Origin of the sequence: Marinomonas algae (assembly GCF_047525555.1) — a bacterium.
In the GTDB taxonomy this organism is placed as follows: Bacteria; Pseudomonadota; Gammaproteobacteria; order Pseudomonadales; family Marinomonadaceae; genus Marinomonas.
This window is the reverse complement of sequence record NZ_JBLIXK010000008.1, coordinates 1-115,343: the sequence shown is the minus strand read 5'-3', so window position 1 is coordinate 115,343 and position 115,343 is coordinate 1. Positions and strand designations below refer to the sequence as shown.

Here is a 115,343-nt window from a genome sequence, read left to right as displayed (position 1 = left end):
CTCTTTCGACTCAATAAAGGTTTTATCTGCTTCGGCTCTTTGTTGTAATGGAAGTAGCTCCTTGTAGGGCAACAAATACTTATTGCTCCGATAAGCCATCTGCTCAATAGGCACAAAAACATACCGTCTAATTTGGTACATAAGTAAGAAATAGAACACCAGCATCACAAAGCCAACGCCTAGAACAAAAGGCAGCACTTTCATAACAAGACCTGACAATGCTCTGGTTTTCTGACCCACTTCTAGTTCAAGATCGGCCTGAACAGAAGACATCAAAGGCCAACTGGAAAACAAAACCTTTCCTGTTCCCTCAAGGTCCATTTTGTTTTCTTCTAATAAAACTTGTGTTGTCCCGCCTGATTTATCGGAGATACGAACCGCAGCCACTTGATCGCTACTCAGCAGCGCACTTGCAAAGGTGACATTTTCCTTTAATGAAATAAAACCATACAAAAAGCCTATATTTCTTTGCTCATCAGAAACGATTTTTTTCTTATACATCAAGAAGACCAGATTATCTTCTGTGGTAACCGTCACCCATTTATTGATCAGCCCTTTTTGAAGCAAAGGGCGAAATTGCGCTTGGGTAAATAAACGCGCTCGTGGATCCATCGTATGCTGACCGTGACTCCATTCAATATAAAAGAAGTCCAACTCACCAAAAAACAACGCATCATGATGGCTAAACAAAAGGTCTAACTCTCGTCCTGATGTGTAATTATTCAAAGAAAGGTCTTGAGTAATTAGCCGCATTTCATCTTCAGCGCGATCTAGGTAATTATTAAAAGCTTGCTCTACAGATTTATGCCTTGAGACAAAATTATTTTCCAAGAAAGACTGATGCAGAACCACAACTAAATAAAAAACAATCAGACACATACAAGCAAAGATCACAGACAATAAAGCGAAAGCTTTACTCTGCAAGCGATGTCGTAAACTAATCGGAACTACTTCTGCCATAACATCACCGAATATGGGTAAGCTTGACTCACCATCAAGCGTAAACTGTCAAAATCTAATTCTGAAGGAGCCAAGGTTGAACGAGCGACATAAAGGTTCGGCATATTTTTTCCTTCAAGATCCAATTTGATTGCCTCTGCGAGCGCAACAGATAGGTAATCTTTCATAAACAATACACTGGCTTTTATTCTCGGATTAGCAAGTCCTCTCACACCCTCTTGAGTCAGCCCCCAACCATTAGTTTGCACTCTTTGATTGTCCGTTTCTTTGAAAGCCGCAAGTACGCCTTCAGAAATATGAGCAGAGCAACTAAAGATAAAATCGACCTCAGTCTCTGCCAATAAAGCTTTCGTTGATTCAGCCGCTTGCTCTTGTGAATCCTGAACAACATCAATCGTATGAACAGTGCGACCAAGTTGGGTGATTTCATCCAAGAAAGCATCGCAGCGCATGTGACCAAGATAATTATCCGGCAATACTAACGCCGACATTTTTGCCTGTTTTGGAAGTTGGCGGTCTAAATAACTCGCTAGTTGCTTTGACGCTTGTCTTTGATCAAACCCAATATACATGAGCGGAGGTCGATCCACCCAATGCGTCAAAGGTGTTGAAAAATCGTACAGAAGCACTTTAGTTTTGTTTCCATATAAAAAGCGCTCCAAGAAACGCCGTTGCACCATCCCTAATTTTGTCATCACAATATAATCTGGCGCGCTCTTCTCAATTTTCATATAAGAGCTGACATCACCATCATCCTCTAAATTAGAGACATAAATATCTAATCGATAATCGATATTTAACTCTCGCATCCTTTGCTTAAAAGACAGCAACAAAGCTTCATTCGCCAAAGTGTCCGCTTCACCAAATAGTAGCACCGCAATACTGATGGGCTTATTTTGAGTTCTTAAAATGGAAACCGGAGGAGAATGAACAATAGAAGTAAAAAGCTCGATCAACGGACCTTGTCTAGGCATCAACCGCTGGAAGACATCATCGCTCATTAAATCACGCGTCATATTCGAGGCTTGAACAGAAAATGCAGAGAAAATAAATAAAACCAAAAACCACAGTCTTCGCATGAATCAATCCGATGAAGGCACATAAAGGTGTCATTCTAACCAAATTAGCGAAATTTCGTGAGGACGTGAATAACTAATTAAAAACAAATGCAAAAAAACACTCGTTTAAAGCGAATCCTGAGACTTAAAAAGCGTAGAGACAAATTACAGACAAAAAAAAGCTGACATAAAGTCAGCTTTTTTAAATATGGTGCGGAAGGAGAGACTCGAACTCTCACGCCGTGAAGCACTGGAACCTAAATCCAGCGTGTCTACCAATTCCACCACTCCCGCAAGGAATGGCGAGCATTATAGGTAAATGAATTTTCTGGTCAATAGTTTTTTTAACTTATTTATCAAAAAACTTAAAAAATATTGCCTTTCACCTTTGCTCGCACAATAACTAAACAATTTGCTTAGAAAATACGTCCGTTATTGTATTCACCACGTTCGTAGCGAACCGCCATTTCTTCTAGATCAAACGTATGAATGCGAGAAGCCTGACCAGCAGAACCAAACGCTTCGTAACGATCAATACAAACAGCCTTCATTGCACGAATACTTTCTGTTAAATACTTACGAGGGTCAAAGTTCCCTTTGTGCTCAGCCAAACTACGACGAATCGCGCCAGTTGCTGCCAAACGTAAGTCTGTATCGATATTCACTTTACGAACACCGTAACGAATGGCTTTCACGATTTCTTCAATCGGTACACCGTATGTTTCAGGAATGTCGCCACCAAACTCGTTGATAATAGACAACCAATCCTGAGGAACAGAAGAAGAGCCATGCAATACAATGTGCGTATTTGGAAGAAGCTCAACAATTTGGCTGATACGTTCAATATCAAGAATGTCGCCAGTCGGTGGACGTGTAAACTTATAAGCACCGTGACTTGTACCGATCGCAACCGCAAGCGCATCAATGCCAGTTGCATTAACGAAATCTACGGCTTCTTGAGGATCCGTTAACATTTGATCGTGCGACAAAATACCTTCTGCGCCAACGCCATCTTCTTCGCCCGCTTGACCAGTTTCCAATGAACCAAGGCAACCCAACTCACCTTCAACTGACACACCACATGCGTGAGCAAACTCAACAGTACGACGAGTAACATCAACATTGTATTCATAGCTTGCTGGGGTTTTACCATCTGCTTCTAACGAGCCGTCCATCATGACAGACGAAAAGCCAAGCTGAATCGAACGCTGACAGATAGCAGGAGAGGTTCCATGATCCTGATGCATTACCACAGGAATGTGTGGGTAGTCTTCAATAGCAGCAGCAATCAAGTGACGTAAAAAGTGTGAGCCGGCATATTTACGAGCACCAGCCGATGCTTGCATGATAACAGGTGAATTCACTTCATGGGCGGCTTCCATAATGGCCTTAACCTGTTCCATGTTATTCACATTAAAAGCTGGCAGACCGTAGCTGTGCTCAGCAGCATGATCCAGCAGTTGACGCATACTAATTAAAGGCATACAAGGTTTCCTCTGACTATTTGTCTTATATTGTATTTATAACAGGCGACGTTAGGGTGTTGGCTAACAGTTCATCCTGTTGCATGATCCGCTTCACAGCAGTCACGTGGCTTACGCCTTATTTCCATTCGATCTTAGCGCCGAATATGTCACTCTCTAGTTTTCATAATAGCTGGCCTTGTTTGCTTTTTTGGAGCAACAAACAAGGCCAGTAATTGGGCTTTTCGCCCTTATAATATATTTAGAATGCTATTTTTGCATTTTGTAATACTAATTTTGCGCGCGTGACTCCAACATCGCAACAGCTGGAAGCACTTTTCCTTCAACAAACTCTAAAAAAGCACCGCCGCCCGTCGAAATATAAGAAATCTTATCCGCTAAACCGTACTTATCAATCGCTGCCAAGGTATCACCGCCACCAGCAACCGAAAACGCATCGCTATCTGCAATGGCTTGAGCGACGACTTCTGTACCTTTAGAGAAGTTATCAAACTCAAATACGCCACATGGGCCATTCCATAAAATGGTTTTCGCATTTTTCAAGATATCTGCCATAACTTGAGCAGAATCCGGACCTAAATCCATGATTTCTTCGTTGTCTTCAACTTGGTCTACAGGCTTAACAGTCGCAACCGCTGTTTCTGAGAATTCCGTACCAACACGAACGTCAGTCACTGCAGGAATATCCAGATCCGCCATTAGCTTTTGAGCCTGAGGAATAAGGTCTTTTTCGTACAAAGACATACCAACATTGTTACCGCGAGCAGCAACGAAAGTATTAGAAATGCCGCCGCCTACAATTAATTGATCGCAAACTTTAGACAGAGATTCTAAAACCGTTAACTTTGTTGATACTTTAGAACCACCAACTACCGCCACCAAAGGACGAGCTGGGTTATCAAGCGCTTTACCCAATGCATCAAGCTCTGCCGCTAATAAAGGGCCAGCACAAGCAATAGGTGCAAACTTCGCTACGCCATGAGTGGAAGCGTGCGCGCGGTGTGCGGTACCAAATGCATCCATCACAAACACATCACATAATGCCGCCATTTTCTTAGACAAGGCTTCATCGTCTTTCTTTTCACCTAAGTTGAAACGTACGTTTTCAACTAAAACCAGCTGGCCAGCTTCAACTTCTACGCCATCCAACCAGTCTTTAACGAGAGGAACTTCTTGTCCTAGCAAATCAGATAAATACGCTGCTACAGGCTGAAGGGAGAATTCTTCCTCGTACTGACCTTCTGTCGGGCGACCAAGGTGTGACATAACCATCACTTTAGCGCCTGCTTCTAATGCCAGCTTAATAGTTGGTAATGCCGCACGAATACGCGCATCACTCATTACTTTGCCATCTTTGACTGGCACGTTTAAATCTTCACGAATCAATACGCGCTTGTTCGTCAAATCCACATCTTTCATATTCATTACAGTCATGTACGATGTCCTCGTCATTTAATTTTTTATATTGTAATACAAATACTAGTCTTTAATCACATTTGCCCAGTATTTTGCTACATCCAGCATTCGATTAGCGTAACCCCATTCATTATCAAACCAACACAGCAACTTAACCATACGCTTATCAATGACTTGGGTCTGTGTGCTATCAATGATCACAGAACGTGGATCATGATTAAAATCAACAGAAGCATGTGCTTCTTTAGAAAAACCCATTAATTCAGCGTATTTACCATTAGAAGCTTGTTCTAATTGTTGGTTTATTTGCTCCACCGTGACATCTCGATCCGTACGTAACACAAGATCAATCACGGAGACATTTAACGTCGGCACACGCACCGCATTACACCCCATTTTCCCGTCTAGTTCCGGCATCATTCGGGTAATGCCTTTCGCCAAACCGGTATCAACGGGGATAATCGAACTCAACGCGGCACGGGTTAAACGTAAGTCTTTCGTGTGATAACCATCAATCACAGGCTGATCATTCATTGCAGAGTGAATCGTTTGAGTTGTGCCATGCACGACACCTGCAAACTGCTTAATAACATCTAATACTGGAATCAGGCAATTGGTTGTGCAGGACGCGGCAGAGACAATTCCGTGGCTGGCCTGTATATCTTCATGGTTAAAGCCATACACAATCGTTGCATCCACGTCTGATGCCGCAGGTTGGGAAAGCAAAATTCTTGGTGCGCCAGCGTTTAGATAAGCTTGTGCACCTTCTCTGTCCGAGAAGCTTCCAGAGCATTCAAACACCATATCAAGGTCAAGAGACGACCATTCTAATTCTTCAGGTTGAGCACAAGAAAAGCAGGCGATTTCATCATCACCAATTAGAAGCGTATTGCCTTTTGTCGATACAGGTTGAGGAAAGCGGCCATGTGTTGTGTCATAGCGCGTAAGATAACTGATTGTCTCAATATCAGACAATTCGTTGATTGCCACCACCTGAATGTGGTCGCGGTAGCCGTTTTCATAAAGTGCTCTTAAGACCGAGCGCCCTATTCGACCATAACCATTAATAGCGACTCGCAACATATTCTCACTACTTCATCGCAATAAAAACCGATAAAAAATACCGTTTTTCATCTTATAAAAAAGGAAAAAGAGGCGTACAAAATACCGCCTCCTTTTCTTATTAGCCATTCAATATTTAAACGGCTAGGATTTTTTCCGCTGTCTCAACAACATTATCAACCGTAAAGCCGAAGTGTTTTAGCAAATCACCGCCAGGGGCAGATTCACCAAAGGTTGTCATAGCGACCATAGCGCCATTAAAGCCAACATACTTGTACCAGTAATCTGCGTGAGCCGCTTCAATAGCAACACGTTTCGTTACAGCACTTGGTAAAACAGACTCTTTGTACGCAGCATCCTGAGCATCAAACACATTCGTTGACGGCATAGATACCACACGCACTTTTTTGCCTTTCTCTGTTAAAGCTTCTGCAGACGCAACGGCCAAACCAACTTCCGAGCCAGTTGCCAACAGAATAAGATCTGGCGTGCCAGCGCAATCTTTCAAGACATAAGCGCCTTTTGCCACATTCGCTAATTGCTCAGCAGTACGCGCTTGCGCAGGTAAACCTTGGCGAGAGAAAACCAATGACGTAGGACCGTCACGACGCTCGATAGCCGCCTTCCAAGCCACAGCTGTTTCTGCCGCATCACATGGGCGCCACACAGACATATTTGGCGTCATACGCAAGTTAGCAAGCTGTTCAATAGGCTGGTGAGTTGGGCCATCTTCACCTTGACCAATCGAGTCATGGGTATAAACGAAGATGTTTTGAATGCCCATCAATGCCGACATACGAACCGCATTACGCGCATATTCCATAAACATCATGAAAGTCGCGCCGTAATTAATGAAACCGCCGTGCAAAGACACGCCATTCATAATACCGCTCATACCAAATTCACGCACACCGTAGTAAACATAGTTACCAGCCGCGTCATCTTGGATACCTTTAGAGCCAGACCATAACGTCAAGTTAGAGCCCGCAAGGTCAGCAGAGCCACCCAGTAATTCAGGTAAGATAGCACCAAAAGCACCAATCGCATTTTGTGACGCTTTACGGCTGGCAATGTTTTCACCTTTGTCTTGGCTTTCTTGAATGAAAGCTTGTGCTTTCGCTTCAAAGTCAGCTGGCAATTCACCCTTGATCACGCGACGCTCAAATTCGGCCGCCAATTCTGGGTAAGCCGCTTTGTACGACTCGAACTTCGCTGCCCATTCATCTTCACGAACAGAGCCCGCTTCTTTAGCATCCCAACCAGCGTAAACATCAGCCGGGATTTCGAAAGGTGCATGTGGCCACTCAAGGAATTCACGAGCTGCTGCAATTTCAGCGTCACCCAATGGCGCACCGTGACAATCATGGCTACCAGATTTGTTTGGTGAACCAAAACCAATCACGGTTTTGCAGCAAATCAGAGTAGGTTTGCTGGTTTCCGCTTTAGCCGCTTCAATTGCTGCTTTAATCGCAACAGGATCATGACCGTCCACATCCGCAATTACATGCCAACCATAAGATTCAAAACGCTTAGGTGTATCGTCAGTAAACCAGCCTTCAACATGACCATCGATAGAAATACCATTGTCATCCCAAAACGCGACCAATTTACCAAGTCCCAAAGTACCTGCTAATGAACAAGCTTCATGGGAAATACCTTCCATCAAACAACCATCACCAAGGAAACAATAGGTGTTGTGATCAACAACCTCATGGCCTTCACGGTTAAATTGAGCCGCTAATGTTTTCTCAGCGATCGCCATACCAACCGCATTACTGATACCCGCACCTAAAGGACCCGTTGTTGTTTCAACGCCGTCTGTATAACCATATTCTGGGTGACCAGGTGTTTTAGAATGCAATTGACGAAATTGCTGCAATTCTTCGATAGGTAGTTTGTAGCCAGACAAATGCAATAGAGAATAAATAAGCATGGAGCCATGGCCGTTTGACAATATAAAGCGGTCACGATCAACCCATTTTGAGTTATTTGGGTTGTGCTTTAAAAAATCATTCCATAACACTTCAGCGATATCGGCCATACCCATTGGCGCACCTGGGTGACCTGAATTGGCTTTTTGCACTGCATCCATACTTAATGCGCGTATGGCGTTAGCAAGTTGTTTACGAGACGGCATGGTTCTTCCACTCCTGATAGCTTAACGAACAATAGAAAAAACATTCTCTACAGAATAGGGCCACCATGCAATGCTGGCACCACCGTTATGCCCAAACAATGGGCAAAGAAAATGAAATGACATAAAAACCGCACCATCGTAACAAAAAAACAACCTTTTGACTCACTAAAATCTAACGAATGGGTTGATATTTAAACAACTCTAGTCCATCATTCGCGGCTTAACAGCGTCGATTTGTCTCGGCTTGCGGGCGCTATATAAACTCAGCTAAACAGATACGTAAGAACCTGTTTAGCATTTTTATGCAAAACAGGTTTTTTTATGCCTGTTTAGCAGCCAACTCAGCTAAAGAGGAAGACTCATAATGTCAGAATATTCTTTATTTACTTCTGAATCCGTTTCAGAAGGTCATCCAGACAAAATTGCAGACCAAGTCTCTGACGCCATTCTTGATGCCATTCTTGCAGAAGACAAAGAAGCACGCGTTGCCTGCGAAACTCTCGTAAAAACAGGCATGGTATTGGTTGCAGGTGAAGTTCGTACAAATGCGTGGGTCGATATCGAAGAAATCGCTCGTGGTGTAATTCGTGAAATCGGCTACAACAGTTCAGACATGGGATTCGATTGGGAATCTTGCGCTGTAATGAACGCCATCGGCAAACAATCTGCTGACATCGCAGTGGGTGTTGACGAAGCCAGCGAAAAAGAACTCGGCGCTGGCGACCAAGGCTTAATGTTTGGCTTTGCAACCAACGAAACTGACGTATTAATGCCTGCACCTATCACTTACGCTCACCGTCTTGTGCAACGCCAAGCAGAAGTGCGTAAAAACGGCACGCTTGATTTCCTTCGTCCGGATGCCAAAAGCCAAGTCACTTTCCGCTATGATGAAAATGGTAAGCCATGTGCCGTTGATGCTGTGGTTCTATCCACTCAACACAGTGCATCAGTAAAACAAGCCGATCTACGCGAAGCCGTGATGGAAGAAATCATCAAGCCTGTTCTACCAGCTGAGTGGTTATCAAAAGAAACCAAATACTTCATCAACCCAACAGGTCAATTCATCATTGGTGGCCCTGTAGGTGACTGTGGTTTAACAGGTCGTAAAATCATCGTAGATACATACGGTGGTATGGCTCGTCACGGTGGTGGTGCTTTCTCTGGTAAAGATCCATCAAAGGTTGACCGTTCTGCAGCTTACGCTGGTCGCTATGTAGCCAAAAACATCGTTGCGGCGGGTTTAGCAGACAAATGTGAAATCCAAATTTCTTACGCGATCGGTGTGGCTGAGCCAACCTCTATCAGTATCAATACGTTTGGCACAGGCAAAGTAAGCGACGCCGTCATTTCGCAATTGGTACGTGAGCATTTCGAATTGCGACCAGCAGGCCTAATTGAAATGTTGGATCTCAAACGTCCAATTTATTTACCAACCGCGGCATACGGTCACTTTGGCCGTGAAGGTGAGAACTTTACTTGGGAAAAAACAGACAAAGCCGACGCTTTACGCAAAGCCGCTGGTTTATAAGTTTTCTTTTTTCCGTTATAAAGCCCTCTGTGACGTTAGAGCGTCGCAGAGGGCTTTTTTATTTCTATCTTTTCAAACTTAGGACAAGGCATGCGTATTCCACGAATTTTTATTGATACAGACCTCAACGAGAATACTAAGATCAATTTACCTGATTCGACCTTTCAGCATGTTTGCAAAGTCCTTCGCCTCAAATCAGATCATCCAGTTCGTGTCTTTAATGGCAAAGGTGGTCAATATCATGCCACTTTATGCGACGTAGAAAAACGTTCAGCTAGCCTATCCATTTCTCATTTCGAGCCACTGCACAACGAATCCCCTATTCAAGTCACCATAGGTCAAACTCTCTCTCGTGGTGAGCGCATGGATTATGCTATTCAAAAATCAGTAGAAGCTGGTGTTTATGCAATCCAACCTTTATTCAGTGAAAGATGCGAAGTAAAACTACAAGACAACCGAGCAGAAAAGCGCCAACTACATTGGCAACAAGTAGCCATTAGTGCGGCAGAACAATGTGGTAGAGGTGTGGTCCCTATTGTCTATCCCCCTATAAATCTTGCAGATTGGCTAGACAATTGTAACGAAATGTTAATGCTCACTTTGCATCACCACAGTGCAAAACCGATAAATCAGTTCCAATATCCAGAAAATAAACAGGTCTGTTTACTTATTGGGCCAGAAGGCGGGCTGACTGAAAACGAGGTTCAACTGTCTGAAAATAAAGGATTTAAAGCTATTACTTTAGGGCCAAGAGTTTTGAGAACAGAAACTGCACCAATTGTTGCATTAAGTGTAATAAACACACTTTGGGGCGATATTTAAGGTAATCTAGATAAAATATAAAAAAGCTGCTGACTCACATAACTACAACATATTCATGGTTTAAATGATTTTAAAATCTAAGCAGATACATTCATTAAAGGAACGATGATTTTATGTTTTACCGACTTGCTCTGATTTCAACTAGCTACTTAAGCATGGCTTTACTGTCTTTGTCAGCCCATGCTATTACGCTTGAAGAAGCAACTTACATTGCCATAGAAAATAGCCCTGAAGTCAGACAAGCTATTGCACAATATCGTGAGCTGAAAGAAGACGCAGAAGTGGCTCGCCGCACAGGCTACTACCCAAGCGTGGATCTTTCTGCGGGCATCGGCCATGAAACAACTTATGAAGAAAATGCGGACGATATTGACTTAACTCGACGCGAGTTAACACTGGCATTAAATCAGCCTCTTTTTAGTGGTTTTTCCACTCGCAACGAAGTAAAACGACTCACCAGTGAAGCCGAAGCTGACCGTTGGAACGCTCTTATTTCTGTTGAAAACACAGCGTTAGAAGTGGCTCAAGTTTTTGCAGATGTCTTACGCTACCGCGAACTTCTTGCTCTTGCCGACCTGAACTTAAAAGCTCATCAGCGCATATATGAGCAAATTAAATTAAAAAGCGACACAGGCATTGGTCGTCAATCTGACTTTAGCCAAATCTCCGCACGTCTTTCGAAAGCGCATGCTAATAATTTAGCAGCAATTAACAACCTTAAAGACGCTGAAAGTAACTATAAAAGCATCGTTGGAGAACTGCCTCCTGAAGAGATGATTTACCCAGTTCCAGATCGTGCACTATTACCACAAGACCTTGACTCTGCGATCAGCGAAGCGCTTAAGAAAAACCCAGCAATTGAAGGCGCTTACTGGGACGTTCTTGCAACAGAAAGCCTGCAAGCCATAACTGATGCCGAAAAATATCCAACCGTTAACTTCGTTTTAGAACGGACTTGGGACAACAATATAGACGGTGACGAAGGCCCTAGTGAAGACTTACTTGCCATGGTTCGACTTAATTATAATCTTTACAGCGGAGGTTCGTCCAAACGCAAACAAGAAGCGGCCGTACAACAAAACATCCAAGCGACAGAGATTCGCCGCAACACAATTCGTGACACAGAGTTAACCGTTCGGTTGGCTTGGGCTGCTTATGAAGCAACCACAGAACAGAAAGAACACATTCGACAATATGTTATTTCTACTAAAGAATCGCAAGTCGCTTATGAAAAGCAATTTCGTTTAGGTCGCCGCTCATTGTTAGACGTTTTAGACAGTGAAAATGAACTATTTGAAGCGCGCCAAGATTATGTAAATGTCGACTACGATGAACTATTTTCTGAGTTTCGCTTATTCAATGCCAAAGGTGAGTTAATGAGAGCTCTTCGTATCTACCGTCCATCATTACTTGGATTTAATGATGAATTTGATGAGAAAGGCTCTCTCACTGTAAAAAGCAGTGTGGTTGAAGAACTAGCTGAAATTCAAGATGAGCCTAATGTTGCTTCGCCTGTCACAACTGACACAGCACCGAAAACAGACCAAGAAAGCTTAGAAAGCGAACTCTTCCTTGAAGCGGATGAAAACAGCGGTAGCTGGTAAATTTTATTAGAGCTTGTTTGTTAGTACCAAAGAGCTAGATGAGAGAAAACCATTTCTCATCTAGTTTTTTTATGTCTCCACACACCACCTATAAAAACAACTATCTGTAAAACAGTGGTGTTTTTTCTTCTCAGCGTCCCCATATTTCTATAGCATCAATACTTATTAATATATTTTCAAAGTACGAAGATATTACTTCGTTTTAGGAATCACCCTATGACTATCAAACTCGGCATTGTTATGGATCCTATTTCATCCATAAACTACAAAAAAGACACCTCACTCGCCATGCTTTGGGCCGCTGCTGAAAAAGGCTGGCAGCTCATTTATATGGAGCAAAAGGATTTATTTATAGAAGAGGGAAAAGCCTTCGCGATGACTCGCCCTCTCAATGTCTACAAAGATCCATCGCACTTTTATGACTTAGGCGAAGAAACAAAAATGCCGCTTGGCGACCTTGATGTCATTTTAATGCGCAAAGATCCGCCGTTCGACAGTGAATTTGTCTACAGCACCATGATCCTTGAACAAGGAGAAAGAGATGGCGCACTGGTTGTGAATGATCCAAAAAGCCTTCGAGACTGCAACGAGAAGCTCTTTGCGACTCAGTTCCCTCAATGCTGTCCACCAGTCTTAGTGACGCGTCGTGCAGACTTACTAAAGTCCTTTCATAAAGAACACGGCGATGTGATTTTTAAACCTTTAGATGGCATGGGTGGAACTGCTATTTTTCGCCTCAAACCAGACGATTCTAACGTCAGTGTGATTATCGAAACCCTAACCAACATGGGTGCAGAACAAATCATGGCGCAGAAATTTATCCCTGAGATAAAGCAAGGCGATAAACGCATCTTAATCGTCAATGGTGAGCCAGTTCCTTTCGCGTTGGCACGCATTCCTGCTTCAGGGGAAACTCGTGGTAACTTGGCTGCGGGTGGGCGAGGTGAAGGCCGACCACTGAGCGACAGAGACCGTTGGATTTGCGAACAAGTTATTCCATCTTTAAAAGAGAAAGGACTGATGTTTGTTGGCTTAGACGTTATTGGTGATTACCTTACTGAAATAAATGTCACTAGCCCTACTTGTGTTAGAGAGCTGAATGATCAATTCGGTTTAGACATCGCCATGACATTAATTGAGGCAATCGAAGCACGCCTTCAGTAATATTAAATGATGCGAACACTCGATAAATTTTCCATCACGCTTTTCATCGCCATTAGCCTTCATGTGCTAATGGTGATGATTGTTGGTTTTGACTTCACACTTCCATCGCCCAAACCTAAAACCTTGGAAGTCACGCTAGTTCAACACACAACAAAAGCGCCTGTTGATGCAGACTTTATCGCCCAAGCTAACCAACAAGCCAGCGGCACAGAGTTGCGCAAACAAAAACTGACAACCACAGAAAATTCCCGCTTTTTATCCGATACTATCCAAGAAATATCTCCACCGATTCAACCACAGCTCGCCTCAGCTGAACCCATTGATGAGCCTAGACTACTCGCTACAAGTAACCAAGAAGCGGTTTTTGAAGTACTTGATGAGCCTGAACAGGAAGTAAAAACCTTAGAAGAAAGGTTTCGTGGAGAAACACAAATTCCTAGTCATCTATCTAATGACATAGCAACCTTAGAAGCCCTACTCGACCAGCAACGCCAATCTTATGCTAAACGTCCACGCATTCGCCGTTTAACCTCTGTTTCAGCAAAAGCGGCAGTCGATGCTCAGTATCTAGATGACTGGCGACGCAGAATTGAGCGAATAGGCAACATTCATTACCCAGAAGAAGCCAAGCGAAATCATTTATATGGGGAATTACGTTTGGCCGTCAGCCTGCTTCCAAACGGCTACATTGATGATATTGAAATCTTACATTCATCGGGGAAAAGAGTATTAGATGATGCTGCCATGCGCATTGTTCGATTGGCCGAACCTTTCCAAGCCTTTCCGAGCGAACTCAAAAAAGAAGTAGATAAGCTCGAGATTATTCGGACCTGGCGCTTTGTACCTGGCAATCAATTAAGAAGTCAGTAAACACGATCTTCTACGCCAAAAAGCAAGCCTCACAATGTAACCCCCAAAAACGAAAAAGCCTTCTTTATGATGATCACAAAGAAGGCTTTTCAATCCCAAGGGAGAAAGATCAATCGAACTGACCTTCTCCCATTGAGACACGTATTTTCTTCATAGCGTTTTTCTCAAGCTGACGAATTCGCTCAGCTGAAACACCATATTCATCGGCCAAATCATGCAAAGTTGATTTGCCGTCTGACAACCAACGTTGCACTAGGATATTACGGCTACGCTCGTCTAAATCAGCCATTGCAACTTCAAGACGCTGGTTAGAATCTTCTGTCCAGTTACCGTTTTCAAGCAAAGTTGCTGGGTCGTATCTGTGGTCTTCTAAATACTGAGACGGTGCCTGAAATGCGCTTTCATCATCGTCATCAGCAGAAGCATCAAAAGCCATATCAGAAGAACTTAAACGCCCTTCCATCTGACGAACCACTTCAGGCGTTACGCCCAAATCACTCGCAACAGACTCCACTTCAGAGTTACTAAACCAAGACAAACTCTTCTTCGCGCTGCGTAAGTTGAAGAACATTTTACGTTGAGCTTTGGTTGTCGCAACTTTCACGATGCGCCAGTTTTTCAGAATGAATTCATGAATCTCTGCTTTAATCCAATGCACAGCAAAAGAAACAAGACGCACACCCACTTCAGGGTTAAAGCGCTTAACAGCCTTCATTAGGCCAACATTACCTTCTTGGATTAGGTCGCCTTGTGCTAAACCATATCCGGAATAACTTTTCGCAATATGAACAACAAATCTCAAATGCGACATAACCAATGTACGTGCTGCTTCGAGGTCTTCTTGATAGTAAAGACGCTCAGCCAATGCTTTTTCTTCATCAGCGGATAAAATCGGAATTCTACTAACGGCCTGTATGTAGGATTCAAGGTTTTGACCTGGAATCATCATGTCCGTAGGTTGGAGAGTTTTAGCCATCTCTATTTCCACCTTTTTAATTGCTCATACTGAGTATGAGAAAAATATTACCAAGTAAGTGCTTTCCATGTGTGACATAAATGTGAATAAACCATGGCTATTATCTAATGACTGATATTAGCCTTTTATGATCACTGCAACTCAATATTTGCTATATGGCGATTCACTGCAATCCAAGAGCCAATCACACCAACAAAAGCACTAATAGTTAAACACAAAACAATCTCATCTGCATTAAAAGTCTGTAACTGAAAACCACTTTGGTAGGAATCAATCAAACGTTCTGCAGGCGCACTAATCCACCAGCTAAGCAAGAGAACACATAGGCTGGCAAAGAGTCCACCTAAGACCCCAAACCAAAAGCCCATGTATAAAAATGGGCGACGAATATAACCATCTGTTGCGCCGACTAATTTCATGACCAAGACTTCATCGCGACGGCTTTCTACTGCCATTCGAATCGTGTTACCGACAATCAAAAACACCGCCACAACCAATAGAACAGACAGCGCATAAGAAAAACGCTGCCCAAAACTCAATATATTCGCAAGACGCTGTAACCATTGTGCATCTAATTCTGCGTATTCCACTTCCTGTTGACCGGCTAATTGGTCACGCAATGCCTGTAAGTTTGGCAAAGTCGTCACATCCACCATTTCGCGAGGAATAACTCGTAGCACAATCGGCAAAGGGTTCTCTGGTAAAGAAGATAAGATTTGTTCGTAGCCACTGGATTGCTCGAAATACCTTAACCCCTCTTCCTTGGAAATATATTCCACCGACGCCACATCCGCTTGTGCCGAAATACGATGAGACAAAGCAAGCGCCTGAGTGTCTTCTAAACCTGGGAACAAATACAAAGTAATAACTGACTGCTGCTCCCATTGATCTGTCACCGATTGCACGTTTTTCAACAAAACATACAAACCACTCGGCAAAGACAAAGCAATGGCGATCACCATCACAGTCATCACACTAGACAAAGGATAAGATACCAAACGCATGAAGCTTTCAGTCAACGTCGTTTGATGCTGCCTTAGATACTTACCAAGACTGAATGAAGAGCGTGCAGGCCAATGATGTTTTGTCGCCTTTATGGATTCTCTTGTGGCGCCGCGCTGATTGGGTTTCTGTGCCATTTAGCCAAACCCTCCATCGTTAACCATTCGTCCTTGATTAAGAGTAAGAACTCGATGACGCATACGAGCAACCAAAGCCAAATCGTGACTGGCAATCAACACTGTCACACCTACTCGGTTAAACTCTTGGAAAAGGTTCATGATTTCAGCGGATAATTTAGGATCCAAATTACCCGTCGGCTCATCGGCCAATAGAAGTTGCGGTTTATTGACTACTGCTCTAGCAATACCGACACGTTGCTGCTCACCACCAGACAACGCCATCGGATTATATTTTTCCTTATCCAACAATCCGACTTTGTCCAATGCGGCACGTACACGCTTCGCAATCTGTTGTGGGTCTGCGCCACTCACCTGCAAAGGCAAAGCCACATTATGAAAAACACTTCGATCAAATAAAAGCTGGTGATTTTGAAATACCACACCTACTCGACGCCTGTGTTGAGGAATCGCCCGTCGACTTAACGTTCGCAGATCAACACCATCGACAAGAATTTGCCCTGATGTCTGGCGCTCAATCATCATCATGAGTTTCATTAAGGTACTTTTACCTGCACCAGAATGCCCAGTAAGAAACGCCATTTCACCTTGGCGCAAATGAAAACTCACCTGCGACAATGCTTCCTGTCCGCTCTCGTACTTTTTACCCACTCGCTGAAATTCGATTTCCACCTTGATCCACTATCCTTAAATTAAAATAAGAAACGTTTGTTTATAGGGCGAATCGCTCAAAATTTTATTCACTTTCAAACAATGCGTCTACGAACTCTTGCGCAACGAAAGGACGTAAATCATCCGCCTGCTCACCCACGCCAATATAACGTATAGGCAAACCGAACTGCTTGGCAATCGCAAAGATAATCCCGCCTTTTGCTGTGCCATCCAATTTCGTCAAAGTAATACCACTTACGCCAACCGCTTCAGAGAAAAGCTTAGCTTGGCTAATCGCGTTTTGACCAGTACCAGCATCAAGCACAAGCATGACTTCATGAGGTGCATTTTCGTCAAGTTTTTTCATTACTCGAACGACTTTCGACAACTCATTCATTAGGTTTTCTTTGTTTTGCAAACGACCCGCTGTGTCAGCAATAACAATATCGACACCTTTGGCTTTAGCAGATTCAAGCGCATCATAAATAACAGACGCAGAATCGGCACCTGTATGTTGTGCGACAACAGGAACATTATTACGTTCACCCCAGACCTGAAGCTGTTCAACCGCTGCGGCACGGAATGTATCGCCCGCCGCCAACATAACACTTTTGCCTTCTGCCTGATATTTTTTAGCCAACTTACCGATAGTGGTGGTTTTACCAACTCCGTTAACGCCAACCATTAAAATAACGAAAGGACCTTCTTTGCTAACAGGCTCAAGAGTTTTCTGTGAGTTACTCAGAATATCAGCCATATCAGATTTCAGCGTTGTTAATAACGTATCTGAGTCTTTCAGCTCTTTACGATTCAGCTTATCTGTCAGCCCATTCACCAACGCCTGAGTCGCATCAATGCCTACATCCGCCATCAAAAGCTGAGTTTCAAGCTCTTCTAGTAGATCATCATCAACTTTTTTGCTGCCCAGAATCACAGACGATAGGCCGTTGCCTAAGCCGCTGCGAGTACGAGACAAACCAGCTTTAATTCTTTGCGCCCAAGAAAGCGTCGGAGCTTTTGGCTCTTCTTCCACTTCTTCTGCTTGAGGCGCTTCGTCTTCCACCGTTTCAACTGCGGCTTCTTCTTCAGACTCAGAGACTTCTGGCTCTTCAGCTTTTGGCTCTTCAACAGCCACAGGCTCTTCAGCAACGACAGGTTCTTCTACAACCGCTTCTTCTACGGTCGCTTCTGTCACTTCTTCCGGTGCAATTGTTGCTTGCTCAACTTCAGGCGTTTCTACCGTTAATTCTTTTTCAGCAACCGCCAATTCCTCCACTAAATCACTTTCTGCAATCGGTGCTTTTTCGGCCACAATGTCTGCTTCAACAACAGAAGGCTTCTCGATAGGTTCGCTTACTGGCGTATCTTGAGCGGCTTGGTCTTTTCTTTTCGCTGCTTTAATTTCTGCATTCATCTTATTTACAAAACGACGACGAATAACAAAAGCAACGATCGCTAAACTTGTACCAATCGCAATTGGCGCATAACGAGCGTATTCCTCACCAAGATAAGGCGTAAAAAAAGCAATAATTTGATTAACAATTTCCATTAAATTTGTCTCTTTATTTTGACTGATGCAGTAAACACCAGTGAAATGCTATGATTGGAAGCAACGCCACAAGATTGGGCGTGTAAAAACGAGTATTTTATCATCATTCTAGCTAGCAAACAGGTCTAGTTTCACGCAAAACGACATATAACACACACCTTAAGGTGCTTTATGCCCGATAATAGTAAACCTCTTTTCAGCCGACCTGTTTTAGCCATCATTATGGTTTTCTGTACATTAGCCGTTTGGGTGCTACAGCTCACTGCGCCAAGCAGCAAACTCCCAACACCGAATATAGAAACATCCGAAACGGATTCTGGCATTCCCATTATTTGGCTAGAGCAAGACAGTTGGGAAGGTGGCGACAAAGTTGAAATTCGCTTTGCCTTTCGAACGCCAGCGCCTCAATCAACACCGACACCCACAAATCTAGCCCAAACAACGCTTGCCATGCTAATGAGTGATTCCTTGCCACTTAGCACAGCATCCATCAACCAAAGGTTAGCGCCTTTAGCCGCGCAAGCCAGTAGCCATTATGACTATGAAAGCCAAGTCATTGGTGTAACGCTCAGCAGCCAAACAGCGTATCTCATGCGCACTTTATCATTAGTGAATAACTGGTTAGCAGAACCAGTATTTAAGCATCGTACACTGGATGGCTGGCAACGACGCCACACAGAAATTGAGCCATACAAAGCAGAAAAAGGACTGTTTCAGAATCAGCAAGAGCGGGAAAACACGGATGTGGCAACCGTCACATTGGAGCAAGTCAGCCAGTATTACAAAACCATGCACTCGAATGCGTCTGCCATTTACGTGATCGGCAACTTAAATACAGAAGCAAAAGCCGCTATTGAAGAAGTTCTTAATAATGTCAGCAAAAACGATCAACTCGCTGTGGCATCAACGTCAATAGAAGACTATGAGCCAACCTCTCGCACGGTTGAATTTAACAAAAAGTCGGCATCAGATTATCTATGGCAAACTCAAAGCGCGGTTGCTCTAAAACCTATTGCATCGGTCAAAGAATGGATCAGCTTACAAATATGGGGCGCAGATTTAGTCTCAACATTGAATCAACAAACCAACATGGATTTTGTACAGCTTGCCTTTACCTTATCACCAAAACATCCTTGGGCTCGTTGGAACATTCAATATTCCGCTGCGCTAACTCAAGACGCCGAGAGCCTAAACACAAAAATACTCGATGCGAAAAGCTTGCTGACACAGCAAAACATGCCATCAGCTCAAGACCAAGCTACTTTTAACAGACTGTTTGATAGCTTTAAAACACAATTGGAAATACAAACTCAGTCTCCAACATGGTGGAGCTATATGGCGACCCAAGTCACCCATTTAGATGGGCAATTAACCTTGGAAGAATTTGTAAGCTCCTACAAAGAAGCCATCGACACTTTTACCCAAACTGATTACCAGAACGCCTTAACAGATTTATTAAAGACATCGACTTACCAAGAGATTCAGGTTTACCAATGAGAAAGAAAATACCACAACAGGCTTCCAAAAACAGCAAAGCTAAGGCTTCTAAACTCCGAATCATTGCCGGTGAATGGCGCTCACGCCAGTTGCCTATTCCTGATATTGAAGGTTTAAGACCCACGCCAGACAGAGTACGCGAAACACTCTTCAATTGGATTAATCATTTCGTTCCCGGTTCGACATGCGGCGACTTCTTTTGTGGTTCTGGCGCATTAGGACTAGAAGCCTTATCCCGCGGCGCGAAACACCTTACCTTTGTTGATAACTCTCGTGTTGTTTCCCAACAAATGACAGCTAACCTCGCCACATTAGGCGCAACAAATGCCGAAGTCATTGCGCAAAACGCAGCGGCTTTTCTAGAAACGGCAACGCCTCGACCATTGGACATCATCTTCTTAGATCCGCCTTTTCGCAAAGGTTGGTTGGCGCAAATCATTCCGCTACTGGAAAAAGGCTGGTTAGCTGAACGCGCTCTGGTCTACATCGAAATGGAAAAAGAAGCTGCACTTCCTCCTTTGCCGAACAATTGGACGTTACAAAAAGAAAAAACAGCAGGCCAATTAGTCTATCGGCTCTTTGAGATCACACAGTAATTAGAAGGTCTATACCTTGATGCTATGCAACGCAAACGCTAGACTGTGTGCCATTATTCATCAATAAAATTTCCCATTTTTCTTCACGGGAATTCGAGTACTTTCATTAGGATTACCAAAACCTATGCCGGACGTTATTCCAGCCGACTCTGTTGGTATTGTTAAACCACAAATTGCGCAATTCGACACGCCATTAGCGCTGTCTTGTGGTCAAACACTGTCATCTTATCAACTCATTTATGAGACTTATGGCACGTTAAATGAAACCGCTTCAAATGCTGTGCTTATCTGCCACGCATTGAGCGGAGATCATCATGCAGCGGGTTATCATGCGATGACGGATAAAAAGCCTGGCTGGTGGGATTCTGCGATTGGGCCTGGAAAAGCAATCGACACAAATCATTTCTTCGTCATTTCATTGAATAATCTTGGCGGTTGTTGCGGATCAACTGGCCCAACCAGTATCAATCCTGCGACAGGCGAACGCTGGGAAGCCAGTTTTCCTATGGTTACAGTGGAGGATTGGGTAGAAAGCCAAGCCCGTTTAGCAGATAAACTTGGTATTCAAACATTCGCCGCTATCGTCGGCGGTAGTCTTGGCGGCATGCAAGCGCTTGAGTGGAGTATTCGTTTTCCTGAGCGCATAAAAGCCGCCATTATTATTGCCTCGGCACCAAAGCTATCAACGCAAAACATCGCCTTTAACGAAGTGGCGAGACAATCCATTCGACGCGATCCTGATTTCTTCGATGGCAATTACCTAGAGAACCAAACCGTACCCACCAATGGGCTTGGGTTAGCGCGCATGCTGGGACACATTACCTATTTGTCAGACGATGCAATGGGTGAAAAGTTTGGCCGCCAAATGCGTCATGACACTTACCAGTATCATTATGGTATCGAATTCGAAGTGGAGAGTTATTTACGTTACCAAGGCGAAGCCTTTACCAAGCGCTTTGATGCCAACACCTATATGCTGATGACCAAGGCGCTGGACTACTTTGACCCAGCCGCCAAAACCGATAACGACTTATCCGCGGTATTAAGCAAAGCGCAATGCGAGTTTTTATTCGTGTCTTTCACAACAGATTGGCGCTTTTCGCCTGAACGCAGTGAGGAAATGGTCAACGCGCTGGTGAAAGCTGGCAAGCCTGTATCCTATGCCAAAATAGAAGCGACGGAAGGTCACGATGCCTTCCTGTTCCCTATTCCGCGCTATATGAGCGTGTTAAATACTTTCCTAACTCGCATCGCGAATGGCTTAACAACGGAGACTTCTGATGCGCTCTGATTTAGAAATCATCGATGAATGGGTACAACCTAATATACGCGTTTTGGACCTTGCTTGTGGTCCAGGTGAATTACTTCACCATTTGATGTCAAACAAGCAAGTCAGCGGTTATGGGTTGGAAATAGAGCCAAACGATTTAAACACCTGTATCGAAAAAGGCATTCCTGTTTTAGAGCAGAACATAGACGAAGGTTTGCAGAACTTTGAAGACCAAAGTTTTGACTTGGTGATTATGACGCACGCCTTACAACAATTTCGTCGTCCTGACTTATTGATTGATGAAATGCTGCGGATTGGTAAAGAATGCATCATTACCTTTCCAAACTTTGGTCATTGGCGTAACCGTGTTCACCTTGCTTTAAAAGGTCGCATGCCTGTGTCTGAATTTTTGCCATACAACTGGTATGACACGCCAAACATTCACTTTTTCACCTTCCAAGACTTCGAACTCTTGTGCCGTGAAAAAGACATCAAAATATTGCGTTGGGCGGCGGTCGATGGTCATTTAAAAGATCATTGGTGGATTCGCTCCATGCCAAACCTATTCAGTGAAACGGCGATTTTTCATATCAGTCGCTAATAAAAAACACCTACTAAAGCCAGCCACAAGCTGGCTTTCTGTTAGCTTATCCAGAGGAAAACACGATGAATAAAACCATCGTTCTTGCCAGTAATAATGCCGGCAAAATAAAAGAATTTAATGCGTTGCTGAGCGACATGAACATTGAGGTTAAGCCACAAAGTGAGTTTAACGTGGAAGAAGCCGAAGAAAACGGTCTTAGCTTCATTGAAAACGCCATTTTAAAAGCCCGTAATGCCTGCGCTCAAACAGGTTTACCCGCATTGGCTGATGATTCAGGCATTGAAGTCGATTACCTGAATGGCGCGCCGGGAATTTACTCCGCTCGCTTTGCTGGCGAACATGGTAATAATCAAGCCAATAATGATCTCTTGTTAGAAAAGCTAGACGGCGTTTTCGAGTTAGATCGCACAGCACGTTTCCATTGCGTTTTGGCTTACATGCGCCATAAAGACGACCCAACGCCTTTGGTGTTTCATGGAACATGGGAAGGCCGTATTCTGGAATCCAGCGAAGGCCAAGAAGGCTTTGGTTATGATCCTATTTTCTATGTTCCCGAGTGCGGCTGCAGCGCAGCAAGCCTTCCGAAAGAAGTCAAAAACCAAATTAGCCACCGTGGAAAAGCATTGCAACAATTGCTTAATGCCTTTCAACAAGGCAACTTGCTGTGAGCACTCAATTACCACCGCTTAGTTTATACATTCACTTACCTTGGTGCGTGCGAAAGTGCCCTTATTGCGACTTCAATTCGCACCAAGCAGATCGTTTCTCAGAAGATGGCAAGCTGCCCGAAGAAGCCTATTTAAATCAGCTACTGGCTGATCTTGAAGTGGATTTGCCTTACGTTGCAGGTCGACCAATACAAACGGCTTTTATTGGCGGCGGCACGCCAAGTTTAATGAGCGAAGATTTCTACTATCGCTTGATGGATGCCTTGCGTGAAAAACTCACTTGGATTGATAACGCTGAAATTACCATGGAGGCGAATCCGGGAACCTTTGAGCAAGAAAAATTCAGCCACTTTCGTAAAGCTGGCATTAATCGACTGTCTATTGGTATCCAAAGTTTTCAGCCAAACCTGTTGAAAACCCTAGGAAGAATCCACAACCGAGACGAAGCCATTCACGCTGTGGATAAGTCCAGAGCCGCCGGGTTCGATAATATCAACATTGATTTGATGCACGGTTTGCCCGAACAAAGCCAAGCAATGGCGATGGAAGATTTAGCCATCGCCATCGATTTAAACCCTGAACACCTTTCTTGGTATCAGCTCACCATAGAGCCCAACACAGAATTCTATCGTCGGCCGCCAACCTTGCCTGAAGACAACACCTTGTGGGAAATCCAAGACGCAGGACAATCTCTGCTGTCGCAACATGGTTATGCGCAATATGAAGTGTCTGCGAATTCGAAACTAGGCTGTCGAGCGTCACACAATTTGAATTACTGGCGCTTTGGCGATTACATTGGCATTGGCGCAGGCGCTCATGGAAAAATCACGTTAGTTAATGGTCAAATATTTCGAACTCGAAAGACTCGACACCCAAATCATTACCTCAACAATTTACCAGAAGCGTTAGTCATTAAAGAAGAAATAGCCAAGGAAGATTTACCGCTTGAGTTTATGATGAACCGCTTACGCTTGTTCGAAACCTTTGATCTTAAAGATTATGAGCGTTTCACCTATCAAACTCTGCCAGATTCATTGATTAGAGCCTGCAATACCGCCATTAAACAAGGTTTGTTAGACGCTGAAGAATGGAAAAAACATCGAGTAAAAACCACCGAAAAAGGGAAATTATTCCTTAACGAATTGCTCGAACTCTTCCTCCCTTAGTTCCGTCACTTTGTTTACTATGATTTGACATCTAACTAAATTACTGTACCCTTTGCAACTTCATAAAAAAGGCCTCATAGATGGCCTTTTTTCGTTCCATTGCTAACCACATTGAAAATACGAAATTTATCTACTCGTTTTACTTACGACTGAAACCTATAACAATTTATTGTGTTCACGACACACGTTTGAGCTATTCAAAGCAGCTGAAACAGACCGACACAGGTCGTATTAAGAACAATCTAATGATGAGAGTTCTTTTAGGATGACGTAACGAGATGGCATAACGATGTACGAATGCCAGTTTGTATTGATCAGTTTGGAACATGGTTTAGCAACATTTTACTCATTCAGGAGAATACTTATGAGCACGAAAGTGCCTGACAATGGTCGGGAAGAATACAACACGGCTTACAAGGTAGGACAAGACAACGTTCAGTTTCTTGGCCTAGACGTACTGAACCCTGTATTCAGTACCAGTGCCGTTATCATTTTTGCTTTTATCCTCGGAAGCATCTTATTTCCTACTGACGCAAGCGCACTTCTATCCGGTGCCAAAAGCTGGTCTATCAATAACTTTGACTGGTTTTTCATGGTATCTGGCAACATTTTTGTGTTGTTCTGCTTAGCGTTAATCGCCCTTCCGCTTGGTAAAATTCGCCTTGGCGGAACACAAGCAACCGCTGAACACTCGACCATCACTTGGTTCTCAATGCTTTTTGCTGCCGGCATGGGTATTGGCTTGATGTTTTGGAGTGTCGCAGAGCCTGTAGCATATTACACAGGCTGGTACGGTACGCCGTTCGAGGTCATGAAAAACACGCCTGAAGCCAAAGACTTAGCCATGGGCGCAACCATGTTCCATTGGGGTCTTCACCCTTGGGCTATTTACGCGGTTGTTGGTCTTTCTCTTGCTTTCTTCGCTTATAACAAAGGTTTGCCGCTAACAATTCGTTCTGCGTTCTACCCTTTATTAGGTGAAAAAGTCTGGGGCAAAATCGGTCACTTGATCGACATTATCTCTGTTATCGCGACTATTTTTGGTTTGGCGACATCACTTGGTTTTGGCGCTCAGCAAGCAACCAGTGGTCTGAACTTCTTATTCGGCGTTCCAAACACATTAACAACGCAAATCCTTGTTATTTGTGCTGTAACAGCCGTTGCCATTGTTTCGGTTGCTCGTGGCTTGGAAGGCGGTGTTAAGCTGCTGTCTAACGTCAACATGATCATTGCTGCGGTATTGGCTTTGTTTATCGTGATCGTTGGTAACACAGGCGCGATTTTCGCTGCGATGGGTTCTTTCTTCCTTGGTTACATTGAAAACATCATTCCACTAAGTAACTGGATTGGTCGTGAAGACGAAACCTTCTACCACGGTTGGACTGTGTTCTACTGGGCTTGGTGGATTTCCTGGTCACCATTCGTCGGCATGTTTATCGCACGCGTTTCTCGCGGTCGTACAGTACGTGAGTTCGTTGTGGCTGTTTTACTTGTACCAACAGCAGTTTCATTGGTTTGGATGTCTATCTTCGGCGGCTCCGCATTGGATCAAGTTGAAAATGGCGTAGGCGCTTTGGCAAACGGTATCAGTGATTCTTCACTAGCCATGTTCCAAATGTTTGCGAGCTTGCCATTAACCTCTTTGACTTCTTTCGTGGGCATTGTGCTTGTCTTGGTGTTCTTCGTCACCTCTTCTGACTCTGGCTCTTTGGTTATCGACGGTATCACAGCCGGCGGTAAAACAGATGCGCCAATGATCCAGCGCGTGTTCTGGGCGGTTCTTGAAGGTGTTATCGCCATTGCCTTGTTGATTGGCGGTGGTTCTGAAGCACTTGGCGCTATTCAAGCTGCAGCAATCACAATCGGCCTACCTTTCACTTTGCTTATGCTCATCATGTGCATCAGTTTGTGGAAAGGCTTACGCAGCGACATACATCTTTATAAATAATCCAATTTAATAAAGATCAATGTCACTTAAAACAATGCGAGTGAGGGTTTAACCTTCCCTCGCATTGTTTTTTCTAAGTAAGTATTTTATTATCAGTGCCCTCTTAGGGGAGTAATCTTCTTTGCTTTTTGCAAAGATCCTTTGTCAACATAATCGAGCCTCAAGCTCGTGGCAAAGAAGTCCTGATTCTATATTTTTTGAACAGTCAGGATTGATGAGACTTAAGACAGTAACTTGGCTCAGGTGGGCACAGGTCTATTGTCTTTTGTTTATGCCCACCTAGGATTTTTTATATGGATGCGTTACTCACTTCTATTTCTACCGTTGCTCTTGCTGAGATGGGCGATAAAACCCAGCTTCTAGCACTCTTCCTCGCAACACGCTTCTCATCAAAAATGTCGATTGCTCTAGGTATTTTGGTAGCAACTCTGCTTAACCATGCAATTTCTGCTTGGCTTGGTGTGGAAATCAGTCATTGGTTGCCAATGAGCGCTGTGAGTTGGGTAGTTGGCATCAGTTTTATCGCCGTCGGTTTGTGGTTACTCATTCCCGATAAAGACGACAGCGAAGACAGCAAGATGCTGAAATATGGCGCATTCGGTGCAAGTTTTATACTGTTTTTCCTCGCCGAAATTGGCGATAAAACTCAAATAGCGACGGTTTTATTAGGCGCTCACTATGGTAGTGTTTGGATGGTACTCATTGGTTCTACCGTAGGAATGATGCTAGCCAATGTGCCTGTGGTATTTGCTGGTCGCTGGATAATGGATTGCATCAACGCAAAGCGCACTCGTCAGTTGGCTTGCCTGCTTTTCCTCATCATGGGCGTTGCGACTATTGTATCCCCATTGCTCAACTCATAAGGCTTTTTGATGGACGTCGAATTAACCGAAATACTCGAAGCACTTTGTCAGCACGCACCGTTTAATGACATCGCAGATGACCCACAACTCCATGATATGGTTAAAGAAATTGAAATCCAGTATCTGCGAGCTGGGGAATACATCATTGCCCCTGATACATTGAACGACACGCTGTTTTTTATTCGCAGTGGTGCCATAGAAAACCTCAGCAAAGAGCAAAAGCTTATTCGACGCATGAACGAAGGCGAACTTTTTGGCTACGCTTCCATCTTACGTGGCGGAAAGTCGTCGCAATCAATGCGCACCATAGAAGACAGTCTGCTGTATCGCATTCCGGCCCGCTGGTTCCTTAAGTTCTACGAAGAAAATGACAACTTTTCTGACTTTTTTGAGCTTGAACGTCAGGCTCGCTTGCGTCTTGCCATGGATTCCCAAAGCTCAGATATTTCACTCATGACTTGCCCTGTGGTTAGCCTGCTCAGGCGTCCACCCATTAGTATTCAAATGGATTCTGATATTCGCATGGCCGCGCAAACCATGTCTGAACATCGCGTCTCTAGCTTATTAATCACAGACAATGACGAGCTGATAGGCATTGTTACTGACCGAGATTTGCGCACCAGAGCCGTTGCCCAAGGCTTGGCTTACGAAACGCCTGTTTCCGCCATTATGACCCGTGACCCGATTGTCATGGACAGTCGAGATTATGCCTCTGAAGCCGTCCTAAAAATGATGGAAAGAAACGTCCACCACATTCCTATTATGAAAAACGGCCGCCCGATTGGCGTGGTCAGCACTGGCGATATTGTTCAAAAAGAAAGCCATGGCAGCGTGTATTTGATCAGCGATATTTTTAAGCAAAACAGCATCGAAAGCTTGCGCGCCATCAGTCAAAAGATGTCTCACACTTTCACCCAACTCGTACTTGCCGATGCCAATACTCAAATGATTGGCAACGCCATGTCGCATATTGGTACGGCCTTTGTGAAACGGCTCTTGCAGCTTGGCGAAGAAAAGTTTGGCCCAGCGCCCGTTCCTTATTGTTTCGTGGCCTTGGGCTCCCAAGCGAGAGAAGAACAAACCATCAACACAGACCAAGACAACGCGCTTATTCTCAGCGACAAATACGACAAAGAACAGCACGGTGAGTACTTCGAGAATCTAAGCGACTGGGTGTGCCAGAATTTAGACAAATGCGGATACACTCTTTGTACGGGAGACATCATGGCGTCTAATCCTCGGTGGCGTCAGCCTTTATCCGTGTGGAAAGATAACTTCAGCGACTGGATACAAAACCCAAAAGCAGAAGCCTTGTTGCGCCTGTCTATTTTCTTCGACTTACGAGGGATCTACGGCGACAAAACTCTTGCCAAACAACTGAATCTGCATATTCGAAAAGAAGCTCAACAGCATTCTGGCTTTTTAACCTTCATGGCTCGTAACGTCAATCAAAGAAAGCCACCTTTGGGCTTTTTCAGACAGTTTGTTCTAGACGGCGAAGGCAAACAATCGCGGACGTTTAATCTAAAAGAAAGAGGCATCGCCCCGATTATCGACATTGTTCGCGTACACGCACTCGCTTGTGGCAGTGACAAGCTGAACACCTTAGAACGCATAGAAGACATCGAAGCCGCTGGTTTACTGCCCGATGGCCGAGCAAAAGATCTGGCATTAGCGCTGGAAATGATCGGCATGGTACGAATCAAAAACCAAAAAGACCAAATCGAAGCGGGCGACAAACCAAATAATCACGTCAACCCAGAAAACCTGTCCTCTTTTGAAAAACGCCACTTAAGAGACGCGTTCAACATTGTTACCCGACAGCAAGAATTTATTAAATTCCGCTATGCAGGGAAGCGCAGCTAAATGGCTTTTTTTAAGAAAAAACCACCAGCCGAAATCCAAAACTGGCAAAGTCTGTTTGCGGAATGGGCAGAAGAAGCGCCGGAAGGTCCTTTGAAGCGCTATTATCAAGCTGGCATGATTCCCTCAAATACCAAGCTAGAAGACACGCCATTGTTGGCATTGGATTTGGAAACGACTGGTTTGGATTCTGAAAAAGACGAGATTATCAGTTTGGGATTAATTCCCTTAAGCAGCAAAACCATTCGCTGCAAGGGCGCGCAATATTGGATGGCTAAACCAGAACATTCGCTACATGCGGAATCCGTCACCATTCATGAAATTACGGACACAGAATTGGAGCAAGCGCCGCCACTGAAAGCCATACTTGATGAAATTTTAGAAGCCATGACCAAACAGGTTGTGGTGGTGCATTGTGTGTCGATTGAACGCCAGTTCCTTCTAAAAGCCGCCATGAAAATATACGGTTATCCGCTTTATTTTCCGGTACTAGACACGATGGGGATTGAACACCAAGTCATCCATAAACCTTGGTGGCAGTGCTTTGGAAAACAACCTTCGTTGCGTTTAGATGCCTGTCGTCAGCGTTATCGCTTGCCTCGTTACAAAGCGCATCACGCATTAACTGATGCCTTATCTTCCGCGGAATTACTGCAGGCTCAAATCGCTTATCATCTCAACCCAAGCGCCGACATATCCGATTATTGGGTATAAAAAAAGCCAACCACTGCTTGATCACAATGATTGGCTTGTTCATACGTCGAATCTTAAAAACGACTTAATTGTGCTTCCGCTTCTGCCAATGATGGCAAAGATGGGTACGCGCCAAGCTTGGTGACAGCATCTGCGCCACATGCGGCCGCGAAGCGCACGATATCAATCAAAGCTTGATTCGATAACGCAGCTAAAGAAGCTTGGTCACCGCCTTGTGCCGCCAGCTTGTAAAGCAAGCCACCAACAAACGCATCGCCTGCTGCCGTTGTGTCTTTCACTTCTACTTTAGGAGTAACAACTGTGTTTTCGCCCTGCTCAGCCGTGTAGAAACGAATCGAGTTACCGCCGTCAGTTAAGACAAACAATGTCACACCCGCCGCCAATGATTGGTCAATAAGAGCAAATGGGTCTTCTGCCAATACTTCCAGTTCTTCTAAGCTGGCTTTGACAACATCACCACTTTGCATCCAATCGATAACACGTTGAGTGTCTACTTGGCCATTTGGCCAAAGGTTAGTGCGAAGGTTTACATCGACACTCACGATCCAATTCGCCGCGCGCGCCATGCGAACACCAGCCAAGGTAGCTTTAGTGATGTCAGCGTCTGTCAATGTGTTCGAGCAAGTGTGGAAAACACCTTGGCCTTGCGTGAACCAAGCGTCGTTGAAGTCTTCTTCACGGAATAAGATATCGGCAGAAGGGCTGCGGTAGAATTCAAAGCTACGCTCACCCGTTTGATCCAAGCTAACAAACGCCAAAGCGGTTTTGGCTTCTGTTGTCATCAGCATGTTGTCAGTATTCACACCGTAGCTGTCTAAAGATGTTTTCAAAAAGTGACCAAAGGCGTCATCACCTACTTGCCCAACAAAATGGCTGTTACCGCCTAAACGTGCCACAGCAACGGCAACATTGGCTGGTGCGCCACCAGGAAACTTCGTAAAAGATTCAAGCTCTCCGGCCTGAGTCGCGCCATTAGATAGGAAATCGATTAAGGCTTCGCCAAATGCCATCACTTTTGTTGTCATTGTTTTGCTCTCTGTTTGGTACACAGCCGCATGCCGTGCAAGTATAAATAAGGTTAGGCTAAAAATTATGCAGGGCAAGAGATATTAAATCAATTTAATTTATTTAAAGTTTTGTGTCTTTTTAAAGCCATGAGCCACTTTTTCGTAATGCAAACTATATAGAGGCATGTGGTTCACCCTCAGTTTCTTTATTGCTAGACTCAAAGACACATAATAATTAAAACTTTTTGAGAAAACGTATGACCCAATCCAAATGCATCTATGTTGTGGACGATGACGATGAGATTCGCTCTCTGCTCAAGACTTATCTAGAGAAACATCAATTCACAGTATTCACAGCCGATTCAGGCGAAGCGTTTTTAGAGAATTTCAAAGCGTCGCAACAGATTGATCTGGTTATCCTAGACATCATGCTTCCGGGGCAAGATGGCTTTTCTGTATGTCATTCGCTGCGCACACAATCTCAAGTTCCTGTGATTATGCTGACAGCAAATTCCGATGAAACAGACCGCATTATTGGCTTGGAAATTGGCGCAGACGATTATCTTGCCAAGCCTTTTAACCCTCGCGAATTATTGGCCAGAATCAAAGCCATTCTCAGACGCATGGAACATACGGAAGTCATTGAAGCCCCTTCTGTTGCTCACCGTTTTTATCATTTTGCCCAATTCACGTTAGACACGATTTCTCGGGAATTACACATAGGCGATGAAAAAGAGTCCTTGTCGGGCGCGGATTACAACTTGCTCATGTTGTTTTTAAGCCATCCGGGAGAAGTGCTGACACGAGAACACATCGCAGAAAATACCCGAGGAAGAGACAGCGCCCCGCTCGACCGTTTTATTGATGTTCATGTCAGCCGACTGCGTCAGCGTTTACGAGAAGACGCGCGCCACCCGCAATTGATTAAAACCGTTCGTGGCCAAGGTTATATTTTAACGTCTGATGTTGAAGCCATTAACCATGTCAGCTAACGGGCCAGAAAGCCAAATTTCGCGCATAAAGCGCTGGTCGCAGTCATTAACTGGGCAGCTTCTCATCATCATGGCGTTAGGTGTGGCCAGCGCGCAATTCATCAGCTCCACCATTTGGTTACGCCAATTAGAATCTGACACAGAAGAAAATGTCCGAGAAGTGTCCAAGCACATGGCGTTTCGTATCGCGGCAACCGTCAGTTACTTCAAATCCTTACCAACTAACTATCGTCATATTGTCATTGATCAGCTGCAAGACATGGGTGGAACTCGCTTCTTTGTCACCTTAAACAAAGAAGAAATCTTGATTAATCAGATTCCAGACTCTCCACTTAAAGACATTGTGAAAAACGAAGTTCAATCGACCTTAATCAAACAACTTGGTATTCAAAATGCGCAAATCGCCTTTTCGAGTCCAAGCGATTTGCACGTTATCAACAATCACACTCGCCTTGCGGATTTACCTGAACGATGGGGACATCACAGTTTATTGGTCAAACCGCTTACACCGCCGATTATTGTGATTCAAATTCCCATCAATGAAACGGATTGGCTGTATCTTGCCAGCTTAATGCCTGACCCTTATTTCCTCGATGGCACGTCTGCTCTGAGTGGCGAACGCCTGTTTTCCATGGCCATGTCTGTCATCACAGTGTTGTTGCTGAGCATTCTGATTTTGCGCCGCGTCACTCGCCCATTGGCGTCCTTGGCTCGTGCGGCTGAGCGTTTTGGACAAGGTGATTCTGAACCCATCCAAGAAGTCGGCAGTGTGGAAGTACGCAATACTGCAAAAGCCTTTAATGACATGCAGCGACGTATTCAGCGTTATTTAAACGACCGAGAAAGGTTGTTTGCGTCTATTTCCCACGATCTCAAAACGCCTATCACACGCTTACACCTGCGAGCCGAAATGCTCGACGACGATACTGTCCGAGAAGCCATGATTCGTGATTTAGAAGATTTGGACATGCTGGTAAAAGGGGCGCTACAAAGCGTAAAAGAAACGGATATTCATGAAAATCGCATCGAAGTGAATATTTCGAGAATGCTGAAAGATATGCAATACGCGGTCAATATTAACGGCGAAAGGCTTACCGTCATTGGCGAATTGGAGCACAGCTTTATTGGCAAACCTCTGGCGATTAAACGCTGCTTAGGCAACCTCGTAGACAATGCCTTATATTATGGCAAAACCGCCACAGTATTCATTGAAGATAACGAAGATGAAGTCTGTATCCGAATTTGTGACCAAGGCCCCGGCATTCCGAGCGACAAGATAGATAAGGTTTTCCAGCCTTATACGCGCCTCACGCCTGACCATTCCGGTCATCCTGGCGGCATGGGATTAGGGTTGAGCATCGCACGTAACATTGCTCGCGCTCACGGCGGTGAAGTCACCCTAAGCAATCATCCTCAGCAAGGTTTAGAAGCCACCATCAAGCTGCCTCGCCATTAGGCTTTGTTGTGAAGTCTTGCATTAATACCGCCAATGCAAGACTTCGTTACATTAGGTTGCTCTACTTTACCCCGTGCAGACCAATCCTTTGCTAAATTCTCTAACTCGACTGTATGCTTACGTTGATATTCAACTTGCTGCATCGAAATGATTAACGCAACGTCAATGCACTCTATGTCATTGGCTAGACGACATAACAATAAAAAAGGTCACTATCATGAAAAAAATTGCTTTCGGTTTAAGCGCTGTTGCTCTTTCTATCGCTGCGTCAACAAGTCACGCAGGTGAAGTAGAAGTTCTACATTGGTGGACATCTGGTGGTGAAGCCGCTGCGATCAATGTACTTAAAGAAGAAATGGTGGAAGCTGGTCACACTTGGAAAGACTTCGCAGTCGCAGGTGGTGGCGGTGAATCCGCAATGACAGTTCTTAAATCCCGCGCCATTGCTGGCAACCCTCCTTCTGCTGCTCAAATTAAAGGTCCAACTATTCAAGAGTGGGGCGACCTCGGTTTCCTAACCAATCTTGATGATGTCGCTAAAGCAAGCCAATGGGATCAAGTATTGCCTCGTGTTGTCAGCGACACCATGAAATACGACGGTCATTATGTTGCTGCGCCTGTAAACGTTCACCGCGTAAACTGGATGTGGGCAAACCCTGAAGTCTTCCGCAAATCTGGCGCGTCTATCCCAACCTCTTGGGAACAGTTCATCGTTGAAGCGAAGAAAATCAAAGCCGCTGGTTTCACTCCACTGGCTCATGGTGGCCAAGCTTGGCAAGACGCAACGCTTTTTGAAGCCATTGCGCTTTCCAAAGGCTCTAAGTTCTACAGCGATGCTTTCATTGATTTGACCGAAGATACCTTACGCAGCAAAGACATGATCAATGTGTTTGATACCTTCAAGCAAATGCGTGAATTCGTTGACCCAGGCTTCTCTGGCCGTGATTGGAACATTGCAACCTCTATGGTTATCAATGGTGATGCAGCAATGCAAATTATGGGTGATTGGGCGAAAGGTGAATTTACGGCTGCAGGCAAAAAAGCAGGCATAGATTACGTTTGTTACCCAGCACCAGGCACCAGCGATGCTTTCACCTTTAACATCGACTCACTGGCTATGTTTCAGGTTGATGGAAAAGAAAAGCAAGCCGCTCAAAAAGACCTTGCTCGTTTGATTCTTGAACCTAAGTTCCAAGAAACCTTCAACTTGAACAAAGGCTCTATCCCGACTCGCTTGAACATGCCTCGCGATAAGTTCGATACTTGCGCTCATTCAGCAATGGATTCTTTCTTAGCAAGCTCTGCGACTGGCAACTTGGTGCCAAGTATGGCTCACGGCATGTCAGTGAACTCTATGGTTCAAGGCGCCATCTTTGACGTTGTGACGAACTTCTTCAACGATGAGTCCATGACATCTGAAGAAGCCGTAGACAAGCTAGCTCGCGCAATTAAAGCAAGCATGTAGCTCGAAACCTGCAACATTAGTTTGCAGTAAGCTCATGAGGCTGGCCCTCTCGCCAGCCTCCTCGTTTCTCCCTGTAGTGAAGCATCGATTATGAATACTAAAGCCACCCATTCTGAGCCAAATCAGACTAGGTCAGGACGCCCTGCGCGCCTAAGCTTAGCGGACTGGATGCCGAAAATTGTCATGGCGCCGACGGTGATCATCACCTTGGTCTGCATGTACGGTTATATGATTTGGACCGCCATTCTTTCTTTCACCAACTCTCGTATGTTGCCGTCTTATAAATTCGTCGGTTTCGATCAATACGAGCGTTTATTCAACAACGACCGCTGGATAGTGGCACTGACCAATCTGGGTGTCTTCGGCAGTTTGTTTATTATCATTTGTTTGTTTCTTGGCGTTGTATTAGCCATTTTTCTCGATCAGAAAATTCGTGCCGAAGGCGCTATCCGAACCATTTACCTTTATCCAATGGCGATATCCTTCATCGTGACGGGTACGGCATGGAAATGGCTATTAAACCCAACCAATGGCATCGAAAAAATGATGGTGGATTTGGGCTTCGAAGATTTCAAATTTAACTGGCTTGCCGATCCCGATATGGTGGTTTACTGCTTGGTTATCGCAGCGGTTTGGCAAGCGTCAGGCTTTGTTATGGCGCTATTCCTTGCGGGATTACGCGGTGTGGATGGCGACTTAATTAAAGCCGCTCACCTTGATGGTGCGAGCACTTTTACTACTTATCGCCGAATTATTTTACCCTCACTGAAACCTGTCTTCTTCAGTGCTTTGGTGATTCTGTCGCACATTGCCATTAAGAGTTTCGACTTGGTTGCTGCACTCACCAACGGCGGCCCAGGTTACTCGTCTGATTTGCCAGCTAACTTTATGTACGCGCACACCTTTACTCGCAGTCAAGTGGGCTTAGGCTCGGCCTCGGCAATGGTGATGCTCGGATGTGTATTAGCGATATTGATTCCTTATTTGTACTCAGAATTACGAGGTGAACGCCATGAGTAAGGTTAATTCTGTGAATATAAAACCTATTGGCCGCAAAACATCGGCTCTGGATAAAGTATTACGTGTTGCCCTATACACAGTATTAATCACGGTGGCAGCTTTCTATCTCGTACCTTTTATCGTCATGTTAATCACTTCATTAAAAGACGTGGAAGAGATTCGCACTGGCACCCTGCTTTCCTTGCCAAGCTCCTTGAATTTCGACTCTTGGGTAAAAGCTTGGTCTGGCGCTTGTACTGGCAGTAGCTGCGGCGGTATTTCCCCTTATTTCTTGAACTCGTTCCAAATCGTTATTCCAGCAGTATTGATTTCAACCTTGCTGGGCGCGATCAATGGTTACGTGATTTCCCTGTGGAAATTCCGTGGTAGCGACTTGTTCTTTGCTGCTTTGTTGATTGGTTGCTTCATTCCTTTCCAAGTAATTTTGCTACCAATGGCGCGCACATTGGGTTGGTTAGGCATTGCGAATACAACAACCGGTTTGGTGTTTGTGCATGTGGTTTACGGTGTGGCTTTTACCACTCTGTTCTTCCGTAACTTCTATCAATCCATTCCAGGGGAATTAGTCAAAGCCGCTCGTCTTGATGGCGCAGGCTTCTTCACGATTTTCTATCGCATTATTTTGCCTGTCTCGACACCGATTATTGTCGTTACTGTGATTTGGCAGTTCACGCAAATTTGGAACGACTTTCTATTTGGCGTGGCTTTCTCTGGGTTTGAAACTCAGCCGGTTACCGTCGCGTTGAATAACTTGGTGAACACTAGCTTTGGTGGCAAGGAATATAACGTGGACATGGCCGCTGCCATTATCGCCGCACTGCCCACCTTGCTCGTTTACATCTTTGCAGGAAAGTACTTTGTCCGTGGCTTAACAGCAGGCGCAGTGAAAGGTTAATTCCACCAACGAATAAGAATAATAAGTGCTTACGCCTTTTCGCTTTTACAGCGTAAGCCAAAGACAAAATTTGGAGTAATAACATGGCAAACCTCGTCATTGAAAATGTTAAAAAAAGCTACGGCAACACAGAGATTTTAAAAGGCATTAATATCTCTATTAAAACTGGAGAGTTCTTGATTCTTGTCGGTCCATCAGGCTGTGGTAAATCCACCTTGATGAACTCAATCGCAGGGCTTGAAGATGTAACAGAGGGTCGCATTTTAATCGCCGATAAAGATGTGACTTATACAACGCCAAAAGATCGTGACATCGCCATGGTGTTTCAATCTTATGCCTTGTACCCAAACATGACGGTCGAGCAAAACATCTCGTTTGGCTTGGAAATGCGCAAAGTGCCAAAAGAAGAACGCCAAGCAGAAGTACAACGGGTTGCTGAAATGCTGCAAATCAGCCATCTTCTGAATCGCAAACCAGCGCAATTATCTGGTGGCCAGCGTCAGCGTGTTGCCATGGGACGCGCTTTGGCTCGTCGTCCTCAGCTTTATTTGTTTGACGAACCCCTTTCCAATCTTGATGCCAAGTTGCGTGTCGAGATGCGCACAGAGATCAAAAAACTTCACCAAAAACTTGGTACAACCATAGTTTATGTGACTCACGATCAAATCGAAGCCATGACCTTGGCCGATCGTATTGCGGTTATGAAAGACGGTGAAGTTCAGCAATTAGGCACACCGCAAGAAATTTACGATAACCCAGCTAACTTGTTTGTTGCCGGCTTCATGGGATCACCTGCGATGAACTTTATTCCGGCAAAGGTCATCTCTCAAGACGGCAAGCCAATGTTAGAACTGGCCACTACATCAAATGTGGCTTTGCCATTTCCAAAAGCCGAAGCATTGGAAGATTATGTCGGCAAAACGGTGTTATTGGGATTGCGCCCAGAAATGATTACCGAGCCTCAGCCGCACAAGGAAGGCCAACCTTTTGTGACGACAACAGAGATCGAAGTAGAAGTCACAGAACCTATGGGCGCCGATACCATGATTTTGACTCGTGTCAGTGACGCTGAAATTAACTGTCGCTCTAATCCTATGTATCCTGCCGAGGCTGGCGCCATTATCAAAATGATGTTCGATACGTCTAAAGCAGTAGTGTTCGACCAGAGCACAGGACAACGCCTTGATAAGTGATTAAGACATGTTTTTATAAAAGCACTTTTACGACACGTTAAATCAAAACAAAAGATGCCTGTTTGCGACAATCATGTTGTAAGCGGGCATTTTTTTACTCAAAAAAGCATATATTGCTGCACAAATGGTCAAAATTTATGCACAGTCTCTCGAACTTGTAACAAATATAAGATACATTTCTATACAACTGCCGTTTACATGACTGTGAAAATGCCGCTATGGAACTGGCTAAACAAAAAGTTATCGATTTTTAGATACGATAAGGAACCCTAAATATGAAAGTAACAAAGCGTTTTATCACTAACCTTGCACTGACGGGTGTTGCCCTGTCTGTTACAGCTTGTTCGGTCATGGGACCTCAACAAGGCTGGGAAGAAGACAAAGAATACCGTGTGACCATTTTGCACACCAATGACCACCACGGTCGTTTCTGGCAAAACAGCAATGGCGAATACGGCATGGCTGCTCGTAAAACCTTGATCGATAACATTCGTGAAGAAGTCGCATTAAATGATGGCAACTCTTTATTACTTTCTGGTGGTGACATCAACACAGGTGTTCCTGAGTCTGATCTTCAAGACGCAGAGCCAGATTTTCGCGGCATGAACATGCTTAAGTACGATGCAATGGCATTGGGTAACCACGAATTCGACAACCCTCTTTCTGTTCTTAAACAACAGCAAGAATGGGCTGGCTTCCCTTTCCTATCGGCAAACATTCTTGATGAAAAAACAGGTAAGCCATTATTTGATGCTTACAAGATTTTCCAAGTAGATGACCTAAAAGTAGCGGTTGTTGGTTTCACAACAGACGACACAGTAAAACTAGGTAACCCTGAATACCTAGAAGGCATCAAAATTGAATCTCCAATCGAAGTTGCTTCAACATTGGTTCCTGAACTACGCAAAAAAGCAGATCTTGTTATTGCTGTAACGCATATGGGTCACTACGCAAATGGTAACCACGGCGGTAACGCGCCTGGTGATGTTGCGCTAGCCCGCGCTGTTCCTGGTATTGATGTGGTTGTTGGTGGTCACTCTCAAAACCCATTGTTCGAACCTGATGAGCAAAATGGCACGCTTATTTTGCAAGCACACGAATGGGGTAAATACGTTGGCCGTTTAGACTTCGTCTACAAAAACGGTGACATCGTAGATTCCACTTACGAACTGATTCCTGTGAACTTGAAGAAAAAAGTAAAAGACGCTGAAGGCAACTCAGTTCGCGTTTACATTCAAGACGAAATCGCACAAGACGCTGAAATGCTAAAAATGCTAACACCTTTCCAAGAAAAAGGTCAGGAAGAGCTTAACGTAGAAATTGGCTTCTCTAACGCAGATTTCATTGGTGAGCGTAGTGTTGTTCGTAACCAAGAAACCAACCTAGGTAACTTGATTGCCGTTGCAATGCAGGAAAAAGTGAACGCTGATATCGGCATCATGAACTCTGGTGGTATCCGTGACGACATGCCAAAAGGCATCATCACTTACAAGAGTGTTCTGCAAGTACAACCTTTCGGCAACATGGTTTCTTATGTTGATTTCACCGCAGCTGAATTAACAGATTACCTTTCTGCCGTTGCTGCTAAACAAGCTGGTACAGGCGCATTCGCTCAATTCAGTGGTGTTTCACTCACATTGAAAGACGGCAAAGCAACAGACATCCTTGTTGATGGAAGCCCACTAGATGCTGCTAAAACGTACCGCATTGCGATCAACAGCTATGTAGCAACAGGTGGCGATGGTTACCCTAAAGTGATCGATCACCCTAACTATGTAAACTCAGGTTATGTTGATGCAGACCTTTTGGTGGAATACATCAAAAATAACTACCCACTTGATGGCGCGAAATTCGCTCCTACAGGTGCTGTTAAGCGTTAATAGAAAACGAGCATTTCGCTCATAACCCCCCCCCCAACAGAAAACGCTCTGTTGGGGGGGTATGTCTAGAAAAAGTTAAACCGTATAAATCTCACTAGTCTTTTTGGTAATTCAAGGTCCAAGTTAACGGCGTGGGCAGCTTTTCAGACTCTAACTTCACGGTATACAACAATTCGTGGTCTGAGACTTTCTGCCAAGTGCTCGTTCGTTTACCGCGTTCTGACTCAAGCACAATCACGACAGCATCATCCGTTTGCTGGAAAGTACCGGAGATCTCGACACCTTCTTCATCAACCTCAACCACCTCACCTTGTGCTGTAAGCGGTATTTCATCCATCTCGGCATCATCGCATTGCCATTGAAATTGATCGGCTTGCACGCCAAATGTCCACGACTCACAAATCTGTGTTTGCTTTTTCAATACGGGGCGAGCCAAAGCACGAATAAAGAAATTCATCTCTTGTGCTACTTTCTCAACGGCTTCATCTAAGGTTGCTTGCGTATTGCCCGCATCTTGCAAAACCCATTTACCGTCAAGCTCCGCAGCCTGTACACCAAGGCTTAACCCAAAACCTATTAACCCAATACTCACCTGCTTCTTCACTCTGTTTCTCCTTATTTTTATTATGAATAGAGACTTTCTACGAAGTAACAGACAAATAATCGCAAACAAAAGGAGAGTTGTGAGGCGCAAAAACAATCACAATGACTGACATTTAGCGCCACAAAGCTGAATCATGAACTCGTTAAAGGGAAGCGAATATCCGCGCCTAAGCACTGGCTTACGGCGTCTTCTTTAAGAGGAACGGAGAAATAATAACCTTGATAGCGAGAGCAACCCGTTTGATCGAGAAGGACTTTCTCTTCCAAACTTTCTACGCCTTCCGCCAAAACAGAGAGCTGCATATGAGACGCCATAGAAACGATGGTGTTAATAATGGAGCTGTTACTGCTGCTACCGGTGAGATCTCGGACAAAAGATTGATCGATTTTCAATTGAGTCAATGGGAAATGCTGAATATAGCGCAATGACGAATAACCTGTGCCGAAATCATCAATAGAGAAACGAATATTCAATGCCTTAAGCTGCCTCATTTTTTCCGTCACAGAAGACATATTTTCCACCAGCATGCCTTCGGTAATTTCGAGATCCAACAAGCTGGCATCAATTTGGTATTTCTCGATGGTGCTGCTTACCGTATCGACAAAGCTTTCTTTGGCAAATTGATAAGGGCTGATATTAATCGCAATACTTTCAAACAGCGGCGGTAAACCTTGTTCCTGCCATATTTTCAATTGCTGACAGGCACGGTCTAAAACCCAACCACCGATTTCATCAATCACACCGGTTTCTTCTGCGACAGGAATAAAGCGACTTGGCGGCACTTGCCCAAGTTCATCATTAAACCAACGCAACAGTGTCTCGAAACCGATCAATTGCCCATTTGAGTTAACCTGCGGCTGATACACCAAATAGAATTCATTTTTACTGATCGCTCCGTGTAATGCTTTTTCAAGCGCCAGTTTTTCCGCCACTTCCTGTTGCATTTCTTGTCGATAAAAGCAGTACTGATTGCGCCCTTTTACCTTGGCGTCGTACATGGCGGTATCCGCTTGGCGAAGTATGTGTGTATCGTTTTCATTTTCAGCAGGGAACAAACTGATACCAATACTCGCTGAGATAAACACATCGGTTTCGTCTAAACGGTATATCTGCGACAGTTTAAAGAGTAAGGTTTCTGCCAGCTGCGAGACTTGATGCTGAGCTTCTTCATGGCTTTGCCCCAGAACAGGAAGCAAAAGAACAAACTCGTCCCCACCAATTCGCACTGCTATTTCAGGCTCGGTGAGACAAGAAACAATACGCTTGGCAACTTCCTCTAAAAGTGCGTCGCCGACATGATGCCCCATGGAATCATTAATGCTCTTAAAGCGATCTAAGTCGAGAAACATTAAGCCGCCAATATGGCCTTTTGTACGTGCATCGGTAATCACTGCTTCTAAGTTCTGATTCAGAAAACGGCGATTTGGCAAGCTGGTCAACGTATCGTAATAGGCTAAAAACTTTACTTTCTCTTCACTTTTCCGACGTCGTGTAATGTCCCTAAAAGACGCTAAAAAGCACTCTTCTTGATCTAAAATAATGATATTTCCGCATACCTCAACCGGGAAGCTCTCTCCATTTTTTCTAAAGTAATCGGCTTCATAAGTGCTTGCTTCTTCGGTTGAGGATTCAGACCATTGTTTAAGCAAATCTGGCGTCTGCTTTGGATCAATGTCTTGGATATTAAGCGTGAGCAGTGTGTCTGTGTCGTAACCCAATAAACGGGAAGCTTGGTCATTGGTGTCTAAAATTCTGCCCTTCAAGTCAGTCAGCAGCATAGATTCACTGGATTGGTGCACAACCGCCTTGAAATAGGCTTCGCTTTTCTCTAGCTCCACTTCTACTTTTCGTCGCTTATGCCACAAAGCCGTTATAGTTTGCGCCAAAATACCTAATTCATCTTTTCGGGCGGCTTCTTTAAACTGAAATTGTTCTGGCTCGACTTCAGCTTCATCCAGCACGCTCAGCTGATTGGTTAATCGGAATAGAGGTCGAGAAAGTTGAAAGTACACCAACAGAAAGATCATTCCGCCCAACAGAATAGCTGAGAAGAACGCCACCACTGAGCCACGAATATTGCGTTGTACAAAGCCAGTCACGAGCTCTGCCGTATCAACATGCACCACAAGCCGACCCACAGAGTAATCGTCAACAATCAACTCCATGGCAAAAACTTTCGGCAGGCCTCTTAGGAGCGCATCGGATATCCAACGAGTAGAAACCTCAGCCAATGGCCGATAAGTGCTAGCTAAAACCTTGCCTTCCGCGTTTTCTAGTTTGGTTTCATAATATCCACGATGGAACATTAAGCCTTTTAGAACGTTTTCAGCCGCAGTGACATCGGAAAACACCACAGCTTCCGATGCAAAGTACTCAACACTGTGCAGAGAGGACAAAATCTGCTTCTGCAAGGCAACCTTTCGCTTTTGCCAATCGTCTCCAATAGACAACCCGCTAATCGCTAAAAGTATCAAACATAGAAACAACAAGGCCTTTTTAATTTGACTGTAGAAAAGGCTTTTTCGATGCGCTGTCATAGTACTCCATTTATTTTTTGTAGAAGTAACTCGCCACCCTACTTAAATCTAGCATACCTCGGAAAAGTCGTTTGGTTTAATATTCTTTCATAAGCAAGAAGCAAACCAACAGGCAAAAAAAATCTAGCCGAAGCTAGATTTTCTATACGAACTAATTAGTTAATGCTCTTTCGTTACTTTTCAAACAAGGCCGCACGCTGTACTTCGATGATTTCGGCAATGCCTTTACGCGCCACTGCCAACATACCCATCATGTGCTCATCACTGAATGCTTCGCCTTCTGCAGTGCCTTGAATCTCGATGAAACCGCCTTTGTCGTTCATGATGACGTTCATGTCCGTTTCGGCATTGGAATCCTCTGGGTAGTCCAAATCCAATACAGGCTCGCCTTTATAAACGCCCACAGAAATCGCGGCGATTTGAGACACAATTGGATTCGCTTTGATCTTCTTGTTCTCAACCAAAGTGCGCATGGCATCTGCCAAGGCCACAAAACCGCCCGTAATAGACGCAGTACGCGTGCCGCCGTCAGCTTGAATAACATCACAGTCAATCGTGATTGTGTTTTCACCAAGTTTCTTTAAGTCGACAGCAGCGCGCAAAGAACGACCAATCAAACGCTGAATCTCAACCGTGCGACCACCTTGCTTACCGCGCATCGCTTCACGATCCATACGGTTGCCAGTAGAACGAGGCAACATGCCGTATTCCGCTGTAATCCAACCTTGGCCTTTGCCTCTCAAAAAACGCGGCACACCAGGAACAACCGTCGCCGTACAAATCACCTTAGTGTCACCGCACTCAATAAGCACAGATCCTTCTGCATGTTTGGTAAAATTGCGTGTGATTTTCAATGGACGTAATTGGTCGACCGCTCTTCCGCTTGGGCGCATAGTTCTTCTCTCTATTTATTAACCGAGTTGTAAAGCCGTCATTATAACGAAGCCACACAAAATTGCGCCCCCAAGCCACCGGAAAACCTCGCAATAAGGGAAAGTGTCGTAGCCTTTTCCAATACGTTACAATGTCGCTTATTTTTTCTATTTAGGTATTCGATATGACAGCAAGCATGACCGCCTTTTCACGCCAAGAAGCCACATACGACTGGGGCACCATTAGCTGGGAAGTTCGCTCAGTCAACCAACGTTATTTGGAACCCAACTTTCGTTTACCAGACAACTTCCGCGAGCTGGAATTCGCCTTTCGTGATGTGCTGCGTAAAAAACTCAACCGAGGCAAACTAGAATGCCAACTGCGCTTCCAAGCCGTAGACAAAGCCGCCACCAGCCTAAACATCAATGCCGAAAACGCCCAAGCCCTTGCTAACGCAGTCAACACTCTAGGCACTTGGTTCAAAGACCTTGATCCAGCGAATCCACTCGATATTTTAAAATGGCCTGGCATATTGAGTGACACAGGCACAGACGCAGAAATCATGAAAAAAGCCGTGAAAGACCTCTTCCAAAAGAGTGTTGATGAACTGATCGACATGCGTTTGCGAGAAGGTGTCCAGCTAAAAGACATCATCGAGCAACGCCTAGACGCCATCGACGCCATTGTCTTAGAAGTTCAAGCCAAATTGCCTGAGATCATCGCCGCGCAAAAAGCCAACTTACAAGACAAATTGGAAGCCGCAAAAGTGGAACTCGACCCAATGCGCGTGGAAGCCGAAATCGTCTTACTGGCACAAAAAGCCGACGTGGCCGAAGAACTGGATCGTCTAGCGACTCATACCAAAGAAGTCCGCCGACAGCTACAACAAAAAGGCCCAGTCGGCCGCCGCCTCGACTTCTTAATGCAAGAACTCAACCGCGAAGCCAACACCCTATCGTCTAAATCCATCGTCGTGGAAACCACACAAAGCGCCGTGGAATTGAAAGTATTGATCGAACAAATGAGGGAACAGATTCAGAATATTGAGTAAAAACTCCCTTCTAAAACAATTGCTCAAGCTCTTCAATAACTAGAATCTCAGCTTGTTCACAGCTGAGCAGTTCTCGCATGCGTTTTGCAACTTGTTCTGCTTTGATTGGTCGATAGCGTTTTATGATGGGGATGTACTTCAATACTGAGTACAAAGAAATGGCGAGTTGTTCACCGAATCTAAGGTTGTCGCGTTTACCTTCAAGGAAAGAAGGGCGAACAATGGCTATCTGTTTCCAATTCAAGGCTTGTAGATTTTGTTCTAGTTGGCCTTTCAAGCGCAGATAGAAGGAAGCCGATTCAGGATTGGCGCCAGCAGAGGAGATTAATGCGACTTTGTGTACGCCATTTTGGTTGGCGTATTGAGCCATCTCTGTTGGTATTTCAAGGTCCACTTTGCGCTGCGCAGACTTACTGCCAGCCTGTTTGAGTGTTGTGCCTATGCAACAAAAAAGCTCATCGCCGTGCAACAAGCTTTGCCATTGAGCAATATCGTCGAAGTCAACCAGATGTATTTGCAGCTTATTTTTTGGGTCTTGATATGTATCAGCCGCGATTTCTCGACGTACAAAAATATGAACAGTCTGATATTTCTCATCAAGTAAAAGCTGTTGCGTCAGCTGCTTACCCACCAATCCAGTTGAGCCAATTATCAAGGCTATCTTTTGCTTCATAGTAAATCCTGCACTCGGTCATTTTTAATATTAAAACAAAAGAACAACGGCTCTTGTATTCGGTTTCTCTATATACTGAGACAATCTCAATATTATATAAGTAAAAAATTGCAGATTCAGATAAGTACGAATAAAGTTAAGAAGATAAGCTTTGTTTTAGTAACTATCGTTTCGGTCTAAAATCAGGCATGATTGTTTAAAATTCATCCACTTTATGAGTTTTGAACAGTTAGTATATAAAAGCATGACGCTCGCTATCTATTTTTCAGGGATTCTCATCGGTTAATGAAAATGTTCCAAAGACTATTTTTCAGCTTACTCCTTTTTTGTGTTCCTCTGTCTTATGCGCATGAAGACCCTCTGTCTGCGTATTTTGTCGATCTTTGGACTTCTCACGATGGATTACCTCACAACAGCATCAGCGCCATAGCTCAAACAGAAGATGGCTACCTTTGGTTCGCAACATGGGAAGGTGTCGCTCGTTATAATGGCCGAAGCTTTGCTTTATTTGACCGCAATGAGCAAACACATATACAAGACTCGGGCATAAAAACATTAGCTGCTGATGCAAATAATCAACTTTGGGTTGGTGGTGCTCGTGGAAGTTTAGTGACACGACAAGGAAAAACCTGGCGGCCTAATACAAGCGTGTCTGGGCTAATCAACCATGTTCTTGTTGACCAAAATAAGAACTTATGGATTGCCATTGAAAGCTTAGGTGTGATCTTTCGCCCTTTTATCAAAGAAGGGCAATATGGAAAAGATAAATGGCTAATTAAAGATTCTAGTGCTTATCGTTTAACAAAAAATAATGACGGCATTTACGCAGGTACAGCCGATGGGCTTTATAAACTAACACCGACATCCGCAGATCAGATCTCTACCAATCATTTCAAACACGCTACATATATATCAACTGGCAATAATGGTGACATCTTAATTGGTGCAGAGAACGGAGCATGGCGTTGGGACGGTGAGTCTTTTCATTCTTTTTCTAGTGAACTTAGTAACCAAAAAATCACTGTGGTTGAACAAGACCACAATGGTTCCTATTGGTTTGGCACCATCAACAAAGGCGTCGCTCGTTTAAATAATGGCGAGTTAGAGTTTATTGACGTAAAAGATGGCTTACCACATAACCGTGTTTTGTCTTGGTTCGAAGACATAGAACACAGTATTTGGATCGGCACCAATGGCGGGGTTATTCGATTAAGAAAGTCACTCTTTAATACAACAAATAAGTATGATGGTTTAGTTGGTGGTTATGTAAGAACGGTACTCGAAATCGAAGACGATCGATTATTAATAGGCACAAATAGTGGTTTATCTGTCATAGAAGACGGCCATGTCAATACTCGCTTCAATTCCGTAGAAGCGCTATCAACATTAAGTCTAGCGAAGAAAAAAGGTGGTGGAGCTTGGGTCGGCACTTATCAAAAAGGCCTCTTTAGTTGGCAGAACGGTGTCCTGAAAAAAGAGCTAGACGATAAATCAGGTCTCCCTATCAACCAAGTCAGAGCCATTTTAGAAGACAGCAATGATAACCTTTGGATTGGCACTACTTTAGGTATCGTAAAAAAATCACCAGATGGACAATTACAACATATAACCAAACTCACTGATGGTTTATACGACAATTATGTCATGGCATTAGCGGAAGACGAGCTAGGTCAAATATGGGTTGGTACGGGTTTAGGAGCTGGCTATTGGAAAAACAATCAATTCCATCCTCTGGATTTAAGCTCGCAAGAAGATGCTCAATATGTATTCGGCTTCTATATCGAACCAGGCTATGTCTGGCTAGTGAGTGATCGAGGGGTCATTAGATATAGGCAATCTGATAAAAGTCTTGCTCTTATCGGAAGGCCTCAAGGTTTATTGATTGATAAATTTTTTCAAATAGTAAAAGACAATCAGGAACACTTTTGGCTATCTAGTAATAGAGGCATTTGGAGAATTGGCTACCAAGATGCACACTCTGTTGCTGACGGGCACCAAACAAGTATTCACTTTGAGCATTATAATGAAAATGACGGTATGGCGAGCAGCCAAGCGAATGGTGGATCTACCCCAGCAGCTATTAAAGCTCATAACGGAAAAATACACTTTGCCACCGCAGATGGTGTAGCTTCTATCCAGCCAGAAAGTCTAGCTTTGCAAGATAGTACGCCCTTACCTTTAATACTAGAATCAGTGAGTTTCGACTTACGTGACATCAACCCAGAAGACATCGTTATTGCCCCGGCAGGCACGAACCGAGTTTCCATTGCATATGTAGGCTTGAGCTACATTATGTCTCAGCGTCTGCAATATCGTACTAAACTAGAAGGTTTTGATGATGAATGGGTGTATCGCGGCAACCAGGCGACCGCAGACTACACCAACCTTCCTCCTGGTCATTATCAGTTTTACGTCAGTGTTCGCTACCCATACGGTGAATGGAACAAGAGCGTTCTCTTGTATGAGTTCACGTTAGAACCTTTACTCTGGCAACGCAAAGACATTATAGGCATCACCTTTTTATCCATTATCCTCCTTATCGGATCTATCATTGTTTGGCGAGTGAATATTCTTAAAAAGAGTGAGCTAAGACTAAAAGAGCAAGTGGAAGAACAAACTAGAACTCTGCGTTTACAATCTAAGATGTTTGAAGCGCTCTCCAAAGAAGATGCTTTAACAGGATTGGCAAATCGTCGAGCCTTCGATGCGAATTTAAAAAGGCTTTACGAAACGGCCAAAGCAGACAAACAAGCCCTGTATTTGGCGATTTTAGACATAGACTACTTCAAGAATATTAATGACCAATACTCTCACTTAGTGGGTGATAAGGCGCTAATTTGCTTTGCGAATATTCTAAATGAACTAGCGACCAGTAAAGATCATGTGGCTCGCTGGGGAGGAGAAGAGTTCACCATGCTTTACTTGGGCGATAATCCAAAACAATTCTTCGATAATGTTCATAAACGCATTGAACAAAACAACTATGATCACATCGAAAAAGGCATAAAAATTACCGCGAGTATTGGTGTGGCTGGCGGCACTCAACTGGACGATTACGAAACCACTTTAAAACAAGCGGATAATGCCTTGTTGAATGCCAAACATAATGGCCGAAATAGAGTCGAGTTTTATCAAGACCCTGCATCATAACCCAGTTGACTCAACAAGCTCTGTCGAGCGTGAGCGACTCGCGCTTGGCGCAGAGCACTCGGCAACCAAAGCAAGTAATATTGGATCTCTCGCGTGCCAATAGGTGAAGGTAATTCAACTAACTCACCTTTGGCGATCTGCTCTCGACAGAGAAATTCAGGCATCACAGACCAACCAAAACCTTTTACTAATAACTTCCGTTGAGAGCGTAGATCTTGACTTACCATGGCAGGCACAAGCCCTTCGACACTGATGCGGTTTTTCACCAGCCAATGGTCGATCAAAGACAGCTCTAAGTTATAAGCCAACAAAGGTTCCGAGCGAATCGCCTCATCATACTTTTCAGCAGCCAGCAACCTTTCCGCCACACTTGGAGAAGCAACCGGCAACACTTTATTGGTAAAAATAACTTCGCTTTTTAAGCGAGTATCGAACACAGGCTGAGCTGACACGCCTAAATCGCAATGGCCTTCTAGAAGCAAACTGGTGATCAAATCATTATTGCCTGTATGCAAACGCACTTTTATTCCAGACTCCAGCAAGGGCAAAAGCTGCTCGCTCAAGATTTCCTCTAGAAATCCGCCATAACCAACAATTTGCAGCACGCCTTCAATGTCCATTGAACGCGCTCTGGCTGACGATAACGCTGCCTCGGCGACATCCAGTTTGTCGCCTATGTCTGCCGCCAATTCATCTGCAGCGGAAGTTGGCTTCACGCCACTTGGGGAACGCTCAAAAAGCGGACGACCGATAACGACTTCAAGCCCTGATATATGCTGGGATACAGCCGGTTGAGTTAGGTTCAAAGAGCGTGCCGCGCTGCTAATGGAACGTTGGCGATACACCTCGATAAAAGTGCGCATTCTGGATAAAGACATAAGAGGCCATAAATTTATTTATACCCTATAGAAAATACCATTGTTACCTATTGATGGCCAACCTCCCTTAAGATCCTTTCTCCATACTCGCCCGACGATTTTATCCGCGAGCCAACGAACACAAAGACGTTAAACCAGAGATTATGAAACGAGATATTTACGCCCTCTTCACGACCATTGTTCTAATTCTTGCTATCGCATTCAGTGCTTTTTTAATCATTAGTGACAACGCCATTCCTTTCACGACTCAAGCGACAGTGAAAACCTCTGCCATTGAAGTGGTTCCCGAAGTACAAGGTTACATCAGTGACATCATGGTGACAGAAGGCCAAACCGTTACTCTTGGTACACCTTTATTAAGAATCGATCCGACCGACTACAAGATTGCCCAGAAGAAAGCGCAAGCCAGTGTGATGCAAGCTGAAAGCCAGTGGCAGCAAACACAAAGCCACCTCAATCGCGTAAAGTCTTTGTATCAATCCAAATCCGTTAGCAAAGAGTCTTTAGATGAAGCCGAAGCGGCAGATCAAAGTGCGAAAGCCGCTTTACTATCCACTCAATCCGATGCAGAAACAGCGCAACGAAACTTAGATCACACTTTAGTTGTCGCCAAACAATCCGGTGTGGTGACAAACCTCGCTTATCGAGTGGGAATGCGTATCAGCACTAGCTCTCCTGTTTTGCATCTTATCGATGAAGACAACCTATGGCTTGATGCCGACTTCACAGAAAAAGGCTTGCCAGCGTTAAGAGAGAATAAAGCCGTAAACGTGGTGTTTGATGCACAACCCAATGAAGTCTATTCCGGCCATATTTTTGCCATCGACTCCGCTATCTTGTCTGGCGTTGCAGATTCAAGCCAACTCGCACAAGTCACAGATGAAAGCCGCTGGATTCGTGCCCAGCAAAAAGCCCGTGTGCGCATTCAGCTTGATGAAGCTCCTGAACACATCATCGCAGGCAGTCGAGCCAGTGTCATGATGGATGACGAAGGTCATGTCTCTGACATTTGGATGACGATCTTGAGCTGGATGAGATACCTTTACTAATGTACGAGATCATACGTAAAACCCTTATTGTCGTGCTCTGCCTTATGTTGAGTAAGGTGCTTCACATGACAGTTAGTGTGTATATGGTGCTGTTTGCCATCGTGCTGGCAAACTTCAGCTTCTCAAAACACATAGTAGATTTGCTCAAACCTTTGCTGCCGTCGTTGTTTATTACTTTTGTCGCCGTCATTGTGAATCAGCTATTTGCAGGCCACCCTTTTATTATTTGGACTTGCTGCATCGTGTTTTTCGATTCGGTACGTCGCCGAGCAAACAATAATATTCGTATCACAATGGCGACTCTGCCTTTGTTTATGATTATCTTCATCACCACATACCAAAACAGCACAACATACAATTCCGCTATTGTTGGCTTTTTCTGGGACATGATGATCAGTGCTGGCGTAGCGGTTTTGGTGACCAGTTTTATAAACCATGTCATGCCGGTCAAAGCCAAACCTGTCATGCCAACAGTGGTATTCCAAGAAGTCACTGGCATAGATAGATTGAAGCTGCTGATCTTGGTCGGTGGTGGATTGGCCTTCATCATGATCAACGAAGTTACCAGCGCGGTGTTTTGTCTCGTGCCATTGGTTACCTCTGCGATGCAACCTTCTCACGACCAAATGAAGAGCCATTCCAGAGAAAAAATGCTGACACAAATCGGTGGCTGTAGCTTGGCTGTCTTGATGTCTTTGTTTTATTCAGGAACAGAGGTAAATATCTTCTCTTACTTCATCATCTCTTCATTGCTGATTTTTCTAATGATTTTTTGGACACATCATTCTGCTGTAGAAGACCGAGCCATTCATGCCGACGCTTTGATGGGATTTTTGATTCCCTACCAACTCTATATCGCACAATACGGCAACAACTTCGGCCTAAACTCGATCTCTTTACGAGCGGTTGAGCTATTTATTGCTCTGGCTGTGATTTACATGATTGGGCATTGGTTAGATGCACTATCAAAGCCAAAACAAGAAGAGGAAGCTATTAAGTAAAAGTATTCCACAGCAAAAGAGGCTAAAAACGACCTAAATGTAGCGAAAACATTGAAATTAGGCTACCTTTAGCCCTTTGTACTGGAAGACAATTTAAAATGGCTTTTTGCTTTTATTCTCTACGACAAGTATGTCTTATTCTTTGTTTATTGATGGTTTCCTGCCTCGCTATCGCAGAGGTTCCTACTGTTACTATTTCCTCACCTGATTTCACGCTCGAAGAATACCAAATGGGGTATTTTGTCGACCAATCCGAAGAAATGACACTGCAAGAAGTTCAGCAACAGGAATTCTCTCTTTCTCCAAACACCGTTTCTTTGGGCACATCCGCAAAAACAACTTGGGCGAAGATAGCGCTTTATAATGACTCAAATGACGCGATTCCAGTCTTCCTACATCACCCTTACGCTTACCACAACAAATCCATTGCTTTACATCAGATTGTAGAAGGCAAGCTGATCCGCTCCCAAAGCATGGATATGGATGATAAAGACAGTTTAATTTGGATGTTCAAAGGCAGCGCAGCCTACGACATTTCACTCTTACCACAGCAACACACCACACTTTATGTAAAAAGCGTTTCCTTTTCCCATCAATGGTTTGCCTTAAATTTATATGGTGAAGAGCAATCTCGACGTGTTCTCTTAGGGCAATTTACAGAGATCGCTATTCTGATCGGAATGCTCTTGGCGCTGGTCGTTTATAACCTAAGTTTGTTTGCTTTCTCAGCGCAAAGAGAACATTTGTTTTACGCTTTATATTTGATCAGTGGTGGCTTCTGGGCCGCCTTATCTTACGGCTTACTTGCGGATCTATTTGAAGTGTACGGAAGCATCACGGTTAACTGGCATATATCGTTAGGTGCCATGCCCGTGTTCTTACTTTTATTCATGATGGAAATTTTTGAAACCAAGAAAAAGTACCCGATAGAACACAAAGCACTAGCGATTACCGCCACCTTAATCACCCTCAACTTTATGTATGGTGCGGTCGATATCATCACTTCGCTGAAGCATTCAAATATGCTGGCGGCCATTATGATGGTGGTCAGTCTCGCGGTTTCTGTTTCCATGATCATACGCCGCCATCCTATTGCCCCGTTCTTCTTATTAGGGCACAGCTTGTTTCTTATCTTTAGTGTGAAAGCCCTACTCTTCTATAGTGGCCGCGCTGACTTTACCTATATCAATAGTCACGGCGTTGGTATCGGCATTCTCTTAGAAGGTTTGGTGTTGGCTTTTATCATTGCGTACCGCATTCGCAAATTAGAAGCGATAAAAGCCTCTCAAGAGCAATTAAAAATCCAAGCAACGACGGATTCTATGACTCAGCTTTTCAACCGAGGTTACTTTAACCAACAAGTTAGAAGTCTGATTAGTAAAACAAAAAGCTTAAAAACGAGCAGCTACGTCGCCATTATAGATATCGACTTTTTTAAGAACATTAACGACACCTATGGCCACGCCTTTGGTGATAAAGCCATCATTGCCACAGCAAATGTATTAAAAGAAACCAGCCGAAAAAACGACATTGTTGCCCGTTATGGTGGTGAGGAATTTGTCATCTTCATGCCTAATACCACACAGAGTCAGGCTCTCGAATTAAGCCAGAATATACATGACGCCTTGAAAACTCCGTTCTCCACAGAAGAGCATAAAGCACTCAACCTAACAGTTAGTATTGGTCTGTGCGAAATAAATACTCAAGAGTCAGACTTAGATACCTGTTTAAACAACGCAGATAAAGCCTTGTACGTGGCGAAGAAACAGGGAAAAGATCAGACTATTATCTACCAAGCAATCTAAGCCTTCACTGCAATAACGTCATTATGAAAAGCTATTTCAGTGCTTTCAAATTATTCAAAGTACTTTTCCAGCGATCAATAAAGCCCGTATCACTATAGCGAGAAAAGTCATCCACCATCCATTGATTGGATTTTCCTTGCCCACTGATTATTAATATATTAAGCGAAGCTAAATCAATAGAATCCTGCTCTGTAAACACGGGAAGCAGTAGCCCTTTAGTAAAAGGTTGAGTGCTTTTATTCCTGTTTACGATCGCCTCATAATTGGACTCAAGTAAAACATCGTCAATATCTAACGTAATTTGACGCAAAGTTTGTCCTAAAATTTGATGTTGATAGGCTATTTTCGATGCATACTCAGGCCAGAGCAGAGACAAGTCGCGCTTTAAAATACCTAACATCAATAAAGCGTTATTAGAATTTAGCCAGAAATACTCATCAGGTTCTTGTACTGCGACACGCTCTCCTCCTGGTAAAAGAGCTTCCGCAATATCAATCGGTACTGTGTGGATGTTTCCACTTCGTATTGAGGTATAAAAAGAAAGCTCTGGTCGCATAGAACTGATGTTAACAATAGCGTCAAACGCTTCTAAAGGGTCGGATCTATGTTTACTTAGCCAGCTAGGGATACGGTTTATCGGTAACCTTTTTGGTGGTAAATACGTCACGCTTACAGGTGTATCAGCCAATAAAGCCCTGGTCATGCTATCCGCAATAGGCGTAACTGTAACGACATTAGCAGCAAAGGCGTTAGTCACAAAAAAAAGAACGCTGATTAATACGAAACTTAAGCGCATACTGCAGTACTCCGTTTACGAAGTGAATAAATACAAATAGCCAAAACAAACCACAGGCAGGCCGCTAGAATAATTGCGGGGCCAGTGCCAATAGCCCACTTCATTTGCATTGGAAGTAAAACACCAGTCAAAGCACTTGTGGTAGCTATGAACATTGAATAACCAACCATACTCCGTAAATCAGATGCAACTAGGCGCGCACTGGCTGCTGGAATCAGCAATAAAGCTCCTACAAGAATTGCCCCAATAATCTTAACCGCAGCAACAGTGATAAGCGCAATTAAAAGCACAAAACCATAATCATGCAAAGTAACTCGGATGCGCCTAGATTGAGCGATATCCGGACTCAATGCATTAAGAAATGCCTGATTACTAGAAGTAAATGCAAGAGTTAACACAACCAAACTAATAACACTTAAAATTACCAAGTCGTATGCAGAGGCAGTTAAGATAGACCCAAATAGAACCTGCTCGACCAAATGAGCGTTAATTTTCTTCGCAACAAACATTAATAGAGCAGCACCAAGCGCAAGAGCAAAGGCAAGAAATACTCCTATTAATGCATCATAAGGTACAGTTGTACGCCCACGAACCCACTGTAAAGTGAGAGCAAACAAGATAGAGAAAGCAAACAAGCTTATCCATGGCTCAGTGACAGGCTCTCCCATCAAAATACCAATAGAAACTCCTGTTAAAGCACTGTGCCCTACTGCTTCAGATAGAAAAGCCAATCGTTTTACAACGACAAGCGTCCCTAATGCGCCAAGTAAAGGCCCAATCATTAAACAAGCTATAAAAGCATTAACAACAAAACCATAACTAAAAATCCCAGGTAATAACCCAGCCTCTACACCAACTTGAAACCAGGAATGCAGATTATCCAACATGTTCTAACTCCGATTCCGTAGACTGATAAATAGGGTTGTTTGATGTTTGAAAGCGAGTAAAAATACTATTGGGTATATCTTGATCTATAAGCGCACCATCCACCCAAGCTAAGGTGTCACAACATTCTTGAATAATTTGCCAATCATGCTCAACCATGATCAGAGTTCCACCTGACGCTTTAAAGTCACCAAGCAGTTGAATTATTTGCTCTCGCCCTTGCTTGTCGACTCCTGCCATAGGCTCATCCAATAAAAGAATATCTGGCTCATTTAATAACGCACAGGCTAACAGCACACGTTGTCGCTCACCTGTCGACAACGTCCCTACGCGCTTTGAGAGTAGAGATCGAATACCAACTTTTTCTATAGCCGCTTCAACTTTGGAGTCTTTTTTATAGCGCTGCCAAACAGGCTGACGATTGGTATGAAGACGAATAAAATCAGAAGATGTAATTGGTAAAGAAGCATCAAATGGAGCTAGTTGAGGCATATATCCGATATTTCCTCGACTATTTGGCCAGTGTAGAGCAATCTTGCCTTTATGATTAAGTAACCCAGCAACAGCTTTCAGTAAGGTACTTTTTCCTCCACCATTCGGGCCCGCAATACCATGCCAACCACCACCATAAAATTGCGCTGATGATGTCGCCAGCAATGGTTGGTTTTGTATATAAAAAGCAACATTTTCCAATAAAAGACTTGGTCCATTCATCGCTTTAGCGCCTCTGCAAGCTTGTTGAGATTGTGACGCATTTCTTGCTCAACCATATCTTTACTGTATGTGCCATAAGTCATATGACTAAAATAATAGATTTTAATACCTGTTTCATTTTCAATCAGATCGACATATTTGTTTTCCATGTTTAACTCAGTAAACAACACATCAATATTAAGTTTGCGAATGGTCTGTATTGTCTCTTCAAGTTGTGAGGCACTTGGAGAAACGCCATGAGCAGGCTCTATAACCGCAGAAACAGTTAAGCCAAATTCTTGTAATAAGTAAGCATAGGATCCATGAGTACTCGCAATACGCAATGACCCTACATCCTTATTTAATAGTGCTTTTTGTACTGGCGCTTTAAGACCGCGAAGCGTTTTTGCATAAGTAAGCGCATTACGTAAATAGTAGGTTTTATTCTCTGGATCTAATTCGCCCAACCCTTTAGCAATGGTATATACCTGGCGAATTGCCGCATCTATAGACACAAAAGTATGAGGGTTAACCTTTTCACCATGACCAATTAAAGGAACATCTTTGTTTGCATAAATCACAGTAAGGCCTTCTGGATGCAAACGATCAACTGTTTCTGTAGCAAACAAGTCATGCCCTATCCCATTTACAACAAGCACATCTAGCTGGTTAAGACGATCAATATCAACAGGGTTAAGTTGATAGTTATGAGGGTTAAAACCGCTCTCAATAAGTGGTAAAACATCCGCTCTATCACCAATAACATTCGCTACATAAGCATAATAAGGGTGAAGAGTGACACCTATTTGCAACCGTGTTTGGGCATGGGAGCTAATACTAAATATTAGACACACCCCCATTAGTAAGAATTTCATTTGAAGACCTTTTGATTTTAATTATAAAGTAAGTTCATGCCATTCTAGGGTTGCATGACAATCACTTATCTTGTCGCTTTTAGCCCACTGAGCGTGCCAGTCTGCTTGCTCATGCTCTACTGAAAAAAGAACACCTTCATGAAGTAACGTAAAACAATGCTCATCATGCTGGACAAAAGAAGTGTTACCTAGTGTTGGCAGAGGTAACTTATGAAGGTCGTAAGGTGCTTCGATCGCCCCCACCTCAACCAGTAACGTGATTTCTTCAAGCGCATTACTTACTTGAGTAGCTAAATTACTGTGTGAATTTGGGAGCTCTGATAATTCCATATGCGTTGGATCATATAGCATTGACAACAGACCACCAGCCAGTACAAGTGTACCGATGCAAATACCTAAGAAAGAATAAGTTTCTCCTCGCCCATCTACTGGCGAAACAATCTCAATATCCATAGCGCCTGATGGGTTAGAACTCGGCATAATCAAACTCGGCGGGCTCTTCATGACCAGGGTTGAATACTATGTAATATTCTCCCTTTGGCGGAATAATGACGACTTCCCCGTCATCATTTGTTGTGTGAGTTACAATAAGAACATCATCATAGGTGAGAACTTGAACAGCCTCATTAAAAGCAACAGAACCGTCACTGTAACCAGCAACACATTGAATATTCTGATCAAGCATGATGCAGTCTAACGTTGGGTAATGCGCCAAGGCTTTGCTCGAAAGCAAAGCCAAAACACTACCTGTCAATAATGTGCGCTTTATTGAAAGGGAGGGTGTAAACATTATTCGTTCACCACTTCAAAAGTATAAAATACAACGTATTTCTCTTTATCTGCTTCTGGATCCTGACTGCCTGACTCGTAACTAAACACAGCAGCATAACGCCCTGCATTCTCCATTATTAGAGAGGCAACACCCTCTTTATCTGTGGATAAAGAGATAGTTTCTAAGTCACTATTATATAGTCCAGCTTCTGCTCTAATTTCAACAGACACACCGGGTACAACTTTCCCGTCCACCAATGCTTTGAAAGCAATTTCTTCACCATTTACGTAATCAGCAGGATGAGTGACAGGAATAATTTCAAAATCTGTATTAGTAGGCTCTAAAGGCTCAAATGTTGGTGTTTTTGCAGTCACAAAGGACATTGCATAACGAGTTGATTTTACTGTTTCGATATTTTTAGCGTCTTTAGGAATAACACCTTCTAGCTGACTCTTACTCAAGCGTTCGCGTTTTTTCGTATTGCGAGCACCAATAGTATAAGTCGTTGTATAGCTGCTCTCGGGGTAGCTATAAAGTATTTTATATGTCCCATCACTATCAACAGCTAAATCAAATGAGGTTCGAGTAGCACTTTTGATAATCGTGCCAATATTACGAATTTTCTCCCCATCAGGGCCATATACAGAAATATTATTTGGCGTAACAGGTTTATCTAAGCGATAAACGCCATGTGTTGCCGTTACATCTACTGCGATTTTATCAGGAGCTTTCGTTACGATCGATTTTGCAGGTAGAATCATAAGATCATGTGCGAAGCTACTACTTGCAGTAACGATGATCAATGCACAAAGAGACGCTTTTAACATATTATTTCCTTTTACTTAAATTTAATTCGTTATAGTCACTGAGACATTACCGATCTCAGCTTCAGCTGGAATATGGTAGTGATGTATTGAGTCTGTGGTGTTTATTTCTGTATTCACTAAAGAGTGTCCGCCATCTTGACGAGATACCTCTAAATACAATTTAAATGTATCCCACTCATTAATTTCGAAGGATTCCGTATAGTGTCCAGGACCTTTAGTTGCACCTGTCATACTGTCGACATGATCATCATAACGACCAATTTTCCGCCACCAACGACGCAAGTCTGACAACCACTCATCCTCTTTCTTTTGTAGGTGCCAAACTAAAAGAGGCTTTGACTCTCTTCCGTTTTCAGCCCAAATAGCGACATAAGGAAAGACATATCTTTCAGTATCAATTCGAGGAATTTCAAATGCCACTTCGACATTAGCCGCTGAAGTAACAGATGACATTCCTAAACTGATCGCTAGAACATAGGAAGACAATAAAACACGCATTAGTTTCTCCTTAATGCATCAAGTAAATAGTCAATATCATGACAGCTGCGCCAATCCCCACCCAACTGAGACTCTGACGACGCTGCAATGTATTAATCACTAACAACCAGCTTCCCGACAGACAAAAAAGCACCATAAAAAACGCAGCGATGTCTGACAAAAGAATCCATAAACCACTTACATGTTTTCCTCTATGAAGGTTGTTCAGCATTTCCAACACAGGAAATTGACGCTTATAAATGTCTGCTGAAGCCTCATCTCGATAAGCCTCAACAACATAGTTTCCCTGAGGCCCGTCTAGATAAAGTAGAAACAACTGCTCTTCTATTTCCCACTCAAACGACAGCTCAACTCCTCGAACTTGATGACTTTGGTCAAGCCAATGAAACATCATCAGTGCAGTAGCATTTGGAGCTTGCTCCCAATCTAGTTCCATCAGTGACTCTGGTATTAATACTGTTTGATCTGACGCTTGTGTCTTCCCTACAGACCAACCAACATGATTTAGAAAAAAACCCGTTATGGCGAAAAACAACATAAGAAGCAATATAGGTGCAGCACTATAAATATGTACCCAACGTACCCAGCGATTAAATGTTGTCATTGAAGTCATGCATTTCTATTGTCGATAAAATGGAGGAAGCTAGGAAAAGTAGTGAATAATTATTACCAATGATAATCGCTAACTGCATCGCCATGCAATATAATGATAACGATTCTCGTTATATTTTTTATATGCAGTTTTACTCTAAATTAAGGAGGTAATGTATTTTTACTTTGGCTTTTTTTACCTCACGATCAGCTTATAGCGTTTTGGCCATCATTATTTTTATAATGACTTACGCCATGACGTCTGTGATTTTCTCTGAACCTATACTTGATTTAGAGTCAGAGGCGTTACTTATCTCTCACGAGATGTACCTCTTAGACTATGAGTTATATTACTCAGATAAGACTGGATACTTTCTTTCACACGATAACGCTGTGCTGCACTTTTTATCCTCCTCAGAGGTTCGGGTATTAAACGGAGCATTCTGGGCAGCTTTGGCTCTCTCTTCTTTATGTTTTGTTACGTGGAGCCTCAAACATACACTATCTAGCCGTTTTTCTTCTTGGCTACCTTGCCCTTCAAAGGAAAGCCCTTCCTCACAAAAAACAACACTTTTAGCTTACGCTAGCCAAACAGGTGGAGGCCAAAAGCTCGCCTACCAATTACAAAAAATGGCTAATTCTTTATTTGAAGTGCGCTGCACCTCAAGCTTAGAGATCAGTCAGTTAGCTCAATATCAGCGTGTATTTTTTATAGTCAGCACTTATGGTGATGGCGCCCCACCAGATAGCGCACAAAGCTTTATTAAAAAACTACGCACTACAGAATGGCCTCTAAACTCTCCTCTTCCGAGATTTAGTGTATTGGCTCTAGGCGACAAAACGTATAAAACCTTTTGTGCGTTCGGCCACGCTTTATCAACATTATTAAAACAACAAGGCCTTAAACAAGAATTACCAACTCAAGAAGTCGATAAGATGGATATGGGTTCAGTAAATCACTGGTGGGAACAAGTTTGTCATTTATTAGCAATAAAAAGCAGTCAAATCAAAAGAGATACTATCGACTTTACCGTTTGCGAAAACCAACACCTAAATACTCCAAAGCATGACCGTGCGGCACACTTTATTCGGTTACAAAGTAACGGAATAGAATATGACGCAGGAGATTTAGTCGCAATATACCCAGAAATATCTACCGACATTATTCAAGAACGTTTATCCGTTCATGGCTGGTCTGGAACAGAAACAGTACAACAACAAAATACTTCGATGTCATTAGCGGAGGCTCTCATTCAACTTGATTGGTGTCAGGAGTCAGCGAAAACACCACAAGAACTAGTCGACTTATTGCCTCCAATACATGAGCGTTTATATTCTATTGCCTGTTATGAAAATGACTATGTTGATTTATTAGTACGCAAACACCAGCGCTTAGATAGCTCTATTGGTAATGGCTCTGGCTACTTATGCAGGTTACAAGAAGGGGATCTTGTAAAAGCTCAGTTACGCAAAAATGACTCCTTCAAACTGAGCGGTGATTACCCTATCATCATGATTGCAGCCGGAACAGGCATCGCACCATTCCGTGGCTTTCTGCAACAAAAACAAAAATGGAACTCAACAAACGAACATTGGCTCATTTTTGGTGAACAAGACAAACGGTTGGATGACTATTTCGCAAAAGATATCGAAGATTTCCAAGCGAGCGGCCTATTGACTCATGTCGATAAAGCATGGTCGCGAAGTGATCAAACCTATGTTCAAGCTATATTAGGGAATAAATCAAATTTAGTAAGAGAATGGGTGAATAACAAAGGTGCTCAAATTTATATCTGTGGTAGTCAGGTTGGATTCGGTGAGCAAGTAATAGAGAAGCTAAGCCGTATCGTAGGTGAAGAAACTCTGAGCCATTGCTTACACACGGACTTATATTAGACAAAACGGGGCGATACACCCCGTTTTACTGATTAAGTTAGTACTTACCCAATTCCAGTACTGTTTGCTCAAGGACTTTGCTGCCGTCCATTGCTTTAATCGTCACGTAATACGCGTGATCTTTACCGCCAGAGCAAGGTGGCATATAAGCGCCCGCTTTATCCCAACCTGGACCACGGTGTTCTGCAATCATTTTGAAAGGCGCTGGCAAAGCGTATGTGTGACCTAAAACAGAAGGGATTTCTACTTCCGATGCAGAAGACGCTAACGTGTAGCTGATCTGCCCATGACCACCGTTATTCATATTTTGAGAGTCACGGTCGCTGTATTCCATAACAATGACGTCTGTGCCTTTTGGCAACTTACTAAGCGTCAAAGCTGGCGTCGCAGGACTCATTCCACCAAATTTTTGACATTGCTCAGCAGCTGGTACAGTTGAGCCGTCCCAAAACGCATCCGTTAACTTAGCATCAAACGCCAATGCGCCAGTGCTGATCGCCGACAAACCAAGTGATATAGCTAATACTTTAAGTTTCATAACTGTGATCCCTTTTGTTCCATTTAAATGACATTATTGACTTAATAACGAAGCTGTTACGTTAGATTACAGAAAAAGTATCACTTTATGATGACAAAAAAGAAATAGCAAAAGCTCAAAGTGAGCTACTTTTTACATATTCATCTGCTATCCAAAACAGCCATCACTTAATTTGCTATTCAGGTACTAAGGCAAGATTAAGCGTCTGGCTGACAAGATGGGTGAGCATTTCTGAATGCTGGCAGCGCTTCTAAGGCTTCGTAAATTCGGACAATAGTGGGGTATGCGCTTAAATCCGTTTTAAAGCGAATAGCATTAAAAACCTGTGGTACCAAACATAAATCTGCCAAAGATGGCATGTCCCCATGACAATAATCTCCTACTTTTCCAGACGCAGAAAGTTGAATTTCTAATGCACGAAAGCCTTCATGAATCCAATGTTGATACCATGTGATTTTTTGTTCTTCCGTCACTCCAAATTCACCAACAAGGTACTTAAGTATTCGTAAATTGTTTACTGGATGAATATCACACGCAATAACTTGGGCAAGACCACGAACATGGACTTTTTCAATAATATTATCTGGCAATAATCTGTGAGTATTTGGGTAAGCCTCATCCAAATACTCACAGACAGCAAGAGATTGATTAAAGAGCATTCCTTGATCTTCAAACGCAGGGACAAGGCCTTGTGGGTTACGAGCCAAATGCGCCTCACCTTTTTGTTCATTTTTCAGCAAGTTAACGGGGAGCTGACTGTAAGCTAACCCTTTAAGATTTAATGCTATTCTCACTCTGTAAGCTGCCGATGAACGACAGTAATCATAAAGAATCATCCGCTTAACTCCGGCTAAAATGTGTATTCAAGAATGGTAAGACGCGACAAGTCGCCAAATAGCATGTTGTGGTTTTTAATTTTCTTCGTGTAACCAGGCTGCATGCTTCGGTGCTTTCTTGGTTTTCGACCATTCTTCCAACATAAGAGGCGCGACGTCTGCTAGTTGCTTCATTTGCTCTGGCGTACCTGAACGATACGTTAATTCTAAACGGTGCCCATTTGGGTCAAAGAAGTAGATTGAGTGAATGATGCCATGATTGGTCACACCAAGAACATCAAGCCCTTTGGCTTCTAATTCTTCTTTGGCAGCAATAAGCGCTTCACGGTCAGCCACTTCAAAAGCGATATGTTGAACCCATTCAGGGGTATTCTCATCACGGCCCATTTTGGGGGAATTAGGTAACTCAAAAAAAGCCAGAATGTTGCCTTGCCCTGCATCTAAAAAGAGGTGCATATAAGGGTCAGGTGCTTTTGTAGAAGGAACTCGGTCTTCAGCAATGGCCACCAAAAAATCCATATTTAAGTATTTTTGATAGAACTCCACGGTTTCTTTGGCATCATGGCAGCGGTAGGCAACATGGTGAATCTGCTTAATATTTATCATGATTATATTCTCTTAATTTCAGTCATTTTATTTTTGTAATTGAATCATGGCAGCCAAGGCGCTGATCATGACACTTCATTTCGAGTCAAAGCGCTCATCTGTTGATAAACGCTTCTTACAACAAATTAACCTTTAGCGGGCAAAACGGTTGCAACGACTTCACCAAAACCAATCGCTTTAGCGCCTTCTTTTTCACAACGGCCTCGCATAATGACGGAGTCACCATCTTGCAAGAAGGTTCTCGTTTCTCCGTTTTTCAGCTCTAGGGGCTGTTTTCCACCCATAGAAAGTTCAAGCAGTGAGCCTGCTTCTTCATGGTTCGGCCCAGATTGTGTTCCACTACCAAGGAAGTCTCCCGGCTGTAAGTTGCAACCATTGACAGTGTGATGAGCGAGCATTTGCCCAACCGTCCAATAGGAGTAAATAAAGCTAGATTCAGACAACTTCACGGCAGGAGTATTTTTAGATCGCATTTTTTCTGACTTAAGCAACACTTCAAGTTGGATATCGTATGCACCTTTCGCACGGTTATGCTCCGAGTCCAAATAAGGGAGCGGCTGAGGGTCTGTGCTGTCGCGAGTCCACTCGGCTCTAAATGGTGCCAGAGCTTCGGTTGTGATAATCCATGGAGAAACCGTGGAAGCAAAACTCTTCGAGAGAAATGGCCCCAAAGGCTGGTATTCCCAGGCTTGAATATCACGGGCTGACCAATCATTAAAAAGACATAATCCAAAAACATGCTCATCCACATTATCAATGGAAATAGGCTCTCCCATGTCATTACCAGAACCGATATAAATACCTACTTCCAGCTCGTAATCTAAACGTTTACAAGGTGCGAGAATGGGCTCTAACGCATCCGGAGCTTTGATTTGCCCCATTGGGCGGTGGAAATTCTGCCCCGACACACCAATAGACGAGGCCCGACCGTGGTAGCCAATAGGCACCCATTTATAATTAGGCAATAATGGATTATCCGGGCGAAATAAAGAGCCAACTGTTGTGGCATGATGAATCGAAGTGTAAAAGTCCGTGTAATCACCGATTTTACAAGGCACGGTGAACTCTACATCTGCCTGTGGAATAAGGCAGTTTTCGAGGGTATTTTGTGCTTCAGCACCCTCACGTAACGCTTTCGATAGGGCAAGACGTAAAGCAGACCAAGCTTCTGTCCCCATTTCCATAAACTCATTTAATGTTGCCTGAGAGCAGGCTTTTGCCGCACGCTCTGCTAAGCCAGAAAAAACGCCGCTTATCTGTGCTGCCGATAGGTCAACGACTTGATCGCCAATGGCGACGCCACCACGGAAGGCTTCGTCACTCTCTCGTCGACGAAATACCGCAAAAGGTAAATTTTGAATTGGGAAATCACAGGCATCTTCGTTGGCGCTGAGCACCCAACTCGTAAGACTAGGATCGTGCGTTTCGTTAAGTTGAGTCATAATTATTTTTCCTTTACGTAACGGTTACGTTCTAACAATGGAAAAGATTCTATAGCTCAAAATACGAATACGTTTTTAGCATTTCACTTGGTGAAACTTTCAGTTATCTTATGGATTAAAGCTGAAAAGTACGTTGAGAAAACTCAATGACTCCTAATAAAAATAAATAAAGGGACATAGCATGGTGAAGTCAATCGAAGCTCTAGCAAGAGGCATTCAAGTTCTAGACAAGCTTAGAGATAAGTCTCCGATGTCATTGGCGAATCTTCATCACGAAACGGGCATTAGCAAAGCCACTCTTTTACGTATACTCAAAACTCTGCAAGAAGCGGGCTGGGTCTATCGGTCTTTAGGCGATTCACAATATCGCTTGTCTTACTCACTGCAACAAGTCAAAGAAATACAAAAGCCTTCTGTTGCGTTAGCCGAACTGGCCTCCCCTATTATTAAAGACTTGCAGCGCGATCTCCAATGGCCCTCAGATATTGCCGTACGAGACAATTTAACCATGCGAGTCGTTGAATCTAGCCGCCCACAAGCCACTTTTATTCTTAATAGAGAGCAAATAGGCATTAAGCCTGCGATGCTTTTCTCGGCTTTGGGTCGCGCTTACTTGGCATTTTGTTCGAAAGCAGAACAAGACGAAATTATCAAAGGAATTAAAGCCGCTGGAGGCAAAGAAGGCCGCCTCGCCCATGATGTTGTTTGGCTTGAGCAACTTTTAAAAAAAACCAAAGCGCAAGGTTTTGGAGAGCGGGAAGCCAATTATTGGGGTGTAGGTTCAACGGATGGTCGTCGCATAGAAGCGATTGCCGTACCTATTATTCACCAAGAAAAAGTCGTTGCATCTTTAACGGTTGCTTGGCCAGAAGGAAATGTTGAAGCGTCAAAAATACGCTCCCTTTTTCTGCCTCGCTTACAGCTGGCAGCCAAACAGATATCAGATCGTTTGCCGTCATAAAGCTTTTTCAACCACTCTATTTCACCTAGTGAAACCCCATAATTTATTTATCTAAATTACCCATACCATGACCACTAATAGCTTATTACTGATCGATCTAAGTCATTGGATTTCATCAGCAGCATTGTTTCTTGTGTTCTGAAGACAAGAAAACTCATTAAAATAATAAGAGGCTGAAACATCATGGCTGAAAAACCGAACATTCTATTTATCATGGCAGATCAATTACGAGCCGATTATCTTGGCTGTAATGGACACCCAAGTATTAAAACGCCCACTATTGATGCTTTGGCAAAAGAAAGCGTCAACTTTAAGCGGACCTACACCCAAGCTCCCGTTTGCGGCCCTTCTCGTATGTCATTTTACACCGGCCGTTACGCACTCTCACATGGCGCAACCTACAACAATGTGCCATTAAAAATTTCAGAAAAAACAATTGGTGATTACTTACGCCCTCATGGCTATCGTGTTGGACTGGTTGGCAAAACTCACATGCGAAAAGATGTCGAAGGCATGGAGCGTCTTGGTGTTGATCCTGATTCATCTAGAGGCGTGTTGGTCAGTGAATGTGGCTTTGAGCCTTACGAAAGAGACGACGGATTACACCCAGATCAAAGTGTCTCACCTGACCTTGGATATAATAATTTCCTCCGAAAACTCGGTTATGAAGGGCACAATCCATGGCACGAATACGCTAATTCGGGCGAAGATGAGCAGGGTGAAATTCAAAGCGGCTGGTACATGCGCAATGCTCATTTGTCCGCTAGGGTGAAAGAAGAACATTCTGAAACGGCTTTCACAACGAATAGAGCAATGGACTTTATTCAAGAATCAAAAGGCGCTCCTTGGTGCTTACACCTGAGCTACATTAAACCGCACTGGCCTTACATCGCGCCTGCCCCTTATAACAGTATGTACAGCATCAACGATATACTGCCGCGCAATGCGACTGAAGCCGAAAAAGAAAACCTTCATCCTGTTATTGAGGCTTTTATGGGTCATAAAGAGTCCGTCGCTTTTTCTCGGGATGAAGTCCGCGAACGCGTCGTGCCAACCTATATGGGCTTGATTACTCAGCTAGACACGCATTTAAAGCGCCTTATTGAGTTTCTGAAAAGTACAGGAGAATACGATAACACTGTTATCGTCCTGACATCTGATCATGGAGATTACCTTGGTGATCATTGGCTTGGTGAAAAAGATTTGTTTCATGAAGCCAGCTCTCATATTCCCATGATTATTCATGACCCTCGCCCAAGCGCCGACATCACACGAGGTTTAGAAGATAACCGATTGGTAGAAGCCATAGATCTGCTGCCTACTTTTCTTGACCTGATTGATGCAAACTCAAGCAGCCATACACTAGAAGGACGATCTCTTCTCCCAATCCTACGTGGAGATAATCCCGACGCTGATAATTGGCGGCAATACGCTTTTAGTGAAGCAGATTTTGCATGGCGACAAGCACGACTAACACTGGACATGGCACCTGATCAAACTCGTGCTGTCATGGTTGCAAGTCAACGTTGGAAGTATGTGCATTATGAACATTTCAAACCACAACTGTTTGATTTACTAAACGACCCGTTAGAACAAAACGATTTAGGTACAGATCAGGCGTACGAAACCATCCGGCAGGAAATGCAAACGGCACTCCACGAATGGTTTAGGCAGCGAAAAAACCGCACGACTGTTAGTAATGAGTTTGTGGCAAGCGTCACCAATAGCGCCCATAAAAAAGGCTATTTGTTCGGCTATTGGTAAACCCGACTTCACACTCAGTTTGGTTGTTAAGCATTTGCATAATAAATATAAAAGGCAAAGGTTATGAATTCATCAACATCGTCTCAAACTAAAATAACCCTCGGGCAATATATCATCGCCCCATTATTTCTATTGATGGTTGGTTCCGTTATTTATACTGCTGGTTGGGGTATTTATGACGACACTCTCGTTCGGGTAGGCACTTTTTGCCTTTCAGTGATCATCCTCATTGCGGCAAAACTCATTAAAAACAAAAGTTCATTGATAAGTAAATTAGTGGATTTATGTCTAATATGCCTGATATCAGCGGCAGTTTATCGCTATTATTGGGTGTCTGAAGAGCTTGAATCTGGTTTATACGAACTAGAAAACATTGATATTCTGTATGCTGTAGCGGGCTTATTGGTCTTAGCCGAAATGATGAGGCGCGTTGTTGGCTTTCCTCTCGTTCTCGTGTGTTTGACCTCTATCGTTTATGCCTTATATGGAAACTATTTCCCCGATGTAATAGGTCACGCAGGCGTTGATCTCAGCGAGCTTCTTACGACCGTTTGGTATAGTTTTGATGGTGTTTTTGGCCGTCCTCTTGCGGTTGTCACCTCCACCATTCTTATCTTCATTTTGTTTGGCTCTTTGCTCGAAACACTGGGTGTTGGAGATGTCTTATTAAAATTCGCCTTTAAAGTGACACGACATTTTGCGGGTGGCGATGCTCACGCTGCCGTTCTGGCAAGTGGTCTGTTTGGTACTATTTCTGGCAGCGCCGTTGCCAATGTTGTGGGGACTGGCGTCATTACTATTCCCATGATTAAAAAGCGTGGTTTCTCTGCCAAATTTGCAGGAGCGGTAGAAGCTGCGGCGTCCAGCGGTGGTCAGCTAATGCCTCCTATTATGGGTGCTGTTGCCTTCATCATGGCCGACGTTACTGGTATCTCTTATCTCAATATTTGCCTTGCTGCGTTGATTCCTGCGCTTTTCTATTATGGAAGTTTATTTGCTTTCATTTCTACGGAAGCAAAACATCTGGGCATGCGACCTCAGAAAGAAGACGCTGTTATTACTTTAACCTTAAAAGATAAGCTTAAGTGCCTTCATTTTTTGATCCCATTGATACTTATTATTGTTTTAATGGTGCAAGGCAGTAGCCCTGCTATGGCGGGTTTCTGGGCATTGATTAGTGCAACACTTCTAGGGCTTATTATTGAGCCCGACTTACTCCGTCAGCCTAAGCGCTTATTAGGAATGGTGGTTAACGGTGCAAAATCTTGTGCAACCATTACCATCGCTGTCGCTTCTGTCGGCATCATTATTGCTGTGATGAATAATACAGGATTGGGTTTAAGATTCGCTGAAGCCATTCAAGTTGTAGGAGAAGGTAACCTTTTCTTATCTCTTGTTCTTATGGCCATTGGCTGTCTTGTGTTAGGCATGGGTATGCCGACAGTTCCAGCCTATTTGATCATCATATTGGTTATGGGGCCGGCGGTAACCGCTCTAGGTGTGGATACAATCGCTGCGCACTTATTTGTGGTGTATTACGCTGTTTTGTCCTCTGTCACACCGCCTGTTGCATTAGCTGCCTTTGCGGCAGCACCTATTGCAAAAGCCAACCCACTTGCGCTCAGTGTTACAGCTCTTCGCTTGGCAACAATCGGGTTTTTAATTCCGTTTGCTTTCGTATACCAACCCTCTCTATTACTCATCGTTGATAGCTTTAGTATCGTCGGATTAGTAATAGCATTGCTGACTACTTCCGCTGCCATTGTGTTGATTGCTTCTGGGTTTGCATCGAAAGGATGGCTACGTTTGCTGCTTGTCATAGTGGGTATTGGGACAATTCTGCCTTTCTGGTGGATTCAAAGTGTGGGCGGAATCACGGCACTTTTTCTTCTTATAAAAGCGAGAAAAGAAAAACCTCGTAACTAAAACCAATGATCCAAATAAATATAAAAAAATGGAGAACCTAGATTATGAAACGTTTATTTTCTAAAAAAGTCGGACTCACTCTTACTTGCTTAATCAGCACTGCTGTTCTGTCACTAAATTCTGGCCACGCTGCTGCCAAAGAGACTTTCCGAATGTCCACATTAGGGCCAGGAACAAGCCCTTATATGGTGATGACAACCTTTGCCAATACCGTCAACAAAAACTTGCCTGAATATTCCATTGTGGTTAACGCAACTGGAGCCGCCACAAAGCACGCACTTGATGTGTCCAAAGGCAAAGCGGACTTTTACATGAGCTCTCCCATACTTCATCAGTTAATGAGCAATCAACTTGCCATGTATAAGAAAATTAAAGGGGTTAAAGAGCTGTCTAAAGACCTTCGCACCATTTTCAATTTTTCGATGGGAGTCTACCACTCTGTGGTCTATGCAGACTCAGGCATTGAAAGCATGCAAGACATCAAGGGAAAACGTGTGTTTGTCGGTCCTCCAGGTAGTGCCACACGCCGCACGGTTGTACAGATGATAGACGCCGTGACTGGCTATAAAGCCGACGAAGATTACACAACGGTAAAATTAGGTTGGGATGCCGCAGCCCAATCCTTTCAAGATGGAAATCTAGATGTGTACTTTAACCCAACCAACGCACCTAGCCCTGCGATTAGCCAAATTGCTCTTACCAAGAAAATTCGTTTCCTAGGTATTCCTAAAGATGACTTGGAAGGTAATGAAGGTGTGGCGGCATTAACTAAAAATCCAGGGTTCCGTATTACTCAACTAAAACAAAACACTTATGGAGAGAATCAAGTCAACTCTGATGATGTATACACTTTAGGCGTGACAGTTGGTATCAGTACAAATAAAAACATCCCTGAAGAGACTATCTACAAGATGACAAAAACCTTCTGGGAGAAAATTACCGCTCAATACGATAGCGCCCCTTGGTTAAGCAACATATCCCTAGACAAAGCCTTACTGGATTTGAATATGCCTTTACACCCTGGTGCAGAACGCTATTACCGTGAAGTCGGGCTAATAAAATAATCCCTCATCAAACACTACCTAGTTATGCCTTAAACCTCAGTCGGTGACACTTCATCGCTGAGGTTTAAAAGGTAGCCGAATTACGTTTCCTACCTAAAGAAAGCTCAGCAAAAAGCCTACCCAGCTGAGTCAGAGTGTATAGTTCATAACTGCTGATTAAATAGCAGATCAAACAGAGCAACGCCCTCCAGAGCCCACTCCATTAAAATGAATGCCATCCACTAAAAACAAACAATAATCTCCTCCTAAGAACGGAGTATTTTTGTGCTATAGTGGTGGGTCATTAAAAAAACATTAAATGGCGGGTTCAAAAAAAGCTCATGGATAAACACAAAGGCAACTTATTCATTTTATCGGCTCCTTCTGGTGCGGGTAAGTCTACCTTGTACAAAGCCTTGCTTAAGCAAGATCAGCAAGTACGCATTTCCATTTCTCACACCACAAGAGCGCCAAGAACAGGTGAAGAAGACGGTCGTGAGTACTTCTTCACAGACCCAGAATCTTTCTTGGACATGATTGCGGAAGACGCCTTTTTTGAACACGCTCAAGTATTCGATAATTACTACGGCACATCAAAAGCATCCATTTTCGATATGTTGGAGCAAGGCTTAGATGTGATTTTAGAAATTGATTGGCAAGGCGCTCGCCAAGTCCGTCAGCTTTACCCTGAAGCCATAGGGATTTTCATTCTTCCACCGTCATTACAAGCCTTAGAAGAACGCTTAAAAGGTCGTGCAACTGACTCAGAAGAAGTGATTCAAAGACGCATGGCAAAGGCCGTTAATGAAATGTCCCATTACAACGAATACGATTTTGTCATCGTCAATGATGATTTAGATGAAGCTCTTTCTCAAATGGGGGCAATTTTTAAGGCTATGCGCTCAAAAACCCCGATTATCGAGCAAAAACATGGCAATCTTATAAATGATCTCTTGTCATTGTAAGAAGCCGTTAAGTAGAATTACCCTTGGAAAAATAGATAACTGAATACAGAGGTCAAAATGGCTCGAGTTACCGTAGAAGATTGTTTAGAAAACGTTGATAACCGCTTTGAATTAGTGATGGTGTCATCAAAACGTGCACGCCAACTAGCGACAGGTGGTGAAGAAGCGAAAGTGCCTTTAGAAGGCGACAAAGTAACGGTTATTGCACTACGTGAAATTGCTGACAACTTGATTAACGCAGAAAACGTTGATCAACAAAAACGCCCAGTTCACGAGTTTTAATTCAATGGTGTCGCTCATAGCACAACCGTCGCACTTCTACTTTGCCTTTGTGAGGTGAGCGATGTATACCATTGAAGATTTAGCACTGACACTCAGTCAGTACTTGCCTTACGACCAAGTTGCCAAGGTAAAACGCGCTTACTATTACGCCGAACAAGCCCATGATGGCCAACGACGCAAAAGTGGCGAACCTTATGTCACCCATCCTCTCGCTGTCGCCGAAATTCTCTCTGAACTTCGAATGGATTGTGATGGACTGACAGCAGCACTTTTACATGACGTCATAGAAGATACCGGCATCAGCCGCGAAGCACTCACTGAACAGTTTGGTGAAGGTGTCGCAAGCTTGGTAGATGGCGTTAGTAAATTGACTCACCTTGAGTTCAATAACCAGCTCGAAAAACAAGCTCATAACTTCCAAAAAATGGCCATGGCCATGGCAGATGACATTCGAGTGATCTTGGTTAAATTAGCGGACCGCTTACATAATATGCGCACATTGGACGCCATGCCGGCCAATAAAAAGCGTCGTATCGCCCGCGAAACCCTAGAGATTTACGCGCCAATTGCAAACCGTTTAGGTATGTACAATGTGCGTGTTGAGTTAGAGTCTCTTGCTTTTCAAGCTTATTACCCGATGCGTGCTCGCATGCTACAGCGAGCCATCCATAAAATGTATGGTCAGCAACGCATCAAGGACACTCAAAAGATTGAAGATACGATTCGATCAGAGTTGGCAGCAGATTATATCGAAGCCAGCATCAGTGTTCGTGAAAAGCACATTTACAGTATTTACCAGAAAATGGACAAAAAGCGCCGTTCATTGAATGAAATCATGGACGTTAATGGTGTTCGCATTGTGACTGATCGTCACGATAGCTGTTACCGCATATTGGGCGTTATCCATTCTCTCTTCAAACCGATTGAAGGCCGCTTTAAAGATTACATCGCTGTCCCTAAATCCAATGGCTACCAATCACTTCATACCACTGTTTTGGGTACGAATGGTATTCCAATGGAAGTGCAAATACGCACCGAAGAAATGGATCTCGTCGCCAATAACGGCATTGCGGCTCATTGGGCTTATAAAGCCAATGGCACCTCCAACACGCCAAGTAATCATGACCGTGCGACAAAATGGGTGAAAAGCCTACTCGAAATTCAGCAAAAAGCGCGCAACCCTGTCGAGTTTGTCGATAACGTGAAAAGCGATCTGTTCCCAGATGAAGTGTATGTGTTTACGCCAAATGGACAAATCATTGAGCTTCCTTCTGGCGCAACTCCAGTGGACTTCGCTTATGGCGTTCACACTGAGATAGGCAACACCTGTATCTCCTGTCGCATTAACCGACGCCTTGCGCCATTGAGCACTCAACTTGAAAGTGGCCAAACGGTTGAAATCATTACCGCCAATAACGCTCAGCCAAATGTGGCGTGGCTAAGCTTTGCGATTACAGGCAAAGCCCGCACTAACATTCGTCACTATTTGAAAGACAAGCAACGTGAAAACGCCATTTCTATTGGTAGTCGCCTACTCACTCGTTCGTTGAATGCTTTCAAAACCAATATTGACGAATTGACCTCAGAGCAAATTGCGCAGGTATTAGAAAACCACCAGCTGACGTCTATGGACGACTTATTAGAGTCCATTGGTAAAGGCCGCCATGTTGGCTATTTGGTTGCCAGAGAGCTATTCCCGAATTTTGATGAAGAAACCTTGGTAACACCTAAATCCTTTAAGGTAAACGGTTCCGAAGGCATGCTTATTTCTTATGCCAAATGTTGTGCGCCGATACCTGGTGACCCGATTGTTGGTTACGTCCAAGTGGACAAAGGCATCATCATTCACCATTTGAATTGCCCAAATGTTCAAGACCATTTATCCAGCCCTGAGCGCTTTATTCACATGGCATGGGGCAAGGAAATCGAAGAAGAATTACATATCAGCTTGATCGTGAGTTATATCAATGAGCGAGGCGCCGTCGCCAAAATTGCCAGCTCAATCAGCGATACCGATTTCCAAGTTTCAAACCTAGACATTATTGAACGTGGCCGAGTCAGCCGTTTACGCTTGAACATTACCATTTCCAGCCGTGTTGGTTTGGCCGATGTTATGCGCCGAATCAAGGCCGTACGTTGTGTCGAAAAAGTATCACGCGAGACGATAGTGGGGCGCTAAACAAGTCGCTCTTATTCAACATTTCAAAATAGGATATTGATTATGCCAAAACAAGTTGTTCACACAGAAAACGCACCTGCTGCTATCGGTCCATACTCTCAAGCCGTTCGCGCTGGAAACACAGTTTACCTTTCTGGCCAAATTCCTTTGGTGCCAGAAACAATGGAAGTCATCAGCGAAGACATCGTTGAGCAAACAACACAAGTTTTCAAAAACCTACAAGCAGTTTGTGAAGCAGCAGGCGGTTCATTGGAAAACGTGGTTAAGTTCAATATTTTCATGACAGATCTAGGCAACTTCGCAACAGTTAACGAAGTGATGACTCAATTTGTCAAACAGCCATACCCTGCTCGTGCTGCTATGGGTGTTCGCGCCTTACCAAAAGGCGTGCAAGTTGAAATCGAAGGTATCATGGTGCTAGAAGACTAATCTCTTCAGCCTATTGAAAACCATAAAGAGAGGCCTTTTATCGGCCTCTTTTTCTATGCTTATTAAGACAGATTGCTCTCGTTTTTATATTCAAGCAATAGACTTTGATAGCCAGAAACATAGCTAGGATAACGAGGTCGCCAACCTTGCGAAAAAAGATACTGACCTTGAATTCGCTTGCCTGACGCTGGGATAAAATCATGGCTATTTTTGATCGCTGGCGTGACACCTAAACAGGTTGCAAGCCATAACTTCACTTCCCACATAGAAACAGGCGTTTGATCTGTGACGATTACTTGATTAGGTAAGGCTTTTCCAGCGACAGCACATTCAGCTAAAGTCACCAAAGCAGACACAACGTCATCGCGGTGAATGCGATTCGTCCAACTGTTCGTCCCCCAGTCTTCGCCACTTTCTATTTTCTGTAGTAATCGAAAACGCCCTGAGCCATAAATCCCTGAACAGCGAACGGCCACAGTCGGAAATACCGAAGTGAGCGCCAACTCTGTTTCTCGGAGAACGCTTGAAGTCGCGGACTTAGGCTGCGCAGGCGTTGTTTCATCAATCCACTCACCTTGGCTTTCGCCATAAACACTCGTACTGGAAACAAACAATACTTGCGGTGGCTTGCTTTGTGATTGATATCTACGAATCAACACCTTTGCGGTATCCAAATAGGCGGTTCGATACGCTTCTTCCGTTCGCCCTTTAGGCGTCATGATCAAAAAGATGATATCGGCATCAGGAAGAGCACTGTCTTCCATCGTCACCAAGTCGCCAGTAATACCTATTACACCTGCAGGGAATTCCACGCCAGTTCGACGAATACCAATGACATTATGGCCTTGCGAGACAAGCTCATGACCTAGCCCTGAACCTAAATCACCACAACCAGCGATCAGTATTGTTGCCATTTTCTCCTCCAGAGTGATGGTTGATGTCTTCGCGTAACATTTAATAACACGGGATGAATCAAGAAATGTTCAGTAATAACAGAATCAACGAGTATACTTTATTGAATGGTGTATTATCATAGCTATTAACAATGAATCAGCCTACTTTAAAAAGGTGAGTTATGACATTAACGGAATTGAAATACATAGTAATGCTGGCGGAGAAAAAGCATTTTGGACAAGCAGCAGAGAGCTGTCATGTTTCACAGCCAACCCTCAGTGTTGCAGTAAAAAAGCTGGAAGATGAACTGGGTACCGCTATTTTCGAACGCAGTAAAAGTTCGGTGTACATCACGCCACTTGGCGAGCAAATCATTACTCAGGCAAAGCGCGTTCTCGATCAAGCAAACATGATCAAAGAACTGGCCGCGTCTGGTAAAAATCAGCTAAAAGGGCCATTAAAAGTCGGTGCTATTTTTACCATCGCCCCTTACCTTTTCCCTTTTATGATTCCTTCTTTGCATAAAATTGTGTCTGGCATGCCGTTGTCAATTGAAGAAGATTTAACGGAAAACCTTCGTCCAAAACTGCGTAACGGCGAGTTAGACGCCATTATCGTCGCTTTGCCTTTCCGCGAGCCTGATGTCGTAACACAACCTATTTACGAAGAAGAGTTTGTTGTGCTCATGCCGAAAGGACATCCTTGGACCAAGCTAGAGAACATAGAAACCGATCAGCTATCTACAGACAATCTTTTGTTACTAGGTAAAGGCCATTGCTTCAGTGAGCAAGTTTTAGAAGCCTGCCCTATTGTGACTGAAAGTGAGTTTGATGATGGCCGAACTGTCGTCAATGGCAGCTCGCTAGAAACCATCCGCTACATGGTGGCGTCTGGCTTAGGTGTCACCGTTTTGCCAAAGTCGGCTGTCACCAATATCGATCATGAAATGCTGGAAGTTCGACCTTTCGCTTCGCCAGCGCCGAAACGCACGGTAGCACTTGCATGGCGAGCGAGTTTCCCCCGTCCAAAAGCCATTGAAGCCGTAAGCCAATCTATTCGTGATGCTTGCAAGCAATTAAATCTGTAGGAAGCTCAGATGATTGACGGTTTAGATGCACAGGATGTGCGAGAACTAAAAGGAGTGGGAGATGCAATGGCCGAAAAGCTGGCTAAATTGCATCTGCACACAGTACAGGATTTACTGTTCCACTTGCCTATTCGTTACCAAGACAGAACCCGTGTGGTGCCAATCGGCCATTTGCGTTTTGGCGACGAAGCCGTTATCGAAGGCCAAGTGACTGGCTGCGAAATCAAAATGGGCAAACGCCGTAGTTTGCTCTGTCGGATCAAAGATCACACCGGCACGCTTTGCTTACGCTTTTTCCACTTTTCTGCGGCGCAAAAAAAACAGCTTGAGACAGGCAAACGCATTCGCTGCTTTGGTGAAATTCGCAGAGGAAGCACTGGTTTTGAAATCTATCACCCTGAATACAAAGTCATTGGTGATGATGAAACACAGGAAGAGTCCGCGCAGCTCACGCCTATTTACCCTCTTACGGAAGGCTTGACCCAAACCAAGATCCGCCAACTCTGTGAGCAAGCGTTAGAACGCCTAACGCCTTACAATTTACGAGAATGGCTTCCTGAAGAAATTCGTTCACAATTCAGTTTGCCACCATTAAGCGATGCAATCTTGTTTTTGCATCATCCGTCTCGCGAAGCTGACTTAGAACAACTACGCTCCGGCTCTCATCCAGCTCAATATCGTTTGTCTTTTGAAGAACTCATGGCGCATCAACTCTCGCTCATAGGCAAACGTATCAAGGCAAAGCAAGACGTTTCAATCAAGGTGCCAAATGCAGGTGAACTAAGCCAAGCTCTTTTGAATCAACTGCCTTTTTCACCAACCAATGCCCAACAACGCGTTTTTCACGAAATACTGGCGGACTTAAATACTGGTCACCCAATGTTACGTTTGGTTCAAGGTGACGTAGGTTCGGGCAAAACTTTAGTAGCAGCCTTAGCTGCCGCCTCCGTCGTGCAAGCCGGTTATCAAGTTGCCATTATGGCGCCAACCGAAATCCTCGCAGAACAGCATTACATAAACTTCTCCCAATGGTTTGAGCCTTTAGGTTTAAAAGTGGCATGGATGATTGGCAAACTAAAAGGAAAGGCGCGGGAAAAAGAGCTGGCAGATATTGCCTCTGGCGAAGCACAAATTGTTGTTGGAACCCATGCTCTCTTTCAAGACACTGTTGAGTTTGATCGTTTAGCCTTAGCAATTATTGATGAACAACATCGTTTTGGTGTTCATCAACGAATGGCATTGCGAGAAAAAGGCATGAAGCACGGATTTCAACCTCATCAGTTAATCATGACAGCAACGCCCATTCCTCGCACATTGGCCATGTCTGCTTATGCAGATTTGGATTGCTCAATCATCGATGAATTGCCACCAGGACGAACACCTGTCAATACGATTGTGGTGTCAGACCAACGCCGACAAGAAGTCATCGATCGAGTGAAAAGTGGCTGCGAGCAAGGCAAGCAGGCTTATTGGGTCTGTACTTTGATCGAAGAGTCGGAAGCGCTGCAATGCCAAGCGGCCGAGGACACAGCGCTATTACTGCAAGAGCAATTACAAGGCTTGTCCATTGGTTTGGTGCACGGAAGGCTAAAAGCACAAGAAAAGGCCGATATTATGGCCAAGTTCAAAGCAGGTGAGATTCAGCTTTTAGTGGCAACCACTGTCATTGAAGTGGGTGTTGATGTTCCAAATTCAAGCTTAATGGTCATAGAAAACCCTGAGCGTCTGGGTTTAGCGCAACTTCATCAATTACGAGGGCGTGTGGGTCGAGGTCAAGCTGCCAGCCATTGTGTTCTGCTCTATAAATCACCGTTAGGACAGCAAGGGAAAGAGCGCCTTTCTACTATGCGAGAAACCAGTGATGGATTCAAAATTGCTGAGAAAGACCTTGAATTACGTGGGCCAGGAGAGCTTCTAGGCACAAGACAAACGGGTTTGTGGGAGTTCAAAGTAGCGGATTTGCAAAGAGACAAAAGTCTATTGGATGATGTGCAACGCGCCGCTTCGATTCTATATTCTCAGTACCCTGAAAGCATTTCCCCACTTCTGTCTAGATGGCTACCCAATCATGACCAGTATTTAAACGTCTAACACTCACTCTGAAATAGACCTTTCCCCATCGCTAGCCTTGTCGCTATTGGCTTTATATTTGCTTAGATATGTTCAAGATATCCCCATAAAATCTATCGAACTGGGTAGTTTCTTACATTCTGTTCAAGCCAATTCATCTCAAGGAGCTGGTATGTCTTTTTTAGAACAAGCAAATCAAGGTGCAGAATTATCAATACAAGGATGCGGTTACAAAATAGAAAACGACCGAGTGATGATTTCTGCAGACTTTATTGGAAGCAATAGAGATGAACTGAACATGAGCGGCACAATTCAAATCGCCTTTAGTGCCCAGAACCAACAAAACAGAGAACCTCAAAGCGTACTTCTAGCTTCCACAACGATAGGAGAATTAAGAGGGCAACACTTCCTGAGCGACTGCTATTACGACCTGCTCTTTCAACATCCTCCCACGGGAACTTGGCAACTCTCATTACAATTAAGGGAATGGGATGGTTTAGAGTACACACTGATTGATGAAGTGTTTTTCGACTTCCTCTATCAGACACAAGCCATGTCTGATGCAGCAGATGCCTACAGCAGTGAGCATGAAACTAACACAATAGAACCTCAAATAACCTCGCCAAGAGAATCCATTACCCACTCCAAGTTTGTAGATTCAGGCGACGGACATTGCCTTATCAATAAAATAAAAAAAGCAGAATTAAGAGCGGTAAAAGGGATTCCCAAAAAAGCACTAGAGAGGATTATTACAGAGCGCCCTTTTCAATCTGAAAGAGCGATTATTAACGTCAAAGGAATGGGGCCAAAAATGCTGAAAAAACTACTAGAACAGCTCTCAAGCTAAAAGGTTTAAGGAAACGCAAAGCACGCAGGCAGGATTATGGGATATTTACAACCGTCGTGCTTTTCACTTCTTCCATTGCGACATAAGTTCGAGACTCGCGAACGTGAGGCAGAGTCAGCAATGTTTCACCTAAAAGTAAACGGTAGGAGTCCATATTTGAAACGCGTGCTTTTAAAAGATATTCAAAGTCGCCCGCGATCAAGTGACATTCTAAAATCTCTGGAATTTCAGCAACCGCTGTTTTAAATTCATTAAAGCCCTCAGGAGAGGTTGTTTTCAGTCTAATTTCAACAAAGACCAACAAACCAGCATCCACCTTTTTCGGATTTACCAAAGCACAATAACCCGTAATGTAACCTGTTCGCTCTAAACGACGAACACGTTCCAAACAAGGAGTGGCACTCAACCCAACGCGGCTCGCTAGTTCTACATTCGATAAACGGCCATTTATCTGTAATTCACGAAGTATTTTTTTGTCTAAGCGATCGAGTGGTTTTACTGAGTTATCCATTTGACACGGATCTCCTTACGTAGCTTCAATTAATGCCTAAGTCTATCATGCAGATTGCAAATTATGGAAAGAGCTTTATTCAATATATTTAGTAAGGGTATAGCAACAAATCCAAAAACAAGCACCAGAATTAAGCAAAAAGTCGCCCCTGCTACAAAATGGAACATTTTAAAAAAAATCTCGCACCACTTGTGAACAATAATTAAGCGATTAGCCTAATCCCCCGAAAACTAACGCTTTACAGAAAAAATAAATATCAAAGACATAAGAATTACATTCAGAAATACGCAAAAAAAGTGCAGATTACGTGTAGCTTATAATTTTTTCTGCTTGACTATGGCGAAAAAGAGTAATTCTATAGATGCATGTAGTGTCCTTTGTAGAGGAATCATCTACATATATCTGACAATAAGAAGAATAGAATGTTGGCACTAAGTTTGCTTAATAAACACTACAGATAATATAAATCTGACGTTAAGTTCAGCAATATAACAACATATGTAAAAAAATGCCCGGGAGGCTTAATATAATGAAATCGAATGTTAGTAAAATACTATCTACTGCAGCTGTTGCAGCGACTCTAAGCACAGCAGCGACTGCAGCTACACTAGATGACGTTAAATCTAAAGGCTTTATCCAATGTGGTGTTAGCCAAGGTGTTCCAGGCTTCTCCAACGCAGATTCTGAAGGTAACTGGACTGGTATCGATGTTGACGCTTGTCGTGCAGCAGCTGCAGCCATTTTTGGTGATGCTCAAAAAGTAAAATTCACTCCTCTATCTGCTAAAGAGCGTTTTACAGCTCTACAATCTGGTGAGATCGACGTTCTAGCTCGTAACACGACTTGGACTTACACTCGTGATTCATCTCTAGGTTTGGACTTCACAGCTGTTAACTTCTATGACGGTCAAGGTTTCATGGCTCGTAAAGATCTAGGCGTTGAGTCTGCTTTGGATCTTGATGGTGCAACAGTGTGTACTGAGCAAGGTACTACAACTGAATTGAACATGGCTGACTTCTTCCGTAAGCACAAATTGTCTTACGTTCCAGTTGTTGTTCAAAAAGCAGACGAAGCACTAGCTGCTTACGCTTCTGGCCGTTGTGATGTATTCACTACAGATAAATCAGGTCTTGCTGCTCACCGTTCTAAGCTTGCAGATCCAAGCGCTCACATGATTCTTCCAGAAACTATTTCTAAAGAGCCTCTAGGCCCTGTTGTTCGTCACGGCGACAACCAGTGGAAAGATATCGTAACTTGGGCAATGTTCGTTCAGGTTAACGCTGAAGAAATGGGTATCACTTCTGAAAACGTTTCTAAAATCAAAAGTGAAACAAATGATCCAGGTATCAAGCGTCTTCTAGGTTCTGAAGGTGATATGGGTGCTCAACTTGGTCTTCCTGCAGACTGGGCTTACAACGTTATTTCACAAGTAGGTAACTACGGTGAAGTATTCGAACGTAACGTTGGTCCATCTACTCCAGTTGGTCTTCCACGTGGTATTAACAACCTATGGACTGAAGGCGGTGTAATGTACGCGCCACCAGTACGTTAATTATTAATACCTAGAGCAACCTGCTTCGGGTATTTATTCAGCGGCGATCTTTCATCGCCGCTGAATTTCTCCCCCCTTTCTTACACATCTGACGAGCATTCCATTTGCCTGAACTAAGATGAGCGATAAAACAACTTCAAGTAACAAAAGCCTTTTGCATGATGCAGGCACCCGTGCCTTGATCTTTCAAATAGTGCTTCTAGCCGTGGTCGTTTTCGTAGGTTATTACCTATTCAGTAACTTACAAGCCAACCTAGCTAATCAAGGTATTTCCACTGGTTTTACATTTCTAAATCAGCCAGCCGGATTTCCCATTCTTATTCATTTGATTGAGTACACAGAAGCAAACTCTTATGGTCGTGCGTTTGTTGTTGCTTTAATCAACACTGTTGTTATTTCCCTAATGGGGATTGTGTTAGCAACTGTCATTGGTGTCATCATGGGTGTTGCCCGACTGTCGAAAAACTGGCTAGTCGCACGTTTAGCAACTGTCTATGTTGAAACCTTGCGTAATATTCCATTACTACTGCAAATGTTCTTTTGGTACTTTGCGGTACTAGCGGCGCTACCTGCACCTCGTAATAGTTATGAGTTTGCAGACTTCCTATTAAATAAGCGCGGTATTTACTCTCCTAACCCTATTTTTCAAGATGGCTTCGGTCTTGTAATCGCTGGCTTTATTTTGTCTATTGTTGCTTCTATCGCTGTGATTATCTGGGCTAAGAAGCGTCAAACTAAAACGGGCGTTTGGTTTCCAGCCTACTGGACTTCTTTAGGATTGATTATCGGGATTACCTTTTTGTCCCTTGCTGTTGCAGGCTTTCCAATAGAGTTCGATTTACCACAAAAAAGTCGCTTCAATATCACGGGAGGTATGGTTCTACCTCCTGAGTTTGTCGCTGTTCTTGTAGCTCTATCCACCTACACAGGCTCTTTCATTGCTGAAATCGTCCGTGCAGGTATTTTGTCTGTTAACTGGGGACAAACAGAAGCAGCAAGATCTTTAGGCTTAAAAGACAATTTGACTCAGCGTTTAATTGTATTGCCTCAAGCATTGCGCGTTATCATCCCACCATTAACTAGCCAATATTTAAACTTAGCGAAAAACTCTTCGTTAGGTGCTGCTATTGCCTACCCTGAGCTGGTTGCTGTTGTTATGGGTACGACACTAAACCAAACAGGTCAAGCGATAGAAACCATTGGTCTTTGTATGCTTGTTTATGGTTCATTGAGCTTATCTATCTCCATGTTCATGAACTGGTATAACAAAAAAATGTCATTAGTAGAGCGCTAGGAGGCTAATCATGGCTATTATATTTAAACCATCACCAAGCCTCCCACCACCAGTTAATTCGGTCGGTGCAGTGGCATGGGTTCGTCAAAATTTATTGTCGTCCCCTCTTAATATTTTCCTGACACTGTTTAGTGTTTATGTTCTATACCTATTGCTTCCACCAATTATTCAATGGGGCATTATCGATGCAACATGGACAGGTGAATCAAAAGCAGCTTGTACTGGCGGCGGTGCTTGTTGGGCATTTATAGGGGTTTACTTCGAACAGTTTATGTATGGGTTATACCCATCAGAAGAAACATGGCGTATTAATATTGCCTTGATTCTATTGGTGGTAATGGTTGGTGCTTTCGCCATTAAATCTGTCAATAAACTCTATTTATCCATTGGGATTATTGTTGTCTACCCTATCATTGCCTACTTCTTGTTTGCTGGTGGTGTACTTGGATTAGAAGTTGTTGAGACTTCTCTATGGGGTGGCTTATTCCTAACGACTCTTTTGGGTGTCATTGGTATTGTTGCTTCACTTCCTCTGGGTGTCTTGCTGGCTTTAGGCCGTCAATCAAACATGCCGATTGCTAAGTCTGTTTGTATTGTATTCATTGAGACTATTCGAGCGGTTCCACTGATCACCATCTTATTCATGGCATCCGTTATGATTCCATTGTTCCTACCTGATGGTATGAACTTTAATAAGCTAATGCGTGTATTGATTGGTATTACCTTATTCTCCGCCGCTTACATGGCCGAGGTAATCCGTGGTGGCTTGCAAGCTATTCCAAAAGGTCAATATGAAGCCGCTGATGCGATGGGATTATCTTACTGGCAGTCAATGGTTTTGGTTATCTTGCCACAAGCATTGAAGCTCGTTATCCCTGGTATCGTGAACACTTTTATTGGTTTGTTTAAAGATACAACCTTGGTTTATATCGTTGGTATGTTTGACTTACTTGGTAGGATTCAAGCAGCAACACATGACTCAAGCTGGTTAGGTACAACAATAGAAGGTTATGCCTTTGCTGGATTCATTTACTGGGCGGCCTGTTTTGGTATGTCTCGCTACAGTATGAGAATCGAGCGTAAGTTAGAAACTGGGCACAAGCGAAATTAGTTAAGAATTTGAGGTCTATATAATGTCAAATACAAATATGGCTCGTGCTCAGCTTGCGCAGGGCGAAGAAGCAATCATCGAATTTAACGATGTAAACAAATGGTACGGTGATTTCCACGTATTAAAGAACATCAATTTCAGCATTAAAAAGGGTGAGCGTATCGTTGTATGTGGCCCTTCTGGTTCCGGTAAATCAACTATGACGCGTTGTATTAACCGTCTAGAAGAGCACCAAAAAGGAACCATTCTGGTTGATGGCGTTGAAATGAACGATAACCTGAAGAACATCGAAGCGATCCGCAAAGATGTTGGTATGGTTTTCCAGCACTTCAACCTGTTTCCACACCTAACCATTTTGGAAAACCTAACTTTGGCGCCAATTTGGGTACGTAAAACACCAAAGAAAGAAGCTGAAGAAATGGCAATGCATTACTTGGAGCGTGTAAAAATCGCTAACCAAGCATTGAAATACCCAGGTCAGCTTTCTGGTGGTCAGCAGCAACGTGTGGCGATTGCCCGTGGTTTGTGTATGCAACCTCGTATCATGTTGTTTGATGAGCCAACGTCTGCACTTGACCCTGAAATGATCAAGGAAGTATTGGACGTTATGATCCAATTGGCAGAAGAAGGTATGACAATGGTATGTGTGACCCATGAAATGGGCTTCGCAAAAACCGTTGCCGACCGAGTTGTATTTATGGATGCAGGCGAAATCGTTGAAGCCAATGAGCCAAATGAGTTTTTCAACAATCCTCAGCATGATCGTACTCAAAACTTCCTAAGCCAAATCCTAAATCATTAATTCGAAACTCGAAACTTCGTTTTAAAATCTGGTATATTGGCAAAAGCCCCGACGAGGGGCTTTTTTATGTCTGATAGTTTTAATCGAGAACCTTTATGGAAGCCTTACCAGACCACCAACAAAGTCAGAGAATACGAGTGGTGCATTTAGCAGATCACTCTGGTCGTTTGCAGGTTCTTTTCCCTGAAAGCAACATGCTCGATATAGCTGCTGTATCACGCATTACAAAACGCCGTTTAGAGCCCGTTGCCCACTTTCATCCATCGGGCGATGCTCTTATAAAACCCAACAGCGTAATGACGATTATAGAAAGCAGCATATTGGAAAATGACCAAGCTTTTCTTATCCGTACCAAAGCCGGCGGACAATACCGAGAAATCACAGGAAGCCAATTAAAAGAGCTGTTTTCAGGCCCACTTAACCGCTTTGAAAGCATTTCTATTCACACTTCTGCGATCAACAAACCAACCGAGAATCACGAAAATGATGAAGAACAGATTCTTCAAGCGCTTGGTAAATTTCAATCAATACGACTCAAGCAACGTTTGGAAGAAACATTAGAGATTCCGCCTTTGCCCGCTTCTTCCCATCGAATTATCAAACTGTCATCAGATAAGTCCGCAGGAACAGACGAACTATGCGAAGTCATTGCATTAGACCCAAGTTTATCTGCACAGGTCGTTAGCTGGGCGTCTTCTCCTTACTATGGAGCGCCGGGGTCAATTGAGTCTGTAGAGGATGCCATTATTCGCGTTCTCGGCTTTGAAATGGTGATGAATTTAGCGCTTGGGTTATCAATGGGTAACGCTTTTAAAACGCCTGAAGAAGGGCCTCGTCATTATGAAGACTTCTGGTTAGATTCTGTTTCAAATGCCGTGCTTATGGAATCCCTAGTAAAAGCGATGCCAATTAAAGATCGCCCAAAGCTCGGACATGCTTACTTAGCAGGCTTGCTACACAACTTCGGATTTCTTGCGATCAATGCTATTTTGCCACCTCATTTTTCCATTCTATCTCGTTACCAAGAAGCTAACGCGCATCTGGCGGCTGAGTTCACTGAAATGCACATACTGCATTTTAGCAAGGAACAATTGGCATCTTGGCTACTGCGTTATTGGAGCTTGCCAGACAATATTTGGATGGCCATCAGATACAGCAAAAAGCCTCATTATTATGGAGAGCACGCAGTATTAGCCAAACTGCTCTACGTGACTTATCAGCTCCGTCACGAAGCCGATATTGAACCTGAAGTGCTCAATGAAATAGGCTTAACACTTGAAGAAGTCGAAAACTGCGAAAAAGAGGTTTTCAAAAAATCAGCCGAGTTGCATAAAATGGCGTCTTTAATTAACAAGATAAATGCCTAACTTATTATGACCTTGATGAATCAATCCGCGACCTTGCAGTTTGGCTATCGATGGGCGCCTGTGCATAGAGTCAACAAGGTAAAAGTGCCAACCACTCTTTGGCCTTGGCTGACTACCAAAGCCTCTTTGACAGCCAAACTACAAACGCTGGGAACACTAACGGTTGAAGTACTTGAAGACACTTGGGGAACGCCAACAGCACGAGAAAGGCGTCGACTTGGCTTGCGCCCTCGTGAGGCCGCTCGAATTCGCACCGTTTTATTAAAGGTTGATGGTGTCAGTGTTATTTATGCGCGTTCAATTATTCCAGCTAAGTCCTTAAAAGGTCATTGGCGACAAGTAAAGCACCTTAAAAACAAACCGCTAGGTGGATATTTATTTAAACACAGAGCGCTTTTGAGAAGCGGCGTCGAAGTCACACAACTGCCTAAACAGATGTTTCCAGATCAATCCAATACCGTATGGGCAAGACGTTCTGTTTTTCAACAATACGGAGCGGGAATCTTGGTCAACGAAGCCTTCTTTGATGATATCAACCAACTAAAATCACCATTTGGTTTTATATGAATAAATTGAAAGTTTACCTAGAGCTAACGCGATTCGATCGCCCTATCGGGTCTTTGCTATTGATGTGGCCAACATTATGGGCGCTATGGCTCGCCTCTGATGGTATGCCTGATTGGCACCTCGTTGTTATTTTCATTTTGGGCGTATTTAGTATGCGCTCTGCTGGCTGCGTAATTAATGATTATGCCGATAGAAAAGTAGATGGCAGCGTTGAACGTACCAAGAACCGACCATTGCCTTCGGGTCGTGTATCCGCAAAAGAAGCTCTCGCGCTTTTCGCAGCACTTTGCGCAATAAGCTTTATTTTAGTTCTTTTCACTGACGTTCGAACCATTTTATTGTCATTTGTCGGATTAGGCCTTGCTGCACTTTATCCCTTTATGAAGCGATATACTCACTTACCTCAGCTGTTCCTAGGTTTGGCTTTTTCTTGGGCAATACCAATGGCGTACAGTGCTCAAGGCGGAGACTTAAGCGACCCTATACTTTGGATGCTGTTCGTTGCCAACTGCTTCTGGACGATCGCATACGATACCTATTATGCGATGACAGACCGCGAAGATGACCTCAAAGTCGGCATCAAATCGACAGCCATCTTATTTGGGGAGCACGACCTGCTTATCATTCTTTGTCTGCAAGGTTTGACTTTATCTCTCTTAACTTGGGTTGGTTTACTGGCTGGATTAGGTTGGCCGTATTTTATTGCTCTTGTGTGTTGTGCCGGGTTATTTTATTTGCAATTTAAGCAGGCTCGGAGCCGTGCTAAAGCCGCCTGCTTCCGCTCATTTCTAGACAATAACCGCATTGGCTTTTGCCTCTTCGTTGGTCTAAATTTAAGCTATTTTCTGTAATATATGGCAAAGTTGTGACATTTTAACCAAACTGTCACATTTGACGGCTTTAATAAAACCGTTCCTGAGATGAGGGTAGATCCTGTGACCGGTAAAAAAGTATTAATTATTGATGACGAGTCTTCAATACGCGAAATGATCGCGATTGCTCTAGAAATGGCAGGCTATGAATATTTAGAAGCCGAAAATATTCAGCAAGCCCACGAAATTATCGTCGACCATCGACCAGATTTAATTCTTGTTGATTGGATGATGCCTGGCGGCAGTGGGATTGAACTCACTCGTCGCTTGAAGAAAGACAACACAACGGCTGAAATTCCAGTCATCATGTTGACGGCGAAAAGTGAAGAAGACAACAAAATACAAGGCTTAGAGGTTGGTGCGGATGACTACATCACTAAACCTTTCTCTCCTCGTGAATTGGTCGCGAGATTAAAAGCCGTATTACGCCGAGCAACACCTCAAGGCATTGATGAACCGATTGAAATTGAAGGGCTAATGCTAGACCCTATCAGTCAACGAGTCACAATAGGGGCTCGCCCTTTGGATATGGGGCCAACGGAATACAGATTGCTAAAATTCTTAATGACACACCAAGAACGCGCCTACTCTAGAGCACAACTTCTAGATCAGGTTTGGGGTGGTAATGTCTATGTAGAAGAACGCACCGTTGATGTTCATATTCGTCGTTTACGCAAAGCCATTGGCAGCTCTCACGACTCCTTGATACAAACCGTTCGAGGAACAGGCTACCGATTCTCAGCAAAAAGGTCCGCATGAAAAACATTTGGCGAAATACCATACTAAGTTGGCTGTCAGGTCTTGCAGCTTGCATTGTCATTGGCCTGATCATTGGTCAGTTATTAGGGGTATTATTGCTGTATGTTTTAGGGTCTTTGTATTGGCAGCTGTACCAGCTTTATCAATTCCATAGCTGGTTACGCTATTCCAGTAAGGCGTCGCCTCCGGAAGCCAGTGGCATTTGGGGAGACGTTTTTGACGCCGTTTACCGTTTGCAGAAAAAGCAACGTAAATCAAAACGTCGAATGCGCCAAGCATTAACGCGAATCGAAAGCTCGACGACCGCCTTAAAAGAAGGCGTGATTATGGCGGATAACCAAGGCAATTTAGAGTGGTGGAACAATTCTGCAGCTCACTTCTTTGGTCTGATGCGCCCTGTAGATCGAGGTCAGATAATCACCAACATCGTTCGCAGTCCGGAGTTTTTCCGCTATTTCTCACAGAAACGCTTTGGGGAACCACTGGTTATTAAATCCCCTGCAAAAGAAGGCGTTTATCTGGAAATACAAACAACACTGTACGATAAAAACGATCACCTTATTTTTGTCCGTGATGTCACTCGCCTGCATCTTCTTGAACAAATGCGAAAAGACTTTGTCGCCAACGCCTCTCACGAGCTCAAGACACCTTTGACTGTAATTAAAGGTTATTTAGAAACCCTCGACATGTTTAAAGACAGTCTGCCGAAAAGCATGCAAAAAGGCATAGTGAACATGTCTGAGCAGTCTGAGCGCATGGAGCACCTTATTGAAGACTTGCTTCTTTTATCTCGTTTAGAAAGCGATGAAAAACGTGAAGAGAATCACTGGCACAAAGTCTTAGACATTGTGCATTCGATTCAAAGTGCCGTGGAATCCATTGTGACTGAGCAGCACATCATCTCTGTCAAAATTCCTGCTGAAGCTTATATTTACGGCTCTTACAAAGAGCTGTATAGCGCTTTTTCTAACCTAATCGTAAACGCCATTAAGTACTCACCGGATGGCGGCGAAGTGGAAATAAAATGGGAATCTAGCCATCTCAATGGCGTATTCTCTGTAAAAGATGCTGGTTTAGGAATAGACCCTAGACACATTCCTAGACTCACTGAGCGCTTCTTTAGAGTAGACAAGGGAAGAGGCTCAAAAACTGGAGGAACAGGTCTTGGGTTAGCCATAGTGAAGCATGTGTTGCTACATCATGATGCTAAGCTTCAAATCCGCAGCCAACCGGGTCATGGCAGCACTTTCTCCTGCTACTTCCCAGCCAACCGAACACAACATGAGTCTGTCTCGACTCTCATTTTCAAAGGCAATGAAAGCTAAGCTGCCCACAAAAAAAATAGGGAAGCCATCCGCTTCCCTATTTCATCATTACCTAAAAACATTAACGCCCATTTATAAGCTGTTAAACAGTTGTGCGATAAAGTCTTCTTTTTCCTTGTCTTGGTCGATTAAGCTCAAGGTCACGGTTAAGAAGGTTGAATCATGCTTCTTCTCTGTCGTAGACACTGATTGCACATAATAGTTTAAACGGTTCACTGCGCCTTTATGCTCCAAATCCAGCACAGCTTGCCCTAATACCTGAGGCACTACATCGTCACTTTTAATCAACATAGTGGCTTCTTGCTTGCTAAATTGAATGACCATGCAACGAAATTGCTTTTCCTCGAATCGAACAATCGTCGGCAGTTTCACATCTTTCACTGTCACAACTGGGTCGTCAGGGTGAGTAAATTTCGTAGCCTGAATAGGTTGGGTAGACTTCCCTGCTCCCATTAAGACATCAATCGAAGCGGAAGCCACGCCTTGGTTTCCAGAACTCGCTTGGCGAGGCTGTTGTGACACTAAGCGACCTTCCAACTTATGCTTCTTCGCAGCAGATATTACTTTGTTGATTAATTGCTCACCTGAAAACGGCTTACCAAGATAGTCCGTTACGCCCGCTTGTACCGCTTCAACAACATGACTTTTATCACCACGACTGGTAATCATGACAAACGGCACGTCGGCTTTTTGATATTGTGGCTGTTCACGACACCATCTTAGCAACTCAACGCCCGTCATTTCAGGCATTTCCCAGTCACACAGCACCATATTAAATTGCATTTTGGTTAATAATTGCTGTGCTTTTCGGCCATTAATCGCGTCTTCAATTTCAACTGCTGGAAATTGTTTGCGCAAAGTTCTACGGATCAAGTCTCGCGTAAAAGATGCGTCATCAACTACTAGTATTTTCAGTGCCATCACAATATTCCATTCGTTTTATCTAGCAAGGCAGAAAAGTCGCCATGCTCATTTCTAAAAGTGGAAACCCACAACAAGGTTGCCGCAACAACCGCAATGGGCATCATAAACAAATTCAACAAAGGAATTGCTAAACCAACCATGACAACACCGCCAAAAGTCCAGCACAACAAAGGCTTGGAGCGAAGAGCTTGTCTCATGTCGCCAAATTTCACCTTGTTGTTATCAAAGGCGTAATCCATAAACTGCAAAGCGAGCATCCAAGCAGAAAACAAAAGCAACAACACAGGCGCAATAACATTCACAATGGGTATAAAGGACAATAGCAGCAATAATAAAAAACGCGGCAGGAAATACAGAATTTTCTGACATTCCCTTTGTAAGCTGCGCCCTATGATTTTCATTATCACACTTGGCGTTAACTCTTCGTCAAAAGTCTTACCGGTTTCTTTTTCCTCTACTTTTTCTGCTAAAAAAGCCATAAAGGGCGAGGCCAGAATATTAATGCCAACAGAAAAACTGTAAAAAAGCAGAACACTGATGACGGCCCCAAAGATCAAATAGAACAACCAATTCAGAAAAGAAAACCAATCTGGCACATAGTTCATTGCTGAATCCAACAAACTTTGAAAGTAGCTAAACGCAAGCATGTAAATTAATCCCATTAAGGCAAAATTGGCCAACAATGGAATCAAAATGAATAACCTCAAATCTCTCGAGAGAAGCAAAGGAATGGCTTTTAGAAAAGCGCCTACGGCTTTAAAGGGCTGGGTAATCAAAGTACAAATTGCCTTTTAGTAAAGTAAAAAACACAGAATATCACGGAGACTTTCTGGCCTCCACAAAGCATCACTCAATAAGGTAAATGACTTATTTTGGCATGTATTCAAACCATATTCTCCTCGTCACATAATCACGGCAAACAAAAGTGACCTTTATTAGACGCATAACCTGATACGGAATTTCGATTGTGACCTTTAGGTAATTGGTTAACTATGAAAACGTCAGGTGAATACACATAGAACACCTAAATCATAAAAAACACTTCAAATAGGGAACGCACACAAAATGAAAAAAACATTACTTGCCAGTGCCATAATGGCCACCACATTATTCACAACCTTCTCTCAAGCCGCTGACGTTCCAGCAGGCACTCAACTTGCTGCAGTGCAAGAAATCGTTCGTGGCGGTGGCTCAGAACCAGCAACATTAGATCCACAAAAAATTGAAGGCACGCCAGGTTCACTTCGCGCAGCGGATCTTTTTGAAGGTTTATACAACCAAGATGGCGACGGCAATCTAGTTCCAGGTGTTGCCAAGAGCTACACAGCCAACGCAGACAACACCGTTTATACTTTCACTTTACGCCAAGATGCGAAATGGTCAAACGGTGACCCAGTCACCGCGCACGATTTTGTTTACGGCTTCACACGTGCCGTTGATCCAGAAACGGCCTCACCTTACGCGTGGTTCATTGAAATCCCTTCTATTGTCAATGCCTCTAAAATCATTGCGGGTGAAGCAGACCCAAGCACATTAGGTGTAAAAGCCATCGACGATTACACTTTCCAAGTGAATCTTGAACGCCCTGTTCCTTACTTTGTAAAAATGACCTCACACCAAACTATGTTCCCTGCGCCAAAAGCCATCATTGAGAAATGGGGAAGCGATTGGACAAAAGCCGAGCATATTGTTTCTAACGGCGCATACAAAATGGACGAGTGGGTTGTAAACGAGAAAATGGTGTTTTCCCGCAATGAAAACTATTGGAACGACGACAAAACTGTCATCAATAAAATTACTATTTTACCGATCGAATCACCAAACGCAGAATTGAAACGCTTCCAAGCAGGACAAATGGACCTAAGCTACGAGCTACCAAACGATCACTTCAAGCAACTTACTCGCGACATACCAGATCAAGTCGTTGTGACACCACAATTAGGCACTTACTACTACCAGTTCAACACAACCAAAGCACCTTACAACGACGTTCGTGTTCGTAAAGCCTTATCTTATGCCATTGATCGAGATGTCATTACTAAGTTTGTTGCAGGAACAGGTGAAATTCCGGCTTACTCTTTCACACCAGAAGTGGTCAATGGTTTTAACCCAGCGACACCAGATTACGCCACTTGGACGCAAAAAGAGCGTAACGAAAAAGCCAAAGCCTTGTTAGAAGAAGCGGGCTTTTCTAAGAACAATCCACTGTCCTTTAAACTGCTTTACAACACCAATGAAAACCACAAGAAGCTTGCCATTGCCATTTCTTCCATGTGGAAAAAAACTTTGGGCGTTAACGTTACACTGGAAAACCAAGAGTGGAAAACGTACATAGAAACGAAGAAACATCAGCAATTTGATGTGGCTCGTGCAGGTTGGATTGGTGATTACAACGAAGCCTCTACCATGTTGGATCTATTGACCTCATCTCACGGTAACAACGACGGTAAATACAGTAACGCAGAGTACGACAAGTTATTGAACGAAGCGAAAACAAGCCACGACCCTTCTGCGAACTACAACAAAGCCGAAGAAATCGCCATTGCTCAAGACATGGCGGTCGCACCTATCTACCAATACGTGACTAAGCGTTTAGTAAAACCTTATGTAGGCGGTTACTTCCCTAACCCTGAAGATAAGATTTACACCCGCGACATGTACATCATTAAGCACTAAATCATTTTAGTCAGCTTATTGAAGACAAAAAACCAAGGTTCTGCCTCTGTCCTTTAGGTAGAAGCAGAACCTAGGTTCTTCTTGATCCATCAATAGATCGTCAATATTAGCGCGTATTCTTTGCGTCTAATTCGGTAAGAATTTTATGTTTACATTTATTTTAAAGCGCGTGCTGGAAGCCATCCCAACGCTGCTCATCTTAATTACAGTGTCTTTCTTCTTGATGCACTCTGCACCAGGAAGTCCGTTCTCCAGCGAACGCACTCTTCCACCCGAAGTGTTAGCAAACATTAATGCCAAATACCATTTGGATGAACCTGTTATAAACCAATACTTTTATTATTTAGGCGGATTATTACAAGGCGATTTAGGCCCTTCTTTCCGATACAAAGATTTCACTATCAATGAGTTGATCGCGCAAAGTTTCCCTGTTTCTGCAGAAATTGGTATTTGGTCATTCATTGTCGCCTTACTGATTGGCGTCGGCTGTGGCGTGATTGCCGCCTTACGACAAAACTCATGGATCGATTACAGCGTCATGGGCTTTGCCAACCTTGGCATCGTGCTACCCAACTTTGTATTGGCTCCTTTGTGTATTTTATTTTTCTCTATCTACAATCATTGGCTACCACCGGGCGGCTGGAATGGTGGCGCTTGGCCTTACTTGGTGATGCCAGTGATCGCTATGTCCACCAGCTACATTGCCCAAATCGCCCGTATCACCCGCGGCAGCATAATTGAAACCATGCATTCCAATTTCATTCGTACGGCAAAAGCAAAAGGCTTACCTAAGCATCGCATTATTCTCCAACACGCTTTACGCCCAGCTATGTTGCCTGTGATTTCTTATCTTGGGCCTGCGTTTGTCGGCATTGTGACCGGCTCAGTGATTGTAGACGTGTATTTTGGCACAGGCGGGATTGGCCAACATTTCATCAATGGCGCACTAAACCGTGATTATTCCATGGTCATGGGCGTGACGATTCTGGTCGGCACCTTAACCATTCTTTTCAACGCCATTGTCGATGTTTTATACGCCGTCATCGATCCGAAAATCCGTTATTAAGGCCTCATTATGATTACCAACAAAGACAAAGTTCAGGCCGTTGAACAATTCGCCCAACAGGTGGTGGAAGTAGAAGGCCGCAGTTTATGGCAAGACGCTCGTCGTCGCTTTTTCTCTAACCACGCAGCCGTTGTCAGCCTCATCGTGCTTGCCTTGATTACCGCGATTGCACTCTTAGGACCTTTCCTCAGCCAATGGCATTACGAAGACATCGATTGGGAAGCGCTGTCTGATATTTCCGTATTAGGCCGCCCGAACACAGAAAACGGTCACTATTTTGGTACCGACACATTGGGACGCGATATTTTCGTACGCACCATGCAAGGAGGCCAAATTTCCTTATTGGTGGGTGTTTTAGGCAGCTTCGTTGCCATTGTGATTGGCACGCTTTATGGCGCCACATCAGGTTATCTTGGCGGGCGCGTTGATAGCGTGATGATGCGCTTTCTAGAAATCCTAAACTCATTTCCTTTCATGTTTTTCGTGATTATTTTGATGACGTTATTTGGTCGTCAAATATTCCTTATCTTCGTCGCCATTGGCGCGATTTCTTGGCTCGACATGGCTCGAATCGTTCGTGGGCAAACGTTGAGTTTGAAAAACAAAGAATACATAGAAGCCGCTTACGCTTGTGGTGTGTCGACACCAAAAATCATTTTACGTCACATCGTGCCAAACGTGCTTGGCATTGTCGTGGTGTACGCCACGTTATTGGTACCAAATATGATCTTGCTGGAATCTTTTATCAGCTTCTTAGGCCTTGGCGTACAAGAGCCAATGACGAGCTGGGGCGCATTGATTTCAGAAGGCGCGCAAAACATGGAGATCGCCATCTGGCAACTGGCTTGGCCATTAGGCTTCCTTGTGGTGACCTTGTTTTGCTTTAACTTCCTCGGCGACGGCTTACGAGACGCGCTTGACCCGAAAGACCGCTAAGGAGGATTTATGTCATTAGCCACAGAATTACACACGGCAGAGCCATTACTTGAAGTCGACAATTTACAAGTAAAATTCGCCACGCCAGACGGCTTCGTCACCGCCGTGAACAACTTAAATTTCGCCCTTGCACAAGGAGAAACCTTGGGCATCGTTGGTGAATCCGGCTCAGGTAAAAGCCAAACGGCTTTCGCGTTAATGGGGTTGCTCGCGAACAACGGCATCATAGAAGGCGAAGCGCGTTTCGAAGGCAGTAATATCTTATCTTTGAACGAAAAAGCCATGAATCGCATTCGCTCAAAAGACATCGCGATGATTTTCCAAGACCCAATGACCTCATTGAACCCTTATATTAAGGTCGGCAAACAATTAATGGAAGTCTTGATGCTGCACAAAGGCATGAGCAAAGCGGACGCCTTTGAAGCGTCCGTCCACATGCTCGACGCGGTAAAAATGCCAGAAGCGCGCAAACGCATGAACATGTATCCACACGAATTTTCTGGCGGCATGCGTCAGCGTGTCATGATTGCTATGGCGTTATTGTGCCAACCTAAATTGCTGATCGCAGATGAGCCAACCACGGCTTTGGATGTGACGGTTCAGGCGCAAATTCTTACGTTACTGAATGAGCTCAAAGACGACTTCAATACCTCCATCATTATGATTACGCATGATCTTGGTGTCGTCGCTGGCTTGTGTGACAAAGTACTCGTTATGTACGCGGGGCGAACCATGGAATATGGCTCTGCGGAAGACGTGTTTTATCGCCCAACGCACCCGTACACACAAGGTCTGTTAAACGCCATTCCTCGTTTAGACAACGAAGGCAGTGTGTTGGCGACCATTCCAGGAAATCCTCCAAACTTGCTGAACTTACCTTCTGGTTGCCCTTTTGAAGCGCGCTGTGAATTTGCCAAAGAGCGCTGTGTAAACATCGCGCCAAGCCTCGAAACCTTTGCCTCAGGGCAAATGAGCGCTTGCCATAAAACAACAGAAGGCTGGGCATAATCATGACAATTGAACACACCGTTGCAGAACAAAACAACAACGTATTAATGGCAGTGAAAGACTTAAAAGTCCATTTCAACATCAAATCAGACAACGCATGGCCATGGGAAAAAGGCCAAGCGCTAAAAGCCGTTGATGGCGTGGATTTAACTATTTATGAAGGGGAAACTCTTGGTGTTGTAGGCGAATCTGGTTGCGGAAAATCTACTCTAGCCCGAGCGCTGCTTCGTCTTGTGCCGATTACCGAGGGCAATGTGGTTTGGCTTGGACAAGACTTAACCAACCTTGATAAAAAGCAAATGCGCGACAAACGCCAAGAGCTGCAAATGATTTTCCAAGATCCATTGGCGTCACTTGATCCTCGTATGACAGTGGGCGACATCATTGCAGAGCCACTGAAAACCTTTAAACCAGAATTGTCCAAAGAAGACATCAAAAACGAAGTACGCCAAATCATGAACCGCGTGGGCTTATTACCCAACGTGATTAACCGTTATCCACATGAATTTTCTGGCGGCCAATGTCAGCGAATTGGGATTGCTCGCGCGTTGATTTTAAAACCCAAGTTGATTGTGTGTGATGAGCCCGTTTCCGCGTTGGATGTGTCTATTCAGGCGCAAGTGGTGAACTTGCTCAAAGAGTTACAAGAAGAGATGAACTTGTCTTTGGTATTCATCGCACACGATTTAAGTGTAGTGAAACACATCTCTGACCGAGTGTTGGTCATGTATTTGGGCAACCCTGTTGAGCTGGCCAGCAAAAAGTCTCTCTATGACAACCCTCAACACCCTTACACGAAAGCCTTGATGTCGGCGGTGCCGGTTCCAGATCCAAAAATCGAGAGAGGCAAAACCATTCAGCTACTGGCTGGAGACTTACCTTCACCTATTAATCCGCCGTCTGGCTGTGTATTTCGTACACGTTGCCCTCACGCAAACGAAACCTGCTCGACCAAAAAACCTTTGCTCAGTGCATTTTCTGACGTGCATCAGGTCGCTTGCTCTCGCTTAGAAGAGCTTACTTAGTCACACTCTCTCTTTAAATCTAAGAAAGTAAGCCGTATTGAAAAAAGCAATACGGCTTATTTTTTCTTTGATTTCTTAAAAATTTTACGTATTTGTATTATTTAAAGGGTTAAGCTCCCCAGTATTAGCAACACAAGCACTCTTTTTTTGTCTATCATAGACAAATCATCATTTGTAAAGAATTAAGGTTTGCCATGGGCTTGTTAACGCGTTCTCTATTATTGCTTTCCTGCCTTCTCTCTCTTTCTGTTTATGCGTTAGAAGCACCTTCCCATAGAGTCGTTTTAACGGTATCTGGAGCGATTAACGTGACGAATGTTGATCAAGAAGCGGCATTCGATATGACCATGTTAAAAGCGCTCCCTCAGTACGTTATAACAACAAAGAATCCTTGGACGAAAGAGGCGCATACTTATCAAGGTTTTTCAGCGATCGATTTACTCGACTCTTTAGGAAATAAAGGCAACTTACTCCAAGTCACTGCATTAAATAAATACATGACGGAAATTCCGCTTTCTGACTTTGCGGAGAAAGGGGCAATTTTTGCCACACACCAAGATGGCATACTGATGAGTGTTCGTAATCTGGGGCCAATTATGGTGATTTACCCTTTTGATACCAACGAAGACTTAAAGTCAGAGCTGTATTACAGTCGATCTATTTGGCAAGTAAGCAGCATTAAAACTCTTATTGTCGCGGAGTAAAAAGTGCTTTTACCCAAACAAAAAGCATGGCTATCAAGCTTCCGTAAAACGGTTCTGTACGCCTTCATTACCCTTATCATCACAATTTCTATTTCGTTATTTGGCATTATCACCTATACAAACGGTAGCGCTAAAGACAATAGTCGCAGAGCCTTCGAAAGCTCACTCTGGTGCGCACTGCAACTGCAAATACAGTCTTATCGATTATTGGATTATCTGATTGAGTTGGACGAAAGCGCTTTTCCATTAGGAGGCGATGCGTTCTTTGAATACGACTTGCTGATGAGTCGAGTCGACTTACTCAGAGAAGGCGAAATCGGTTCGCTTATTCGCAACTTTGAGGAAGGACGAGTTGTAAAACACCTTAATCTGATCAATGGTGAATTAGAGCTTTTAAGCTTCAACATTTCCAAGTTAGAGCAAGGTGATACTTCTTATTTAACCAACATCATTGAGCGTATTCAGCGCCTTCAGCCTAAGATTGATGAGTTCGTCTCTTTAGTAAATAAAGGCAGCACAGAATACATAGACAAAGACCATAAAAATTTTGAACACAGCCTAAGCGCCATTCAGGTTTTGTCTATGGCGCTATTAATCTGTTTATTGCTCTTATCTTTCTTTACGGTGAAAGCTCTGATTGAGTTACAAAAATCACTAAAAGAAACCAATAAGCTAAAAGCAGGTATGCAGGCCGTTCATGAAGATAAAGCCAACATGCTGTCATTTATTCATCAGGAGCTTAGGTCGCCAATCCACGCCATTCTGGGCATTGCTCAAACCGTCAAAAACACGCCTTCCGCTCAATCTTCTACCGAGCTTTCCGAGCACATTGAAGACGCTGGCGATCAGTTGCTTCAAAGCATCGAAATGTTCTCTGACTTAGCGCAAATTGAGACAAATAGATTCTCTCTGTTGCATACAACCGACAACCTTCAAAAGCATGTCGAAGCCTGCTTGACGCAGTTTGAGTCGCAAATGGCCAGAAAAGGCCTACAAAGTATTGTTTACATCGATCCGCTGTTACCAAAAGACATCACCATCGATTTCAATCGCTTTAAAGAGATCATTATAAGCTTGCTGCAAAACGCCTTAACTCATACGCCTTCTGGCAGCATCAGTGTGCAGATTCGCCCTTCTATTCTTGCGATTCCGTTGATGACAACGCCGCCGGCCTCTACGCAAGAAACAAGAATGCTACAAATTGCTGTAAAAGACACAGGTTTAGGAATGTCTGAGCAGTTACAAGAAAATCTGAGAATGAATCCAATGCTTCCTCAAGATGAAGAATCCATATTGAGAAGAATTGGCTTGAACTTAACCTTATGCAATAAGTTAGTAAAATACATGAATGGCGAAATTCATTTTTATAATACACCTAAAAAAGGCTGCGAATTCTGGGTTGATATTCCCTATTATGTTGAACGTGATGTCAGTCAAATCGACAAGCCAAAGAAGGAACCAAGCCATCAGCCTTGCGTGAATAGACATGTATTTCTTATCGAAGAAGATTCACACTTAGCAAAGGTTCTATCCAACCAATTAGCAACACTCGGCCTTAAGGTAACTCTTTTCAAAGAAGGAAGCAGTCCGTCAAAAGAAAAGCCGGACGCCATCATTCTAGGTAACTCAACTTGTCTAGAAAGAGATGGATTCGATATGATGGAGCAACGGAAAAAGCAAGGAATACCTATTCTTAGCTACAGTATCAATGCGGTTAAACAAGGCGAGCAATACATTACGCCCCTGTCATTCCCGCTGCTACAGAGCCAGATAGAAAAGAAAATAACTCAACTTTTTAAGTAATAAATGAATTCTGACAAGGCACTTTAAATGATCGACCACTCTTATCTCGACTCACTTGTTGAGCTACTTGGAAAAGATACCATTAACGAAATACGCTTAGTTTATGTCAATGAAAGTGCTGAAAAACTAGAAGACTTGTTCGCAGCGTGGGAAGCTAAAAACTTCACAGAACTGCAAGACATCAGCCATTCACTAAAGTCGTCCAGCTTGAGCATGGCAATGGCGGACTTTGCTGAGCAATGCAGAATGATCGAAGAGCTATCACAAACCGCGGATGAACAAGGCATTAAACCAATCACAGAAAACCTGTCTGTTGTCTACCACAAGTCCTTAGAAGAACTCGTGGCCTACTTCGAAGACTAGTAAAGAAGAAACAACCTGAACTCGCTTAAACTGCAAAGCTCCAGTTCATATCCGTTGCAGAAATAAAAGTCGCCACGAAAGATTCAATGCCCGCCTGATCAACGTCCGTAAAACGCCCGACCTTTGGGCTGTCCATATCAAAAACACCAATCAACTTACCCTGTGAAATAACAGGTACTACCAGCTCAGAAGCAGAAGCGGCGTCACACGCTATGTGTCCATCAAAAGCATGAACATCTTCGATACGTTGTGTTTCTTGGGTTTTCGCCGCTTCACCACACACTCCTCGACCAAAAGGAATACGAGTACAAGCCACTTTGCCCATATAAGGTCCAAGCACTAATTCTTCATCACGAGCAAAGTAAAAGCCAGACCAGTTAAGGTCAGGAACAGTTTGCATGACAAAAGCGGAAAATTGAGCGGCATTACAGATGAAATCTCGCTCTCCGCTGAGCAAAGCCGCCAGTTGAGCGTTTAATTCTTGATAGGCTTCTTGCGGGGAAGAGGTTGTATTTACTTCTATTGTAAACATGAAGGTTATCACCAAAAAAGACAAAGCCAGATGATAACAAAGTCTGTACAGAAGAGAGAAACAGAGAAAAGGGATTGATTAAGAAAATATCGATCTCATGCTAGCCGAGGACAATAGCATGAGATCGATTGGCAATATTACGCGCCTTTTACTTCATTAGCTAAATCATTCACGCTCACGTGGCGTACATCGACACCTTTCACCATGAAGATCAAATGCTGACAAGTGTGACGAGCATGGTCACCAATGCGCTCAAGTGAACGAAGTACCCAAATGACATTGATCACGCTCGAAATACTGCGTGGATCTTCCATCATATAAGTCACTAAAGAGCGCAAAGCCGCTTCGTATTCACGGTCTACTTCACGGTCTTTTTTCGCTACTTTAATTGCCGCATCGATATCTAGTCGAGCGTAAGCGTCCAATGAGTCATGAATCATTCGTGACACCATTTGACCAATACGGCTGATCTCAACATAACCGCGTGGAGATTCACCACCGTCGATCAAATCAGAAGTCAGTTTGGCGATCTTTTTCGCTTCATCACCTATTCGCTCTAATTCACTCACGGCTTTACTGATTGACAGAATCATACGCAAGTCAGAGGCTGCAGGCTGACGCTTAGCAAGAATGCGCGTACATTCTTCGTCTATCAAGCCATCTAGTTCGTTAACAGAAGCGTCTTTTGCTCTGACTTCTTCTGCTAGTTCGCCGTTAGCGTCTAACAAGGCTTGAACTGCATCTTGAACCTGAGTCTCAACAATGCCACCCATAGTCAAAAAGTGTTGGCGTAACATTTCTAGCTCGTTATTAAACTGCTGAGAAATATGATCCGTTGTTAATTCTTTCATAATCCGTCCTCCGCCTAGCCGTAGCGACCTGTGATGTAATCTTCTGTTTGTTGCTTACTTGGGTTAGTAAATAAAGAATTCGTATCGCCAAATTCAATCAAATCACCCATGTACATGAAGGCAGTGTAATCCGATACACGCGCAGCCTGCTGCATGTTGTGAGTTACGATCGCAATGGTGAAGTCGTTTTTCAATTCGTGGATCAACTCTTCAATTTTCAATGTTGAGATTGGATCCAAGGCAGAAGCTGGCTCATCCAACAATAAAACTTCAGGTTTTACCGCTACCGTACGGGCGATAACCAAACGCTGCTGCTGACCACCAGACATACCCAAAGCACTTTCGTGTAGACGGTCTTTTACTTCGTCCCATAAAGCCGCTGAGCGCAATGCCCATTCAACCGTTTCATCGATCACACGCTTTTGGTTAATGCCTTGAATACGCAAGCCGTACGCTACGTTTTCGTAAATACTTTTTGGGAACGGGTTTGGCTTTTGGAACACCATACCAACACGACGACGCAATTCTGCTACATCCGTGCCTTTTTCATAAATATTGCTGTCATGCAGGTTGATCTCACCAGTAATACGGCAGCTATCAACCAAGTCATTCATGCGGTTAAAACAACGCAACAGCGTTGATTTACCACAACCAGAAGGACCGATGAAAGCCGTTACCTTCTTCTCAGGGATGATCATATCCACGCCTTTAAGCGCTTCTTTTTCCCCATAGTAAAGATGCAAATCTTTAACAGAAAGGCAAACGGTTTCGTCTTCGATGCGCAAAGCTTGCTGGCTACGCTGCATCGCTGAAATATCAATTGAGTGTGTTTTTGCTTCGCTCATAATCTTTTCTTCTCCGCTTACATTTCTAGCGATTTGTATTTTTCACGTAGGTGATTTCGAATCGTTACTGCTGAGAAATTCAGTAGTGCAATAACCATCACAAGTAATAACGCTGTTGCATAAACAAGTGGTCGCGCTGCTTCCACGTTCGGGCTTTGGAAACCTACATCATAGATGTGGAAGCCTAAGTGCATAAATTTCTGATCCAAATGGATGAATGGGTAGTTTCCATCTAAAGGTAAAGTAGGTGCTAGTTTCACAACACCGACCAACATCAATGGCGCAACTTCACCAGCGGCACGGGCCACGGCCAAGATAACACCTGTCATGATCGCTGGGCTGGCCATTGGAAGAACCACACGCCATAGAGTTTCGGCTTTTGTCGCACCTAACGCCAAGCTACCTTCACGTACGTTACGAGGAATACGAGACAAACCTTCTTCCGTCGCTACGATAACCACTGGCACAGTCAATAGCGCCAAAGTAATCGATGCCCACATCAAGCCACCTGTACCAAAAGTTGGTGACGGCAATGCTTCTGGGAAGAATGCTTGGTCGATACCAGAACCCAAAAAGTAGATAAAGAAACCTAAACCAAAGACACCGTAAACAATAGAAGGTACACCAGCTAAGTTATTTACCGCGATACGAATAACACGAGTAATAACCCCTTGCTTTGCGTATTCACGAAGGTAAACCGCCGCCACAACACCAAAAGGCGTTACCAATACTGTCATTAACAATACCATCATTACGGTACCGAAGATCGCAGGGAAAACACCACCTTCTGTATTGGCTTCACGAGGTTCATCTGTTAGGAATTCCCATACTTTATTAAAGTAGAAACCTAACTTCTCGAAAACGCCCATCGCATTAGGACGGAAAGCGTGAACAATTTTCGATACTTGAATTTCATGTACCGTACCGTCCATCACTCTTACAGTGAATGAGTCACGATTGATCTGCTGGTATAGATCTGCAAGGTTCGCTTGCAAGCCTCTATACTCTTCATCGTATTGTGAACGCTCTGCTGCAAGGTCCGCTTCTACTTCTGGTGTTAATTCACCATTCAGTTCATAGCGACGCTGCTTAAGACGAATACGCTCAAGGGCATGGTTAATTTTACCAATGTCACTTTTTTCAATGTGTTTGATTTCGTCATGGATAACTGCCGCACGCTCGATGCTTTTCTCGAAAGTAGCCCAAGTCGCTAACGCAGAATCCGTCGGCGTTAAATCCGAGGTTTCAGCAACCACCTGACCATCTTCTTTCACCGACATTAGATAACCATATAGGTTGCCCCATTCGTGACGTTCTGCTGCAAACAACATTTCCGGTGTTTGGATATCGCTTAGGTATTTGTCTAACACCCAACCAAAATCCGCACCGTAAACATCGCGGTTACCCATTTTAAGAAGCGTACGCTTAAGTAATGGATCGCCACCTTCAGGAAGGTTTACACCGGCTTCACGTAATTGAGCAGCGGTTACTTCTACGCTCTCAACACGTTCTGCCGCAATGGTGTAAGACTTCTCACCAGGCAATGAATAAGTCGCTTGCATCACATCCGCTGGCCAAAAATGGCCCAAGCCTCTGACAGCAATCAAAAGTAATAAACCGACTACCATGATGACCGAAATCGCCACAGCACCTGCATTTAGCCACACCCATGGATCACCAGATTTAACCCATTGAGATACGGACTGTTTTTCCATTTTTATTTCGCTACTCATTACAATGACCCGTATTTTTTGCGTAGGTGCTGACGCACGGTTTCAGCGATCGTATTCACTACAAAAGTGAAGATGAACAGAACAAACGCTGCCAAGAACAGAATACGATAATGTGAACTTCCCACTTCTGATTCCGGTACTTCTACCGCAAGGTTCGCCGCTAACGTACGCATACCTTCGAAGATGTTGAAGTCCATAATTGGTGTATTACCAGTCGCCATAAGAACGATCATGGTTTCACCTACCGCACGACCCATACCAATCATGACGGCAGAGAAGATACCTGGGCTCGCTGTTGGCAATACAACGCGAGTCATGGTTTGCCAGTAAGTGGCACCCAATGCTAGAGAGCCTTGAGTTAAGGCTTTTGGCACACTGAAAATCGCATCTTCGGTAATCGAGAAAATGGTCGGGATAACCGCAAAGCCCATCGCAAAACCAACTACCAAAGCGTTACGCTGGTCGAAAGTGATGCCCAAGTCATGGGTAATCCAGCCGCGGATGTTGCCGCCGAAGAAGCTTAATTCAATGATTGGACTCAAAATCAAACAGAACCAAGCAAGGAAAACAATCACAGGAATAAGCAACAATGGCTGCCAGCCTTCTGGCACTAACCAGCGAATGTTGGTTGGCAATCTTGACCATAGATAAGCAAATAGCAGAATACCGACAGGTAAAACCACTAGAATACTGAAGGTTGCTGCTAAGTTTTCTTCTAAGAAAGGCGCAAAGAAAAGACCCGCTAAGAAACCTAGGATAACCGTTGGCAAAGCTTCCATCAGCTCGATCACAGGCTTGATCTTACGACGCAAGGCTGGTGCCATGAAGTAAGCCGTGTAGATCGCACCACAGATTGCCAAAGGAACGGCCATCAGCATAGCGTAGAACGCCGCTTTCAACGTACCAAATGCCAAAGGCATCAAGCTGTATTTAGGCTCGAAGTCGTTACTTGCAGAAGATGACTGCCAAGTGTAAGTAGGCTCTGGGTAACTTTCGTACCAAACTTCACCCCAAATAGATGACCAAGACACTTCTGGGTGCTCGTTATCTACGTGGTAGAAATGCAGTCCTTTACCGTCTTCTAGTAATAAACCATTCGCGCGAGGAGAGAAACTAATCAAACGAGCTGTTTCATCACTCAAACGCTCATCGATTACTTTACGCTTAGAGGTGGCGTTGTAAATCGCCACTAAACCATTTTCGTCCAATGTAGCAAAGCCTTTACGGCGTTGTTCCATGGCGGTATCAACAATCGCGTTAGGTTGCTTAACATCACGGATGAAGTGCAGTTTTTCTTCGTTGGTTGCATCGTCACGAACGTTAAACCACTGGCTCACACGACCAGAAGAATCCGCCACCATGACCGATGTTTTACCAACAAGGTAATTCATGGAAACCAACTGAGAGTTTTCAGCCACTAAAGAGGCTTGATCTTTCAGTGTGATGTTATCGAAATCCCGTAAATCAAACTCGCTGAATTCACCCGAGTTTGTTGCGATATACAAAGAACGCTGATTACCACTGATAAGTAGGCTATTGATGTCCGCAATGAATGGAATCGCTTCGCGCTGTTCGGTTAGCTCAACTTCTTCAGTAATGAAGTTAACATCTTTAGTCACTTTCAAAACCGATGTTTGAGACTCACCAGTAGCAGCGATGGTTAAACCATCTTCACTGTCGCGAATCGCTAATTTCTCAATAGCAAAATCGGCAACGCTGATGGCTTCTTCGCCATAAGGGTACTCAACAAAAGGGGTGATCTGACGCTTTCCATCAGGATACGTAGTACGGTAGCTGTGCTGTTTAATCACTACTTTACCGTCGGCGTAACCAAATGCCAGTAAACGACTCGTATCAGATTCAACGGTGAAGCTTGTCACCTCTTCTGCACGGGCGCTTTCTATTGTCTCAATGACAGAACCGTCCTCGATAGAAAAGAATACGATGGCACCATTGCTGGCAACACGCATACCAATTTCAGATTGCTCTTCCGTAGCTAAATAAAGGCTTTTACCTTCATCTTGAGCAGGCAAAGAATAACTTGCCTTAGGGTCTATTGAAGCACCAGAAAATAATGGCGCTACTTCATAAAAGAGATAGAAACAGATCAGAAGTACAGCAAGAATTACACTGCTCCCTCCGACTGCTATGCCCATTCCAGCCACTTTATCTTTCAGGGCTCGAAACTTACGATGACGCTTTAAAGCTGGCGTATTGAAATCCAGTTCAGGCATCTGATGGTCAGTCGATTTAGTCATCCGAATTCATCTTTGTTGTGTGACAATTTTATGACACTAGGAGGGAAGTAAAAAGCAGGAGAGCGTTACGCTATCCTGCTTTCAAGTACATCACCAGTGTCGCCAAGCGAACTTAGTTAATGCCTAAAGTATCAAGGTATTTATCAGCAACTTTAGCTGGTAGAGGTACATAACCGTCTTTTACAACAACCTCTTGACCCATCTTAGATAGAACCATTTTAACGAATTCACGTTGTAGTGGTGCTAGTGGCTTGTTAGGTGCTTTGTTTACGTAAACGTAAAGGAAGCGAGACAGTGGGTATTTACCCGCAGCAGCGTTCTCAGGAGTCGCTTCTACAAACGCATCGCCTTCTTTCTTAGCAAGTGGCAAGGCACGTACTGAAGACGTTTTGTAACCGATACCAGAGTAACCGATACTGTTAAGAGAAGTAGAAACAGACTGAACAACAGAAGCAGAACCTGGTTGCTCGTTTACACTGTTTTTGAAGTCACCTTTGAAAAGACCGTTGTCTTTGAAGTAACCGTAAGTACCAGATACTGAGTTACGACCGAACAATTGAATGTCACGGTTAGCCCAAGCACCAGTCAAACCTGCTTTACCCCAGTTAGTGATGTCTTCGCTGTGTCCACCTTTACGAGTAGAAGAGAAGATTGCATCAACTTCAGGAAGAGACAAACCTTTGATTGGGTTATCTTTATGTACGAAAACCGCTAGAGCGTCGATAGCAACTGGGATAGCTGTTGGCTTGTAACCGAATTTTTTCTCAAACGCTGCAATTTCTTTGTCTTTCATAGTACGAGACATAGGACCGAAGTTAGACGTACCTTCAGTCAATGCTGGTGGCGCAGTAGAAGAACCAGCTGCTTGAATTTGGATGTTTACATTTGGGTATAGACGTTTGAAGTCTTCAGCCCACAATGTCATCAAGTTAGCCAAAGTATCAGAACCAACACTTGAGATGTTACCAGAAACACCGCTAGCCTTAGTATAAGTATTCAAACCTGCATCAACGTCTGCAACAGCGTTAAAAGAAACACTTGCCGCTGCTGTCATTGCTAAACCCGCAACTAGTTTTTTCATCACATAAACCCCAATGGTTATAGTCAAATATTTATGAGCAACTGCTCATAGCTCGTTCGATGGAACACACTATAAAAAAGTTATGTGACAGAAATGTTAAACAGTGAAATATTTCAAAATTATTTTTCAATCCGACCAAAAAACGAGGATTAAAGCCGCACCAAAGCGCCACTTTTTGCGAGTGTTATCATCTCGTAACAAACAAAAGCGCAGTTTTTCACTTATAAAGGCGTATTTTATTCATAAAATGCCACGAACTGCCGTGAGTAAGCCCCTGAAATATTCCCATAAGTAGCGTTATCCAATAGACTAGCTGTCCGGATTTTACTGGTTAGGTTTTAACCTTATAAAAAAGACCTAAAAAGCATCCGGCAATAACGATTAAAAAACTCTGTGGGTATTTCAATGTTAAACAAACTGGTCTGTTCGGCCGAAGCTGTCTCCCATTACACAGGGCGATGTGTGGCTTGGCTTACTTTATTTATGATGCTGCTTACTTGCCTGATCGTACTGTTACGTTATGGCTTTGGTATTGGCTCTATCGCACTGCAAGAATCGGTTCTGTATCTTCATGCGTTAGTGTTTATGTTAGGCGCAGCTTATACACTTAAAGACGACGAACATGTACGCGTAGATGTGTTCTACCGAGATTTCTCTGCTACCAAAAAAGCATGGGTAAATATTCTTGGCGGCCTATTCTTTCTTTTACCTTTCACGATTTACACCACTTATTTAAGTTTAGATTACGTGAGTGCGTCTTGGCGTGTATTAGAAACTTCCCCAGAGCCAGGTGGACTGCCTTTTGTCTACCTATTAAAAACACTGATTCCTATCATGATGGTATGCCTAATTATTCAAGGCTTAGCTGATATTGCAAAAAACATAGCCGTAGTTAAGACAGGAAAAAACTCAAAAGGACGTAACTCATGATTGAATTCATCCCTTTATGGCTCTTTGCCGCCGTTTGTGTCTGCTTGCTATTTGGCTACCCTGTTGCCTTTTCATTAGGTGGAACCGCGTTAATATTCGCCGCTGTTGGATCATTGGCTGGCACATTTGATAGCGTTTTCTTAGAAGCCTTGCCGAACCGCTTATTCGGTATTGTTGGCAATGAAACCCTCATCGCGGTACCGCTCTTTGTCTTGATGGGCGTGCTCTTAGAAAAATCCAAATTGGCTGAGAAACTGCTTGAATCCATGGCCATGCTATTTGGTACCATGCGTGGCGGCCTTGGTATTTCGGTTATTTTGGTAGGTATGCTGTTGGCTGCGAGTACCGGCATTGTCGGTGCAACGGTTGTCACCATGGGCATGATCTCTTTGCCAACCATGTTACGCCGTGGTTACGATCCTGCGCTAGCAACAGGAACCATCTGTGCGACAGGAACATTAGGTCAAATCATTCCGCCGTCGATCGCCTTAGTTCTGTTGGGCGATGTAATGTCGAATGCTTTCCAAAAAGCTCAATTGGAAATGGGGATTTTCTCGCCTAAAACCATCTCGGTTGGTGACTTGTTTGTCGGCGCCTTGGTTCCTGGTTTAATTCTGGTTTGTCTGTATATCCTTTATGTTGTGATGGTCGCTTGGTTGCAACCTCACAAAGCGCCTGCGGTGCCTCGTGAAGAATTACGCAACGGATCAACAGAATCTTTAGCGGTTCAGTTGATTAAAGGCTTGCTACCACCGCTTATTCTTATTTTTGCTGTGTTGGGTTCTATCCTTAGCGGTGTGGCAACTCCTACAGAAGCCGCTGGTGTTGGTGCATTGGGCGCAGCTATTTTGGCTTGGGCCAGCGGTAAACTGGACTTCCAGACATTAAAAGACGCTGTCTATTCAACGACCAAAGTCACCTGCATGGTGTTTATGATTTTGATCGGTGCCTCTTTATTCTCGCTCGTTTTCCGAGGATTTGGTGGCGAAGAGCTGATTCATGATTTCTTCTCTCAGCTGCCTGGTGGCGTTGTGGGTGCAATGATTGTTGTTATGTTGCTGATGTTCTTCCTTGGCTTCATCTTAGACTTCATTGAAATTACTTTCGTTGTTGTGCCAATCGTTGCGCCAGTTTTATTAGCAATGGGCTTAGACCCTGTTTGGCTTGGCATCATGATGGCGATCAACCTACAGACGTCTTTCTTAACACCGCCATTTGGCTTCGCATTATTTTACCTACGTGGTGTGGCGCCGCCGGAAATCAAAACTCAGTCTATTTATAAAGGTGTACTACCCTTTATTGTTATTCAGCTCTTTGTGCTGCTGTTGCTATCAATATGGCCAGAACTGGCGACTTGGTTACCAGAACAAGTATATACAGATTAATTAAGCTGCTTACGAAACAACAAATATAAATATCTACAGTGAGGATTAGAATATGAAAGCAATGCAAATAAATGCCTATGGCCCAGCGAGTGATTTGTCATTAGTCGACGCCCAAACGCCAAGTATTAATGCTGATCAAATTCTTGTTCAAGTCGGTGCAGCCGGCGTGAACCCTGTCGATACTTATATTCGTTCCGGCACTAATAACTACTCCACAACCTTTCCCCATACTCCGGGTTTAGACGGAGCCGGAACCGTTGTGGAGCTTGGCTCTCAAGTCACTGGCTTTGAAGTGGGTCAACGAGTGTACTTTAGCCGCAACCTGTCTGGCTCCTCTGCCGAGTTTGCTGTTTGCGCAACGACTCACACTTATCCCTTAGCTGACGCCTTATCGTTTGAAGAAGGCGCTTGCTTAGGCATTCCTTACACCACAGCTCATCGAGCTTTGTTTGGTCGAGCAAATGCCAAAACAGGTGACAAAGTTCTGGTTCATGGCGCAACAGGCGCGGTTGGTATTGCAACGGTTCAATTGGCGTTATCAGCAGGCATGGACGTGGTCGCCAGTGCAGGAACACAAGCAGGAGCAGATCTTCTGCGTGCACAAGGCGTAAACACAGTGATTATGCACAATGAAGACAACCACCTCGAAGCTTTTCAGTCACTGGAAACAGGCTTTGATGTGATTATCGAAATGCTCGCGAATCATAACTTAGACCAAGACTTAAAAGCCTTGACGACTGGCGGTTGCGTCGCTGTCGTTGGCAACCGTGGCACAGTAGAAATTAACCCTCGTGATTTAATGGCACGAGACGCTTCGGTTGTTGGTGTTGCTCTTGCGAACATCAAACCATCCGAATTATCTTTGATTGCCAAAGCCTTGCGACCTCTTTTTGAAAAAGGCGTACTCAAGCCTGTCATTCGTCACAGCTACGAGTTAACAGAGCTCGCTCAAGCCCATGAAGATGTGTTGAAATCAGGTGCTTTAGGGAATCTTGTGGTACGTATTAACTAAGCTCGTAGGCAACTGTAGTGCGAGGCGTACATAAAAGCCTCGCCTGTTACTGCCCACTTCTTAGTTGGAAAATACGTTAGAAAACCACTCATAAAGCGCTATACTTTTTATTTCATTTATCTAAAAGGTCTATTTTGACTCAGCCTGATTCTGACGTTATCAGCTTACCGAGCGAAGCCCATGCCCACGATCACGATTACCACCAGCTAGTGGTTGTGCTTGATGGCAATACTGACTTCGATATTCAAGGTAAAGGTAAGCAACTCCATACTGGTGAAGGCTGCATTCTGCCTTCAGCAAACAGTCATGCCTTCGCAGGACTAGGAGACAATCAGATCATGGTGGTTAATTTGCCGATTCCGCCACAAAAAAGCATCACAGATGAAGAATACGAAGTGGTTTCGCGCTTATTTGATCAAGCGGCTTATTTTCAATTAAACCCTCGCTTACAGATATTGGCGTCCGCTTTGTCTGGTGAATTACAGCAATACCCGAATGATTCAATGCTTGCTCGCGCCTGCGGTAACACCTTACTCAGTGCGATTCGCCACCAAATGAACAATAAAGACGTGCGCACTCGTGGCAATCAATTGGATATCGACAAGCTAGATCAGTTTATCGAACTTAACCTTTCCCGCCGCGTGCATATTGATCAACTCGCCAACTTCTGTTTCTTGAGTGTGAGCCAATTCCATGAGCGTTTTAAAGATAAAACAGGCATGACGCCGCATCAGTATTTAATGCGAAAGCGCTTAGAACGGGCTCAAGATTTACTTCGAGATGGTTTCCCTCCCATCCAAGTAGCAGAAATGTGCGGCTTCTCAAGCCAGAGCGCCATGACCAATGTTTTCTCCCAAACACTAAACATCACACCGCTCAAATACCAAAAGCAATTTGGCAATCGTTAGTCTTTTTCGACAGCACTGAAACGCCCTATTTATAGGCATTCCCCTCTTTTTTATCTATTTTGTGCACAACAACAAAACACGCCCAATTTTATTCTTCTCAAGCCGGACTTTCTTATAAAAAAAGACGATTTTTTCGAAAGACAGCGAATCCCCTCTGTCACTAAAGTGTCAGCATTATCCATATACGCATTACGCCACTTTGATTGATCAATAAGTGGCCAAAAAAATGCTTAATGCTCTATAACAATATGCGACCTTGGTAAAAAGCAACTGTGCTTTTTATGCAGCTCGGGAGACCCAATCATGTTTAAAGCGATTGATGTGTTACAGCCAGAATTCATTCAAAAACCACTCAATGAATTATGGACGCTCATTTCCCCTCTTTACAAAGCGGACGAAGAAAGCTGGTTAAAGGAACTTTTACCTTTAGCAAAACCAACAGAGCAAGAACTCGCCAACCACACTAATGCGGCGTCTCAATTAATCGCTGAAGTGCGAAAAGACGATGACAGCATGTCGATGATCGACGCACTTTTGTTGGAATACAGCCTAGACACCAAAGAAGGCATTCTATTAATGTGCCTTGCAGAAGCCTTAATGCGTGTTCCAGACAAAGAAACCGCCGATGCTTTTATCAAGGATCGCTTAAGCGTGGCCGATTGGGCTTCTCACGCGAAAAACTCAGACTCCTTCTTCGTTAATGCCTCAACATGGGGGTTATTGTTAACGGGCAAAATTGTCACCATGGACGAAAACAAAGACGGCACACCAGCCAACCTTGTTAATCGCATGGTAAACCGCGTTTCTGAGCCTGTAATTCGCAAAGCGATGAACCAAGCAATGAAAATTATGGGGCATCAATTCGTCCTTGGTCGCGACATCAAAGAAGCCTTGTCTCGTGGTAAAAGCTACCGAGACAAAGGTTACACCTACTCTTTTGACATGTTGGGTGAAGCGGCTCTAACGGCCGCAGACGCTGATAAATATTTGCGCTCTTACGAGCAAGCCGTTGAATCTGTCGGTAAAGACACTTATTCAAAAGGTTACCGCCCAACGATTTCTATTAAGCTGTCGGCACTTCACCCACGCTATGAAGTTGGTTGTGAAGAACGCGTCATGACAGAGCTTTTCGAAAGCGTAAAAGGCTTAATTACCAAAGCTCGCGCATTGAATGTTGGCATTACCATAGATGCAGAAGAAGCAGACCGTCTAGAACTTTCCTTAAACCTCTTTGAAAAGCTATACCGCGACGAAGCCTCTCGCGGATGGGGATTATTCGGTTTGGTTGTTCAGGCTTATTCTAAGCGCGCTCTGCCTGTTTTGGCTTGGCTTGCCGCCTTAGCGAAAGAGCAAGGTGATCGCATTCCTGTTCGTCTTGTAAAAGGCGCTTATTGGGATTCTGAAATCAAGCTTTGCCAGCAACGCGGCATCAATGGTTATCCTGTTTATACTCGCAAAGAAGCGACAGACGTTTCTTATCTTGCCTGCGCCAACTTCCTTTTGAGTGAACACACTCGCACGAATATTTTCCCGCAGTTTGCCAGTCATAACGCCCACACAATAGCGACAATACATTGTTTAGCGAATCAGCTTGGCGCAACCTCAGAAGAGTTCGAGTTCCAGCGTTTACACGGTATGGGTGATGCTCTTTATAACCATTTAATTAAAGAGAACGACATCTGTGTCCGTATTTACGCTCCAGTCGGCAGCCATAAAGACTTGCTTCCTTACTTGGTTCGTCGCCTGCTTGAAAACGGCGCTAACAGTTCGTTTGTCCATCGCTTGATTGATGCCAGCTACCCGATTGCTGATTTGGTCGATCACCCAGTCACCACGCTGGAGAACCGTAAATCATTGGCAAACCCACACATTAATCTGTCAGCAAACTTGTTTGATGATCGTAAAAACTCATTCGGCCCAAACATCGAAATAGACTCTGAGTGGACGCCATTCGAAGCCAAGATAAAGGCTTTCATGACGCAAGACACCCAATGGCGCGCCTTCCCTATTGTTGGTGGCGAAAAAGTCGAAACGAGGCATTCACACTCTATTGTTAGTCCTTACGATCACAGTCAAGCAACTGGCCAAATTGATTGGGCAGACACAGCAACCGTTACTAAAGCCATCGATCTTGCTGAAGCAGCGTTTCCTGCTTGGTCAGCACGTCCAGCAACAGAACGTGCGGATTGCTTGGAACGCGCGGCAGATTTGATGGAAGAAAACTACGCTGAGCTTATGGCACTTTGTCATCGTGAAGCAGGCAAAACCATTCAAGACAGCATTGACGAAGTACGAGAAGCCGTAGACTTCTGCCGTTATTACGCTCAACAAGCACGAAGCCACTTCGCAACACCAACAACCTATACAGATTTCTTAGGAAACCAAAAACAGACACAGTTAAAAGGTCGCGGTGTTTTCACCTGTATCAGCCCTTGGAACTTCCCACTGGCCATCTTCATGGGTCAAGTCGTTGCTGCGCTTGTTGTCGGTAACACCGTCGTTGCGAAACCCGCTGAACAAACCAGTTTAATTGCCTTTCGTGCCATTGAGTTGCTCCATCAAGCAGGCATTCCAACCGATGTGCTTCATCTTCTTCCAGGTGATGGCGCAACAGTCGGTGCACCCTTAACCAGTGATAAACGCATCGCAGGTTTAGCCTTTACTGGTTCAACCGGAACAGCACAATTGATCAACCGCACATTGGCTGCACGCGGTGTCGCTCCAGTTCCTGTGATTGCTGAAACCGGCGGCCAAAATGCCATGTTGGTTGACTCGACTTCTTTGCCAGAACAAGTAGTTCGTGATGCCATTCGCTCTGCCTTTGCCTCAGCCGGTCAACGCTGTTCCGCTTTGCGTGTTTTGTTTGTCCAAGCTGACATTGCTGATCGTGTGATTCCGATGATTAAAGGCGCAATGCAAGAACAGACAGTAGGTTTGCCTTACTTACACAGCACAGACGTGGGCCCAGTGATCGATAAAAAAGCGCAAAAAATGCTGCTTGATCACATTGAACACATGAAGGCTGAGGGTAAGTTAATCGCGCAAGCGGCTTTACCTGAATTCGCGGATAAAGGCACTTATGTTGCGCCAACGGCGTTTGAAATTGGCAGCATTGACCAGTTAACCGATGAGAAATTCGGCCCGATTCTGCATGTGATTCGCTACAAGGCTCGCGATCTAAACAAGATCATCGACACGATTAACAACTCAGGTTTTGGTTTGACACTTGGCGTTCATAGCCGTAACGAAACCACTTGTGCCAACATCGCCAGCCGAGCACGCGTTGGTAACCTCTACATCAACCGTGACCAAGTCGGCGCTGTTGTTGGGGTGCAACCCTTTGGTGGCCAAGGTTTGTCAGGCACAGGGCCAAAAGCAGGCGGCCCACATTACTTACAACGCTTCGCCATTGAGCAAGACCTTTAAGGGGAGACAACATTATGACAATCGTACAACCTATCCAAATTCAGGTCGCTCAAAATGTCTTCGAAGCATGGGACAAACTTGGCGTCACTGGTCGTGCTGAAAAGCTAGAAAAAGCCCTTGCTGCTTTTTCTGACAATCAAGGCAAAATGGCACAATGGCAAATCGACAACGCAAAGCGAGAAATTGCTGAAACTCGTGTGATGCCAGGGCCAACAGGCGAACGTAACGAACTTTCTTGCCAAGGCCGAGGGCCGTTTCTGTGTGTTTCTCTACTCAATAGCGATTCAACAGACAAGGAAACAGAGACCGTAGGTTTAGTTGGTCAGGTTTTTACGGCGCTGATTGCTGGCAACCCAGTGATTACTGTCGGACAAACTGGTCAAGATATCATGGATAAAATCACGCCATATGTTGTAGAAGGCGTGATCCAAAATATTGCGGATTCAGCTTTGGATTCCTTGATTGAAGCAAATCACCTTGCTGGTATTGCTACCTTGTGTGATGAGGCTCAAGCACAGCAGCTCAATCAACGACTTGCGGCAAAAGGCGGCTTAATCTGTCAATTGATCGAAGAAACCGACAGCAAGAGCCTAAGCACCATTGCGAAGCCTCATTACTTGTTGAGATTTGTGACGGAACGCACCATCTCTAACAACACCACAGCCATCGGCGGAAACGCCACGCTACTCGAACTCGGCAGCATGGATGATTAAAAATACGCGATAACAAAGCCTATTTTTTTATTAAAACACTCTGACTAGTCCTGATATAGGTTGACACTTATTCAGGTTCTAAAACGCTCGATGAACCTCATCGGGCGTTTTGTATTTTAAGGCCATATGTGGCCGACTCTTATTATAACTTTCTACCGACTCCG

Annotated in this window: 102 protein-coding genes, 1 tRNA gene and 1 riboswitch (1 of these 104 running past the window's edge); of the genes, 62 read left to right on the top strand and 41 right to left on the bottom strand. The window is 43.9% G+C overall.

Features of this window, described 5'->3' with window-relative positions:
• The 7 genes from ACMUMQ_RS11885 to tkt all read right to left on the bottom strand — a co-directional run.
• Positions 1-960, bottom strand: partial view of a LuxQ periplasmic sensor domain-containing protein gene (locus ACMUMQ_RS11885; protein ID WP_414682201.1) — the start only. 1,623 nt of this gene lie to the left of the window's left edge; 960 of the gene's 2,583 nt are visible here — the first part of the coding sequence; it begins with the start codon at positions 958-960; the stop codon falls past the left edge of the window.
• Complete coding sequence (locus ACMUMQ_RS11880) at positions 948-2,039, bottom strand: substrate-binding domain-containing protein (protein ID WP_414682200.1); 1,092 nt, start codon at positions 2,037-2,039, stop codon at positions 948-950. The genes ACMUMQ_RS11885 and ACMUMQ_RS11880 overlap by 13 nt, the downstream gene beginning before the upstream one ends.
• Before the next feature lie 188 nt (positions 2,040-2,227).
• Positions 2,228-2,312: transfer RNA gene (locus tag ACMUMQ_RS11875), tRNA-Leu, on the bottom strand.
• A gap of 122 nt (positions 2,313-2,434) precedes the next feature.
• Positions 2,435-3,502 (bottom strand): class II fructose-bisphosphate aldolase, encoded by a 1,068-nt coding sequence (gene fba, locus ACMUMQ_RS11870; protein WP_347983554.1) that lies wholly within the window; start codon positions 3,500-3,502, stop codon positions 2,435-2,437.
• Between the two features lie 270 nt (positions 3,503-3,772).
• Entirely contained in the window at positions 3,773-4,936 is a 1,164-nt protein-coding gene (locus ACMUMQ_RS11865) for a phosphoglycerate kinase (protein WP_414682199.1), read from the bottom strand.
• Positions 4,937-4,981: 45 nt separating this feature from the next.
• Positions 4,982-6,001, bottom strand: coding sequence for a type I glyceraldehyde-3-phosphate dehydrogenase (locus ACMUMQ_RS11860; protein ID WP_414682198.1), 1,020 nt, complete (start codon positions 5,999-6,001; stop codon positions 4,982-4,984).
• Positions 6,002-6,116: 115 nt separating this feature from the next.
• Complete coding sequence (tkt, locus tag ACMUMQ_RS11855; protein WP_414682197.1) at positions 6,117-8,117, bottom strand: transketolase; 2,001 nt, start codon at positions 8,115-8,117, stop codon at positions 6,117-6,119.
• Between the two features lie 364 nt (positions 8,118-8,481).
• Between tkt and metK the strand changes: the two genes are divergently transcribed.
• From metK to ACMUMQ_RS11830, 5 genes are all read left to right on the top strand, one after another.
• Positions 8,482-9,645: a methionine adenosyltransferase gene (gene metK / locus ACMUMQ_RS11850; protein ID WP_414682196.1), complete on the top strand. Its 1,164-nt coding sequence runs from the start codon at positions 8,482-8,484 to the stop codon at positions 9,643-9,645.
• A 90-nt stretch (positions 9,646-9,735) separates the two neighbouring features.
• Positions 9,736-10,467 (top strand): 16S rRNA (uracil(1498)-N(3))-methyltransferase, encoded by a 732-nt coding sequence (locus tag ACMUMQ_RS11845; protein WP_414682195.1) that lies wholly within the window; start codon positions 9,736-9,738, stop codon positions 10,465-10,467.
• Between the two features lie 113 nt (positions 10,468-10,580).
• Positions 10,581-12,071 carry a TolC family outer membrane protein gene (locus tag ACMUMQ_RS11840; RefSeq protein ID WP_414682194.1) on the top strand — a complete coding sequence of 497 codons (1,491 nt, stop codon included), beginning with the start codon at positions 10,581-10,583 and terminating at the stop codon, positions 12,069-12,071.
• A 216-nt stretch (positions 12,072-12,287) separates the two neighbouring features.
• Complete coding sequence (gshB, locus tag ACMUMQ_RS11835; protein ID WP_414682193.1) at positions 12,288-13,235, top strand: glutathione synthase; 948 nt, start codon at positions 12,288-12,290, stop codon at positions 13,233-13,235.
• A gap of 6 nt (positions 13,236-13,241) precedes the next feature.
• On the top strand, positions 13,242-14,105 hold the full coding sequence (locus tag ACMUMQ_RS11830) for an energy transducer TonB (RefSeq protein WP_414682192.1): 864 nt from the start codon (positions 13,242-13,244) through the stop codon (positions 14,103-14,105).
• Between the two features lie 109 nt (positions 14,106-14,214).
• Here the strand turns inward: ACMUMQ_RS11830 and rpoH are convergent, their stop codons facing one another.
• From rpoH to ftsY, 4 genes are all read right to left on the bottom strand, one after another.
• Entirely contained in the window at positions 14,215-15,081 is an 867-nt protein-coding gene (gene rpoH, locus ACMUMQ_RS11825) for an RNA polymerase sigma factor RpoH (protein ID WP_414682191.1), read from the bottom strand.
• A gap of 131 nt (positions 15,082-15,212) precedes the next feature.
• Positions 15,213-16,220 carry a permease-like cell division protein FtsX gene (gene ftsX, locus ACMUMQ_RS11820; protein WP_414682190.1) on the bottom strand — a complete coding sequence of 336 codons (1,008 nt, stop codon included), beginning with the start codon at positions 16,218-16,220 and terminating at the stop codon, positions 15,213-15,215.
• Positions 16,221-16,892: a cell division ATP-binding protein FtsE gene (gene ftsE / locus ACMUMQ_RS11815; protein WP_347983565.1), complete on the bottom strand. Its 672-nt coding sequence runs from the start codon at positions 16,890-16,892 to the stop codon at positions 16,221-16,223. It lies immediately after the preceding gene.
• A 64-nt stretch (positions 16,893-16,956) separates the two neighbouring features.
• Complete coding sequence (gene ftsY, locus ACMUMQ_RS11810; RefSeq protein WP_414682189.1) at positions 16,957-18,420, bottom strand: signal recognition particle-docking protein FtsY; 1,464 nt, start codon at positions 18,418-18,420, stop codon at positions 16,957-16,959.
• Between the two features lie 171 nt (positions 18,421-18,591).
• Between ftsY and ACMUMQ_RS11805 the strand changes: the two genes are divergently transcribed.
• The 10 genes from ACMUMQ_RS11805 (at position 18,592) to ACMUMQ_RS11760 (ending at position 29,609) form a co-directional block, all read left to right on the top strand.
• Positions 18,592-19,917: a peptidase M16 family protein gene (locus ACMUMQ_RS11805; protein WP_414682188.1), complete on the top strand. Its 1,326-nt coding sequence runs from the start codon at positions 18,592-18,594 to the stop codon at positions 19,915-19,917.
• Positions 19,914-20,513: a 16S rRNA (guanine(966)-N(2))-methyltransferase RsmD gene (gene rsmD / locus ACMUMQ_RS11800; protein WP_414682187.1), complete on the top strand. Its 600-nt coding sequence runs from the start codon at positions 19,914-19,916 to the stop codon at positions 20,511-20,513. Before ACMUMQ_RS11805 ends, rsmD begins: the two co-directional genes overlap by 4 nt.
• 124 nt (positions 20,514-20,637) lie before the next feature.
• Positions 20,638-21,804, top strand: coding sequence for a homoserine O-succinyltransferase MetX (gene metX / locus ACMUMQ_RS11795; protein ID WP_414682186.1), 1,167 nt, complete (start codon positions 20,638-20,640; stop codon positions 21,802-21,804).
• Entirely contained in the window at positions 21,794-22,384 is a 591-nt protein-coding gene (metW, locus tag ACMUMQ_RS11790; protein ID WP_414682185.1) for a methionine biosynthesis protein MetW, read from the top strand. The genes metX and metW overlap by 11 nt, the downstream gene beginning before the upstream one ends.
• 65 nt (positions 22,385-22,449) lie before the next feature.
• On the top strand, positions 22,450-23,055 hold the full coding sequence (locus ACMUMQ_RS11785) for an XTP/dITP diphosphatase (RefSeq protein ID WP_317005450.1): 606 nt from the start codon (positions 22,450-22,452) through the stop codon (positions 23,053-23,055).
• A complete protein-coding gene (gene hemW / locus ACMUMQ_RS11780; protein WP_414682184.1) occupies positions 23,052-24,221 on the top strand; it encodes a radical SAM family heme chaperone HemW in 1,170 nt (389 codons plus the stop codon). Before ACMUMQ_RS11785 ends, hemW begins: the two co-directional genes overlap by 4 nt.
• A gap of 364 nt (positions 24,222-24,585) precedes the next feature.
• Positions 24,586-26,169: a BCCT family transporter gene (locus tag ACMUMQ_RS11775; RefSeq protein ID WP_414682183.1), complete on the top strand. Its 1,584-nt coding sequence runs from the start codon at positions 24,586-24,588 to the stop codon at positions 26,167-26,169.
• A gap of 94 nt (positions 26,170-26,263) precedes the next feature.
• A riboswitch (yybP-ykoY riboswitch) is annotated at positions 26,264-26,382 on the top strand.
• An 80-nt stretch (positions 26,383-26,462) separates the two neighbouring features.
• On the top strand, positions 26,463-27,032 hold the full coding sequence (locus ACMUMQ_RS11770; RefSeq protein WP_414682182.1) for a TMEM165/GDT1 family protein: 570 nt from the start codon (positions 26,463-26,465) through the stop codon (positions 27,030-27,032).
• A 9-nt stretch (positions 27,033-27,041) separates the two neighbouring features.
• Positions 27,042-28,898, top strand: coding sequence for a DUF294 nucleotidyltransferase-like domain-containing protein (locus ACMUMQ_RS11765; RefSeq protein ID WP_414682181.1), 1,857 nt, complete (start codon positions 27,042-27,044; stop codon positions 28,896-28,898).
• Complete coding sequence (locus ACMUMQ_RS11760; RefSeq protein WP_414682180.1) at positions 28,899-29,609, top strand: 3'-5' exonuclease; 711 nt, start codon at positions 28,899-28,901, stop codon at positions 29,607-29,609.
• 53 nt (positions 29,610-29,662) lie between these two features.
• Here ACMUMQ_RS11760 and ACMUMQ_RS11755 read toward each other — a convergent pair whose 3' ends face one another.
• Positions 29,663-30,634, bottom strand: a complete 972-nt coding sequence (locus ACMUMQ_RS11755) for a carbohydrate kinase family protein (RefSeq protein ID WP_414682179.1) — start codon at positions 30,632-30,634, stop codon at positions 29,663-29,665.
• Positions 30,635-30,873: 239 nt separating this feature from the next.
• Here ACMUMQ_RS11755 and ACMUMQ_RS11750 point away from each other — a divergent pair, with 239 nt between their 5' ends.
• Together ACMUMQ_RS11750 and ACMUMQ_RS11745 are read left to right on the top strand one after the other, a co-directional pair.
• Complete coding sequence (locus tag ACMUMQ_RS11750; protein ID WP_317005465.1) at positions 30,874-31,608, top strand: response regulator; 735 nt, start codon at positions 30,874-30,876, stop codon at positions 31,606-31,608.
• The gene (locus ACMUMQ_RS11745; protein WP_414682178.1) at positions 31,598-33,064 is read left to right on the top strand and encodes an ATP-binding protein; all 1,467 of its coding nucleotides are present in this window, start codon (positions 31,598-31,600) and stop codon (positions 33,062-33,064) included. The genes ACMUMQ_RS11750 and ACMUMQ_RS11745 overlap by 11 nt, the downstream gene beginning before the upstream one ends.
• On the opposite strand, the gene ACMUMQ_RS11740 is transcribed toward ACMUMQ_RS11745, so the two are convergent.
• Entirely contained in the window at positions 33,061-33,264 is a 204-nt protein-coding gene (locus tag ACMUMQ_RS11740) for a hypothetical protein (protein ID WP_414682177.1), read from the bottom strand. The two genes, ACMUMQ_RS11745 and ACMUMQ_RS11740, sit on opposite strands and share 4 nt — an antisense overlap.
• Before the next feature lie 17 nt (positions 33,265-33,281).
• Here ACMUMQ_RS11740 and ACMUMQ_RS11735 point away from each other — a divergent pair, with 17 nt between their 5' ends.
• From ACMUMQ_RS11735 to ushA, 5 genes are all read left to right on the top strand, one after another.
• Positions 33,282-34,529: an ABC transporter substrate-binding protein gene (locus tag ACMUMQ_RS11735; RefSeq protein WP_414682176.1), complete on the top strand. Its 1,248-nt coding sequence runs from the start codon at positions 33,282-33,284 to the stop codon at positions 34,527-34,529.
• Positions 34,530-34,619: 90 nt separating this feature from the next.
• On the top strand, positions 34,620-35,549 hold the full coding sequence (locus ACMUMQ_RS11730) for a carbohydrate ABC transporter permease (RefSeq protein WP_414682175.1): 930 nt from the start codon (positions 34,620-34,622) through the stop codon (positions 35,547-35,549).
• Positions 35,542-36,444 (top strand): carbohydrate ABC transporter permease, encoded by a 903-nt coding sequence (locus ACMUMQ_RS11725; protein ID WP_317005467.1) that lies wholly within the window; start codon positions 35,542-35,544, stop codon positions 36,442-36,444. The genes ACMUMQ_RS11730 and ACMUMQ_RS11725 overlap by 8 nt, the downstream gene beginning before the upstream one ends.
• A gap of 83 nt (positions 36,445-36,527) precedes the next feature.
• Positions 36,528-37,637 carry an ABC transporter ATP-binding protein gene (locus tag ACMUMQ_RS11720; RefSeq protein ID WP_414682174.1) on the top strand — a complete coding sequence of 370 codons (1,110 nt, stop codon included), beginning with the start codon at positions 36,528-36,530 and terminating at the stop codon, positions 37,635-37,637.
• 275 nt (positions 37,638-37,912) lie between these two features.
• On the top strand, positions 37,913-39,517 hold the full coding sequence (ushA, locus tag ACMUMQ_RS11715; protein WP_414682173.1) for a bifunctional UDP-sugar hydrolase/5'-nucleotidase UshA: 1,605 nt from the start codon (positions 37,913-37,915) through the stop codon (positions 39,515-39,517).
• Between the two features lie 94 nt (positions 39,518-39,611).
• Here the strand turns inward: ushA and ACMUMQ_RS11710 are convergent, their stop codons facing one another.
• The 3 genes from ACMUMQ_RS11710 to rph form a co-directional block, all read right to left on the bottom strand.
• Entirely contained in the window at positions 39,612-40,121 is a 510-nt protein-coding gene (locus tag ACMUMQ_RS11710; protein ID WP_414682172.1) for a hypothetical protein, read from the bottom strand.
• 131 nt (positions 40,122-40,252) lie between these two features.
• Positions 40,253-42,658, bottom strand: a complete 2,406-nt coding sequence (locus tag ACMUMQ_RS11705; protein WP_414682171.1) for a bifunctional diguanylate cyclase/phosphodiesterase — start codon at positions 42,656-42,658, stop codon at positions 40,253-40,255.
• Between the two features lie 173 nt (positions 42,659-42,831).
• A complete protein-coding gene (gene rph / locus ACMUMQ_RS11700) occupies positions 42,832-43,551 on the bottom strand; it encodes a ribonuclease PH (RefSeq protein WP_414682170.1) in 720 nt (239 codons plus the stop codon).
• 164 nt (positions 43,552-43,715) lie between these two features.
• Between rph and ACMUMQ_RS11695 the strand changes: the two genes are divergently transcribed.
• A complete protein-coding gene (locus ACMUMQ_RS11695) occupies positions 43,716-44,582 on the top strand; it encodes a YicC/YloC family endoribonuclease (RefSeq protein WP_414682169.1) in 867 nt (288 codons plus the stop codon).
• Between the two features lie 10 nt (positions 44,583-44,592).
• On the opposite strand, the gene ACMUMQ_RS11690 is transcribed toward ACMUMQ_RS11695, so the two are convergent.
• Complete coding sequence (locus ACMUMQ_RS11690) at positions 44,593-45,255, bottom strand: NAD(P)H-binding protein (RefSeq protein ID WP_414682168.1); 663 nt, start codon at positions 45,253-45,255, stop codon at positions 44,593-44,595.
• Between the two features lie 291 nt (positions 45,256-45,546).
• Here ACMUMQ_RS11690 and ACMUMQ_RS11685 point away from each other — a divergent pair, with 291 nt between their 5' ends.
• Positions 45,547-48,405, top strand: a complete 2,859-nt coding sequence (locus ACMUMQ_RS11685) for a ligand-binding sensor domain-containing protein (protein ID WP_414682167.1) — start codon at positions 45,547-45,549, stop codon at positions 48,403-48,405.
• Here the strand turns inward: ACMUMQ_RS11685 and ACMUMQ_RS11680 are convergent.
• Positions 48,387-49,283 (bottom strand): LysR family transcriptional regulator, encoded by an 897-nt coding sequence (locus ACMUMQ_RS11680; protein WP_414682166.1) that lies wholly within the window; start codon positions 49,281-49,283, stop codon positions 48,387-48,389. The genes ACMUMQ_RS11685 and ACMUMQ_RS11680 overlap by 19 nt on opposite strands.
• 143 nt (positions 49,284-49,426) lie before the next feature.
• Between ACMUMQ_RS11680 and ACMUMQ_RS11675 the strand changes: the two genes are divergently transcribed.
• The 3 genes from ACMUMQ_RS11675 to ACMUMQ_RS11665 all read left to right on the top strand — a co-directional run bounded on the left by ACMUMQ_RS11675 (position 49,427) and on the right by ACMUMQ_RS11665 (position 53,138).
• Positions 49,427-50,332 (top strand): efflux RND transporter periplasmic adaptor subunit, encoded by a 906-nt coding sequence (locus tag ACMUMQ_RS11675; RefSeq protein WP_414682165.1) that lies wholly within the window; start codon positions 49,427-49,429, stop codon positions 50,330-50,332.
• On the top strand, positions 50,332-51,333 hold the full coding sequence (locus tag ACMUMQ_RS11670; protein WP_414682164.1) for a DUF2955 domain-containing protein: 1,002 nt from the start codon (positions 50,332-50,334) through the stop codon (positions 51,331-51,333). The genes ACMUMQ_RS11675 and ACMUMQ_RS11670 overlap by 1 nt, the downstream gene beginning before the upstream one ends.
• Before the next feature lie 98 nt (positions 51,334-51,431).
• A complete protein-coding gene (locus tag ACMUMQ_RS11665) occupies positions 51,432-53,138 on the top strand; it encodes a diguanylate cyclase (RefSeq protein WP_414682163.1) in 1,707 nt (568 codons plus the stop codon).
• 31 nt (positions 53,139-53,169) lie between these two features.
• Here ACMUMQ_RS11665 and ACMUMQ_RS11660 read toward each other — a convergent pair whose 3' ends face one another.
• From ACMUMQ_RS11660 to ACMUMQ_RS11620, 9 genes are read right to left on the bottom strand one after another with little or no spacing between them, the layout of a single operon-like run.
• Entirely contained in the window at positions 53,170-53,934 is a 765-nt protein-coding gene (locus tag ACMUMQ_RS11660; RefSeq protein ID WP_414682162.1) for a hypothetical protein, read from the bottom strand.
• Positions 53,925-54,821, bottom strand: coding sequence for a metal ABC transporter permease (locus tag ACMUMQ_RS11655; RefSeq protein WP_414682161.1), 897 nt, complete (start codon positions 54,819-54,821; stop codon positions 53,925-53,927). Before ACMUMQ_RS11655 ends, ACMUMQ_RS11660 begins: the two co-directional genes overlap by 10 nt.
• On the bottom strand, positions 54,811-55,533 hold the full coding sequence (locus tag ACMUMQ_RS11650) for a metal ABC transporter ATP-binding protein (RefSeq protein ID WP_414682160.1): 723 nt from the start codon (positions 55,531-55,533) through the stop codon (positions 54,811-54,813). The genes ACMUMQ_RS11655 and ACMUMQ_RS11650 overlap by 11 nt, the downstream gene beginning before the upstream one ends.
• Positions 55,530-56,387 (bottom strand): metal ABC transporter solute-binding protein, Zn/Mn family, encoded by an 858-nt coding sequence (locus ACMUMQ_RS11645; protein ID WP_414682159.1) that lies wholly within the window; start codon positions 56,385-56,387, stop codon positions 55,530-55,532. The genes ACMUMQ_RS11650 and ACMUMQ_RS11645 overlap by 4 nt, the downstream gene beginning before the upstream one ends.
• Positions 56,388-56,408: 21 nt before the next feature.
• Positions 56,409-56,867 carry a hypothetical protein gene (locus ACMUMQ_RS11640; RefSeq protein ID WP_414682158.1) on the bottom strand — a complete coding sequence of 153 codons (459 nt, stop codon included), beginning with the start codon at positions 56,865-56,867 and terminating at the stop codon, positions 56,409-56,411.
• Positions 56,854-57,177, bottom strand: coding sequence for a hypothetical protein (locus tag ACMUMQ_RS11635; RefSeq protein WP_414682157.1), 324 nt, complete (start codon positions 57,175-57,177; stop codon positions 56,854-56,856). The genes ACMUMQ_RS11640 and ACMUMQ_RS11635 overlap by 14 nt, the downstream gene beginning before the upstream one ends.
• Complete coding sequence (locus ACMUMQ_RS11630; protein WP_414682156.1) at positions 57,177-57,986, bottom strand: DUF4198 domain-containing protein; 810 nt, start codon at positions 57,984-57,986, stop codon at positions 57,177-57,179. The genes ACMUMQ_RS11635 and ACMUMQ_RS11630 overlap by 1 nt, the downstream gene beginning before the upstream one ends.
• A 21-nt stretch (positions 57,987-58,007) precedes the next feature.
• Complete coding sequence (locus ACMUMQ_RS11625) at positions 58,008-58,484, bottom strand: DUF2271 domain-containing protein (RefSeq protein ID WP_414682155.1); 477 nt, start codon at positions 58,482-58,484, stop codon at positions 58,008-58,010.
• A 10-nt stretch (positions 58,485-58,494) separates the two neighbouring features.
• A complete protein-coding gene (locus tag ACMUMQ_RS11620) occupies positions 58,495-59,088 on the bottom strand; it encodes a PepSY-associated TM helix domain-containing protein (RefSeq protein ID WP_414682154.1) in 594 nt (197 codons plus the stop codon).
• A 230-nt stretch (positions 59,089-59,318) separates the two neighbouring features.
• On the opposite strand from ACMUMQ_RS11620, the gene ACMUMQ_RS11615 reads away from it, so the two are divergent.
• On the top strand, positions 59,319-60,971 hold the full coding sequence (locus tag ACMUMQ_RS11615) for a flavodoxin domain-containing protein (protein WP_414682211.1): 1,653 nt from the start codon (positions 59,319-59,321) through the stop codon (positions 60,969-60,971).
• Between the two features lie 37 nt (positions 60,972-61,008).
• Here the strand turns inward: ACMUMQ_RS11615 and ACMUMQ_RS11610 are convergent, their stop codons facing one another.
• The 4 genes from ACMUMQ_RS11610 to fahA form a co-directional block, all read right to left on the bottom strand.
• A complete protein-coding gene (locus ACMUMQ_RS11610) occupies positions 61,009-61,509 on the bottom strand; it encodes a YbhB/YbcL family Raf kinase inhibitor-like protein (protein ID WP_317005486.1) in 501 nt (166 codons plus the stop codon).
• Between the two features lie 197 nt (positions 61,510-61,706).
• On the bottom strand, positions 61,707-62,345 hold the full coding sequence (gene maiA, locus ACMUMQ_RS11605) for a maleylacetoacetate isomerase (RefSeq protein ID WP_414682153.1): 639 nt from the start codon (positions 62,343-62,345) through the stop codon (positions 61,707-61,709).
• A 75-nt stretch (positions 62,346-62,420) separates the two neighbouring features.
• Positions 62,421-62,951 carry a VOC family protein gene (locus ACMUMQ_RS11600; RefSeq protein WP_414682152.1) on the bottom strand — a complete coding sequence of 177 codons (531 nt, stop codon included), beginning with the start codon at positions 62,949-62,951 and terminating at the stop codon, positions 62,421-62,423.
• A 125-nt stretch (positions 62,952-63,076) separates the two neighbouring features.
• Positions 63,077-64,393 (bottom strand): fumarylacetoacetase, encoded by a 1,317-nt coding sequence (gene fahA / locus ACMUMQ_RS11595; RefSeq protein ID WP_414682151.1) that lies wholly within the window; start codon positions 64,391-64,393, stop codon positions 63,077-63,079.
• A gap of 181 nt (positions 64,394-64,574) precedes the next feature.
• Here fahA and ACMUMQ_RS11590 point away from each other — a divergent pair, with 181 nt between their 5' ends.
• The 8 genes from ACMUMQ_RS11590 to ridA all read left to right on the top strand — a co-directional run bounded on the left by ACMUMQ_RS11590 (position 64,575) and on the right by ridA (position 73,942).
• The gene (locus ACMUMQ_RS11590) at positions 64,575-65,354 is read left to right on the top strand and encodes an IclR family transcriptional regulator domain-containing protein (protein WP_414682150.1); all 780 of its coding nucleotides are present in this window, start codon (positions 64,575-64,577) and stop codon (positions 65,352-65,354) included.
• Between the two features lie 183 nt (positions 65,355-65,537).
• Complete coding sequence (locus ACMUMQ_RS11585) at positions 65,538-67,118, top strand: sulfatase-like hydrolase/transferase (RefSeq protein WP_414682149.1); 1,581 nt, start codon at positions 65,538-65,540, stop codon at positions 67,116-67,118.
• Between the two features lie 63 nt (positions 67,119-67,181).
• Positions 67,182-69,044, top strand: a complete 1,863-nt coding sequence (locus ACMUMQ_RS11580) for a TRAP transporter permease (RefSeq protein ID WP_414682148.1) — start codon at positions 67,182-67,184, stop codon at positions 69,042-69,044.
• 44 nt (positions 69,045-69,088) lie between these two features.
• Complete coding sequence (locus ACMUMQ_RS11575) at positions 69,089-70,108, top strand: TAXI family TRAP transporter solute-binding subunit (protein WP_414682147.1); 1,020 nt, start codon at positions 69,089-69,091, stop codon at positions 70,106-70,108.
• A 320-nt stretch (positions 70,109-70,428) separates the two neighbouring features.
• Positions 70,429-71,052, top strand: coding sequence for a guanylate kinase (gene gmk, locus ACMUMQ_RS11570; protein WP_414682146.1), 624 nt, complete (start codon positions 70,429-70,431; stop codon positions 71,050-71,052).
• A 57-nt stretch (positions 71,053-71,109) separates the two neighbouring features.
• A complete protein-coding gene (gene rpoZ / locus ACMUMQ_RS11565; RefSeq protein ID WP_414682145.1) occupies positions 71,110-71,334 on the top strand; it encodes a DNA-directed RNA polymerase subunit omega in 225 nt (74 codons plus the stop codon).
• A 61-nt stretch (positions 71,335-71,395) separates the two neighbouring features.
• Positions 71,396-73,513, top strand: coding sequence for a RelA/SpoT family protein (locus tag ACMUMQ_RS11560; RefSeq protein WP_414682144.1), 2,118 nt, complete (start codon positions 71,396-71,398; stop codon positions 73,511-73,513).
• Positions 73,514-73,555: 42 nt separating this feature from the next.
• Entirely contained in the window at positions 73,556-73,942 is a 387-nt protein-coding gene (gene ridA / locus ACMUMQ_RS11555) for a deaminase RidA (protein ID WP_347983602.1), read from the top strand.
• 62 nt (positions 73,943-74,004) lie between these two features.
• Here the strand turns inward: ridA and ACMUMQ_RS11550 are convergent, their stop codons facing one another.
• Positions 74,005-74,856 carry an NAD-dependent epimerase/dehydratase family protein gene (locus ACMUMQ_RS11550; RefSeq protein ID WP_414682143.1) on the bottom strand — a complete coding sequence of 284 codons (852 nt, stop codon included), beginning with the start codon at positions 74,854-74,856 and terminating at the stop codon, positions 74,005-74,007.
• 161 nt (positions 74,857-75,017) lie between these two features.
• Here ACMUMQ_RS11550 and ACMUMQ_RS11545 point away from each other — a divergent pair, with 161 nt between their 5' ends.
• The 3 genes from ACMUMQ_RS11545 (at position 75,018) to ACMUMQ_RS11535 (ending at position 78,840) form a co-directional block, all read left to right on the top strand.
• Positions 75,018-75,923, top strand: coding sequence for a hydrogen peroxide-inducible genes activator (locus ACMUMQ_RS11545; protein WP_414682142.1), 906 nt, complete (start codon positions 75,018-75,020; stop codon positions 75,921-75,923).
• 9 nt (positions 75,924-75,932) lie between these two features.
• Positions 75,933-78,014, top strand: coding sequence for an ATP-dependent DNA helicase RecG (gene recG / locus ACMUMQ_RS11540; protein ID WP_414682141.1), 2,082 nt, complete (start codon positions 75,933-75,935; stop codon positions 78,012-78,014).
• Between the two features lie 151 nt (positions 78,015-78,165).
• Complete coding sequence (locus tag ACMUMQ_RS11535) at positions 78,166-78,840, top strand: ComEA family DNA-binding protein (RefSeq protein WP_414682140.1); 675 nt, start codon at positions 78,166-78,168, stop codon at positions 78,838-78,840.
• 34 nt (positions 78,841-78,874) lie between these two features.
• On the opposite strand, the gene lrp is transcribed toward ACMUMQ_RS11535, so the two are convergent.
• Positions 78,875-79,351, bottom strand: coding sequence for a leucine-responsive transcriptional regulator Lrp (gene lrp / locus ACMUMQ_RS11530; protein WP_317005503.1), 477 nt, complete (start codon positions 79,349-79,351; stop codon positions 78,875-78,877).
• A 529-nt stretch (positions 79,352-79,880) separates the two neighbouring features.
• On the opposite strand from lrp, the gene ACMUMQ_RS11525 reads away from it, so the two are divergent.
• The 9 genes from ACMUMQ_RS11525 (at position 79,881) to phoR (ending at position 89,000) form a co-directional block, all read left to right on the top strand.
• The gene (locus ACMUMQ_RS11525; protein WP_414682139.1) at positions 79,881-80,903 is read left to right on the top strand and encodes an amino acid ABC transporter substrate-binding protein; all 1,023 of its coding nucleotides are present in this window, start codon (positions 79,881-79,883) and stop codon (positions 80,901-80,903) included.
• A 118-nt stretch (positions 80,904-81,021) separates the two neighbouring features.
• Positions 81,022-82,197 (top strand): amino acid ABC transporter permease, encoded by a 1,176-nt coding sequence (locus ACMUMQ_RS11520; protein ID WP_414682138.1) that lies wholly within the window; start codon positions 81,022-81,024, stop codon positions 82,195-82,197.
• Positions 82,198-82,207: 10 nt separating this feature from the next.
• On the top strand, positions 82,208-83,308 hold the full coding sequence (locus ACMUMQ_RS11515) for an amino acid ABC transporter permease (protein WP_414682137.1): 1,101 nt from the start codon (positions 82,208-82,210) through the stop codon (positions 83,306-83,308).
• A 22-nt stretch (positions 83,309-83,330) separates the two neighbouring features.
• A complete protein-coding gene (locus tag ACMUMQ_RS11510; RefSeq protein ID WP_347983611.1) occupies positions 83,331-84,110 on the top strand; it encodes an amino acid ABC transporter ATP-binding protein in 780 nt (259 codons plus the stop codon).
• Between the two features lie 95 nt (positions 84,111-84,205).
• Positions 84,206-85,477, top strand: a complete 1,272-nt coding sequence (locus ACMUMQ_RS11505) for an HDOD domain-containing protein (RefSeq protein WP_414682136.1) — start codon at positions 84,206-84,208, stop codon at positions 85,475-85,477.
• A 6-nt stretch (positions 85,478-85,483) separates the two neighbouring features.
• Positions 85,484-86,044 (top strand): chorismate--pyruvate lyase family protein, encoded by a 561-nt coding sequence (locus ACMUMQ_RS11500; RefSeq protein WP_414682135.1) that lies wholly within the window; start codon positions 85,484-85,486, stop codon positions 86,042-86,044.
• Entirely contained in the window at positions 86,041-86,895 is an 855-nt protein-coding gene (ubiA, locus tag ACMUMQ_RS11495) for a 4-hydroxybenzoate octaprenyltransferase (RefSeq protein WP_414682134.1), read from the top strand. Before ACMUMQ_RS11500 ends, ubiA begins: the two co-directional genes overlap by 4 nt.
• Before the next feature lie 84 nt (positions 86,896-86,979).
• Positions 86,980-87,675: a phosphate regulon transcriptional regulator PhoB gene (phoB, locus tag ACMUMQ_RS11490; RefSeq protein WP_347983615.1), complete on the top strand. Its 696-nt coding sequence runs from the start codon at positions 86,980-86,982 to the stop codon at positions 87,673-87,675.
• The gene (gene phoR, locus ACMUMQ_RS11485; protein ID WP_414682133.1) at positions 87,672-89,000 is read left to right on the top strand and encodes a phosphate regulon sensor histidine kinase PhoR; all 1,329 of its coding nucleotides are present in this window, start codon (positions 87,672-87,674) and stop codon (positions 88,998-89,000) included. The genes phoB and phoR overlap by 4 nt, the downstream gene beginning before the upstream one ends.
• Before the next feature lie 72 nt (positions 89,001-89,072).
• Here the strand turns inward: phoR and ACMUMQ_RS11480 are convergent, their stop codons facing one another.
• Together ACMUMQ_RS11480 and cysZ are read right to left on the bottom strand one after the other, a co-directional pair.
• Positions 89,073-89,921, bottom strand: a complete 849-nt coding sequence (locus ACMUMQ_RS11480; RefSeq protein ID WP_414682132.1) for a response regulator — start codon at positions 89,919-89,921, stop codon at positions 89,073-89,075.
• On the bottom strand, positions 89,921-90,700 hold the full coding sequence (gene cysZ, locus ACMUMQ_RS11475) for a sulfate transporter CysZ (protein WP_414682131.1): 780 nt from the start codon (positions 90,698-90,700) through the stop codon (positions 89,921-89,923). The genes ACMUMQ_RS11480 and cysZ overlap by 1 nt, the downstream gene beginning before the upstream one ends.
• A gap of 289 nt (positions 90,701-90,989) precedes the next feature.
• Between cysZ and ACMUMQ_RS11470 the strand changes: the two genes are divergently transcribed.
• The 8 genes from ACMUMQ_RS11470 to ACMUMQ_RS11435 all read left to right on the top strand — a co-directional run bounded on the left by ACMUMQ_RS11470 (position 90,990) and on the right by ACMUMQ_RS11435 (position 99,505).
• Complete coding sequence (locus tag ACMUMQ_RS11470) at positions 90,990-92,600, top strand: peptide ABC transporter substrate-binding protein (protein ID WP_414682130.1); 1,611 nt, start codon at positions 90,990-90,992, stop codon at positions 92,598-92,600.
• Between the two features lie 145 nt (positions 92,601-92,745).
• Positions 92,746-93,666 (top strand): oligopeptide ABC transporter permease OppB, encoded by a 921-nt coding sequence (oppB, locus tag ACMUMQ_RS11465; protein WP_414682129.1) that lies wholly within the window; start codon positions 92,746-92,748, stop codon positions 93,664-93,666.
• A 9-nt stretch (positions 93,667-93,675) separates the two neighbouring features.
• Positions 93,676-94,602: an oligopeptide ABC transporter permease OppC gene (gene oppC / locus ACMUMQ_RS11460; RefSeq protein ID WP_414682128.1), complete on the top strand. Its 927-nt coding sequence runs from the start codon at positions 93,676-93,678 to the stop codon at positions 94,600-94,602.
• Between the two features lie 9 nt (positions 94,603-94,611).
• Positions 94,612-95,610 carry an oligopeptide ABC transporter ATP-binding protein OppD gene (locus ACMUMQ_RS11455; RefSeq protein WP_414682127.1) on the top strand — a complete coding sequence of 333 codons (999 nt, stop codon included), beginning with the start codon at positions 94,612-94,614 and terminating at the stop codon, positions 95,608-95,610.
• A gap of 2 nt (positions 95,611-95,612) precedes the next feature.
• The gene (gene oppF, locus ACMUMQ_RS11450; protein WP_414682126.1) at positions 95,613-96,635 is read left to right on the top strand and encodes a murein tripeptide/oligopeptide ABC transporter ATP binding protein OppF; all 1,023 of its coding nucleotides are present in this window, start codon (positions 95,613-95,615) and stop codon (positions 96,633-96,635) included.
• 194 nt (positions 96,636-96,829) lie between these two features.
• A complete protein-coding gene (locus ACMUMQ_RS11445; RefSeq protein ID WP_414682125.1) occupies positions 96,830-97,339 on the top strand; it encodes a putative pterin-binding protein in 510 nt (169 codons plus the stop codon).
• A 3-nt stretch (positions 97,340-97,342) separates the two neighbouring features.
• Positions 97,343-99,142, top strand: a complete 1,800-nt coding sequence (locus ACMUMQ_RS11440) for a sensor histidine kinase (RefSeq protein ID WP_414682124.1) — start codon at positions 97,343-97,345, stop codon at positions 99,140-99,142.
• Between the two features lie 27 nt (positions 99,143-99,169).
• Positions 99,170-99,505 (top strand): Hpt domain-containing protein, encoded by a 336-nt coding sequence (locus tag ACMUMQ_RS11435; RefSeq protein WP_414682123.1) that lies wholly within the window; start codon positions 99,170-99,172, stop codon positions 99,503-99,505.
• 25 nt (positions 99,506-99,530) lie between these two features.
• On the opposite strand, the gene msrC is transcribed toward ACMUMQ_RS11435, so the two are convergent.
• The 6 genes from msrC to ACMUMQ_RS11405 form a co-directional block, all read right to left on the bottom strand.
• Positions 99,531-100,037: a free L-methionine (R)-S-oxide reductase MsrC gene (gene msrC / locus ACMUMQ_RS11430; RefSeq protein WP_414682122.1), complete on the bottom strand. Its 507-nt coding sequence runs from the start codon at positions 100,035-100,037 to the stop codon at positions 99,531-99,533.
• A 137-nt stretch (positions 100,038-100,174) separates the two neighbouring features.
• Positions 100,175-100,888, bottom strand: a complete 714-nt coding sequence (phoU, locus tag ACMUMQ_RS11425; protein ID WP_414682121.1) for a phosphate signaling complex protein PhoU — start codon at positions 100,886-100,888, stop codon at positions 100,175-100,177.
• A 14-nt stretch (positions 100,889-100,902) separates the two neighbouring features.
• Positions 100,903-101,733, bottom strand: a complete 831-nt coding sequence (pstB, locus tag ACMUMQ_RS11420; protein WP_317005526.1) for a phosphate ABC transporter ATP-binding protein PstB — start codon at positions 101,731-101,733, stop codon at positions 100,903-100,905.
• Positions 101,734-101,750: 17 nt separating this feature from the next.
• The gene (pstA, locus tag ACMUMQ_RS11415; RefSeq protein ID WP_414682120.1) at positions 101,751-103,466 is read right to left on the bottom strand and encodes a phosphate ABC transporter permease PstA; all 1,716 of its coding nucleotides are present in this window, start codon (positions 103,464-103,466) and stop codon (positions 101,751-101,753) included.
• Entirely contained in the window at positions 103,466-105,724 is a 2,259-nt protein-coding gene (locus ACMUMQ_RS11410; RefSeq protein ID WP_414682119.1) for an ABC transporter permease subunit, read from the bottom strand. The genes pstA and ACMUMQ_RS11410 overlap by 1 nt, the downstream gene beginning before the upstream one ends.
• 112 nt (positions 105,725-105,836) lie before the next feature.
• Entirely contained in the window at positions 105,837-106,805 is a 969-nt protein-coding gene (locus ACMUMQ_RS11405; RefSeq protein ID WP_414682118.1) for a PstS family phosphate ABC transporter substrate-binding protein, read from the bottom strand.
• Between the two features lie 405 nt (positions 106,806-107,210).
• Between ACMUMQ_RS11405 and ACMUMQ_RS11400 the strand changes: the two genes are divergently transcribed.
• From ACMUMQ_RS11400 to ACMUMQ_RS11375, 6 genes are all read left to right on the top strand, one after another.
• A complete protein-coding gene (locus ACMUMQ_RS11400; protein ID WP_414682117.1) occupies positions 107,211-107,735 on the top strand; it encodes a TRAP transporter small permease subunit in 525 nt (174 codons plus the stop codon).
• On the top strand, positions 107,732-109,120 hold the full coding sequence (locus tag ACMUMQ_RS11395) for a TRAP transporter large permease (protein WP_414682116.1): 1,389 nt from the start codon (positions 107,732-107,734) through the stop codon (positions 109,118-109,120). Before ACMUMQ_RS11400 ends, ACMUMQ_RS11395 begins: the two co-directional genes overlap by 4 nt.
• 52 nt (positions 109,121-109,172) lie before the next feature.
• The gene (locus tag ACMUMQ_RS11390) at positions 109,173-110,132 is read left to right on the top strand and encodes an NADPH:quinone reductase (protein ID WP_414682115.1); all 960 of its coding nucleotides are present in this window, start codon (positions 109,173-109,175) and stop codon (positions 110,130-110,132) included.
• 134 nt (positions 110,133-110,266) lie between these two features.
• Positions 110,267-111,040 (top strand): AraC family transcriptional regulator, encoded by a 774-nt coding sequence (locus ACMUMQ_RS11385; protein WP_414682114.1) that lies wholly within the window; start codon positions 110,267-110,269, stop codon positions 111,038-111,040.
• A 303-nt stretch (positions 111,041-111,343) separates the two neighbouring features.
• Positions 111,344-114,466: a bifunctional proline dehydrogenase/L-glutamate gamma-semialdehyde dehydrogenase PutA gene (gene putA, locus ACMUMQ_RS11380; RefSeq protein ID WP_414682113.1), complete on the top strand. Its 3,123-nt coding sequence runs from the start codon at positions 111,344-111,346 to the stop codon at positions 114,464-114,466.
• Between the two features lie 14 nt (positions 114,467-114,480).
• Positions 114,481-115,179 (top strand): 1-pyrroline-5-carboxylate dehydrogenase, encoded by a 699-nt coding sequence (locus tag ACMUMQ_RS11375; RefSeq protein WP_414682112.1) that lies wholly within the window; start codon positions 114,481-114,483, stop codon positions 115,177-115,179.
• Positions 115,180-115,343: the final 164 nt, after the last annotated feature.

Excerpts from the sequence above, each read along its gene's own strand:
- ftsX (WP_414682190.1), bottom strand. The coding sequence starts at position 16,220 with ATGGCACAGAAACCCAATCAGCGCGGCGCCACAAGAGAATCCATAAAG.
- ACMUMQ_RS11805 (WP_414682188.1), top strand. The coding sequence starts at position 18,592 with ATGCCCGATAATAGTAAACCTCTTTTCAGCCGACCTGTTTTAGCCATC.
- ACMUMQ_RS11410 (WP_414682119.1), bottom strand. The coding sequence starts at position 105,724 with ATGACTAAATCGACTGACCATCAGATGCCTGAACTGGATTTCAATACG.
- ACMUMQ_RS11830 (WP_414682192.1), top strand. The coding sequence starts at position 13,242 with ATGATGCGAACACTCGATAAATTTTCCATCACGCTTTTCATCGCCATT.
- ACMUMQ_RS11720 (WP_414682174.1), top strand. The coding sequence starts at position 36,528 with ATGGCAAACCTCGTCATTGAAAATGTTAAAAAAAGCTACGGCAACACA.
- ACMUMQ_RS11695 (WP_414682169.1), top strand. The coding sequence starts at position 43,716 with ATGACAGCAAGCATGACCGCCTTTTCACGCCAAGAAGCCACATACGAC.
- ACMUMQ_RS11725 (WP_317005467.1), top strand. The coding sequence starts at position 35,542 with ATGAGTAAGGTTAATTCTGTGAATATAAAACCTATTGGCCGCAAAACA.
- ACMUMQ_RS11600 (WP_414682152.1), bottom strand. The coding sequence starts at position 62,951 with ATGATAAATATTAAGCAGATTCACCATGTTGCCTACCGCTGCCATGAT.
- ACMUMQ_RS11785 (WP_317005450.1), top strand. The coding sequence starts at position 22,450 with ATGAATAAAACCATCGTTCTTGCCAGTAATAATGCCGGCAAAATAAAA.
- ACMUMQ_RS11640 (WP_414682158.1), bottom strand. The coding sequence starts at position 56,867 with ATGCCGAGTTCTAACCCATCAGGCGCTATGGATATTGAGATTGTTTCG.
- metX (WP_414682186.1), top strand. The coding sequence starts at position 20,638 with ATGCCGGACGTTATTCCAGCCGACTCTGTTGGTATTGTTAAACCACAA.
- ACMUMQ_RS11690 (WP_414682168.1), bottom strand. The coding sequence starts at position 45,255 with ATGAAGCAAAAGATAGCCTTGATAATTGGCTCAACTGGATTGGTGGGT.
- ACMUMQ_RS11435 (WP_414682123.1), top strand. The coding sequence starts at position 99,170 with ATGATCGACCACTCTTATCTCGACTCACTTGTTGAGCTACTTGGAAAA.
- ACMUMQ_RS11845 (WP_414682195.1), top strand. The coding sequence starts at position 9,736 with ATGCGTATTCCACGAATTTTTATTGATACAGACCTCAACGAGAATACT.
- ACMUMQ_RS11615 (WP_414682211.1), top strand. The coding sequence starts at position 59,319 with ATGACTTACGCCATGACGTCTGTGATTTTCTCTGAACCTATACTTGAT.
- ACMUMQ_RS11760 (WP_414682180.1), top strand. The coding sequence starts at position 28,899 with ATGGCTTTTTTTAAGAAAAAACCACCAGCCGAAATCCAAAACTGGCAA.
- ACMUMQ_RS11860 (WP_414682198.1), bottom strand. The coding sequence starts at position 6,001 with ATGTTGCGAGTCGCTATTAATGGTTATGGTCGAATAGGGCGCTCGGTC.
- ACMUMQ_RS11580 (WP_414682148.1), top strand. The coding sequence starts at position 67,182 with ATGAATTCATCAACATCGTCTCAAACTAAAATAACCCTCGGGCAATAT.
- ACMUMQ_RS11505 (WP_414682136.1), top strand. The coding sequence starts at position 84,206 with ATGGAAGCCTTACCAGACCACCAACAAAGTCAGAGAATACGAGTGGTG.
- ACMUMQ_RS11455 (WP_414682127.1), top strand. The coding sequence starts at position 94,612 with ATGTCATTAGCCACAGAATTACACACGGCAGAGCCATTACTTGAAGTC.
- ACMUMQ_RS11610 (WP_317005486.1), bottom strand. The coding sequence starts at position 61,509 with ATGAAACTTAAAGTATTAGCTATATCACTTGGTTTGTCGGCGATCAGC.
- fahA (WP_414682151.1), bottom strand. The coding sequence starts at position 64,393 with ATGACTCAACTTAACGAAACGCACGATCCTAGTCTTACGAGTTGGGTG.
- msrC (WP_414682122.1), bottom strand. The coding sequence starts at position 100,037 with ATGTTTACAATAGAAGTAAATACAACCTCTTCCCCGCAAGAAGCCTAT.
- ACMUMQ_RS11515 (WP_414682137.1), top strand. The coding sequence starts at position 82,208 with ATGGCTATTATATTTAAACCATCACCAAGCCTCCCACCACCAGTTAAT.
- ACMUMQ_RS11620 (WP_414682154.1), bottom strand. The coding sequence starts at position 59,088 with ATGACAACATTTAATCGCTGGGTACGTTGGGTACATATTTATAGTGCT.
- ACMUMQ_RS11525 (WP_414682139.1), top strand. The coding sequence starts at position 79,881 with ATGAAATCGAATGTTAGTAAAATACTATCTACTGCAGCTGTTGCAGCG.
- metK (WP_414682196.1), top strand. The coding sequence starts at position 8,482 with ATGTCAGAATATTCTTTATTTACTTCTGAATCCGTTTCAGAAGGTCAT.
- oppC (WP_414682128.1), top strand. The coding sequence starts at position 93,676 with ATGATTACCAACAAAGACAAAGTTCAGGCCGTTGAACAATTCGCCCAA.
- phoR (WP_414682133.1), top strand. The coding sequence starts at position 87,672 with ATGAAAAACATTTGGCGAAATACCATACTAAGTTGGCTGTCAGGTCTT.
- ridA (WP_347983602.1), top strand. The coding sequence starts at position 73,556 with ATGCCAAAACAAGTTGTTCACACAGAAAACGCACCTGCTGCTATCGGT.
- ACMUMQ_RS11655 (WP_414682161.1), bottom strand. The coding sequence starts at position 54,821 with ATGTTGGATAATCTGCATTCCTGGTTTCAAGTTGGTGTAGAGGCTGGG.
- pstA (WP_414682120.1), bottom strand. The coding sequence starts at position 103,466 with ATGAGTAGCGAAATAAAAATGGAAAAACAGTCCGTATCTCAATGGGTT.
- ACMUMQ_RS11535 (WP_414682140.1), top strand. The coding sequence starts at position 78,166 with ATGTCTTTTTTAGAACAAGCAAATCAAGGTGCAGAATTATCAATACAA.
- ACMUMQ_RS11470 (WP_414682130.1), top strand. The coding sequence starts at position 90,990 with ATGAAAAAAACATTACTTGCCAGTGCCATAATGGCCACCACATTATTC.
- rpoZ (WP_414682145.1), top strand. The coding sequence starts at position 71,110 with ATGGCTCGAGTTACCGTAGAAGATTGTTTAGAAAACGTTGATAACCGC.
- ACMUMQ_RS11405 (WP_414682118.1), bottom strand. The coding sequence starts at position 106,805 with ATGAAAAAACTAGTTGCGGGTTTAGCAATGACAGCAGCGGCAAGTGTT.
- ACMUMQ_RS11675 (WP_414682165.1), top strand. The coding sequence starts at position 49,427 with ATGAAACGAGATATTTACGCCCTCTTCACGACCATTGTTCTAATTCTT.
- lrp (WP_317005503.1), bottom strand. The coding sequence starts at position 79,351 with ATGGATAACTCAGTAAAACCACTCGATCGCTTAGACAAAAAAATACTT.
- ACMUMQ_RS11645 (WP_414682159.1), bottom strand. The coding sequence starts at position 56,387 with ATGAAATTCTTACTAATGGGGGTGTGTCTAATATTTAGTATTAGCTCC.
- ACMUMQ_RS11865 (WP_414682199.1), bottom strand. The coding sequence starts at position 4,936 with ATGACTGTAATGAATATGAAAGATGTGGATTTGACGAACAAGCGCGTA.
- ACMUMQ_RS11575 (WP_414682147.1), top strand. The coding sequence starts at position 69,089 with ATGAAACGTTTATTTTCTAAAAAAGTCGGACTCACTCTTACTTGCTTA.
- phoU (WP_414682121.1), bottom strand. The coding sequence starts at position 100,888 with ATGAAAGAATTAACAACGGATCATATTTCTCAGCAGTTTAATAACGAG.
- ACMUMQ_RS11770 (WP_414682182.1), top strand. The coding sequence starts at position 26,463 with ATGGATGCGTTACTCACTTCTATTTCTACCGTTGCTCTTGCTGAGATG.
- gshB (WP_414682193.1), top strand. The coding sequence starts at position 12,288 with ATGACTATCAAACTCGGCATTGTTATGGATCCTATTTCATCCATAAAC.
- ACMUMQ_RS11545 (WP_414682142.1), top strand. The coding sequence starts at position 75,018 with ATGACATTAACGGAATTGAAATACATAGTAATGCTGGCGGAGAAAAAG.
- ACMUMQ_RS11750 (WP_317005465.1), top strand. The coding sequence starts at position 30,874 with ATGACCCAATCCAAATGCATCTATGTTGTGGACGATGACGATGAGATT.
- ACMUMQ_RS11880 (WP_414682200.1), bottom strand. The coding sequence starts at position 2,039 with ATGCGAAGACTGTGGTTTTTGGTTTTATTTATTTTCTCTGCATTTTCT.
- recG (WP_414682141.1), top strand. The coding sequence starts at position 75,933 with ATGATTGACGGTTTAGATGCACAGGATGTGCGAGAACTAAAAGGAGTG.
- oppB (WP_414682129.1), top strand. The coding sequence starts at position 92,746 with ATGTTTACATTTATTTTAAAGCGCGTGCTGGAAGCCATCCCAACGCTG.
- ACMUMQ_RS11650 (WP_414682160.1), bottom strand. The coding sequence starts at position 55,533 with ATGAATGGACCAAGTCTTTTATTGGAAAATGTTGCTTTTTATATACAA.
- ACMUMQ_RS11520 (WP_414682138.1), top strand. The coding sequence starts at position 81,022 with ATGAGCGATAAAACAACTTCAAGTAACAAAAGCCTTTTGCATGATGCA.
- ACMUMQ_RS11590 (WP_414682150.1), top strand. The coding sequence starts at position 64,575 with ATGGTGAAGTCAATCGAAGCTCTAGCAAGAGGCATTCAAGTTCTAGAC.
- ACMUMQ_RS11735 (WP_414682176.1), top strand. The coding sequence starts at position 33,282 with ATGAAAAAAATTGCTTTCGGTTTAAGCGCTGTTGCTCTTTCTATCGCT.
- rph (WP_414682170.1), bottom strand. The coding sequence starts at position 43,551 with ATGCGCCCAAGCGGAAGAGCGGTCGACCAATTACGTCCATTGAAAATC.
- fba (WP_347983554.1), bottom strand. The coding sequence starts at position 3,502 with ATGCCTTTAATTAGTATGCGTCAACTGCTGGATCATGCTGCTGAGCAC.
- ACMUMQ_RS11730 (WP_414682175.1), top strand. The coding sequence starts at position 34,620 with ATGAATACTAAAGCCACCCATTCTGAGCCAAATCAGACTAGGTCAGGA.
- ACMUMQ_RS11685 (WP_414682167.1), top strand. The coding sequence starts at position 45,547 with ATGTTCCAAAGACTATTTTTCAGCTTACTCCTTTTTTGTGTTCCTCTG.
- ubiA (WP_414682134.1), top strand. The coding sequence starts at position 86,041 with ATGAATAAATTGAAAGTTTACCTAGAGCTAACGCGATTCGATCGCCCT.
- ACMUMQ_RS11400 (WP_414682117.1), top strand. The coding sequence starts at position 107,211 with ATGTTAAACAAACTGGTCTGTTCGGCCGAAGCTGTCTCCCATTACACA.
- ACMUMQ_RS11480 (WP_414682132.1), bottom strand. The coding sequence starts at position 89,921 with ATGGCACTGAAAATACTAGTAGTTGATGACGCATCTTTTACGCGAGAC.
- ACMUMQ_RS11670 (WP_414682164.1), top strand. The coding sequence starts at position 50,332 with ATGTACGAGATCATACGTAAAACCCTTATTGTCGTGCTCTGCCTTATG.
- ACMUMQ_RS11665 (WP_414682163.1), top strand. The coding sequence starts at position 51,432 with ATGGCTTTTTGCTTTTATTCTCTACGACAAGTATGTCTTATTCTTTGT.
- rpoH (WP_414682191.1), bottom strand. The coding sequence starts at position 15,081 with ATGGCTAAAACTCTCCAACCTACGGACATGATGATTCCAGGTCAAAAC.
- ACMUMQ_RS11775 (WP_414682183.1), top strand. The coding sequence starts at position 24,586 with ATGAGCACGAAAGTGCCTGACAATGGTCGGGAAGAATACAACACGGCT.
- ACMUMQ_RS11745 (WP_414682178.1), top strand. The coding sequence starts at position 31,598 with ATGTCAGCTAACGGGCCAGAAAGCCAAATTTCGCGCATAAAGCGCTGG.
- pstB (WP_317005526.1), bottom strand. The coding sequence starts at position 101,733 with ATGAGCGAAGCAAAAACACACTCAATTGATATTTCAGCGATGCAGCGT.
- ACMUMQ_RS11625 (WP_414682155.1), bottom strand. The coding sequence starts at position 58,484 with ATGCGTGTTTTATTGTCTTCCTATGTTCTAGCGATCAGTTTAGGAATG.
- gmk (WP_414682146.1), top strand. The coding sequence starts at position 70,429 with ATGGATAAACACAAAGGCAACTTATTCATTTTATCGGCTCCTTCTGGT.
- ACMUMQ_RS11635 (WP_414682157.1), bottom strand. The coding sequence starts at position 57,177 with ATGTTTACACCCTCCCTTTCAATAAAGCGCACATTATTGACAGGTAGT.
- ACMUMQ_RS11560 (WP_414682144.1), top strand. The coding sequence starts at position 71,396 with ATGTATACCATTGAAGATTTAGCACTGACACTCAGTCAGTACTTGCCT.
- ACMUMQ_RS11765 (WP_414682181.1), top strand. The coding sequence starts at position 27,042 with ATGGACGTCGAATTAACCGAAATACTCGAAGCACTTTGTCAGCACGCA.
- ACMUMQ_RS11390 (WP_414682115.1), top strand. The coding sequence starts at position 109,173 with ATGAAAGCAATGCAAATAAATGCCTATGGCCCAGCGAGTGATTTGTCA.
- ACMUMQ_RS11500 (WP_414682135.1), top strand. The coding sequence starts at position 85,484 with ATGACCTTGATGAATCAATCCGCGACCTTGCAGTTTGGCTATCGATGG.
- ACMUMQ_RS11375 (WP_414682112.1), top strand. The coding sequence starts at position 114,481 with ATGACAATCGTACAACCTATCCAAATTCAGGTCGCTCAAAATGTCTTC.
- metW (WP_414682185.1), top strand. The coding sequence starts at position 21,794 with ATGCGCTCTGATTTAGAAATCATCGATGAATGGGTACAACCTAATATA.
- ushA (WP_414682173.1), top strand. The coding sequence starts at position 37,913 with ATGAAAGTAACAAAGCGTTTTATCACTAACCTTGCACTGACGGGTGTT.
- ACMUMQ_RS11395 (WP_414682116.1), top strand. The coding sequence starts at position 107,732 with ATGATTGAATTCATCCCTTTATGGCTCTTTGCCGCCGTTTGTGTCTGC.
- ACMUMQ_RS11585 (WP_414682149.1), top strand. The coding sequence starts at position 65,538 with ATGGCTGAAAAACCGAACATTCTATTTATCATGGCAGATCAATTACGA.
- putA (WP_414682113.1), top strand. The coding sequence starts at position 111,344 with ATGTTTAAAGCGATTGATGTGTTACAGCCAGAATTCATTCAAAAACCA.
- tkt (WP_414682197.1), bottom strand. The coding sequence starts at position 8,117 with ATGCCGTCTCGTAAACAACTTGCTAACGCCATACGCGCATTAAGTATG.
- ACMUMQ_RS11550 (WP_414682143.1), bottom strand. The coding sequence starts at position 74,856 with ATGGCAACAATACTGATCGCTGGTTGTGGTGATTTAGGTTCAGGGCTA.
- ACMUMQ_RS11510 (WP_347983611.1), top strand. The coding sequence starts at position 83,331 with ATGTCAAATACAAATATGGCTCGTGCTCAGCTTGCGCAGGGCGAAGAA.
- ACMUMQ_RS11660 (WP_414682162.1), bottom strand. The coding sequence starts at position 53,934 with ATGCGCTTAAGTTTCGTATTAATCAGCGTTCTTTTTTTTGTGACTAAC.
- ACMUMQ_RS11840 (WP_414682194.1), top strand. The coding sequence starts at position 10,581 with ATGTTTTACCGACTTGCTCTGATTTCAACTAGCTACTTAAGCATGGCT.
- oppF (WP_414682126.1), top strand. The coding sequence starts at position 95,613 with ATGACAATTGAACACACCGTTGCAGAACAAAACAACAACGTATTAATG.
- ACMUMQ_RS11705 (WP_414682171.1), bottom strand. The coding sequence starts at position 42,658 with ATGACAGCGCATCGAAAAAGCCTTTTCTACAGTCAAATTAAAAAGGCC.
- ACMUMQ_RS11680 (WP_414682166.1), bottom strand. The coding sequence starts at position 49,283 with ATGTCTTTATCCAGAATGCGCACTTTTATCGAGGTGTATCGCCAACGT.
- ACMUMQ_RS11755 (WP_414682179.1), bottom strand. The coding sequence starts at position 30,634 with ATGACAACAAAAGTGATGGCATTTGGCGAAGCCTTAATCGATTTCCTA.
- ACMUMQ_RS11445 (WP_414682125.1), top strand. The coding sequence starts at position 96,830 with ATGGGCTTGTTAACGCGTTCTCTATTATTGCTTTCCTGCCTTCTCTCT.
- rsmD (WP_414682187.1), top strand. The coding sequence starts at position 19,914 with ATGAGAAAGAAAATACCACAACAGGCTTCCAAAAACAGCAAAGCTAAG.
- maiA (WP_414682153.1), bottom strand. The coding sequence starts at position 62,345 with ATGATTCTTTATGATTACTGTCGTTCATCGGCAGCTTACAGAGTGAGA.
- ACMUMQ_RS11630 (WP_414682156.1), bottom strand. The coding sequence starts at position 57,986 with ATGTTAAAAGCGTCTCTTTGTGCATTGATCATCGTTACTGCAAGTAGT.
- ftsY (WP_414682189.1), bottom strand. The coding sequence starts at position 18,420 with ATGGAAATTGTTAATCAAATTATTGCTTTTTTTACGCCTTATCTTGGT.